Genomic DNA, 92,895 nt, shown 5'->3' with positions numbered 1-92,895 from the left:
GCCAAAAAAGCGCACTCAGGTGCGCTTTTTTATGCCTTTTGGAAAGTGCGTGAGTGTATGCCCTCCGAAACACGCCGTAAAGCCATCCATGGCGGCTCCGACACCGCATCCCTGCGGTGTAGGGTTTCAGAGGGCATAACAATCACTCCCTTCTCGAAGCATATCAAAACATTTGAGGGGGAGAAGAAGTAACACGCCGTGGACCCATCCGTGCTTTTGTATTAGCGGCTTCGCAGCTGCTTCCATGCAGCTGAGAGTTCTAGAGTGAACAAGCGCCCCCTTTTGCATCTATTGAGCCTATACGGAGAAGGAAGGAACACGCCGTAAAGCCATCAATGGGAGCTTCGACACCGCATCCCTGCGGTGTAGGGTTTCAGAGGGCATACACTCATGCACTTTACTCTGCGTAAAACGAAACCTTATGGGAAAGGGGAACACGCCGTAAAGCCACCCCAGCTTTTAAGTAAGAGCTCCTACTCCGCATCCCTGCGGTGTAGGGATTCAGAGGGCATACACTCACTCCCTTTACTCGCCATAAAAAAGCTAGGCATTTGCCTAGCTTTAGTTTTATTGTTTCTGAGCCAAGGTCGAGTTACATTTGCTCTACTTTGTAACCTTTAGCTTCTAATAGGGCAATTACGCTGTCATCACCCACTAAATGTCCAGCGCCTACTAAAACAAACTCTTGGTCTTCATCGCCGAACATCGCTTCGATTTGAGGAAGCCAGTTTTGGTTACGCTTGGTAAACACATCATCATAAGAGGTAGGAGATTCACGTTTGAATGTATTTACCACCAACTCATCAATTTGTTCAGTGTCGCCTTCTCTCCAAGCTTTTATGGTACTTTTAAGCATGTCTTCTAGCTCTGGTAAGGTTTCCAATGTTTCAGATATAAGGCGATCTTCCTCACCGGCACCCATGTTCGCGAGCATGTTGATTTGAAAATCTAGTGACTCTAGGTATTCGCTTGCCTTACCATCACGTGCAGCTAACTGCATAAAATAGGCATCTACACCTTGCCCTGCCATCTGTGAGCGTTGTGCTTCCATAGCAACTAGCATTGATGCAACCATACCTGGCTTAAATCGAGCTAACTGATCCGCAGTAGCGCCGAAGTTACTTAAATAAGCATTAAGCGCCTGATAGGTTTCTTCTGAAACATCATCCTTGAGAGACTTGCCTTCTGCGTACGCGAGCCCGGCCATCATTTTCTTCTGACCTTCGATATCTGATGGGTCTGGCATTTTGGCTTCGAAAACTAATGTGTCTGCTTGCTCATAAATATCGGTAAATTCACTCGGCAGGGGGAATTCAGAAATAGGTAAAATATGGATAGTGCCGCCTACATATACGGCATCTTCACCATTAGACACTTTCCAAACGGACGTTTGGCTATCAGTGTCGGCAACAACAGTGGTTACCGAAGATACAGCGAGTCCTAATGAGAACAGGAGTTTGTGTATAGAAAAGTTTTTCATCTTAATCCCTAAGGTTATGTACTTATTATTAGTTAACGCAAGCGATGTAGTATCCCTTCGCTTGTGAAAAAATCGTAATAATTCGAGCGGTAGTGACTAAATTATAATCTAGCATAGCAAAATGCAATCTAGATATAACCTGTACTTAATGCGGGAACTTTCAAAAACACCAGATAAGATGAATCTACCTTCGAAAAGCGGATGAATGCGAGTAATTGAAGTTGCTACTTATACTAAGCTTTGCGCCTACAGCACTCTTCACGTACCTTAACGTCTCATAGATAATTACTCACCAATCTTAGGAGCTAGTGCATTATGAAGTATATACACATGCTAATGTACGTACTTACATTCTCTTTTGCTCCTATTACATTAGCGACTACAGACCCTATGCACGATAACAAGCCGCCATTACCCCAAGCAGCCAGTGAGGCACTGATAAACAGCATCTCAGCGTTCTCGCACTTCACGAAAGAAGAGGTAAAAGCAAGTACGCCTGGTACTAATGAAGCGTGGAGAAACTATGTTCACGCTAGAAATAGCGAGCAAAAGAAAAAAATCAAAAAGATGAAGAAAGCGCTTAATGTAGATATTGAGCTTATGAACTTAAATGATGTAGTCGTGCGCAAGCTGACGCCTAAAGCGATTACGCCGGAGTTTAAAGATAAAGTTTATTTAGATATTCATGGCGGTGCTTTTGTCCTGTTTGGCGGTTTGCCTAGTATCGAAGAAGGGCTGCTCGTTGCTGAAAGGTTAGGCATCGTGGTGTATAGCGTTGATTATAGAATGCCTCCTACGTTTCCTTTTCCAGCTGCACTGAATGACGTAGTGGCAGTTTACAATGCTTTACTCGACCAAGCTGGTGAGGGGAATATATTCGTAGGGGGAACCTCTGCTGGAGGTGGCTTGGTGCTGTCACTGGTACAGTCGCTCATTAAAAGTGAAACACCTTTACCGAACGCGGTTTATGCAGGTACCCCTTGGGCCGATCTTACCAAAACCAGCGATTCTCTTTACACAAACGAGGGTATAGACAATGTGCTGGTGACTTATGATGGGCAGTTAGAAGCTGCCGCTAAGTTATACGCGGGCAAAAAAGCATTGACTGACCCTGCTATATCGCCACTTTACGGTTCATTCGGACATTTCCCTCCCACTTTCCTGGTTACCGGCACCAGAGACCTGTTTTTAAGTGATACGGTTAGGGTTAATCGCGCTATAAGGGATAGTAAAGGCGTTACGCAGCTAGAAGTTTTCGAAGGTTTGTCTCACGCTGAATATCTGATTTTTTATAAGACACCTGAGTCGGAAACGACCTATCATTTAATGAAGTCGTTTTTTCTTTCCTACTTGTGACTAGCTAAGTACGCATATATGTAGATATGCGTACGCTATACATTTTTCAATTAAGAGCCAAAGATCACGGTTAATACGGTAACGACAGCGCCAATACCGGCAATTTTAAGCCCGTTTTTATACATTGGAAGCTTAGGTATGAACATGAGAAAAGCTGAAATCACAAAAAACAGCAAGCCCAAGCCGAAGCTAATATTTAGCCAAAACAAAGGGCTGTTGTTAGTGGCTTTGTGAAGCTTCACCATTTTTGAAAGCACTATGGGGTAGTCTTTCTTAGTTATTACCGCCAGTCCCGTATCTTTGTCATACTCCCCATAATTAAGCACAACTTTATCGGCATTTTCACTGGTGACTTTACTGCCTCGCATCTTGAGTAAGGGCAGTAACTCTACACCTGAAAGATTGGCTTCGTATTGCCGTGTTTGCGTTTGTTCATACTTCAAAATATCAGTAGGTCGAAAAATAAGAAGAATGCCGCTTACTGCATACACACCCATAATACCGGCAAGAAAAAAGCCCAGCCAACGGTGATATTTACGAAAAGCCATGTGAAATTTAGGTGATGCCATTGTTTTGTCTACTAGAAAAAAGGAAGCGTATTTATAAACGAGAATGCATCTTATTTAAAGAGTTGTGTTCTTAATTGATCAAAAATTGAGATGAAGAGCAATTTTCACACTTGTTAAAACCTCAATCTCTAATCGAAAAGCGCAAAGTGGTAGGAAGAGTAATAAAACACTGCTCCTTGCTTAGACTTTAGTCTTACAATGAAGGCAAGCCATAGCGACAAATGGTTTAATTAAGAACGACAGACTAAATAACGAAAAACGACAGTAGGATAATAAGATGCAGTCTATTGCCATTGTAATACTGGGCATCATTGGAATGATGTTTGGTTGGTTCGTCTATTCGAAATTCATAGCGAACCGTATATTCAAGCTGGATGATAGTTTTGTAACACCTGCCCACACAATGCAAGATGGGGTGGACTTTGTGCCCACTAACAAAGTGGTGCTGTGGGGGGGCACCATTTCACTTCTGTTGCTGGAGCGGCCCCCATTGTTGGGCCTGCCATCGCCGTTTATTGGGGCTGGGTTCCCGCAGTGCTTTGGGTGGTCTTCGGTACTATCTTGTTCGCGGGTGTTCACGATATGGGCGCCTTATGGGCAAGTGCCCGGGCACAAAGGAAAGTCCATGGGGGCGCTGTCTGAAAGTGTCATAGGAAAACGCTCTCGTGCATTGTTTATGATAGTGATTTTCCTTGTTCTTTTAATGGTAAATGCCGTTTTCGGTGTTGTTATTGCTAACTCTTTTGTTTCCCAACCAAACGCGGTGTTTCCAGCTTGGACCGCAATTGTTGTAGCACTCATTATAGGTCAGTTACTTAAGCGTAACTTCAGCCTCATTCCACTGTGTATTGTGGGAATCTTTGTTTTATACGCTTCTGTGTATGCAGGGAGTTATATTCCACTCAGCTTGCCGGAAACCATGTTTGGCTTAGCCGATAAAGCAAACTGGATAATTATTCTCTTTGTTTATGCGGCCATTGCATCTTTGCTTCCTGTTTGGATGCTACTGCAGCCTCGTGATTTCATTAACGGTATGCAATTGCTTGTTGGCTTATTCTTACTTTACGGCGCCGTATTTTTTGCTATGCCGGATATCACGGCCCCTGCGTTTAACATGCAAACTGCAGTTGACTCACCAAGTATTATTCCCTTGTTGTTCGTTACCATTGCCTGTGGTGCTGTGTCTGGCTTCCACGGCATAGTGTCATCAGGTACCAGCTCGAAGCAGCTTGATAAAGAAACAGACGCACGTTTTGTCGGGTATTTAGGCGCAGTAGGCGAAGGCTCACTTGCGCTTATTACTATTGTTGCGGTAAGTGGCGTCGCCTTTGCTGCTTCACCAGAAGAGTGGCATGAAGTATACAGTCACTTAGGCGCTGGCAGCGTTGGCGCGTTTATCACAGGTGGCGCGAACCTTATACAGCAAGGCTGGGGGCTACCGGTAGATTTCTCTTCAACGATACTTGCGGTAATGGTCGTGCTATTTGCCGGTACCACCATGGACTCTGGTGTACGTCTTCAGCGTTACATTATACAAGAGTGGGGCGATATCTACTCAATCAAAGCGCTTAGAAACGGTGTGGTAGCAACGCTACTTGCAGTGGGATGCTGTTTGTTACTCGCATTTGGTGCAGGCGGTGCTTCAGGAAGCGGCGGTATGATCATCTGGCCTCTTTTCGGTTCGACCAACCAGATTCTAGCTAGTCTTACCCTATTGGTTATATCAGTGATGTTGATTAAGTTAGGACGTCCTGCAAGGTATACGCTTATACCCATGGTATTTGTGTTGATCATGGCTTTCTTCGCTGGACTGATAAAGCTTAAAGAGTACTACGTAGAAGGTAACTACTTGTTGGTGTTCTTAGACGCAGTTGTGCTCGTTGTCTCAGTACTTGTAATGCTAGAAGCGTTCTCTGTAGTCTCTAAGCTTAAAAAGGAGTCGCAGAACAAGGCCACACAAGAATAACAAGCCCAATAATTAAATGGGCACCGATATTATTTTTCATGGTTGACCTCGGGGTTTAAAAGCACACTCACGAGACAGTCAACATTCGGCCAGTACATTTGTACTGGCCATTTTTACGCACGTTTAATCAGACTAATCGGTTTAGTTGATTTTCTGTCATACCTCATATCTGTTATTATTCACTATGAATTTAAACATCGTTATTTTGTCGTAGGGGTAAAGCTACCTTAGGTTAAAATAGCAAGCGAGGCACAGTGTCAGATATCATTTTACTTGGGCAAAATTTCCTAGCGCTTTTCGTTGAATCTGCGCCATGGCTGCTTTTAGGTTTGTTGGTGGCCGGGGTTATGCACGAACTTGTGCCTGTCTCTTTTTTAGAAAAGCACATGGGGAAGCGCCTCGTTTAGCTCTATTAGTAAGGCGGCGGTGATCGGTGCGCCTTTACCGCTATGTTCATGTGGCGTTATTCCTGCTGCCCTCGGTCTGCGCCGCAGTGGCGCATCAAAGTCCTCTACCATTTCATTTCTTGTGTCTACACCAGAAACTGGAGTAGACAGTGTTTCAGTGTCTTATGCGTTACTCGGCCCGCTTTACGCCATCGTAAGGCCAATCGCGGCTATTATCAGCGCAATCTACGCAGGCTTGATGGTACGTTTTTTTGCAGAGCGCGATGTAACCGCACAGCAAGTAACGAAACCGCTGTCGACGAATGAAACCTCATCATGTTGTTCTTCAAAAACAGCGCGAGAACCAGAGCCTCAGCTTGAAGCGAGTTGCTGTGCGAGTGACAAAGGGCATAGCCACAATGATGTAAACACCACGCAAGGGGCTCTGGGTACAAATAGTTCAAAAGTGACAAAGGTGCTCTCGTACGCAAGTGGAAAGCTACTCGAAGACATCGTCGTTTGGTTGTTAATTGGCTTAGCGCTAGCGGCAGCCATTAAAACTTGGGTACCTACCGACTTCTTAACGCAATGGGGAGATGGACTTGTTGCCATGTTGGTAATGGCGCTGATAGGTATTCCAATGTACATATGCGCGACGGCTTCAACACCGCTCGCGGTTGGCTTTCTTGCCGCAGGGCTATCGCCAGGCGCCGTGTTGGTATTTTTAATGGCAGGCCCAGCAACAAACGTATCGACAATGGGCATGATAAAGCAGGAAATGGGCGCACGAACCTTAATACTTTATTTGTTTAGCGTTATGTCTGCCAGCATTGGGTTTGGCTACGCCCTAAACCAGCTTGTTTCGTCATTCTCTTTAGCATCGATGATAAAAACCCAAAGTCACATGCACGAGCACGGTGCTAATGTGCAAGTTATTTACGGCATTTGTGCCGTTTTACTCGCTGGTTTAATGCTAAGACTAGGAGTTAAAAAACTGCAGAATTATCGCCAAAATCACTCGCAGCACTCGGCGTGTTGCAGCTAGGCTATACTGTGCGCTTTCCCATTTTCGATACAGGCGCTCACTTGTCGTGAACAGAGCGCTTGTATATCCCGCTCTATTATCCATAATAGTCGCTCAACTTATTAAAACTAAAATGCGTTTTAACCTACAAGGACGCTTGGAACAACTACATGCTTTTACTTATTGTGTACGTCTTCATTGCACTGGGCTTTTCTTTTTTGTGCTCCATTGCAGAGGCTGTAATTCTGAGTGTTTCGTCAGCGTATATCTCGGTATTGGAAAAAGACGGCAAACCAAGCGGCGCGCTATTGCGCAGTCAAACTGATAATATAAATACGCCGCTATCGGCTATATTAACGCTGAACACTATCGCTCATACCATGGGTGCGGCGGGGGCTGGCGCCCAGGCAGCAGCGGTGTTCGGCGATGCATATTTAGGCGTGATCTCAGCTGTACTGACGCTGCTTATCCTTATTTTCTCGGAAATTATTCCTAAAACACTAGGGGCAACATACTGGCGTACGTTGGCTCCGGTTACGGCTTATTTTCTTAAGTACCTTTCGCTTATTCTCATGCCGTTTGTGAAAATGTCAGAGCTTATGACTAAAGGGTTTAAGGAAGACAGCCCACTTCGAGGCTTAAGTCGCAGCGAGCTACATGCTATGGCTGAATTATCAGGGCAAGAAGGCCAACTTGCTAACCATGAAGCGGCGTTCTTACAAAGCTTGCTGAGCCTGCATGAGCTTAAAATAAAGGATGCAATCACCCACCGAACCGCCTTGTTCAAAGTCTGCGAGACCATGACAGTAGAGGAGTTTTTTCATAAGCACGCCAATATAGAGTTTTCCCGTATTCCCGTTTTTGAAGACAAAGATTCAGAGAACATTACGGGCTTTGTTATGCGCTCAGATTTACTGGTGGCACAGGCGCGGGGCAATACCGAGAAGCCGCTTTCTGAATATGCTAAAGATATGGTCACGGTACTTAACACTATGCCCTTGTCGGTAACGTTCGAACACTTTATCAATAAGCACGTACACATGCTGCTGGTAGTGGATGAGTACGGCGGCTTGGAAGGGGTGCTAACCCTTGAAGATTTGCTTGAGCGTTTGTTAGGCGTAGATATTATTGACGAGAAAGACACCACAGTAAGCATGCGCCGGCTGGCCAAGATGATGACGAAACGCAAAGAGCAGATGATGATTAAAAATGTGCCCGATGCGTCTCTTGAGAACTCATCGAAAAAAAACTAAGCTAGTGGGATAGGGGTAATGATGTACAAACCCATGATTAAGGATGATTTATATGAAAGCAGTACAATGGAAAAGTAAACGCAATTCCTTCTCTCATACGCAAATATATACTGCTAAGCAAAACAAGCGGGTTTTCGTTTTGGCAACACTGTTTACGTCGCTTTTAGCAACCAGCGCAGTAGCCCAAGAACTCAGCATTCCCTGTGATGAAGTTGAAGAAAAAGCACTAGCAGAAGCCAAGACTAACGAAGTGGAGCGGATAAGTGCATTTAAACCTGCGACCCCGTTAGAGCGCGTTGACCCTAGATATCCTTCTTCTGCAGCGAGAAAAGGCCGTGAAGGCTGGGTTAGGCTGAGCTACGTTATTGATGAGGAAGGCAGAGTGAAAGACCCTGTGGTAGAAGACTTTTTCGGAAGCCCCTCTTTTAAGCGCAGTGCGCTATCAGCCGTTAAGAAGTGGCAGTATAATCCAGCAATAAAGGACGGTGAACCTACTCAGCAATGTCACCAAGCTGTTCAAATGGATTTCGCCTTAGTCGGAAAAACGGGCGCCACACGTAAATTTATTAAAGCGTATAAAAACGTAGATGAGATATTTAAAGCGGGTAATGTTGAAGCGGCAGACGAAGCTTTTAAAGAGCTATCAAGTTGGGATACGTTAAATCGTTACGAGAATGCTTGGTTGCTGAGCTTGGAATCACAGATTGCAGGTGCTAAAGGCGACATCGAAAGGGAAGCGAAAAGCTTATCGCGGTTGCTTGCTAGCAATGGACAAAAGCGCTTTAACAATGCCGTGTTTGATGACGACTACGTGGCTTACGCGCTTCAAAGAAAAATCCTTCTGGATGCTCAGCGCGGGTACTATGCGGAGGCGTTAAAGTCGTACAGCACACTTCAAGAAATGGAAGAGCAACAAGCGCGCGTTGACGAGATCGCTGCAATTATACAAAAGATCGAAACATCAATTGCGTCTGAAAATAACCTAAAGGTACCTGTGAGCATAGGGGACAATGGACGTTGGTTCCATACGCTGGTAAGAAACAAGTTTGCTTTTAATAACATACAAGGCGAACTTGATACTGTAGAAGTGCGCTGTGACTCTCACCGAGAAAAGTTCACCGTAGCCGAGGCTCATGTTTGGCATATTCCACAGAGCTGGGGGCAATGCCAGGTTATGGTTAAAGGTGACAGTGAAACAAAATTTGATCTAGTCGAAGTTGCCAAAGGTTAAGCTTCGGCTTTTTTAGCTTAAAGTGATGTGAATGCGCCAGTGGCAAGTCGCATTTAATAGTCGCCGAAAGCTGAATCAAACTCATCGTCAAGGCTTATGGTTGTATTAAGCGCCCATGTTACTTGAGTATCGGTAGACACAGAAATGGACTGTGGAGGGAGCGCTTTTTCACCTTCCACTTCGGGATGCCAAAAACGGACGGTGTATTCACCGTGGGGTAGCGAGACTAAAGATTGCCCCTCTGTATTGGTTTTTCCAAAATACGGCGAGTCGGATACAACAATGTACCCTAACATCCAATCATGAATATTACAGCCAATATCCACAATACCTGCATTTTCAAAGCGTAAAGGCTCTGCCGTAAACTCTTTATAAAGCTTTAGTTCGAATTGTTTCGTAGGTGAAAATGAATAGACGTGGTGAAACAAATTATCCGCATTAGGGAAAGTCACTTCAGTACCCGCTTTTACCACAAGCACGTGAGGTTCAAACTGTTTATCTATTTGATTCATTACGGCTGGCTTTTGGTGTGGCATTTGATGCTCATCCACCTCAAACTGCGGCTCAAATAGAAATACGCCGTTATCGACAGGCTCACCATCGCTATCATTCAGCGTGATAGAAAAGCTAGCGGTTTGGGCATTTTGTCCTAAGGCCATACCTGAACAAGCCATAAGAAGAAGGGCGGTAAAAAGTGTCTTATATTTCATCCAAGTACCACAAAGGTTAGGGTTAAAAGAGAGCATCGATTGACTTAAACATAGAATAAACCCAGTAATATACAACTGCGCTACACCTTTAGTATAAGACCTTGTTGACTAGGTGTTTATTTCGTTCGCTCTCAAGAAAACTTTTGCGATAGTACTTGTGTCAGATTGTGCTTGAGTTTAATCGCGGTTAAAGCTGAGAAAACTTTCTTACCAAGTTATGGTAAACATGATGAAGTCCATCAAGCTGCTCTCGCTCTGCGGTGCCTGCGTTAACCAATGATTGAATGCTTTGATCAAGCTGGAAAAGGGTTTCACGCATTTGCTGGTCGCTCACCATGCTTTGTATCCATGTAATGGCCGCGATGCGCTCGCCTTTCGTGACGGGCGTGACTTTATGGAGGCTCGATGAGGGATATAAAATGGCGCTTCCGGCATCGCACTTAACTTTTTGTTCCCCGAACCCGGTTTGAATAACTAATTCTCCGCCTTCATAGTCTTCTTTAGGCGTTAAGAAAACGGTCATCGACATATCGCTTCTTAATACATCTGGCGTGTTCGGAATACGCATAATGGCGGCGTCTACGTGATAGCCGTAGGTTTGCGACTCGCTGTAGCGGTTAAAGCAAGGTGGAAATATACGTTGAGGCAACGCGCCTGAGATGACGGTAGGGTTATTGCCCAGCTTACTTAGTAACGCGTTAGCAAGCTGCTGAACGCGACTGTCTTGGGCGTCTGCCTGACCATTATTTTTAACACCTGCCGCCATACCCATTGCCGTGCTCTTCCCGTCATTAAAGGGAACACTCGCTAACTGCTGGCGAAACTGAGCCACTTCGTCTTTTGTCAGTAGGTCATCAATAATAATCATGTTTTCAACGCTTTTAAGGGTGTTTTTAATATAAAAAGACCTAGGCAGTTGCCTGCCTAGGTCATGCTAGCATTAAAATTCGTAGCTAACGGTACCTGTAATGTTGCGACCATCACCGATATACATGAAGGCGCCAGAACGGTAGGCTGCCGTCCAGTATTCTTCGTCAAACAAGTTTCCAATGTTAACACGGAAAGTTAGTGACTCTGAGTGATAGTAGTTGGCGAATAGATTAACCACTTGATAATCAGGAACTACGATAGAGTACTCTCCGGTTTCAGCGCTATAGCCAGCTGCAGTATCTGGTTGACCGCCGTACATTTCTGACTGATAGCTGTAGTCACCACCAAAGGCAAATTTCTCGTTAGGCTGATAACGCATTTGAATATAGAAACTCTCATCAGCAAAGTTACTTAGTGCTAAGCCAAGGTTATCTTCACTGTATGATTTAAGCACTTCTGAGTCCATGAACGCAGCAGACGCCTGAATGCTAAGCTTATCGGTAATGTCACCGCTTAAACCAAACTCAATACCTTCTACGCGGTTTTCACCGGTATTCAATGTGCCAAGCGTTGAGTAGGCATCACCTACACTTTCATGTACATCACTTTTGGTGATACGGAAAAGTGCTGCATTGGCGACTAGCTTTTCATCGAACAGTGACCATTTGGTACCTAACTCAATGTTTTCTACTTGTTCTGGGTCTGCTTGAGATGCTTGTTCTGGTGTACCACAAATACCGCCATAACCACAGTTTGCACCAAGATCTGACTCACCGCCGTTTATGTTGGTTGCCGTGCTATACGAGGCGTAGATATTGCCGTTTTCAGTTACGTCGTAAACTAAGCCTAAATGACCGTTGTACAGTTCATCCTCGAAAGCATAAAGCTGATCACCACTGCGTCCTGACGTTGCATTGGTGTAATCGTAGCTATCTACACGAAGACCGGCGAAAACGTTAAGGTCATCGGTAAGTTCAAAGGTGTCCATAACATAGAGTGAGTAGGTTTCAATATCAAACAGCGCATCTGCATCACCACGTGTGAAGGCTTTGCCCATTAATCCACTGATGTTTTCAACTTCGTTGCCACTGCCATCTAACAAGCAATAGCTTTCAGATACACCGCGGCGGCCGCTGGTTAAACAGTTTGATGGATTGGTGTAATCCATATTGAACACGCCGTTGTCTACCGACTCATCGGTATATTCAAAACCGAATACAAAGCGGTGGTCAACGCCTGCGAAAGCCGTATCCCAAAAAAGGTTAAACTGTGTAGTTACATAGTCAACTTCCTGCCAACCTTGGTGGTTGCTCAATGAAAGCGTATACGCCCCTGGTGCAGTAGGGTCTGTTGCGTCACGGTTCGTGCCGCGCATACCTGTCGTAATATATTCGTTTTCCGTTTTACCTACACGGGTTGCGTTATAAAAACGCACGTTATCGCTAATGTCATACTCAGTACGCAAGGTGAATGTGGTCACTTCCGAGTTCTGGAAGTCCTCGTCTTGTGCATACACAGGTATATCTTCAAGCGGGTAGCCTGCATCACGATCGTAATAGCTACCTAGGTCAGGAATGTCTTCTGCATTGAGGTAATACAAGTCGCCAGTGAACGACAAGCGGTCAGTAGGCTGATTCACATAAGAAAGCTGCACACCTTCACGGTCACGCTCAATGCCTTCACGTCCTGGCTTATCTTCAGAAGAATAAAGGCCATTTAATCGCACTGCGCTGGTTTCACTAAGCGTTTTGTTTAAATCAACGGTTAAACGCGTGTGCTCATCGGTACCAACTGCGGCATCAACACGGCCGAAGTTATAAGCGGTAGACGCCTTTTTGGTGATAGAGTTAACCGCACCACCTGAAGAGCCACGGCCTGCGAAAGTAGAGCTCGGGCCTTTAGTAATTTCAACACGCTCGGTTGCGAAACTTTCACGTGTTGTCATACCCGGGTCGCGCAGACCATCAACAAATACGTCACTGCGCGCTTCGTGGCCACGAATGATGTAGCGGTCACCAAAAGCATTACCATTCTCACCAGTACCTAACGTTACACCAGCTTGCGCTTGTAAAATGTCTTTAAGGTCGGTTCTTCCGCTTTCTTGAATTTGGTCTTGAGTAAGAACACTAATGGTTTGTGGTGTATCGACTAAGTCCGCTAAGCGTCGAGGATCGCCAGACTTGTTGTAGCGGTAGATAGATTGCTGAACGCCATGAATGCGAATGAGCTCTATGGCTTCATCAGATGCTGCTTTACATTCAGCAGATGTCGCATCTTCGCACTTCTCTACATTTTCCTGTGCCATAACTGCACCGCCGCCAAATGCCAGCGCCGCGGCGATGGTTTGTGCACCCATCGTTAATTTAGTGTTTTTCATTCTGTTTCCCTTGAGTGTGTGTAAGGACGACGAAGTTTATGTAATCAGACGGCTAATGTAAATATAAATGATAAACATTCTCATTATTGAATTTTAAAAGGAGATTTTAATATTGCTAAACTGAAGGGTTAGTAGACTCGGGTGCTATAACACAAGTTGCTGATTTTCCAATTTTTTTAAAGGCTTTAATAAGGGGGCTAACTAACAAAAGGGATGCTATTTGCAAGTCACTATGGTTGGTCTCGTGCCAAGCATCAATGATCATAATGGGAAAGTAATAGTGACAATAACCCCAGTGCCATCTGTCTTGTCGTTCAGTAAAAGCTGGCCCTTATGAAAATTTGCAATCATATTAGCGATGTACAGGCCGAGACCTAAATGGGGGGAGTGAGTGGTATTTTGCATCTCGTTTTCTTTTCTAACCGATACCATAGACTGGGTTAGCTGGCTTTTCATACCTTGTGGCAATAACGGACCAGGGTTGCTTACGCTCAAAAACACCTGCTTGTCTTTTTTTTCAAGAGAAATCACAATTTCGTCGTTGTCTTGGCTGAAATCTACCGCGTTTGAAATAACCTTATCAAAGAGTTGAGCCACTAACTCAGCAGAGCCATAAACGGGTAGCGTATTATCTGACGTTGAAAAGCGCCAAATCCTTTGCGCATAAGCGTGTTTATAACCTTCAACGCACCCCTGTATTACTTCAACAATATTAAACTGGGCCATATCTTCTTGAGCAATGGCTTGTTCAAGGCGGGTCGCTTCACTCATGCTGTTTAAGATAGTGCTTAAGCGATTCACACCAGACTGAGCGCGCTCTACGAATACCGCTTGTTGCGACGTGTCGTTAACATGAGAAAGCATATCTAGTGACGATTTTACCACTGCAATAGGCGTTCTTAGCTCGTGAGATAAACGTGACGCCATATTTTCCAAATAGGAGTTATATTGCTGCAAGCGTGAAAGAACATCGGCGAAAGAGCGGGATAGGTCGCCAATTTCATCTCGCTGATTAGATGCCGGCAAGGTGCCAATAATTTTTCCGTTATCGTCAATAACGGCTTCAGTATCATCTCTCAGCGAGCGAATGCGATTGGAAATGCGCGTAGCAAACAGCAGCAGGCCTAAGGTACCTATACTCATCACCGCTAATATCACGTGAAATAACTGTTCTAATGCACGGTTTCTTAACGTGCGTATGCCGTTTGTCGTTTGCTCAACGATAACCGCGCCCATTACGTTACCTTCAATAAAAATAGGGTAGGCGGCGGAAAGTACTATGGCTTTGTTATCAGGTGACAAGCGCCATAATGACTCGGGCTGACCGTTCAGTACGGTGCCTAAGTCTTGCCCTACAAGGGCGTATGCGTCGTCAAGCTCGTCAATAAAGTCAGCCGGTGGGCGTGTAAGAATTTGGTAATAAAGAGGAAGTAACCACTTACTTTCAACCCAGTGCCAAACGGGGTTAGACGGTGATTCTTTTTTATCCACTTCAATACCCGTTGCTGATTGAATATCGCCAGCGCGGGCGAGTACTCGCTTGTGTTTATCTACCACCCATACGCGAGAGTCGGCATATTTTAGCCCAGCCAGTATGCGCTCTATTTCGGGGGAGGGGGTGATAACCGTGCCAAGCTCACTAAGCACCTTAGTGTTAGCGCTACCTAACGCGTACTGCTTAAGCCGGTTCGTACTATTATCTACATCGACGAGGGTAAAAGCTAAACCGCCAGTGGTCATCGACAGCGGAAAGCGTAGCTCAATGTTGTAACCTGTCGCGGTTTCTTGCCAGCGGCCTTGTATCGATAGCGCGTTCTCTACCGCTCGCGTCGTTGTAGTGTTTTTCGCTAACTTATAGGCGTTAACCCAACCGCTTTCATACGGCGCAACAACATATCTTGCCAATTCACCTTGTGGCGTTTCCATGCCAATCAGCAGGTGGTCGCCGGTTTCGACGCTTAAACTATTGGGCTGACGCCATAACAGAGTGTCATCGCTAACTTCAAACATGGCATAAAGAAACTGCCCATAGCGGCCTACCATGTGTGTAAAAGACAAGCTGGTCGGCTTGCCGTCGTACCCGTTGTAATACTCGATAACCTCATCACCATCATATTCACTTATTAACTCACTGACTTGCTGCCAGTCGTTGAGTTCGCCATCAAGGCGAATGGGCGACGGAATAGGCGGGGCGTAAAGATCAGTGCCGGGGCGTACGTCTTGAAGGTATGCCGATTGGCTATCAAAAAGCGCAGGACGTTCATGAAGTGCGGTGGCAACAGCGCGGGCGGTGCCAATCATGGTTTGTTCTTGGCCGTTACGCAGGTACTGCTCAAGCTCCCACACGTAGTTGTAACCCAGGTAGGGGATGGTGAACAAAAACAGCGACAGCACCATAAGCTGAAGGCGAATAGAAAAGCGAAATCCCATGATTTTAATACACTGCCTTGTTATTTAGCCCTGGTACACAAACTCGTTTACTCGCCCTATCATATTGCCCCCTAGATACCGTTATTTTGTATTACGCTGTGCCACTAGCCCCTTAAAGCTGCCAGCGATAACCCATGCCGTACACCGTATCGATGTGATCAAAGTTAGGGTCTAACTGCACAAACTTTTTACGCATACGCTTTATATGGGAAGTAATGGTGGTGTCGTCTACCACCATGCGAGACTCGTCCATTAACTGTTGGCGGCTTTTTACATGCCCCGGTCGCTTAATAAGGGCGTGCAACATCCAAAATTCGGTAACAGTAAGCAAAACCGCTTGGTTCTGCCAACTTACGGTCATTCGCGACACATCCACTTTCAAATCGCCTACTTTAAGCTCATCTTTTTGCTCAGAGGGGGCAGCAAGTAAGTCTGTTCTTCTAAATAACGCAGCGATACGCGCCAATAAGTGGGCCATACTAATGTCTTTAGTCAGGTAGTCGTCTGCACCCATTCTAAGGCCACTTATAGTATCCACATCGTTATCTCGGGCGGTAAAAAAGATAATAGGCAGCGTTTGCGATAGCCCTCTAAGCTGCTGACACAGCATGAAACCACCTTCTATTTCATCTTTTAAGCCAATATCTATAATGGCCAAATCAGGCAGCGTATGGTTAAACGCCTCAGCAGCAGATGGCCTATCTTCATATGCTTTAACGCTATAGCCCTGCGCTTTTAGCGCCATAATGTAGTTTTCTCGAATGGCTGCGTCATCTTCTACTAATGCGATTGTCTTTGGCATACATTAATCCGCAATTTAAAGTGTTATAGAGCGCACACTATACCTGTGAAAACGGCGGTTTGCTTAAGTTCGACATAAAATCCATAAGCCCGCCTCATTTATGCCATATTTGAGATACGTATTTAGACGCCTTCACCCCAGTCTCCCCCTAAGCGTTGTAGGCTGTACGGCGTGCTAGGCTAGACCCCGCCACAGATTAGCGGCCTTTAAAAAGCATCATAACATTTCCATAATTGACGGCTTTTTATGCCATGAATGTGGGGTTAAATATCTCGTGTCTGATGAAGGTTAGCTCGTTAGACATCATGGCCGTAAAGCCCTGTAGTCAATAAGCTAACTGATTCTACCGTAGAAGCAGTAAGGCTGAACTTCTACGCTAAAAAACTACCCTTTGCGCTGTGTGCTACCCCAACGGTACACAGCGCGTTTTTGTTTAAGCCTCACCTTTAAAAAAAGTGTTGCTTCGCTTTTAACCCTGTATCTACAGCTAAGGTTGAAATTGGCGCTTTTGCTATCATTTACTACTCCTTAAACCGTTTAAAGCAACCACTAAGCGCGAGTGTATTCATTTAATAGCATGAACTAGGTTACACTTTGTCAATTAAGATAACCAAATCTTACCTACGCGGGTTAGATGTCACACTCTCAATACAGGTAAATCATGAAAGCGTTGGATATTCAGGGGTTAACGAAAACCTATAAAGGCGGTGTGCAAGCGCTAAAAGGCGTAGATCTCACCGTGCAAGAAGGAGACTTCTTCGCACTACTTGGTCCGAATGGGGCGGGTAAATCTACCACTATTGGTATCATCAGTTCATTGGTTAACCAAACAAACGGAAGCGTTTCTGTGTTTGGTTACGACCTCACAGCGCAGAAAGAACAAGCTAAAGCCTGTATAGGGTTAGTGCCGCAAGAGTTCAACTTCAATCAGTTTGAAACCGTACTGCAAATTGTGCTCAACCAAGCGGGCTATTATGGCGTTCCGCGTAGCGTAGCCAAGGAACGCGCTAAAAAATACTTGGCCCAACTAGACTTATGGGAAAAGCGCGATGCACGGGCTCGCGAATTATCTGGCGGTATGAAGCGCAGGCTAATGATAGCTCGCGCTCTTATGCATGAACCTAAATTGCTTATTCTCGACGAGCCAACCGCGGGTGTTGATATTGAAATTCGTCGCTCTATGTGGGGCTTTTTAGAAGAGATCAATCGTCAAGGCATCACTATTATCCTCACTACCCACTACCTTGAAGAAGCAGAAATGCTGTGCCGTAACATCGCTATTATTAACAAAGGCACCATCGTAGAAAATACCAGTATGAAAGCGCTGCTTTCGAAGCTGAACGTAGAAACCTTTGTGCTGGACATCAAAATACCTGAAACCGCCGCAAAGGCCAGTGGCTTACTGGCCGGTTTTGAACACCGGCTTATTGACGACCACACCCTTGAAGTAGACGTAGAGAAAACCGAAGGCCTAAACCCAGTGTTCACCCAGTTAAGTGAAAAAGGCGTTCAGGTTATGAGCATGCGCAACAAATCAAATCGCCTTGAAGAGTTGTTTGTACGTTTAGTTGAATCGGCAAAGCAAGCCGGCTAAGCGAAAAACGGGAAAGGTGAGAATTAATGAAAACTGAAAGTACACAAATGAATACAGAACAAAACGTAGGGTGGTTTAAGCAAAACTACGTGGCCCTAACCACTATCTGGATAAAAGAATGCACGCGCTTTTTGCGCATATGGGTACAAACCCTTGTACCGCCGGCCATTACGATGAGCTTGTACTTCGTCATATTTGGAAGCCTTATTGGTAACCGTATAGGCGAAATGGGCGGCTTTACCTACATGGAGTTTATTGTTCCTGGGCTGATAATGATGTCTGTTATCACAAACTCATATGCGAACGTGTCTTCATCGTTTTTTAGCGCTAAGTTTCAGCGCAATATTGAGGAGCTATTAGTCTCTCCGGTGCCAACATCGGTCATTATTTTAGGGTACGTCGGTGGCGGTGTCGCTCGGGCTATACTCATTGGCATTATTGTGACCTTGGTATCGCTTTTCTTTGTCGACGTGCAAATTCACCATCTTGGCATTATTGCGATAACCTTATTGCTTACCTCTACCTTGTTCGCTACAGCAGGTTTAATTAACGCCGTGTTTGCGAAAACCTTCGATGATATTAGCGTTGTGCCTACGTTTGTTTTAACACCGTTAACTTATTTAGGCGGGGTATTTTATTCTCTTACTTTGTTACCCGAATTTTGGCAGTGGGTAAGTAAAGCGAACCCTGTTGTGTATATGGTGAATGGCTTCCGCTATGGCTTTTTGGGTGTATCCGACGTGGATATCACCCTGTCTTTAAGCTTGCTGGTGGGCTTTAATGCGCTGCTATTTAGCGTAGCTTACTACTTACTTAAAACTGGAAAAGGTATTCGCAGTTAATGGCTAGCGGCAACTCAAGAGAAATCACTACCTCGCAGGTAGGCGTTCACGACAAGCTGGACGACTTGGTGAAAAAGTATCAGGTTAGCGAAAATAAGCGGCCTATCAGTGCTCATACCCAAGCGGCGTTTGACGAGGTGAGTAGGTGGCTTGACGGCTTTGACGGTGAGGTGATTTTGGACTCTTGCTGCGGCGTGGGTGAAAGCACGGCCCATATAGCGCGGGCAAACCCCGATGCCCGCGTGATTGGTGTGGATAAATCAGCGCTTCGCGTTGATAAACATGAACACTACAGCGCAGCGCAGGATAACTACAAAGTGATCCGCGCTGATGTGAACGACCTGTGGCGTTTAGTTAAGCAATCGAATTGGAATGTTACCCAGCACTTCTTGCTTTACCCCAATCCGTATCCAAAGAAAACTCAGGTACAAAAGCGTTGGCATGCCAGTGCGGCAATGGTCGATTTAATGGCGATAACGCCCAATGTGGAAGTGCGCAGCAACTGGCTGGTTTACTTAATGGAGTTTGCGCAGGCCGCAAAGCACTACGGGTTAATCTCAGATTTAACTGAGGTTACAGGCAGCGTTCACATGACCCCCTTTGAAAGAAAATATCGAGGCAGTGGGCAAGCATGTTGGCAACTACATTGTCGAAGTGAAGAAAGCTGATATACGTCAAAAACGCTTTTTTATGCACTAGGCAGATGCCAAGGCATCTGCCGTCTATTAGCGAATAACAGAAAACGCTCGCACCCTCCGAGTCTAATGACGGGCTTTAGCGCTTCGTACATTTGCCAGTGGTGGGCTAAACACATAGCCTTGAGCATAGCGAATAGGTAAGCGCTTCACACTTTCTAAGTGAGCCTCGTCTTCAACGTGCTCGGCAATAGTACTCACGCCGTGGCGTTCACACAGCGACAGTAAATAATCCACATACTCTCGCACGGCTTCTTGCTGGTCGTAATGTTTTATTAATCCGCCAGCTAATTTTATTCCCCTTATCGGCAAATTCATTAGCGCACGTATGTTTCCCGGGCACGACCCCACATTATCTACGAACACACCTAGCCCAGCATGCGCGCTTTTTTCTATAAACGTAGTTAAACTTTTGGGGTTAGAAAGGGCCGTTGATGCGCTCACTTCTATGCTAACTCGCTCAGGCGTTGGGTAGCTTGCTAAATGTGTAATAAGGGTATGGGTTAATTCCTTGTTCTCTAAATCTTTCGCGGTAATGTTGATGTTCCATGGAATATTTACGTCGTGAAAATAGCTCGCGCACTGTACAAACATGTTTGCAGCCAGTGAATTTACATGCTGCTCACGCTCAATAAGATATAAAAACTCGCTGGGAAGAAACGTCTTATCGCCTTGGGTAATGAGGCGCGCTAGACATTCATAACGCCACACTCCTTGACTGTTTAAATCAACGATAGGCTGAAAATAAGGCACGATATCTTCAATGGAGAAATCCTCGGATATTTCGCGTATGGGCATAAACCGACCTCCTTGCATTGTCGTAGTAAATAAACTGCTGGGTTAACTGCCTATACCGCTCGATTTGTATAGCACGTTCAACATCAACACTATTCACAAATTAAATATAGTAGAGAGTGTGAAACTTTGCGGCGCTAATTTTAAAGTAGTAATGTGTGTCACTCTGGTCGCTTGTTATCGGTAAACCGAGTTCCACGGTTAGCCGGTTTGTATATTAAAGCTGACTAATCAGTCTGCATTGCTGGTTTTGTGCAACGAATTGCTTAGCGCTGCCTCTTGGCGAGTTAGACAATCTGATGTAAAGTGCGACACCCTGAAAGTGTTGTGATAAGTTTTCAGGTTTGGCAACGAATGGACCGCGCCAATATACTCCAGCTTAACCGGTAACTCTTTCGGATAAGCTAGTAAATAGCTGCACTGATAAGTGCACGCTAGATGGCTGAAAGGAAAAGTAAGTGTCAGGCCGGTGTCCTACAAAACCGCCTGTTTATTTCGCCTACTAAACGTAGTGCGAAAGGTGTGAATGTTTTAAGTATGAGGTGTGTTGAGTGGGTGAAGCGCAAGTTAGTTTAGAGCACCTGTTTAGGGTCTTTACCAAACCTGAACACAAAGACTCAAAGCTGGCTCAAATTGAGCAGCATTTATCTGACAATATCTTAGATTTTTTGTCGCAGCACGTGGTGACAAAGAAGACATCGTTAGAAGAAATTGAAAAAGACTTCTCAGACTCGAAAGTACCTGAGTCGCCAGAGTTTGTGTCTACGCATGCTGAAAGCTTACTTGATAAGCTGGTTGCGCATTCTGTAAATACCTATTCACCGACTTTTATTGGTCATATGACCTCTGCGCTACCTTATTTTCATCTGCCGTTATCTAAGTTAATGGTGGGCCTTAATCAGAACTTGGTGAAAATTGAAACATCGAAAGCGTTCACGCCTTTAGAGCGTCAAGTGCTAGGTATGATGCACAACTTAGTGTACGACCAACCGCAACGCTTTTACGATAATCATTTACACAGCGCGGCGCACTCATTAGGCGCATTTTGCTCAGGCGGAACCATCGCGAACATCACTGCACTATGGGTAGCGCGCAACAAGCTGCTTGGCCCACAAGACGGTTTCTGTGGTGTCGCGAAAGCGGGTCTGGCAGCGGCATACCGACATCTCGATATAAACAACTTAGGCGTGATGTGCTCTAAGCGTGGTCACTACTCTCTGTCTAAAGCCGTTGATGTACTAGGTTTAGGTCGTGATCAGCTACTGACAATCCCGGCGCCGCGACAAACCCTTGATCCGGCAAAAGCCCTTCGTATCGGTAAGCGTTATCAGGAAGAGGGCAACAAACTCCTTGCTATAGTGGGTGTGGGCGGTACCACCGAAACCGGGCACGTAGACCCTCTTGACGAGTTAGCAGATGTTGCTAACGAGTTAGGCTGCTGGTTCCATGTGGATGCCGCGTGGGGGGGAGCAACACTGTTTTCTTCACGCTATCGCGATAGGTTAAAAGGCATTGAGCGCGCTGATTCGGTAACGATAGATGCTCACAAGCAAATGTATGTGCCAATGGGGGCAGGCATGGCCCTATTTAAAGACCCTCAAAATGCCAATGCAGTAAGGCATCACGCACAGTATATTTTGCGTGCCGGCTCGAAAGATTTGGGGGCCACCACGTTAGAAGGCTCTCGTAACGGTATGGCGATGATGGTCTATTCTGCCCTGCATATTTTCGGGCGGAAGGGGTACGAGCTACTTATCGACCGCAGTATTGATAAAGCGAAAGACTTCTCGCACATGATAGACAAAGCGGGTGACTTTGAATTAACCACCACCCCGACATTATCACTACTGACTTATCGAGTGTGCCCTGAAGAAGTGCAAGAAAAGCTTAAACACGCCGATGCCAACATGCGCAATGCGATTAATGAGAAAGTGGACGCCCTTGTTGTGGCTGTTCAAAAGCAGCAGCGTGAAGCGGGTAAGTCGTTTGTGTCACGTACGCGCTTAGAAGCGCCTGATTACCCTTCCCAATGTATTACGGTATTTCGTGTTGTGTTAGCGAACCCGTTGACCAGCCATAACGATTTAGCGGCTATTTTGGCTGAACAGCATCTTATTGCGAAAGAAACACAGGCGTGGGCAGAGTTGATGAACTTCGTGCGCGATTCTGAAAAGGTGGCGTCCTAGCTATTTTAAGCAGAACAGGGGCCGGAGTATTTGCTCGATTAGACGGATGCTGGTTCGTTAGGCAACCAATTTAAATCAAATAAAAAACGCCCGAGACTGCTGTCTCGGGCGTTTTTTATTATTTCCATTTTGTCATTAAGCGGTATTTGGGAACGCTTACCCGTGATGGAAGCTAACATGCCGCTTTGGGGGGGGGCTGTAATAGAAGGCCCTATCGAGTAATCTGAAGGTTATCAATAAGGCGTGTTTTTCCCATGAACATGGCAACTAACAGAACGAGTTCCTTGTCGTTTGCGGTGGCTGCTTTAAACGTGCTTGCGTTGACTACCTGACAATAATCTTTTTTAAATCCCTTGGCTTCAAGGTTGGCAACCATCGCGCCTTCAAGTTCTGAAAAGTTAATATTGCCACCCTCGATACCTGCTTTAATGCGCTGCATCTCTTCATAAATAGCACTCGCGGTGGCCTTTTCTTCCTCTGACAAATAGCCATTTCTAGAGCTCATGGCCAGCCCCGAGGCTTCGCGTTCTGTGGGTACACCGTGAATGGTAACCGCCATAGACAAATCGCGGGCCAATGCACGGATAACCTGCAGCTGTTGAAAGTCTTTTTCGCCAAAGAATGCGTCGTCTGGCTGCACCATATTAAACAATTTAGTCACCACGGTAGCGACGCCGCGAAAGTGACCAGGGCGACTTGCGCCACAGTGAGAATCTGAAATGCCCGGTACTTCAACGAAGGTTTGGGCATCGAGGCCCGCAGGGTACATTTCAGCTACACTCGGTAAAAATACGGCGTCTGCACCTACTGAAATAAGCTTGGCTTTATCTTCTTCAATGGTGCGGGGGTAAGCGTCTAAGTCTTCGTTTGCCCCAAACTGCATTGGATTAACAAAAATGCTTACCACAACGTTGTCGTTGTGCGCCTTAGCTTTTTTAACAAGCTTAAGGTGGCCATCGTGCAGGTTGCCCATTGTGGGGACAAACCCTACACTCTCGCCATTGCGACGCCACGCATTAACGGTATGGCGCAATGTGGAAATACTATCAACCACCTTCATATCTAACCTCGTTACTGAAAGCTGTGTTCTGGTGATGGAAACGCACCGCTTTGTACGTCTTCAATGTATTTAGACACGGCTTTACGCATATCGCCTGTTTCGACAAGGTAGTTCTTAGAGAACTTAGGCATGTAATTCGCGCTAATACCAAACATGTCATGCATCACTAAAATTTGGCCATCGGTATCTTTACCTGCACCTATGCCAATGACAGGAATGGTCAGTGCTTCGCTAACAGCTTTGCCTAGTGAAGAAGGTACGCATTCAAGGACTAATAACTGAATACCCGCTTCTTCAAGAGCTTTTGCTTCGCTTAATAACTTTTCTGCTTGGCTTGCTTCACGACCTTGGACTTTAAACCCGCCAAATACATGCACCGATTGCGGTGTTAAACCCAAATGGCCACAAACAGGTACACCGCGCAGGTTCAGCCCTTTAATGGTGTCGCACAACCAACTACCGCCTTCCATCTTTACCATACTTGCACCTGCTGCCATTAACTTGGCAGCGTTTGCATAGGTTTGCTCTGGCGTGGCATAAGACATAAATGGCATATCGGCTAAGACGAACGCGCGCTCCGTACCGCGACGTACACTTTTAGTGTGATACGCAATATCATCGATAGTGACGGGGAGGGTGTCGTCTTCACCTTGAAGAACCATGCCTAAAGAGTCACCTATAAGAAGCGCGTCAACGCCTTGTTCATCGAACATTTTGGCGAAGCTAGCGTCATAAGCGGTTAACGACGTGATCTTTTCTCCGGCCTGCTTTTTCTTAAGCAAACCCGAAACTGTTACTTTCTTCATGACATGTCTCAGATTGATATTGGTTGATATCGTGTGGCGAACTATACGGATTTTGCGGCTAATTGGAAGAGCGTAGGCGTCGAAGTCCATCTAGGGAGCAGTTTGCTACCCAAGCAGAAATCGGCTTGCCGTCGTGCATCACCATATTGGGCGCAATTTCAAACAGCGGCACCATGACGAATTCTCGCTCAGCCATTCCATAGTGCGGAATGATTAGGTCGGCAGTATCAATATTTTCACTGCCATATAGCAAAATATCCAAATCGAGGGTCCGAGGGCCCCAGCGTTCGCCTTTGCGCTCACGGCCCTCTTCAAGCTCTATGCGCTGAAGCTGCTTTAGCAGCCCATGAGGCTTCAATGCAGTTTCTATCAAGCATACTGCATTGATGTAGTCTGGCTGATCCTGTGGGCCCATGGGTTTACTAGAGTAAAGTGACGAGGTCTTTAAAACGCGGGTATCTTCTAATTTGCCCATTGCGTCGAATGCTTTTTGGGCTTTACCTTCACTATCGCCAAGGTTACTGCCTACACCAATATATACGTGTTCTTTATGCATCGGGGCCTCGCTTAGCGGGTTTACGCTTGCGTTTGCGAGGGCCGCCTTTGCCGCCACCTTCGCTTTTGCGAAGGGCGTTTAACATGCCCTTCTGTTTGCCGTTATCAGCGTGTTGGAAGTGCGTCCACCACTGCGCTAGCTCTAGTAAGTCGCCACCTTCTACCTGGCCTCTTACTAGTAAAAAGTCATAGCCAGCTCTAAATTTAGGATGTGTTAGCAGTTGGAAAGCGCGGCGTCCAAAACGTTTTGGTAAACGCTGTTGTAAAATCCAGATATCTCGCACCACGGTGGAGAAGCGCTTAGGGATCATAATACGCTGTGTTTGACGGGAAATAACCTCGCCCGACGCAATATTGAATGCATCATGGGCATTTAAGCCAGATTCGCTTTGTAAACGTTGCGACTGTTCTTCAACCGGATACCACAGTAAAGCGGCGTATAAAAATGCCGGCGTAACACGCTGATTACTATTAATACGCTCATCGGTATTAGCTAGCACGCGGCGAACAAACTGCATTTCTCGGCTATTTTCGTCTTTTAAGAATGGCGCCAACTGTGGGAATAGGGGCTCAATTAGTCCGTACTCGTGCAGCATCAAAAAGGTTTCTTCCCCTTTGCCAGATAAAAACAGCTTTAGCGTTTCCTCGAAAAGGCGAGCGGGAGGAATGTTTTGCAGTAGGTTAGCCAGAGGCTTGATGGGTTCTGCGGTTTTTTCTTCAATACGCATACCCAGCTTAACGGCGAAGCGTACAGCCCTTAACATACGTACCGGGTCTTCGCGGTAGCGGGTTTCAGGATCGCCAATAAGCTCAACTTCACGCTTTTCTATAGCGGCTAAGCCGTTTGCAAAGTCTGTTACTGTAAAATCTGCCACGCTGTAGTACATGGCATTGAAGGTAAAGTCGCGGCGTTCTGCATCTTCTTCTATCGAGCCAAATACGTTATCCCTTACGAGCTGCCCGTGAGAGTCCCGTTTCGCTACGACTTTCGCTTTAGGTACATTTTCGTCTTCATCTGACTCTTGATGGTGCCCGCGAAATGTGGCCACTTCAATGATTTCTCGACCAAACACGATATGTGCCAAGCGAAAGCGTCTTCCAATAAGGCGACAGTTTTTAAACAGGCCTTTAATTTGCTCTGGCGTTGCGTTGGTTGCCACGTCGAAGTCTTTGGGCTCGTGCCCCATCAAAATATCGCGCACACAGCCTCCAACCAAATACGATTCGAAGCCTGCTCCATTAAGGCGATACATTACTTTCAATGCATTTGCACTTATGTCTTCACGAGATATACCGTGCTCTCCACGGGTCATTGTCCTTGGCTTTAAAGCGTTAGGTGACGAACTCTCTTTTGAAAAAGCGCGCTTAACAGATTTAAAAACACGATGAATGATGATGGTATCTCCGCAGACTATAAAGGTTCGTTATAATAAGTTGATTCATGCTGTGGAACAATAATTTCGGCTGTTTTCACTACTTTTTTCCTACTCCACATGGAAATTGCCTCATTTAACACGGACTCAACGTTATTAAACGTTGCTGCATCAGGAAAGGAAAAGCCCAAAAAGTGCATTACGCGCACGATATTATCGATAGGTATGCTGTTGTTGACCGGGGCTGCCCGATTTTGTTTGCTTAATTTTCTGCCAGGCGCTACAGCAGCGACTGGGATGTGCCCATACTCAGGCGAAGTAAAACCAAGTGATTGATACACCGCCCGTTGTAAGGGGGTAACATCAATCAAATCACATCCTCTGATAACGTGGTTCACTTGCTGAAACACATCGTCAAGAACAACAACAAGGTTATAAGAAAATAAGCCATCTCTACGCTTTAGCACCACATCCTCAGCATGTAATGCATCAGCGAAAGGCCCGCCCTCAGAAGCGTTAGTTTGCTGGTGGTTAAGTGAAAGCCCGGCGTGGGGCTTAACCTCACCCATAATTACATCGATGAAAGCGTCAAGGGGCACATCAAGTTTTAAACGTACTGCACTATCACCGTTTAACGGGAGGAGTGAACTACCCACGTGTTTATTACGACAGTGGCCATTGTAAACACCGCCCATGGCCTTAATTTGCTTACGCGTACAGGTGCAGTGGTAAGCGCGCTCTTTCGCAATGAGCTCGTCAAGTACAATTTGGTAGCGTGCGTGCTGCTGACTTTGATAAAGCACCTCGTCGTCCCATAGTAATCCGTGGGCTTCGAGCGTGCGAAGTATGTCTTTATCAACGCCGGCTATACAGCGGGGCTCGTCAATGTCTTCCATACGAACCAGCCATTTGCCGCTGTGGCTTTTAGCGTCGAGATAGCTGGCAACGGCAGTTACCAATGAACCGAAGTGAAGTTGGCCAGAAGGTGAGGGAGCAAAACGCCCTACATAACGGTTATGCATAATAAAGGGAGTTAATAAAAAGCCTCATCTTTGTGGGATGAGGCTTTCTGAATTAACATACTCTGGGTTAGTAACTTAACCTTGGAGCTGCTTTTCTTTGATTTCAGCCATAGTCTTACAGTCGATACATAGGTCAGCTGTAGGACGCGCTTCTAAGCGGCGAATACCAATTTCGATACCGCACGAATCGCAAAAGCCGAAATCGTCTTCTTCAATTCGCTTAAGCGTTTTTTCAATTTTCTTTATTAGCTTACGTTCACGGTCTCGTGTACGTAACTCAAGGCTAAACTCTTCCTCTTGAGCTGCACGGTCTACAGGGTCAGGGAAGTTTGCCGCTTCATCCTTCATGTGCGTTACCGTGCGATCAACTTCTTCGCGAAGCTGGTTGCGCCAAGCTTTAAGCAATAGACGGAAGTGTTCTAACTGGGGCTCGCCCATGTATTCTCGTCAGCTTTAGGCTCGTATGGCTGTAAACCTGCCAGCGCTAATAGTCCTAGGGATTTTGTTTCTTTTCCTGTTGGCATGTGCCACATCTCCTACACTACGACATCCATCTTGTCCTGATTGGACCGATATCTATATCAGACTCGACAACTTCAGGCAATCAATCGTGTCTATGTAATTATTATGCTGGTGTGTCTTTTCTTCATTTAGCCAGCTGGCTACCAGCAAACGCATTAGTGCGTTCTCCCACTAAAACAAGGCGCAAATATGAAGGCGAAATGAAAAAAATCAACCTATTTTTTACAAAATTAAAGGGAGTGTTTGATTTAATAGGATTTTTTGTTCGTCTATTATGCAGCTTGCGGCAAGTAAGGATACGCCTGCGTCAGCGGCTTTCTTTACGCTTTCTGCGTAAGTTGGATCAATGTACTCAGCAACTTGAACACTTTCTATTGCTGTATGCTGAACGCAAAACAATAGGCTGGTCTTTATACCACTTTCAGCAAGACGAGCAAGCTCTAAACAATGTTTCGCGCCGCGCTGGGTTACCGCGTCGGGAAAAAAGCCTTTCGAGTTTTCCGCTAAGGTGACGGATTTAACTTCCATATACTCGATTATACCTTGGTGTTGAGCATTTTCGCGCTCAAGCGCAAAGTCGAAGCGACTATTCGCTGTCGGTGGTGTTACTTCTGCTTTCCACCGTGTTATATCAGAAAATTCCTTCAGTACCTTGTTATCGAGTGCTTCCGCCACCAACTTATTAGCATTGTGCGTATTAATGCCGATGAAATGGCCGTCAAAAGTTTGCGCGAGTTCCCATGTGTATTTAAGCTTTCGTTTAGGGTTAGTCGACTCGCTTAGAAACACCGTATAGCCAGGCTCAGCGCAGCCACTCATAGCACCAGTATTAGGGCAATGAGCGGTAACAATAGTACCGTCTTCAAGTTCGACGTCAGCAAAAAAACGCTTGTACCTTTTTATAAGCGTACCGCGTAGTAAAGAAGGTGAAAACTTGTGTCGCCTTTTTAATTAGAGAATGTTAGGCCTTGTTTTATGCCATCGCTGCTAAGCCAATGCCTCGATGGTAAGACGTTTAGTGCTAATACCTTACTTACTTCTAAGTGCAGTAAGGTTAAGGTGGCAAATGGGGTAAAAACCTAGAATATGGCGGCAAAGCATAACAAAGATTTGTGCAAGCGCAATACGCGCTTTCCAGCAACACAACGATGTATAAGGAATAAAATCCAATGGCAGAATTTACTGTTAGCCTTTCGAAAAACAGCGCAGAAGCTGTATGGGGCGAAAGTGCAAAACTTTCTTTTAACGAGTCAGGTGCTGTAATTCACTTACCTGATGACAAGCTAAACGAGCGTCTAATTCAACAAGCGGCACGAAAGCTAGACGGCTTAGGTTTGCCTGCCGTGTCATTAAGCGGTGACTGGCATAAAGAGCAGCAGTGGGCCTTTGCACTTAGTTTTACCCGCGCACGTAAGCCGGCATCAATTAACTGGGCAGAAACCCAAGACAAAGCTGCACTTGAGCAAGAATATGCAGCACTACTTTTCACCCGTCAGCTAGTTAACGATACGCCTGAAGATTTAAGCCCGGTCACCTTAGCAACACGTGCAGCCCAGTGGCTTAAGTCGTTAGGTGGTGACAAGGTTTCATATTCGATGACGGTTGGCGAAGAGCTTAAAGAGCAAGGCTGGATTGGCATTTATAACGTGGGTCGTGGCAGTGAGCGTCCGCCTGCAATGCTTGTTCTAGACTACAACCCAACAGGTAATGCAGAAGCTCCGATAGATGCAGTACTTGTTGGTAAAGGCATTACCTTTGATAGCGGCGGCTATAGCATTAAATCGAGTGAAGGTATGCTAGATATGAAGTGCGATATGGGCGGGGCCGCGACGGTAACCGGCGCGCTAGGTCTAGCTATTACCCAAGGCAGTGAAAAGCGTATTCAGCTAATTCTATGTTGTGCTGAAAACCTCATTAGCGGTCACGCTTATAAATTAGGTGACGTACTTACCTATAAAAATGGCGTAACGGTAGAAGTGGTGAACACAGATGCTGAAGGTCGTTTGGTACTTGCAGATGGCCTGATGGCAGCGACAGAAACTGGCGCACCATTAATTATTGATGCTGCCACACTAACTGGTGCTGCGGTAGTCGCGCTTGGTTCTGACTATCACGGTGTATTCTCACTAGATGACAATGCCCGCGAGCAAATGCTAAAAGCGGCAAAAGAAGAAAACGAGCGTTTCTGGCCACTTCCGCTTGAAGACTTCCATGCAGAGCGCTGTCCATCAGCATTCGCAGACACCGCGAACAGTCGTCCCATGAAAGGTGGCGGCGGCGGCGGTGCTTCTAACGCTGCTGGTTTCTTGTCACGCTTTGTAAAACCAGAAGGCTGGGTGCATCTAGATTTAGCGGCGGCCTATCACGGCGGCGCAACATCTGAAATGCCGGTAGGCGCAACGGCAAAGGGTATTCGTTCAATTGCGCGAATGCTTAATAACTATACCGCCTAAGCGTACTTTTAAACTCAACGCTTAAGTTTGGGCAGCGTGCACATTGATATGGCACGCTTACCTACTAAAGGCGAAAAACGTGACGGTTGAAAAGCGCGGCAGGTAAAAACTCGCGCTTTTCTCATCTACTTAAATACCACCAAGGCGCTCTGCAAGTTGTTTGTAGCGCTCTACATCACCACTATCAAAAAGTGGGTTTCCATCAGTATCCTTATCTTTAGATACTAACAAGCTCTCGCGTTCAAGGCGCTCTACACGCACCTCTTGCACGCCAAGGTATGCTGCCACTTCTTTTACTGTCATCAAACTCATTGCATAGTTTCCTAATTTAGATTGTTATTATTTTGGTTTATACGCCCTATAAAAAAGGGCTAATGAGCGCTATTACATCAAAAGCCCATTCGATAGAACATTAGCTAAACGGTGTAAAATGCTGAAACAGATAATTTGCCTAAACCTTCAATTACACCTTTAGGGTAAATATGCTAATGCTGTGTTTAAAATGAAAATACTTAACATATTTCGTCGCTTATAATATCCCTAAGTTCAAGTTAAGCGCATTTTTGTTAATTTTCGAGCCTTTTTTTACAAGTAAAGCATGAAGGAAAGGCAGAACGTTAAATATTAAGTTAAGCAAAAGAGGCTATTGATAGGAAAAGATGTTTTTAACTTAGGCTGCTTGGTTTACCATTGCGCGCCATCACAGCCAATCTTGGGTTATACTCGTTGGCCTATGCAATCAAACGCTTACACCGGAGATAGTTAAAAATGGATACCTGGTCTGCTGCCATCATGCTCTTTTTGATCATGGACCCGCTCGGTAACTTGCCTGTATTCATGTCGGTGCTTAAATCGATTGAGCCAAAGCGACGCCAATTTATTCTTATTCGCGAGTTACTGTTTGCCCTAGGTATCTTATTTCTATTTTTATTCAGCGGGCAATCTGTGCTTAATTTTTTGAACGTTGAGCAGGAAACCGTCAGCATAGCAGGCGGTATTATTTTGTTTCTTATCGCGCTTAAAATGATATTTCCTTCAACCGGTAACCCCAGCGGATTGGCGGTAGGTGAAGAGCCGTTTCTGGTACCTCTTGCTATTCCTATGATTGCTGGGCCGTCCACATTAGCGGCGCTGATTCTGCTTGCGAATCAGGCACCAGATAGAATGGTTGATTGGTCGATAGCGCTTGCCGCTTCGTGGTCGATAAGCGCTGTTATCCTTTTATTTTCAAATGTATTCCATAAAATTTTAGGGGAGCGAGGTCTAGTTGCTATGGAGCGATTAATGGGTATGATCCTTGTTATGATCGCTATTCAAATGCTGCTTGATGGCGTTACTTCATATTTCATGCATGCCACTGGAGCACTGTAAATGGCAAAGCAAAAACTAAACACATTTGGGCGAGTACGCGCCTTGGAAGGCTGGAAAGCCGTTGCATTTGGTGCTGCATTGCTTGAGCGAATGCTGCCTAACTACACCCTTTTTTGTGACTTAACCGAAAGTGGTGATGCAAGTGCGCTGCGCAATTGCTTAAATCTAGTTTGGGAGACCCTGAAGTCGCCTAAAAGTAAATTCAATATCGCAGTGCAGCTTGAGAAGGTAGAGGTGGCAACACCAGATACCAGTGAATTTGATAACTATGGCGTGTATCCAGCCATCGACGCTGCAATTGGGTTAGCTGGGTTACTCAACTTGATGGCGGGGGATGATCCTCAAGGTGCCGTCGTAATTAGTAAGTTGTCTCAGGGTAGTGTAGAGGCCTACTTACTTGCCACAGAAGAAGCCGACGACGAGAGCGTTAAAGTTCACCCGCTCATGGAATTTGAAGTCGAGGTGCAAAACGAATTGCTCGATTACGTAGAGCAAGCCAAGTATCCAGCGAAAGCGGCAGATGAAATGAAAGCGCTGGCGCTTGAGGCGGGCATTTCTAATATCGGCCTAGAACTTTAATTCGAGGGATGTAGGCAAGCCCCACCCTTTACAAGAAAGCGTTGAGTTTCACCTTAATTACGCCGCGTAACAGATAAACGGTCGCGGCCTAATTCACTTCTATAAGCATATAGCGTAGCGCGCTGGTTTGCTTATCTTTAATAATGTTCCAGTGGGCGGGCAGCAATGGGGTAACGAGAGTGCTTTCGTGCTCTAGGTAAATAACACTGCCGCTTTGTACCAGGTTGTTATCGACGATAGCTGCTAGCGTGGGAGCGACTAATCCTTTTGCGAAGGGCGGATCTACAAAGATAATATCGTAAGGCGCGTCACTGATACCCTTTAATATATTCAAAGCATCACCTTGATGCACCCCTGTTGCCGCGGTATTACTGGCATTAACTAAGGTGAGATTACTTTTCAATTGAGTAGCGGCCTGCTTATCGAGTTCGATAAAGTCGCAGTGTGAAGCATAGCGCGATAGTGCCTCTAAGCCTAAACCGCCAGAACCAGCAAAAACATCAAGGCAACGGGCGTTATTTACGTACGGCATCAACCAGTTAAACAGCGTCTCTTTATTTCTGTCGGTTGTGGGCCTTAAACCTTCTGCATTAAGCACAGGTAGCTTTCTACCTCGCCATTGTCCACCAATAATTCGGATTTGCCCGCTGCTATTTGCACTGGGGGCTCTGGCATTTTTAGAAGAATGACGTTTTTTTGCAGAAGATGTTGCCCGAGTAGGGCGAGAAACTCGCTTCATAGTGGCTGACAATGGTATCATGCGTTCATACAATAGGCGGCAAGTGTAGCCGAATTTGCAAAGAATTTATAAGGATTTGTCCTAACTATGTCGAAACTTTTTGGCTGGTTCAGTAAGAACAAAAAAGCAGAGAAACAAAAAGCGCAAGCCGAAGAAGAGGCGCGCTTAAAAGCTGAAGCCGAAGCAAAGGCTAAAGCCCAGGAAGAAGCGGAAGCTCGCGCTAAAGCTGAGGCAGACGCCCAAGCTAAAGCGCAAGCGGAAGAAGAGGCTCACGCTAAGGCAGAGGCTGAAGCACAGGCGAAAGCCCAAGCGGAAGAAGCTCGCTTAAAGGCAGAGGCTGAAGCACAGGCGAAAGCCCAAGCGGAAGAAGAGGCTCGCGCTAAGGCAGAGGCTGAAGCACAGGCGAAAGCCCAAGCGGAAGAAGAAGCTCGCTTAAAGGCAGAGGCTGAAGCACAGGCGAAAGCGCAAGCAGAAGAAGAGGCTCGCTTAAAAGCTGAAGCCGAAGCTAAAGCCGAAGAAGAAGCGGAAGCTCGCGCTAAGGCCGAGGCAGACGCCCAGACTCAAGTCCAAGACAAACCTAAAGAGAAGAAATCGCTTTTTGCACGGTTAAGAGAAAGCTTATCGCGTACTAAGGAAAATTTAGGTAGCGGCATAGTAAGTCTTTTCAAGGGCAAGGCTATCGATGATGAGCTTTACGAAGACCTAGAAACTCAGCTTTTAGTTGCAGATGTGGGGATGGATACTACGCAGAAGATCATTACTCATCTTACCGACAGCGCGTCGCGCAAAGATCTTAAAGACGCTGAAGCGCTGCTTGAAATTTTAAAGCAACGAATGTCTGGAATGCTGTCGGAAGTTAACCAGCCATTGTCTGATGTTATGCAGGCGCATGACGCAAGCGAGGGGCCGTTTGTTATCTTAATGGTGGGCGTCAATGGCGTAGGTAAAACTACGACTATTGGTAAGCTGGCTAAGCAGTTTCAGCAGCAGGGCAAAAAAGTGATGCTTGCTGCAGGTGATACGTTCAGAGCCGCAGCTGTAGAGCAGCTTCAGGTATGGGGAGAACGCAACGATATTCCGGTTATCGCGCAGCATACGGGGGCAGATAGTGCGTCGGTACTTTACGATGCCCTAGAAGCCGCGAAGTCTCGTGGAACCGATATCTTAATTGCTGATACTGCCGGGCGCTTACAGAACAAAAACAACTTGATGGAAGAGCTTAAGAAAGTGGTTCGCGTAATGAAGAAGATTAATCCAAATGCGCCCCACGAAGTGATGCTAACGTTAGACGCCGGAACCGGCCAAAACGCAGTGAGCCAAGCCAAGTTATTCAACGAGGCAGTAGGCCTAACGGGCATTACGCTTACTAAGTTAGATGGTACAGCGAAAGGTGGTGTTATATTCTCTATTGCCGATAAGTTCAAAATTCCTATAAGGTATATTGGTGTAGGTGAGAGCATCGACGATTTGCGCCAGTTCGACGGGCAAGAATTTATCGATGCATTGTTTAGCGAAATGGAAGCACCTGAAAGCTAAAACCAGCGAAGCGGTAGGGAACAAGAATGATAAAGTTTGAGCAGGTAAGCAAAACCTATCCGGGCGGTCAGCGCGCGCTTAGTAAAGTGAACTTTCACATTGCGCCAGGGGAAATGGCCTTTTTAACAGGGCACTCTGGGGCAGGAAAAAGTACCCTTCTCAAACTTATCAGCCTTATGGAGCGACCCACAGTTGGTCGCGTTCTGATTAACGGTCACGATCTCAATACTATTACCCGCCGAGACATTGCCTATATTCGACGAGATATCGGCATGATTTTTCAAAGCCATCAGCTTTTGATGGATAAGTCGGTTTTTGACAATGTGGCACTCCCTCTGGTTATTGAAGGTTATACCCACAAAGAAATTCGCAAGCGCGTGGAAGCCGCTCTCGAAATGGTGGGCCTTAGAGATAAAGCGCGCTGTTTGCCTATTACGCTATCGGGCGGTGAGCAACAGCGGGTGGGGATAGCACGTGCCGTGGTCAACAAGCCGCCTCTGCTTTTAGCCGATGAGCCCACAGGTAACCTAGACCCCAAACTATCCATGGAGATTATTCGCCTTTTTGAAGACTTCAATCAGGCAGGCGTATCAGTCTTAATTGCAACCCACGATTTAGGGCTTATTGCTCGCATGCGATATCGCACGCTAACCCTTAAAAATGGACAAATGATTACCGATGGCTTGACCGATGATCTTTCAAATGGAAGTGCTAAAGGAGATTGGTCATGAGCATTTTGTTTAAAGGCCGTGCACATGGGGCGACTGCCGCCAAAGTGGGTGTTGTTCAATCTATTGTTATGTTCTTCGTAAGTCATGTGCGTCAAGCGCTCTCTAGTTTAGGGGAGTTGTGGCGTCAGCCGGTCGCTTCACTGATGACTATTGGTGTATTGGGTTTAAGTATTACTTTACCGAGTACCCTTTATATTATGGTAAAAAATACGGAAAAGATTACCGCAGGCTGGGATCAAGCCTCCGAGATTTCTCTATTTCTAAAACCCACTATTAATGCCGCAAGCTCGCAACAGTTGGTGGCAAGGCTAAACACTTGGTCTGAAATCGATAGCGTGGTTTACATTCCTGCCGATGATGCCCTAAAAGAGTTTCAGCATCTATCCGGTTTAGGTGATGCGATTGCCTACTTAGAGAAAAATCCGCTACCTGATGTTGTATTAGTAACACCGTCGTTAAAGCATGCATCGCCGACAGCAGCACAAGCCTTGCTCGATAAACTTCGTCAACAGCGGGAAGTGGACATAGGAAAATTGGATATAGAATGGCTGGAGCGCTTGTACGCCGTTATTGATATTGCAAGAGAGTTAGTAACCTTAATTGGCTTGCTCTTATTTATTGCCGTTGTGCTTATTATCGGTAACACCATTCGCCTAAATATACTCAATAAATATGACGAGATTGTCGTTATGAAGCTCGTTGGTGCGACCGATGCATTTATTCATCGCCCTTTCCTATACACAGGCTTCTGGTATGGGCTACTTGGTGGGTTAATGGCGTGGTTTGCGGTGATTATCATTTTGTGGTGGATGGATAGCAGTATAACGACGTTTGCGGCTATGTATCAGAAAGACTTCAATATTACAGGCTTAACCGGTACCGCCTTACTGGCCATGCTGGGGTTGTCTGTACTTCTTGGCCTCTTGGGCTCGCTTATCTCGGTGCAGCGTCACGTAAGAGATATAGAGCCCAAGTAACGTAGAGCGGCAGCTATGCCGTCGCTCTTGGATAGTGTGAAGAGATAGCACTGCGTACACCATTACCCCAAACAATAGCTTGGTTATAAAGCATATGGAGCTGCTTCTGGTCGATGTTAATCACTTTGGCCTGCTTAATAACGTTCATCCACAGCGCGCTTTCAAAAGCGCGAACCAACGTCATATAGCTATTTAGCTCTAGGTTTTTGCCAAGTAATGCGTCGTTCACTTCGTCAGAAAGAGGCAGTTGCTTTAAAATATCGGTCATAGATTGGTCGAGCAGCCCTTCAAGCAGGGAAAACAAACCTACTAAAAACGAAATAGGCGGATTGTTTTTAATTCCCCTGCGTTCGGCTAACAAGTCAAAGAATTTAGCGCGCACCAACGACATATGGATAATTTCTAAGGGTTTATCATCCCCTAAGTTGGTCAAACTCAGCAAGGCGATAAATTTCTTTATCTCAACTTCACCCATGTAATTTAGCGCGTGCTTTAATGACGTGATCTTGTAACGTTTGTTGATAGTGGGGTTATTAATAAACTTAAGCACCAAAAAGCTTAACGTTGCGTCGCGTTCAATAATGTGGCTTATGCGCTCAATATTAAAGTTGTTGTTCGAACTTTCGCCCATTAAGTCAACGATGTTCATTTTAGAGGCGGGTAGCTGCCTTGAAATGCGTGCCTCGGGTTGTGAGAAAAAGTAGCCTTGGAAGAAATCGAAGCCTAAGTCCACACAGGTTGAAAAGTTGTCTTGTGTATCGACCTGTTCAGCCACTAGCTGTACGTTAGCGTCGTGATAGCGCGGAATGTGCTTCTCGATGGTTTCAAAGCGAGTTTTGGTTACATCTACTTTCACGATATCGATAAGAGGGAAAATGTCGTGTGTCGCGCCAACCATCATGGGGTCGTCTATTGCCAGTTTGAAGCCCATCTGTTTAATGTGCTGACAAGCTTCAAATAATCCGCTGGTGTTTTCTGTAGGGTCGGCAAGTTCAACCACCACCGACTCTGGGTTAAACGTGGTAGGGAAGCGCGATATAAGTGTGTCAGAGGAAAACGTAATGAAAGATGTCTTTTCTCCGCTGATATCATCAAGACCCAAAGGGTGAAAATGCTCAGAAATGTACTTTGCTTTTTCTTCATTATGTTCTGGGTAAGCGCCAGCTTTACCATCTCTGAACAACAGTTCGTAGGCAAAGACACTTTTGCTTTTATCTAAAATAGGCTGACGAGCTATAAACGCGAACATAATCTAATCCTGAAGAAAAACGGTTTGAAATCGCTTTTACGATGGTTTTAAGATGGCTTAGGAAATCCTAAGCCACGCTCTAGTGTATGATATGTAAGCGTTATCTAACAACTATTCAATCATTAATTTGCAATCAAACAGTATGTAAGGGGAGTTACTTTTCGTTTAGTGCTGATTGATGGATGTGTTTGGCCCACTTAATTGCTTCGTTATAGTAGCTGTGTAGAAGACTCTGCTTAATATTGTATTTGGCAGCGAATTGTTGAATTCCCGCCCATTTAGCTCGTTCAAAAAACTGTGCAAGGGTCAGACAATGGCGAAGCATGCCAGGGTTGCCACACAGTGCGCCTTTTACATCATCACTAATTGGAACTTTACTTACTAGATCATCAATACGCTGCTCCATCATGGCGTCGAGTAGCGACAAGAGACCGGTTAAAAAACCTTTTAACGGGTTATCGGAGTCTTTTAGCTCGGTAAATACAAGTTCACAAAACTTCGCTCTAACTAATGCCATTTGCATAAGTTCAGAGGGTTGACCATCGCTCAAATTGGCAAGGGCAAGCAGCGAGATAAACTTCTTCACTTCAACTTCGCCCATAAAGGTAAGCGCGTGTTTTAGCGAAGTAATCTTATGCCGCTTATTAACCATAGGATTATTGATAAAGCGCAAAAGCAAATAGGTTAGCGATGGATCGCGCTCAATAATTTTGTTCACTTCATCGAAATCGAGCTTCGCTTGGCTGCTTAGCGTGAGCAGCTCCATCATGGTTAGGCTGCTTGGCCCTAACTTTCTGTGCTTAACAATTTCTGGCTTTGCTAAAAAGTAACCTTGAAAATAGTCAAAGCCCATTTCCTTAAACGTGTTGTACTCTTCGTACGTTTCGATCTTCTCTGCTACCAACTTAATGTTGTTAGCTTTAAAGCGTTCTACGAGTGCAGGGATTTTTTCGTGAGGAATTTCGGTAATGTCTATTTTACTATGCTGGTAAAGGGAATAAAGGCCTCCCATTTACCTTTCATATCGTAGTCGTCAAGCGCAATAGGGTAGCCCAGCCCACGAATGTGTTTACAGGCTGCAACGAGCGCATCATCAACGTCTACGGTCTCTACAATCTCAATCACCACCTTGCTGGCATCTAAAGATGTAGGGAAGCGAAACATAAGGGTATCGCGATGAAAATTTATAAACGCTTTTTTATCGCCGGTGATCTCTTCGATACCTAAACTTAGATGCGTCGAGGTGAGTATCTTTGACGTAGCTTCATCAGGCGGAATATCAGGAAAACAGTTGTCTTCGCCGATGCGAAAAAGCAATTCATAGGCGTAAACTTCTCGGTTTACATCGAATATGGGCTGTCTAGCGACGTAAGCAAACATTCAAATCCTCTTTGCTTTACTTGCCTTACTCCTTTCCTTAAGTATTTCCCTTCCAGTTTCTTATAATTATTGTCTGGAAAATGCTGTACAGCGGTTGTAGTGCAAAATCGATTAATACAATCTATTATTTTCAGTTTCCAGTATGAAAAGCAAGGTCTAACATAGGTTAATTGAATTTTATGCGTAAAATCTTATGTTTCTGGGTTGCGTTTCGGTACCCTTGCAAGCAATACAATCGTTAGAATTCATACCCGTGAGATTAGTTCTGACCTTAAGGGGTGTAATTAAAGTATAATGATCCCGTGGTTAAATGACCGACCCAACACCGCTACAAGGCCGTTTTTGTGGTGGTATTCGATATGAGGTTGTAAGCTTTTCAGGCTAAGTGTTAGCTAACTAACAGCACTATTTATAGTGCTACTGCAACCTAAGCCAATCTTACCTTTACGAGAGTAATGCCAAAGATTGAAAAATTGAACTTTTTTTCATAGTTCTAGTCTTGATATTGTAGGAATAGTCACTATACCTACACATTGGTTAAACTTTGTATCTTAATTAGGTCTCGCGCAGCTTCGGTTACTTTGCTAATATGAAGCGGCAATAAATGAGGTGAACAATGAGCAACAATTTGCAATCTATGGCCCTGTCAGTGCCACACAGCGGTAGCATTGAAGGCTACATCCAAGCTGTAAGCAGCATTGATATGCTTAGCGCTGAGGAAGAGCGCGAGTTGGCAGTGCGCCTTCGCGAAGACGAAGACTTACAAGCCGCTCGTAAGCTGGTAATGTCACATCTTCGTTTTGTAGTGCACATTGCAAAATCTTACTCAGGTTATGGCTTACCCCAAGCCGACTTAATTCAAGAAGGCAATATTGGTCTGATGAAAGCCGTTAAACGCTTCGACCCAACAGTGGGCGTACGTTTGGTTTCTTTCGCGGTACATTGGATCAAAGCCGAAATTCACGAGTTTGTACTTAAGAACTGGCGAATAGTTAAAGTTGCGACCACAAAAGCGCAGCGCAAACTGTTTTTCAACCTGCGTAAGGCCAAAAAACGCCTGGGTTGGTTCACACACGACGAAGTACAAACCGTAGCAAATGAACTTGGTGTGAGTACAAAAGAAGTGCTTCAAATGGAAGCTCGTATGAGCAGCCAAGATCAAGCGTTTGATCTAAGTGCGGATGAAGATGAAACGGGCAACTTTGCGCCTGTTCAATTTCTTGAAGATAAATCTTCAGACGTTGAAACTGACGTAATTAATAATGACTGGGATACAGCGGCGAGTAAGCGTTTGTACTCAGCGATTAAAACGTTAGATGATCGCAGCCAAGACATTATCGAGACGCGTTGGTTAGCAGATAATAAAATCACGCTACAAGACTTGGCTGATAAGTATCAGGTGTCTGCAGAGCGTGTTCGTCAAATCGAAAAGAACGCGATGAAAAAACTTCAAGCAGCTATGGTCGCATAGCAACGTCGATAAAGACTGAATTAAATAAAAAGCGCCTTAACGGCGCTTTTTTTATGGTTGCTATCAAACGCTATAAAACGGCGGGCTTATTAGTGCCGTTACTCTTCCTCGTTTTTTGAAGGAGGTAGTACGTAAAATACGCCTTCAAATTCAGCCACTGGGGTATCGCCATCTAATATGGCTACGCTAAGTTCAAAGCGGGCTTTGTTGTCGTTTTCCAATGGCTTAAACTTACCTGATAGGGTTTCAATATTGCAGATTGCTCTTGGCTTCATGGTAATAGGCTTGTGATAGTGAATATCACCATCGCCCAGTACAATATCGCCATCTAGCCCGCGCTCTTTAAGCTGTAGATAAATCATTCCCCAACCAGTTAATGTGGCTAAAGAAAAGATACTGCCTGCAAACATGGTACCGTGAATATTGATGTTCTTGTTTAGCGAGGCGCGGGTTTCAAGGGTTCTGCCTGTGTATTGGTATAGCTTAATTCCCATGTGTTCGGTGATCGGAATGGTTTCTGACCATGTTTCCTGTAGTGATTTGCACCACTTAGGATGAAGAATAAGGGAGTTATTTTCGGTAAACTTTTTTACCATCTGTTGGCGTTTTAGCATACCTAGTTCATTAGGTGCTTCACGCTCAATTTCAAAACCACAGGAGCTGAAGAAGTCGATGGAAATTTCACGACTATTCGTTACTGCTCGCTCAGCACCTAAATCTTTGGCTACATTTTCAAGCGCAGCCATGATCATCTGACCTAAACCCTTGCGCTGATGGTCCGAATGAACCGCAATGTGACGAATCTGCGCTTCTTCTGCGGTATTCAAATGTACGCGGCCACAGGCCACGATGTCGCCCTTTCGATTGGTGATAATACGGTGTTCTGCAACTTGCTCATATTCATCTTTTTCAGAGCCTGGAGGGAAGTTCCATGGCTGGCGCAAATGCTCCCACCGAAAATGAAAATAGGCTTCAAACTCGGCGTCGCTTTTAGGTGTGACTACCTTGTACAAAATAAACCGGCCTTTTTTAAAAAGTGAATGTGTAGGAGACGTTGTATTTAAAATACCTTTTCATTTGCATGGCGATTATACAAAGCAAAAGCGTAAACAATATCCGCGTCTATTTAAACGTAAGAACACAAGAGGTACAAGCTTAATTATGTAAGCAAGTGTGGGTGGCTTAAGTGAATAGCGGCTCTTTCTGTGCTTAAGTTTACTACACGTTAAACTGAAAGGTTACAGGCCCGTCGTTAACAAGGCCTACTTGCATGTCTGCACCAAACTCGCCGGTAGAAACAGCCATACCTTTTGCTTTAAGGGCGTGAACGAACTTTTTGTAAATGGCTTCACCGTGCTCAGGCGTCGCGCCACGAGAGAACCCAGGTCGATTTCCTTTTTGCGTATCTGCAACAAGGGTGAACTGAGATACAACCAGTATTTCCCCACCGACTTGCTCAATATTCAGGTTCATTTTGCCGTCTTCATCACTAAACATTCGATAACGGCATAGTTTGTTGGCGAGCTTTTCAATCTCGGCATCGCCGTCTTCTTTTTCAACGCCCAGCAGGACTAGCATGCCTTTGCCAATTTCACCGATAACTTCACCTGCTACAGTAACATTGGCTTCTGATACGCGTTGAATTAGTCCTATCACTTAGATGACTCCTGAAGAAAGCGTGACATATCGCGGGTAGCACGACAAAGGGCATAGCCAATGCTCGGCTCAGAGGTACTGTGTCCCGCATCGGGAATGATTTGTAATTGACTTTGAGGCCACGCCTTATGAAGGGTTTCCGCGGCTTCTGTTTTACAAATCATATCGTAACGACCGTGTATGATCGTGCCCGGAATATGACTTATTTTACCTATGTTTTCAAGAATATAGTTTTCATCTAAAAAGCACTTGTTAGACAAGAAATGACACTCTAGTGTGGCTAAACAGGTGACAAGATGCATAGGGTAGTTGGACGTGGAGTCTCCCACACCAGGTGGGAGAGATAGTCGTGAAAGGCGTTCCTCCCATTGATACCAGCGTTTTAATGCGGCGTGGCGTAGTACATCGTTACTGGAGCGCACCATCGCGCTATAAAAGTCGCAAACTGCGCTTGAAGTGACTGGCGTTGGCACGTCTTTGGTAAATCGTCGGTAATGTTCGGGAAACAACTGGGCGGCACAGCCTGAAGGAGATAAAAACCAATCCCGGTCCTCTTGCCTTGCAAGAAAAACGCCTCGAAGAATAAGGCCGGTAACATGAGCGGTATACTTAAGTGCGTAAAGTAACGCTAACGTCGAGCCCCACGAGCCGCCAAATAAGAGAAACTTTGGAATGTTAAGGTGAGTTCTGAGGGCCTCGATGTCTTCAACATTTAACCAAGTGTCGTTATTAAGTGTATCTGCGATGGGAGTTGAGCGGCCGCATCCGCGCTGTTCATAACCGATAATGCGGTACTTATTGCTATCAAAAAAGCATTTGTAATTTGGAGGTAAGCCTGCGCCGGGGCCGCCGTGGATAAAAAGCACGGGGATACCGTTTGGATTACCACTTTGCTCGAAGTAAAGCGAATGCCCACTTCCTACTTCGATAAATCCATTCTCATAGCAGGTAACATCGGGGTAAAGTCGTTTCATTTTGTTTCTGCGCGTTGTGTGAGTGCCTGTTATAGTTTAGTTTATTGTTATACGAACGTTTGCATGCTGACTGCTTCAACGCTGTTTATACTTAAACCTTAAACGCTAAGTGTATACTTTAGAATAAGTGTCATTACGTGCTAGCTAATCATATTATAGTAAGAAATGCGAGGATGTTTATATGGCAGGTCAAGGATCGGGCGGTAATGTAATTGCCGCAATATGTAACTTTTTTATTCCTGGTTTGGGTCACTTGGTTCAAGGCAGAATTTTGGGCGCACTGTTTTACTTTATAACAGTAGGTGTTTGCTATGCCCTAGCGGCAACGGTAGTACTTGCTATTGTTTTTTGGCCGCTAGGCGCCATATTACATTTGATAAGTATCATTAGCGCAGCGCGCTTTAGAGGTGGAGTAACCGCATGAAACTAGTTGCATCAGCATTTGTTGCTATGCTTGCCCTTGGCGGGTGTCAGTCTGCATATTACGCAGCGTGGGAAAAGGTAGGCGTTGAAAAACGCGATATCTTAGTTGACCGCGTAGAAAACGCAAAAGAGTCTCAGGAAGACGCACAGGAGCAATTCAGTTCAGCCCTGGAAGCTTTTAGTGCGGCGGTTGCTTTTGACGGCGGAGAGTTAGAAGAGGTTTACGACCGCCTGAACGGTCAGTACGAAGACAGTGTGGCAGCCTCAGAAGAGGTTAGCGCGCGTATCGACAAAGTGGAAAGCGTTGCTGAAGCGCTGTTCGACGAATGGTCAGAAGAGCTTGATAAGTACGAGAATGCTTCGCTTAAACGCGATAGTGCAGCTAAGCTTCGCGAAACCCAGCGTCGTTATACCTCGTTGATGAAAGCTATGCGCAAAGCTGAAAGTAAAATGCCCCCAGTACTTAATGCGCTTCAAGACAATGTGCTGTATTTAAAACACAACTTAAATGCAAGCGCGATTGGTGCGTTGCAAGGCGAGCTTTCAACTATTGAGAACAATGTAGCCCAACTTATTGGGCAAATGAACTCTGCAATTGCCGAGTCGGACGCCTTTATTGCGTCTATGAAAAATTAGTTGTTGAAGACATTTCATGTAAAAGGGAGCGCACGCTCCCTTTTTTATTGGCTTATTCCCTGTCGTAAATAGCGTTAATGCTCTTACCACTTGTAATGTGAAGCTTGTAAGCAGAAGTGGTGTAGTCACCTTTTAATTCTGCCTGCGCTTTTCTTTACTACTGGTGGCGAAAAAACGCGATGCCTATAAACGCGGGTGTGCTAAAGAATATTACTCTTTTGGGACTTTTCGAGGCGCGTGTTCTGCTTTTTTATTTTCAAAAGCTTCGCCTAGACTACAGGTAAATTCCGCACCAAATAATACGATTATCCAAGATAAGTACACCCATAAGAAAAGAATAGGTACTACGGCAAGCGCACCATAAATCAGCTCGTATGAAGGAAAGTTGGTGACGTAAAGGGCAAAACCAGATTTTGTAATTTCAAAGGCAATGGTAGCAACAATGGCACCTACAAAGGCATGTCGGGCGTAGACTCTTCTGTTCGGCACCACCATGTATAAAATAGCAAAAGCCAACAAGGCAGCACCGCTAGGTACAAGGCTTAATAAAAAGGTTCCTAAACCAGGGGTGTATTCTTCAGTAAACGCTGCCAGCCCGGTTAGGTAGGAGCTTACCACCACACTTGAGCCAATGAGCATGGGGCCAAGGGTGATAACCATCCAATAAATAGCAAAGGTATAAACAATAGGACGATCGCTTTGCGTGCGCCAAATTCTGTTGAGCGTTTTGTCCACGTTGGATATCAGCATTAATGCGACAACCAAAAGAGATAAAATACCGATGGCGCTCATTTGAGACGCGTTACCTACAAAATCTGTCATGTACTTGTGCACAACATCGCTCGCGGTAGGCACGAAATTACTAAAGACAAAGTGTTCAAGCTTACTTCTTACTGAAGCAAAGGCGGGAAAGGCCGACATGATGGTAAAAGTCACCATGATAAACGGTACTAAAGATAACAACGTTACATAAGCTAAGTGCCCGGCAGAAATAGTAATGTTGTCCTCTTTACAGCGTTTTATAAAAATACCGAAAAGGTCCCTTAATTGTGGGGCAACGTTGTTATAAAAGGTTTTAACCTTATCTAAATCCACTCAACTTCTCCTGAAGATAGCGTCTGTCGCTTAAAATGTGCGAAAAATAGTGGCCATATGATGGGAGGCCTATAGGTGTGGATAGTTCAATACACCTATATCAAATGGTAACTGGGGTAAGCCTTGGTGGCAAAATTTAAATTAGGCTTTATGCAGGTGATATAAAAAAGGCGCTTTTTACGCGCCTGTTCTGCATTCATATTATCAGAGGGTACTGTTAAAGCGAGTGCCACGGAGATTATGCGCCACTGCGTACGCCTAGCATATGGCAAATGGCGTAACTGAGTTCGCTACGGTTAAGAGTATAGAAGTGGAAGTGCTTAACCCCTTCTTTCGCTAATACCTTAACTTGGTCCATAGCAATGTTTGCTCCAATAAGGTTTCGCGTTGCCTGGTCGTCAGCGTCAAGGCCATCGAACATTTTATGTAGCCACCCTGGAACATGCACGTTAGTAAAGCCAGCGAATTTAACCAGGGTTTGGTAATTGGTTACTGGCAAAATGCCCGGCACTAAATCGATATCTACACCGGCAGCGGCTGCGCGGTCTCTAAATCGCAAATAAACGCTGGTGTCGAAGAAAAACTGCGTAATGGCTTCGGTTGCTCCTGCTTCAGCCTTGCGTTTAAGGTTAAGCAGGTCGAACTGCGCATTCGGGGCTTCAGGGTGCTTTTCAGGGTAAGCAGCAACGGAAATATCAAAATCCGCCACGTCTTTCAACAAGGCAACTAAGTCAGAGGCGTACATCTCTGTTTTTTCTAACCCTGGCGGTAAATCGCCGCGAAGCGCAACAATACGGCGAATGCCTGAATCCCAGTAGTCTTTTGCAATTTGCTTAAGCTCCTCGCGGCTTGCATCTACGCACGTCAAGTGTGGAACTGCAGCAACACCGGTTTGCTGTTGAATTCGCTTAACCACATCGTGTGTTCTGTCTCGTTCGCCGCTATTTGCACCGTAGGTCACCGACATATAGCTTGGCTTTAGTGGCGCTAAGCGCTCTACAGATTTCCATAGTGTTTGTTCCATGGCTTCCGTTTTAGGCGGAAAAAATTCAAAAGATACATCAATATCACGCAGTTCCGACAGGGACTGGTTTAATGCATCGATACCTTGCGCGTAAGAAACCATGGCTTATTCTCTTGAAAATGTAATTTTATAGACGTTTAGACGTCTAAATTAAATAATATATGTCTAGACGTCAAGAGGTTTACACTGCTCAATTGACCTTTTCGTGAACTTGTTTAGAATTTCTGTTCATAACATAAAAAAGAGTAGACCGAGTTAGTACAATGGCAGAATGGAACGGTAAGTATATTCACCCCTACGCAGAGCATGGCAAAAAGAGCGAACAGGTAAAGAAAGTCACTGTCTCTATACCAATTAATGTGCTGAAGGCACTCACCGACGAGCGTACTCGCCGCCAAATAAACAATTTGCGCCACGCCACCAATTCGGAGTTACTTTGCGAAGCGTTTTTACACGCGTTTACGGGGCAACCTTTACCGAACGACGATGATTTGCGCAAAGACAATCCTAATCGGGTGCCAGCAGAAGCGCGTCGCATTATGGAAGAAATGGGTATAGATCCAAGCTTTGAAAACAACGTCTCGGAAGATGAATAAAGTTCAGCTTAACCCATGCTAACAAAAAACGGCGCTATTAGTGTGAAGTGATCTCACAATAATAGCGCCGTTTTTTATGGCATATTAAACATAGTAATTCTTGTTTAATGCTACATCACTGAAGTTAGCCTTTCGCTAGTCTGGTTTTCGGCAACCCCACTGTTAATTTACCCCTATTCGGCCGAGTTTTCAGGTACCCGGGCCACGCCGGACGCTATCGCTGCTTTAGATACCGCAGTTGCGATACGTTCACATAAGCGTGGGTCCATCGGCTTAGGGATAATGTACTCTTTACCGAAGGTCAGACTGTCGCTTTTACTTGCCGCTAATACTTCTTCTGGCACCGGCTCTTTGGTAATGGTGCGAAGGGCTTCAACGGCGGCCACTTTCATCTCGTCGTTTATGGCCGTGGCGCGAACATCTAATGCGCCGCGGAAAATAAAAGGGAAGCATAGAACGTTGTTAACCTGATTTGGGTAATCAGAGCGCCCGGTTGCCATAATGAGGTCTTTACGCACCTCATGGGCCAGCTCTGGCTTTATCTCTGGGTCTGGGTTTGAGCAAGCAAATACAATAGGGTTCTCTGCCATTAACGCTAGCGTTTCTGGTGGTAAAACGTCAGGCCCTGATACGCCAACAAAAATATCTGCGCCTTCCATAACATCTTCAAGGGTGCGTTTGTCGGTGTTGTTAGCAAAGAGCTTTTTGTGCTCAGTCAGCTCTTCACGACGGGTATGAATAACCCCTTTTCTGTCTAGCATATAAATGCGTTCACGCTGGGCGCCGCATTTAATGAGTAGTTCCATGCAAGCTACCGCGGCTGCGCCTGCACCCATGCACACTATTTTTGCACTCTCGATATTTTTGCCCTGAATCTCAAGGGCATTTAGCATACCCGCTGCCGTGACGATTGCAGTGCCGTGCTGATCGTCGTGAAATACGGGAATTTTACAGCGCTTTATAAGCTCTTGTTCAATCTCAAAACACTCAGGGGCTTTAATATCTTCTAAGTTTATACCGCCGAAGGTGTCGGCGATATTCGCCACAGTATTAATGAACTCTTCTGTCGTGCGATGCTTTACTTCAATATCAATGGCATCTAGCCCGGCAAAGCGTTTAAACAGCAAGGCTTTACCTTCCATCACAGGCTTTGAGGCGAGGGGGCCAAGGTTACCTAAACCTAAGATCGCGGTGCCATTACTAATCACGGCTACCATGTTACCTTTAGCGGTGTACTTATAGGCATTATCGGGGTCTTCAGCTATTTCCCTAACTGGTTCGGCAACACCGGGGCTGTATGCTAATGCAAGGTCGTCAACACTATCTGCTGACGTAGACAGCTCTACGCGAATTTTTCCGGGGGTGGGGTAGGCGTGATAATCGAGTGCGCGTTGTCTAAAATCTGACATGTAAAATTGTATCCTTAGATGTAGGGTTCATCGGTGTTTTTACTCACGCTTTGCCGCTATCTTATGTCGTTATAGTTATAGGAAGATAAACACAAGCGCGTTCTAACCAAGTAATTACAAAAAGTTTTAAACACTGAAACTGAGCGAATCTAGCCACAGGTTCCAGCTTAATTTGTTGTTGCATTTTCAGTTACGCAATATGAATTCGAATAACTGAAAGCGCTACAAGGCATGATAGCAAGCCAATATTCATAAGATTAATACCCACTATCAGAACGCCTATCGCAACTTTAACACAGCATTTCATTGTGTACATATCTGATCAGAATCCTCATTAACCAATGTAGGGGAGCCACACTAATTAGACCAGTAAATTAAGCCTATAATTATCATTCATATCATTTATTTCAATATGTCTTTGTATTTTTAATTTCTATTATTGTGAGGCGTAGGGATCACAGCCTAAATTTTCACCAAACGATTATGTCTGCGGCGTCGTTTTGTTAATATCTCAAACATTGATACCGAAACTGCGGCGTGGACGAGCGTAATGACAGAACGAAAACTTATTGAAGTACTCACAGACGTATGCGAAAGCGTAAAAGAAGACAATAGCGGGTTTGCCTGGCTTACGCATACTGGCCACTGGCGTACACCTAAAGTCGTGGCTGTTTTTAGTCGCGAGCATGAAAAGCAGGTAGCGCAAACCAATGGGTGGGATATGGACTTTATAAGTCGGGTGAATATTGCAACAGCGGCCATTAAATCTAAACCCGTTGGGGTCTATTTTGACAGCGAAGAAGCATGTAAACAACGTAGCGGCGGCGACTGGGACGTGCACTTATCGAAGCTAGACAACGAGCATTAACGCGCCGAGCAGGCGAGGCTTAAGGCGCAGAGAGGTTTTTTCGTTTACAGTGATGCGAGGGGGCACGCGCTGATAGCCAATTAAGCACAGATATTATTTAACCTGCAAATAATGACAGGCAATAAAAAAGCGCCGTATAGGCGCTTTTTTCGAACTCGATATCAGGCTTACTTTTTGCCCAATGCACCGAAACGCTTCTTGAAGCGATCAACACGACCACCAGTGTCAACGTTACGTTGCTTACCAGTGTAGAAAGGGTGACATGATGAACATACGTCTAGGTTGATGTCTTTACCAAGCGTAGAACGAATTTTCATAACGTTACCACAAGAGCAAGTTGCTGTGATTTCTTCGTATTTAGGGTGGATATCTTGTTTCATGGGATTACCTCACATAATAAGGCCGTATCGCTATACAACCCGAAGTCGCACACCATACGTTACTTAATTCAAATGATAAGTCGTTCAAAGAACAGCCTATCGCAAAAAGAGCGGCGCATAATAAAGGATGGCAGAGGGTTGATCAAGCGGTTTTTGTATGCTCGCTAAACAACGAAACATTCCTTTTATGCTAAAGCGCAAAGTATGTTTAAATATTTCAGTTTAATGGCGGGTAAAATAAGCGTGACTTTTCCATGCAGCTTACTCTAGATACGTTTATGTGCGCTTATGTAACGGTTACGCCCGAAAGCTCAATAGACTTTAATAACTTTACGATAAGGTAGAACGTTCGCAATGGCCTTCATTCAAGTTGCTGTACCAGTGCCGCTGCGCCAACTTTTCACATATACCCACGATAGCGCACTAGAAGCAGGCGTACGGGTAATGGTGCCTTTCGGTCCGCGCAAACTTGTGGGCGTAGTTGTTGAAACACTACGAAAATCAGAGAGCGAAATTGACAATAGCAACAAGCTAAAAGCCATTGAAACGGTGCTAGATCATCAACCTATTATTGATGGGGTGCTGCTAAAAATGGCGCAATGGCTGTGGCAGTACTACCACCATGCTCCGGGTGAAGTGTTACACGCCATGCTGCCTGTATTATTGCGAAAAGGCGAGTCGGCAGGCCCTACTCCACAAGATATGCTCATGCTTACCGATGAGGGTAAAAAAACGCTGTCAGCGTCGCTTTCTCGCGCCCCAAAGCAAAAAGCGTGTTTTACCGCCTTGACCAAACGGGCGATGCTCGCGATAGAGGCGCGTAAGCAGTTTGGTGCGCCAGCGGTAAAAGCCTTGGTAGAAAAGTCGCTTGCCGTTATCAAAGAGGTTACTCCTGAATTTAAGCCGGGTGCTTGGCTATCTACGTTAACAATGGAAGATAAGCCTGTTCCCGATACTGAGCAGTCAATTGCCATCGCCGCCCTTAACCGTCAACACGGCAACTTTGCGGTTAGCTTACTTGAAGGGGTGACCGGTAGCGGCAAAACAGAAGTATACCTTCAAGCGATAGAGCCTTTACTGCGCGAAGGAAAGCAGGTGCTTATCCTTGTGCCTGAAATTGGGCTTACCCCGCAAACGGTATCCCGCTTCGAAAAGCGCTTTGGCATTGCCGTGGGCGTATTGCATTCGCAACTTTCAGACAAAGACCGGCTGCAAGTATGGCAGCGAGCAAAAGCGGGCGAGCTCGGTATTGTTATAGGTACCCGCTCTGCTATTTTCACCCCGCTTAATAACCCGGGTATGCTTATTGTTGATGAAGAGCACGACGAGTCGTTTAAGCAGCAGGATGGGCTTCGCTATCATGCTCGCGATTTGGCGGCCATGCGTGCGAAACAGCATAATATTCCTTTACTGCTTGGCAGTGCCACCCCTGCTCTTGAAACCCTTAATAATGCGCTACGCGGCCGCTATGCGCACTTACAACTCACCAAGCGAGCCGGGGGCGCGCAAAGTACCCATCAGCACGTATTAGATGCGCGCGACCAGCCAATTCACTACGGTATTTCACAAGGCCTGTTAACCATAATGCGCCAGCATATTAGCGCAGGGAATCAGGTGTTGGTGTTTGTAAATCGCCGAGGCTATGCGCCAGCGTTACTTTGTCATCATTGCGGCGAGACAGTAACGTGTAAGCGTTGCGAGCGACCTTACACCGTACACAAAGCGCAAAACCGATTGCAGTGTCACCATTGCGGCGGCATGCGTGCTATGCCAACAAACTGTGAAGCTTGCCATCACAACGAGCTAGTTACTGCGGGTACCGGAACAGAGCAAGTAGAGCAGGGGCTTGCTAGCTTGTTTCCCGGGGTAACGCAGGTGCGAATAGACAGCGACACGGTGCGCGGTAAAGATAAGTTACATCAAACGCTCGATGCAATTAACCGCCAGGAATATCAGCTGCTGGTGGGCACTCAGATTTTGTCTAAAGGCCACCACTTTCCTCACGTCACATTAGTGGCTGTTCTCGATTGCGATGGCGCACTGTTTAGCGCAGACTTCAGAGCCCCTGAAAAGCTTGCTCAACTGGTAACTCAACTTGCTGGAAGAGCGGGGCGTGCAAGTAAACCCGGTGAAATGTGGCTGCAAACCCATAATCCTCATCACCCGCTGCTACAAGATTTGGTGCATAATGGTTACGGGCACTTTGCCAGGCATGCGTTAATGGAGCGAAAAGCGGCAAGCTTGCCCCCGTTTATTAGTCAGTTCGTAATACGCGCCGAAGCTACCGATAGCAGTTTGGCCTATCGATTTTTACAAGACTGTAAGCAGGTATTTACGCAAGCGCACGCCATTGAGATAAGCGGCCCGTTCCCATGCCTAATTGAAAAGCGACAAGGCCGATTTCGATTCATGCTGGTGTGTAGTCATCAAAAACGCGCCCCGCTTCATAATGCGCTGCGTTTGGCGCTTCCGTTTTTACAGGCTTTACCGCAGGCCACTAAGGTAAGGTGGTCAATCGATATTGATCCTACCGATTTCAGTTAGCTTGTTGAGAAGCAATACGTTAAAATTTCGCCACGACTAAAGGTGTGAGAATCTTTACCCTTTAACTAGGTTTGGTATACGACGTTTTCTTACGAATACGAACAACGATAACAAGTAGGAATTTTGCCGACTATGGCTCAACGCGATTATGTCTCTCGTGGACGCTCTACTCAAAAAAAAGAAGCCTGCTGGAAAAGGCAGAAAACCCGCTGGCAATGCGCAAAAAAAATGCACCGGTTGATAGTAAGCTTCCTATTGTTCGCCTAATCGGCGTTTTAGCACTCGTAATTGGCTTTGGTGCTTTTTTATGGTCAATTAAAGATAACGTAGAAGATGATGTGGATACACAGGCATCTCGCCCGGTTGCACCTACACAAGAGTCTTTGCCAGAACTACCTGAAGAAGAGTGGGAATACATTAAAACCTTGCCTGGCTATGAGGTTGAGGTAGAAGTTAGAGAACAAGAAAAATCTGACAAACGCTACTTGATGCAATGCGCGTCGTTTAGAACCCGTGCGCAAGCTGAAGAGATGAAAGCCAAAATTGCCTTTCAAGGTTTAGAGGCGCTTATCAGACACAGCACCGGCAGTAACGGCGATTGGTTCCGCGTTATTTTAGGCCCTTACGAGTCTAAACGAGATGCGGAAAAAGCGAAGCACAGCCTGCGTAAAGTGAATATTGCGACCTGCCAAATTTGGTACTGGAACTTGTAGTACTTAGCACTAGGTTGCGAACACGGTGGTGGTTTCGACATTGAGGCGTATAGGTTTTGCTAAATTTCTATAGCTAACGCCTGCGCCTCAACCACTTCACACATAATTAGCCACAGACATAACTTGCGAAAGTATGCACGCAACAAATAGCGTATTCAATAAACAATGTATGTGCTAAGCCCTTATCGGAGCCAACGCTGGGCGCACATTATTCTGTCTTGCCCTTGAAATTAGAAAGCCTCCCCCCACTTATTTGTTATTGAATTTGTACGCTGCTGCCTTTGCACGATAAAAACGCGGCAGCGCCCAGCTAAACGGGGAATTAACGTGACAACGATTGTATCTGTACGACGTGGGAATCAGGTAGTGATGGCCGGTGATGGTCAGGTATCACTAGGCAATACCGTGATGAAAGGTAATGCACGCAAAGTGCGCCGTTTATACCACGATAAAATTTTAGCGGGCTTTGCTGGCGGCACGGCCGACGCATTTACGCTATTTGAGCGCTTCGAAGCTAAGCTTGAAGCGCACCAAGGCCATTTAACCAAAGCCGCCGTAGAGCTTGCCAAAGACTGGCGCACTGATAGGGCGCTGCGCAAGTTAGAAGCCTTATTGGCAGTAGCCGATGAAACCGCTTCTTTCATTATTACCGGTAACGGCGATGTGGTGCAGCCAGAGCAAGATCTTATCGCCATAGGTTCAGGTGGCAATTACGCGCAAGCAGCGGCAACGGCACTTTTAGATAATACGGAATTAAGTGCAAAAGACATTGCTGAAAAAGCACTGACCATTGCCGGTGATATTTGCGTATTCACTAACCATAGCCAAACGGTTGATGTACTAGATTACTAAGTAATAGCTGAATGCTGTTATCGGCTTGTTGTCGCCCGTTTGAGGATAAGTACAACAAGCATTGTTAGAAAAGGGTTTATTCATGTCTGAAATGACACCAAGAGAAATTGTTCACGAGTTAGACAGCCATATTATCGGTCAACAAGATGCCAAGCGTGCTGTATCGATTGCACTTAGAAACCGCTGGCGTCGCATGCAGCTTGAGCCTGAGCTGCGCCAAGAAGTTACGCCAAAAAATATTTTAATGATTGGTCCAACGGGTGTGGGTAAAACAGAAATTGCCCGTCGTTTGGCAAAACTTGCCAATGCGCCATTTATCAAAGTAGAAGCAACAAAGTTCACCGAAGTGGGCTATGTAGGTAAAGAAGTTGAGACGATCATTCGTGATCTTGCCGATATCGCGGTTAAGATGACGAAAGAAAACGAAATGAAAAAAGTGAAATTCCGCGCGGAAGAAGCGGCGGAAGAGCGCATTTTAGACGTATTGCTGCCACCACCAGAAGATGCGTGGGGTAACAAAGAAGACGTTGAAGATCGCGGCACACGCCAAGCATTTCGCAAGAAGCTGCGTCAGGGTGACCTCGATGACAAAGAAATTGAAATTGATGTGGCGCTTCCACAAGTTGGCGTAGAAATTATGGCGCCTCCTGGCATGGAAGAAATGACCAATCAGCTTCAAGGCATGTTCCAGAACTTGTCGGGTTCGCAGAAGAAAAAGAAAAAGCTGAAAATTAAAGAAGCCCTTAAACTGCTTATTGAAGAAGAAGCGGCGCGCCTTGTTAATCAAGAAGATTTGAAAGAAAAAGCGATTGAGTCGGTAGAACAGCACGGCATTGTATTCGTCGATGAAATTGACAAAATTTGTAAGCGCGAAGGCAATAACTCAGGTGATGTGTCACGCGAAGGCGTTCAGCGCGATCTGCTTCCACTTGTAGAAGGTTCAACGGTATCAACGAAACACGGCATGGTAAAAACAGACCATATCCTGTTTATCGCTTCTGGCGCGTTTCAAATGAGTAAGCCGTCGGATCTTATTCCAGAGCTTCAAGGGCGCTTGCCTATTCGCGTTGAGTTATCAGCGCTTAAAGTGGGCGATTTCAAACGTATTCTTACCGAACCTAATGCGTCGCTAACGCAGCAATATATTGCGCTAATGAAAACCGAAGGCGTTGATATTCGCTTTGATGATTCGGGTATTCAGCGCATTGCCGAAGCGGCATGGCAAGTCAACGAGCGCACTGAAAACATTGGTGCTCGACGCCTGCACACCGTATTAGAGCGTCTTATGGAAGATATCTCTTTTGACGCTTCAGAAAAAAGCGGTGAGTCGTTTGTAATTGATGCCGACTACGTGAATAACCACTTAGAAACCTTGGTAGATAACGAAGACTTATCGCGCTTTATTCTGTAATTTACTGCAAGTTTTTAACATATTAAGCCCAGCTTTCACGCTGGGCTTTTCTTTTTACACCGCTGCTAGCAGACCCCGAAACATATCGCTCGTAAGCGCTCGTCATATTTTTTAGTGTCATTCTTTTACCACGAAAACACGCTTAGCTTTCACCTTCGAAGTAACTCGCTGAACAACAATACGCTGAATAATTGTTAATTTTGTGTTGAACAATCGTTGATGAACGAGTATAAACTAAAAAGACAACGTTGTTTATTTATAAGATTTCATCACTTCAACTATTGGGACGCGATATGAAAGACCACAAATTGCATCCATTAGCTCGCCAGTTACGAGAGGCAATAAAGCCCGCTCCACTGGTCTTAGCGCTGATGGCTACGTCGCTACAGGCACAGGAAAATGACCCTGGTGCCGAACAAGAAGAAATGCCGAAAGAAGTAGAAGTAATAGAGATTTCCTACGGATACAGCGCAGTTGAAAAAACAGACCTGACTGGCGCAATCGCTACGGTCGACCTTGAAGATATCATTGATTTACCTGCTGGTAACTTAATGCAAAACCTTCAGGGGAGGGTACCGGGACTACAAATTACGACTACCGGTAATCCAAGTTCGACAGCCACGGTTAGAATTCGAGGGCAGGGACTTGGACCCTTAGGAAATAACGACCCGCTTTATATCATTGACGGAATACCAACTAAATCAGGTTTACACGAAATTAACAGCAATGACATTGCCGACGTTCAAGTGTTGCGCGATGCGGCCGCTGCCAGTATTTACGGCGCTCGGTCTGGAAATGGTGTGATCGTAGTTACCACGAAGAAAGGTCATGATGGTTTAGATTTTAACTTCCGTTATAACCAAAGTATCGAAGAATATGACTATGACCTGCAGCCGCTCAATACGCTCGAACGTGGAGCGGTGGTGTGGCAGGCGGCAGTCAACGATGGCTCAAATCCAAATTCCGCAAGCCCGCTATATACCTTCGACTGGAATCAGGATTTTAGTAATCCTGAATTGTACTCAGTTATTTTGCCCACCTATACCGACCCGGAAGGCCTGCAGCGTCCCGCTGATACCAATTGGTTTGATGAGGTTACGCGAACGTCAAAAGTATCCGATTTGAATTTCTCTGTTGCAGGAGGAAACGATGTTTCTCAATTCTATACCTCGCTTGGATATTTCGAAGCGGAAGGGATTGTAGACGGCTCTAAATTTGAAAGGTTGGCATTTAGGGTTAATTCAGAACATGAGGTTGTAAAAGACAAGGTAAAAGTTGGTCAGACGTTTTTAATTACCGATCAAAAAGCGAACCTTATTAATGACCTTGCTGGGCAGATCCTGGGGTTATCCATTGAGCAGCAGTCCATTGTTCCTGTTTACAACGACGAAGGTGGATGGGGTGGGCCGGTCCCAGGCATTACTGATAGAGACAACCCCGTGCGTATTATTGAGCAGAACCGTGATAACGACCATACCTACAACAAGGTAATGGCAAACTTTTTTGTCGAATACTCTCCTATTGAAAACTTAACCCTTAGGGGTAATGTTGGCGTTGACTATAGTCAGTTCTATTTTCGCAACTTTACCCGCGCATTTACTGCGGGCTCACTTAGCGGAGGAGACCGGTTAACGGTAGAAGATAACTGGAATCAAAGCATTATTACGGGTGCGACTGCCACTTACAAACTCACGCTGAACGAGCTACACAAGTTCAACTTTCTTGCTGGCGTAGAGCAAATTAACTACGAGCGTGAATTATCTCGAGGTATAGGTTCAGGCTTCGCATCTGATGATCGTTCATTCGCTTACCTGTCTCAAGCTACGTCGGACGTAAGGGTTGAAGGTGAAGGGGAAACCTGGTCACTCGACTCTCAATTTGCGCGTGTCGATTATAACTATGACAATCGTTACCTCACGTCTTTTACGGTCCGCAGAGACGGCTCTTCACGGTTTGGCGATGCCAATGAATACGGCACCTTTCCTGCCGCATCTTTAGGCTGGGTTGTCAGCAACGAAAGTTTTTTTGACGTGGATTTCATTAACGCATTAAAGCTGAGAGCGAGCTGGGGGGAAACCGGCAATCAAGAGATTCCAACGGACGCCACTGTCACTACTTATATTCCACGGTATGCAACACAGTCGCTTTTCACAAACGAGCAAGATGAGGGAACGGCATACGATATTACCGGCGCCAACGGCGGCACCTTACCCTCCGGCTTTGTGCGTGCACAAACGGGTAACGCTGACCTAAAGTGGGAGACCTCTACACAAGTCAATTTAGGTTTTGACTTTGAACTCTTTGAAAACACCGTTTACGGCAGCTTTGATTGGTTCGAAAAAGAAACCCGCGACATTCTCACGTTAACTCAACCGATTGCGACGCTCGGTGAAGGTGCGCAGAAGTGGGTTAACGGTGGCACAATTGAAAACGCTGGCGTTGAGCTGGTTCTTGGTTACGAGAAGTGGATTGACACTGGTTTACTGGAAGATGAGCTGCTTGTTGACATTAATTTTAATATCTCATCGGCTGAAAATACCGTTACAGCTCTGCCCGAAGATGTTGTGAATTCCTTTGGTGGTAATGGTCAGGACAAAACGATTTTAGGCCGGTCAATAAACTCAGTCTATGGATATCTCGCTGACGGTATATTCCAAAATCAAGAGGACGTTGACGCACATGCCACTCAATCAGGCGCAGCTCCCGGTCGGATTCGCTGGCAAGATCTTGATGGCAATGGCGTAATCGATGAGAACGACCAAGATTTTTTTGCTGACACTGATCCCGATTTTATCTATGGCATGAATTTCACTTTCAAATACCGCAACTGGGACTTTAACATGTTCTGGCAAGGTGTGAAAGGTGGACAAGTTCGAAATAACTGGCGACTGTTTACTGATTTCACATCTTTGAATATCGGCTCAAACTATGGTTCCCGAACGCTTGATGCATGGACACCACAGAACACAGATAGCAGTGTACCAGCACTTACCCTGATTGATAATAACGGTGAAGGACGACAGTCCAGCTTCTTTTGGGAAGAAGGAACGTACCTCAAACTTCGTAATATTAGCGTTGGATATACGCCAACCTTGGACTTTATAGAGCGCTTTGGTCTTACAGACGCTCGCGTCTATCTACAGGCTCAAAACCTTCTGACGATAACGCCAGATGGCACATTGAGCGAAGATCCGGAAACCCCTAACGAAGTCTTTCCTGTACCCCGCCGATTTACGCTAGGGCTGGAAGTTTCTTTTTAAGCGAACAGGATAATGGATTAAGAATTATGAATCGTATAAGCAAATTTTTGACAACAAGTCTCATTGCGCTGTCGGTTGTTTCCTGCGGCGGAAGTGACGAATTAGACAGTGAGCCTCAAGCCGTATTGACGGAAGATCAGGTCGCATCCACAGAGAACATTGATGCGTTGGTCATCGCTACCTATTCCTACCTCGGTAACGATCACTATACTGCGCCTAACTTCCTGTGGCCTACGGGTAACTTGCGCGCGGGAGATGCCCACAAGGGAGGCAATGGCCCTTCTGATATATTTGCCTACCATGCACTCTCAATGTATGAGCCACTAGTGCCTGACATGGAGTCATTTCCCCCCGACTTAATAGACCTTAATAATAAGAAATGGACGCGTAACTATACTGGTATATCACGGGCTAACTCGGCGCTTCAGGTTATCGCCGAAGCATCTACCAGTGAACTGCCGAGTGCAGACGAGAAAGCGGCTGAATTACGCTTTTTAAGGGCAATTTTCTACTTTGACCTGAAAATTCATCACAAGCATATCCCTTGGATTGATGAAACGATGACACAGGAGGAGATCCTAGCCACCACAAACCGAGATCTGACCGACCAACAACTGTGGGATAATATAGCCGCGGATTTTCGCTTTGCTGCAAATAATCTTCCCGAGGTTCAACAGGATGTTGGTCGCGCATCGTCGCTATCTGCAAAAGCTTATTTAGCTAAGACGCTATTGTATCAGGCATATGAGCAAGACCAACTGCATAATGTCATCAATATCAACCAGCAAAAACTAGAAGAAGTAGTAAGTCTGGTTGACGAAATTGAAGCTAGCGGTGAATACGGCCTATATGATGATTATGCGGAAAATTTCTTGGTTGAGTTTGAGAACGGTCGAGAATCAGTTTTTGCTATTCAACGTTCCTTAAATGATGGGAGTCCCGATGGCAGAGGTACATGGCCAAGCGCATTAAACGCGCCCATGTCAGGTGGTTTTGGCTGCTGTGGCTTCCATGTTCCAACTGAAAATTTTGTCAATGCATTTAAGACCGATAACTCAGGCCTTCCGCGCTTTACCACATTCAACGACAGTGTTTACGACGTAAATAATGACTACGTCGACCCACGCCTTGACCATTCAGTGGCGATGGAAGGCAAGCCATTTAAATACGATCCAGATCTCATTCACGGAGGTGACAGCTGGGCACGCGCCCCAGGGATTTACGGCAATTACACGGGGATGAAGGATTTAGAGCACCCTGAATGTGACTGTCGAGGCGAGAATGGCCCTTTTCCAATATTCTCTTTGAATACTGTATTAATTCGCTATGCAGATGTTTTGCTGTGGAAAGCAGAAGCACTTATCGAACTTGATCGATGGGAAGAGGCTACACTTATCATCAACCGCCTCAGAGAACGTGCAGCGGCAAGTACTGAACGACTTAATAACGCGAGTTTATACCGCATCGGCACTTATGACACTTTTGCAAGTAAAGCAGAAGCGCGTAACGCGCTCCGTTGGGAAAGACGTGTTGAACTTGGCTTAGAAGGCCATCGATTTTTCGACTTGGTCCGCTGGGGCATAGCTAAAGAAACTATCGATGAATACCTTGTCACTGAGCGCGGAAGAAAGCCGTATCTTCAAGAAGCAGCATTCACCAAAAATAAGCATGAATACCTCCCAATTCCTAATCAGCAGATTAACTTAAGTGGCGGAATTTATATACAGAACCCGGGCTATTAAGCCCGGCGTTTCTCAACAAATTTAGAGGTACGATACACATCATGAATAAGATAGTTTACTGGTCACTTACTGTCGCAATAGCCGGATTTCTGTTTGGTTTTGATACAGCTGTGATTTCCGGTGCAGACCAGTCGATACAAGTATTGTGGGAAACCACTCCGCTTTTCCACGGTTTGTTTGTTATGTCTTCAGCGCTTTGGGGCACTGTAATAGGTGCGTTGATGGGGAGTTGGCCTTGTGACCGTTTTGGACGCAAGAAGACATTGGTTCTCATCGGCGTGCTTTATTTACTTTCAGCAATAGGCTCTGCACTGGCCCAAGACCCATATACTTTTGCAATCCTAAGATTTATTGGTGGCTTAGGCGTTGGAATATCTTCAATCGCGGTGCCAGCATATATTTCAGAAATTGCGCCTGCGCGAGTAAGAGGCAGGTTGGTCGCCACTTACCAGTTTCAAATCGTTTTCGGTATCTTGGTTGCGTTTCTCTCAAACTACCTTCTGTCTGGCATTATCGTCGAAGACTGGCGTGTAATGCTCGGTATCGAAGCCGTTCCCGCACTTATCTACTTTTTGATGATTCTCAAAGCGCCGGAAAGCCCTCGCTGGCTGCTACTGCATCGCAATAATGAAGCAAGCGCACGACGAATATTTATGGAGTTACAAAGTGAGGACACCGAACAAATCATAAGCGCAGTAAAAAAAGAAAAAAACGTACGGGAGAAAGAATCTTTATTTAAGTCTGAATATCGACTTCCGGTCATGTTGGCTTTTTTGCTCGCCGCGTTCAATCAGTTGTCCGGCATTAATTTTATTATCTATTACGCGCCACGCGTATTTGATATGGCAGGGTTAGACGGAAGTGCAGCATTGTTATCGACCGCGGGTGTCGGGCTAGTAAACCTAGTATTCACCATGCTAGGACTAAGCTTGATAGATCGCCTCGGTCGTAAATCACTGATGTATATCGGTTCGATAGGTTACATCTTGTCGCTGGCAACCGTTGCTTGGGCTTTCAGTAGTCAGGTAGGTGGCACCATTGTTGTTAGTGCTGTGTTTGTCTTTATCGCGTCACATGCAGTCGGACAAGGGGCCGTTATCTGGGTCTTTATTGCAGAAATTTTCCCCAATACCGTGCGTTCTAAAGGGCAGTCATTGGGAAGTGGCACGCACTGGGTCTTTGCCGCCCTAATTACCCTCATAATGCCTCAGGTATTGGCGACTTTCACCGCCACCCAAGTCTTTGGATTCTTTACGTTCGCTATGTTCTTACAGCTTCTTTTCGTTCGCTTCATGATGCCTGAAACGAAAGGTAAAACGCTCGAAGACGTTTCTGCAGCACTTGCAAAATAAAGGCATTTTTAAATATGAAAACAATGTTAGGTCTTATTATTTCTTCAGCTCTTGTTGGATGCTCCATGAATCATACCAGTCCACTTACCGAGAGTCCGGCTTACCAAGTCGAGGCTAAGCGCAACGAAGCCTTTCGTCCGCAGGTTCATTTTTCTCCTGCTGAAAAATGGATGAATGACCCGAACGGCATGTTTTATCTCGACGGAGAGTACCATCTCTTCTTCCAGCATAACCCAGATGCTTCCGTATGGGGGCCAATGCACTGGGGACATGCGGTAAGTAAAGACTTGGTTCATTGGGAAGAGCAGCCGATTGCACTATACCCAGATGAACTAGGTACCATTTTTTCGGGTAGCGCAGTCGTCGACTGGAATAACTCCAGTGGTTTTGGAACAAAAGAAAATCCACCCATCGTCGCCTTGTATACATACCACAATGCCGAGATGGAAAAGCAGGGCGTTATCAACTTTCAAACCCAGGCGCTTGCTTACAGTCTGGATAAGGGAAAGACGTGGAAAAAGTATTCAGGAAACCCGGTTATTGAAAACCCGGGAATAAAAGATTTTCGCGATCCAAAAGTGATGTGGCATGAACCCTCTAAAAAGTGGGTGATGGTCTTGGCACAAAAAGATCATATAGGCTTCTACAGCTCGGACAATCTAATTGACTGGTCTTTAGAAAGCACATTTGGTGAAGAGGTAGGGAGTCACGGCGGCGTTTGGGAATGTCCGGAGCTACTTTTGATGCCAGTTGAAGGGACTAATCAGTCTCGATATGTATTATTAGTCAGTATCTCACCGGGTGGACCTAATGGCGGTTCGGCAACTCAATACTTTGTTGGCGACTTCGATGGTAGCAACTTTGTGCTAGATAGTGAGTGGCAGAACGAACTTGCTCCAATTCCTGCACAGTTTCCTACAGGCACAGTTTTTGACGACTTTGAAAGCGGTGCCGGTAAGTGGAGTTCAAAAGGTGATGCTTTTGCTACTGCGCCAACGGCTGGTGGTCATCCCTCTCAACCCTCCCCAACGGGGTTCTCAGGCACGTCTCTTGTAAACAGTTTCGCAGAGGAAGATCGTGCCACAGGTACACTGACTTCGGAAGCGTTTACTATCGTAGAGCGGTTCATTAACTTTAAAATAGGTGGGGGCAATCATCCAGATAAGGTGGGCATTCAACTTGTTGTAGAGGGAAATGTCGTAAAATCAGAAACAGGTTTGAACCGCGAAACGCTTCACTATGCAAGCTGGGATGTCAGTCAGTGGCAGGGCAAGTCGGCTTTTTTGAGAATTATCGATAAAGAGACAGAAGGCTGGGGGCATACTTATATCGATGATATTGTTTTCGCAAAGGCACCGGCATTAAATCGAATTGAGCCGGCCATTTGGCTGGATCACGGTACTGACAATTATGCAGGTGTGACTTTCTTTAATTCGCCGGAAAGTGAAGAGAACCGACACATCTTCATGGGGTGGATGAGCAATTGGTTGTACGCCAATGATGTACCCACTGAAAAGTGGCGCAGTGCAATGACGTTGCCCCGTTCATTACAGCTAGTTGAGACCGATGAAGGGTTACGGGTTCGAAGTCAGTTAGTTGAAGAGGTAGATAGTCTAGTGGAAGCTTCAATCGACGCATCAACGCTGGCTTCAGGAGAAACAATTAGCCTTTCAGCGGTAGATAAAGCCAACAGAGAATCAGCGCTTCGCTACGCTTTTGAGGTCCAAGGGAAAGCGACTTCACCGGTTTCAATTCGCTTAGAAAACGAAAATGGTGAATACGTTGATATTGAAATCGACCAGCAACAATCTACGGTTTTGTTGGACCGCAGTAACTCTGGAGAGACGGCGTTCAACAAGCAGTTTAGTGATATACAAAAAGGGGCGCTCACTACAACTGGTGATGCATTTAACGTAACCATTGTGATTGACCGTTCGTCATTGGAGTTGTTTATTGATGATGGAACTACTGTAATGACATCGCTGATATTTCCCGAGACGGTGTATAACACGATGCAGGTAGGACCTAATAGTCAATCACTACATCAGATATCCATTGAGCGCTTAAGCTCGGTGTGGTCTTCTAGGTAATAAAATAATAAGAGCCTGAACACTTTATGAAATGGCAGCCACATTCAGCATACTGGTCATCGGCATCAACGTTTTTCACGTTTTTCCTGACTTGGTCGTTTTGCTACTCCCTATTTCCTTTATGGTTAAACCAAACCCTTGGGCTATCTGGAAAGGAAACGGGTGTAGTATTTGCCATCAATGCTATGGCTGCCTTACTCATTATGCCTGCATATGGTGTCCTGCAGGACCGCTTAGGTACAGGTAAACAACTGTTGTTTGCGTTGGGCATTTTCATGGCCAGTGTTGGGCCATTTTTTATTTATGTTTACCAACCACTGCTGGAGTCTGCTTTCCTCATTGGCGCTATTGTTGGAGCCGTGTACAGCGCGTTAACATTCGGTGCAGCAGTTGGAACGCTAGAAGCTTTCATTGAACGGGTAGGCCGGCAACACAGTATAGAATTTGGTAAAGCTAGGTTATGGGGATCACTTGGGTGGGCCGTAGCTACTTTTATAGCGGGTGGGCTTTTTAATATCGATCCAAGGCTAAATTTTGCTTTTGCAACAGGCACCGGAATAGTGTTTATTCTTTGTTTGTTTTGGTTGCCTAAATCGACGAGTCAGGCGTCATCGAAAACAAACAAAGTGGGGCTGAGTGACGTATGGGCGCTCTTCAAACTTAGCCGATTCTGGCGACTCAGCGTTTATGTTATGGGGGTGTCCTGCCTCTATCAGATTTACGATCAACAATTTCCTATATATTTTGCATCATTGTTTTCATCGCAAGAAGAAGGAAACCGGTTTTATGGCTATCTAAACTCGCTGCAAGTATTTGTCGAAGCAGGGATGATGTTTGTTGCGCCTTATATTGTTAATCGAATTGGACCAAAATACGGGCTACTTTTAAGTGGGGCCATCATGGCTATTCGCATGTTAGCGTCAGGTCTGGTTGTAGACCCCGTGTCCATTTCTTTCGTGAAGCTGTTACATGCGTTAGAACTTCCTATCCTACTGGTTGCCATTTTCAAGTACATAGTGGCCCACTTTGACGCAAGATTATCAACAACAATTTACGTAATTGGGTTTCACCTTTTTACCCAGGTAGTGACAACACTGCTGTCATCCATTGTTGGCGAGCTCTATGATGAGCTTGGATTTACAGATTCCTATTTATTATTGGGCAGTGTAGTGACCGTGAATCTTATTCTATCGTTCTGGTTGTTAGAGAGTACAGGCCCTACAACGAATCAAAAGCCAGCTAAAATGACTGGCGGTTAACAAGGGTAAACCGAGCCGCTTCTTTTGCTTTATCTGTTCGCTCCTCAAGCAAGTAATTAAATGCCCATTGGCCCATTTCGTAGTGAGGGAGAGCCATAGTCGTCAAGCCCGGTTGTACAAGAGACGGTATAATGTCCCAGTCATCGAAGCTCCCAATGCCGATATCCTTTCCTACCCGAAGTCCCAAAGCTTGAGCGATAAAATAGACTTCCACTGCCATAGGATCTTGACCGCATAAAATGGCATCAGGTTTGAAAGTTTTTATCAATTCCGCGGCGCGCTCTCGGGTAACTGAACGCTCTTCATTCTCTTCACCGATAATCACAGACTCTATGACTAGGTTGTCTGAGCTTATTTTAGCGTCATCAAACGCTTGCTCTACCCCTTCTTTTCGAAGTTTCGCAGCGATAATATTTTCATTAAGGTTCAAAAAAGCAATGCGCTTGTAGCCTTTGCGCAGCATGTTAGCGGTAATTTCTCTTCCAGCTTCTTTTTCATCGGGAACAATTGAAGGGTATTGACCACGACTATCGAAGCAATTAGCTAGAACGGTTGGAATCTCGGAAAACTGAGAGGGGAGGGTCACCTCGCGGTGATACATGGCCGCGTAAATAATGCCTTCTGCACGGTGCTCAAAAAGATGATTTAACGCCCCTTCAACACTGTACTTATTGACGTTTACATTTAAAACCATCAACTCCTTATTGTTATTCCATGCCAAGTCTTGAGCACCCCTAATAAGGTCGAAGGTGTAAGGCACCCGTAGTAGCTCATCAGCAATAAAACCAATGACGCCAGACTTTTTTCTACGTGTCAATTGCGCTGCACGGTTCGGGCGATATCCAAGTTCATCAATTGCTTTAAGCACCTTTTCCCTATTTTTAGGCTTAACGGTAGGGTCATTATTTACAACCCTGGAAACTGTTTTAAATGCGACGCCTGCGTGCGCAGCTACGTCCTTTATCGTCACCATGCCAGATGATTCCTGAATTCAGTGCTTAATATTAATGCTCTAACGCTACACACTTTTGGCGTATTTTTCCATAAGGTGTTCACCAGACGACAGTTTTTCAACTGATAACGCGAATGTAAAAAAGTTGTTGAATTAATGTTCATATACTATTAGCATAAAAAGACAACGTTGTTTATTTGGGCTCGATACCCGCAGAGTTGAACGTCAAAAAACGTGTACGGTTTTGACATAACTCATCAAAGTTAACAGGACATAGCGCAGTTAGACGCTATGGAGGAAACCATGAAAACATCAAAACCCTATCTTAGGGGATGGAAATCATCAGGACTAATATTGTTAGTGGGAGCTTCGCTTGCAGCATGCTCTGATGACGGCACAGAAAATACGGTTGATGCTGAGCTAATTGTCTTACAGGAAGGGCAGAGCCCCTCGGATGTGATTGGTGAAGGGGATACTCCCGAAGAGCAAGAGCCAAATGAAGATCTTGTACTCACCGACAGCCCAGAGAGTGCAGGCCAGCCACTTTTTAGAAACCCAGAAAATAGCGAACAAATTCTATCAGGCTTTGAGTTCTGCTGTGGACAGTATAATACCTACGCTGAAAATGGTTATGGGGCGATAACCGGTGACTTTGATAAACTAGACGGCGGCTTTTGGGGGGCTGATGTAGCTGGCGTTGTCGGTGAGCGTGTTTTCTCAAGCTTTAGCGATGGCTTCACTAGTGACGACGAAGCGCTTGGCTGGATTGGCTTTAGTGCAATAGGCACAATGGAGAGCCCATCTTTCGAAATAACCCACCAATTTATAAACTTTCTTGTCGGTGGGGGCAGTAATGGCGTATCTGAGGCCAACACTACTGCGCTCGCATTGGTTATTGATGATGAAATTGTGCGTCAGGCAAGTGGCGACGATACTGAAATGAGCATGCGCTGGGTAAGTTGGGACGTTGGCGATTACATTGGCACAAATGCGAAAATCCGTTTTATTGACCACCACCCCGATGATAATTCTGACGACGCTTTACCTTATTTATTGGCAGACGAATTAAGAGTGTCAGATGAGGCCGCTGCCGTACCAGAAATAGAAAGCAAAATGTTGGCGTCGGCGAATATTTCTGTAGAGCCGGAAGTTGAAGGTGTTCCTGCATTTAGTCGCGTTTCAGATCCTGATCAAAATATTGCTGGGTTTGAATTTTGTTGTGGGCAGTTTAATACATACGCCAATCATGACTTCAGAGCGACAGGAGACATGGCCAAGTTGGATGGTGGCTGGTGGGCAGCAGATATTGTTAACCACCAAGGCGAGCGAATTTTTACCAGTCGTGGAGATGGTTTCTCAGCTGACGGAACCGGGCTAGGATGGATTGGTGATGAGGCTACCGGCACGTTGAGTTCACCACCGTTTGATATTACCCATAAATTTTTAAACTTTCTGATTGGCGGTGGCACCAACGACTTTACTCATGAAAATGCCACAGCAGTGGTGCTGCGTGTAAACGGTAAGGTAGTTCGTCAGGCAGTGGGTAACGGGCAAGAATCCCAGGTTGATTGGCATACTTGGGATGTTAGCGCACTGCAAGGTGAAACCGCAGTACTGGAAATCGTCGACCAGCACCCCGGTGATGATGACGGAAGCCTACCTTTTATCATGCTAGATGAAGTCAGACTGGCTGATTTTGCGGCTATTGAGCCCAGCCAAAGTGATTTTGTTAGCATGCCTGACGGTCATGATGTCTCTCTGCCTTTGGTCATGGCCGATCCAAATCCGTATTTCAGAGATGGTACTTTCTATATTTACTACTTAATCGACACGGCATTTCACGATTGGTATCTCACGAAAACGAATGATCTTCAAAGCGGAAGCTTTCCACAACGCGTACTTCAAGCTACCGGCGACGCTAACACGCAAGATCAGTGGACAGGTTCAGGAAGCGTTATTGAGGACGTAGACGGCCAAACTCATATCTTCTTTAACGGCCATAATGCAGAATTTAACCCTGTAGAGGCGGTAATGCATGCCGTAGCCACCGATAATACTCTGACAGACTTTGCTAAAGTACCCGAAGATACGTTCACCGGAAGTAACGGGTATAGTGATTTTGATTTCAGAGATCCGGAAGTATTCTGGAACGAGGATACGGGCAATTACTGGATGCTTATTACTACCCGCTATAACGAGCAAGCTGCAATTGGTCTGTATACCTCTGACAACCTTGCTACATGGACCCCACAGGAACCTTTATTCACCTTAGACACACCGCTTAATTTAGAGGTACCAGACTGGGTCGATTTTGCAGACAACAAGTTTATCCTGTTTTCAGACCAAAATGACGGTGAAAGAGACGTTAAACACCTTGTGCAGACAAGTTCTGGGTGGCAGCTTGGGGATTACACATCGCTTGATGGTGAGTTTTTTTACGCAGGTCGAACTGCTTCCTCCGAAGATACCACGCTTATGTTCGGGTGGATACCGCACAAGGTCACTCGAACAAATGCGGGGGTAGGCACATTTGGCGGAGATTTGGCCATCCATCAACTAGTGCAAACCGCATCAGGCGAGTTGGCCGTGAAAATGCCGGATGCTTACAAAACCGAGTTCTCCGAGGCAATTAGTACTGATGTCCAGGAGCATGAGGGAGCCATTTCTGAAGATTCATCTATTTCATTAATGTCATCTTCTGCATTTACACTAGAGGCACTAGGCGACAAGAACCGTCTATCGATGAGTGTAAGCAGCGAAAATGCAAATGGTAGGTTCGGCCTCTACTTTCCAACTGATGAAGAAGCTGAGCAGGTTGCTAGAATCGAGTTTGACACCAACAGCAATCAGGCGTCGTTTTACTTTGGTGAGGTGCCTCCGACAGGAGGAGCGAGTGTAACGCCAACACCTGCATTAGAAGGCGAGCCGCTTTTTGCGAGGACAGAAGAGCCAGAGCAAAATATCGCTGGTTTTGAGTTCTGCTGTGGTCAATACAACACATTAGCGGGTCATGAGTTCACAAACATCACGGGTGATTTCGTAGCGCTCGACGGTGGTTGGTGGGGCGGCGACATCGCTAATAACGTGGGTGAAAGGGTGTTTTCAAGTTTTGGTGACGGCTTTGACGAAAACGGAAATGCGCTTGGCTGGATTGGCTATGGTGCAACGGGTAGTGTGGACACCCCAACATTTGAAATTACTAAGCCTTACATCAACTTTCTAATTGGCGGCGGCTCTAATCCATTTGATAATGCGAATGCGACAGCCGTTGTTCTTATCGTAAACGGTGAAGTTGTTCGCAGCCAGTCAGGCAGAGATGCAGAAAAGACCGCAGATGATAAGTTCTTGTTAGAGTGGGCTACTTGGGATGTCAGCGAGTTTATAGGGCAGACCGCCGTGATACGGTTAATAGACCTGCATTCAGATGACGCTTCAGATACTGCACTGCCATACTTAATCGCTGATGAGTTCAGAGCTGCTGACTTACCTGCGGTGAGTGATGATGAAGAAGTGAGTGCTGGCAACCTGGATGCTCACGTATCAGTGCCGATGGACCTTGCTGAGGGTGTAAAGCTTGATGTGTGGTTAGACCCGAAAACAGGCCTGGGTAGCGCATATATCAATGACTTTAGAGCGCTAAGCTTCCGTTTATACGATCTCGAGCACCGTTCAGTGGGCGTTTACACACGAGAACAAGCGATATCAGTCAATGAATTACAAAGGTTTATAAAAAATTAGTTAGATAAAACCAGACCACGTTAACGTGGTCTGGTTTTTTTAGTCTCGACAAACCTTAAACACTCGATAAAAGAGCCACTAAACGACCTGTAATATCCAACCCCGTATCCTGCTCTACTTTTAAAAAGTACGGGCTAGGGTTGGCCTCTAAAAAGAAGTATTTACCCTTTGCACTTTTTCGCCAGTCGATAGCACACCAGTGCATGCCCAGCGCCTGGCATATGGCTATGGCAAGCTGCTGTACTTCATTAGGTACAATGGTTATAGACACACTTGCCTTATCATCGTTTCTATAATCGAGTTCGTCAGAATCAATTTGAACACTCAACACGTCTTGCCCCAGCACGTAGCTTCGTACGTTTACCCCGCCAATGTACTTTTGGAAAGTAACGGGGCGCTCACTTAACAAAGTATTAAGCAGAGGGCGCATATTGGGCTGTTTGTTTACGAATTGGGCTGTTCGTCCTCCGCGCACAGGTTTATAGATAACCTCCCGCATATTGTTGCAAAATTGAGAGGCGACCTCAGGCGCATTGCCAACAAACGTGTAAGGAATATGAGCCCCTAGCTTGCCCGCAATACGGGATTGATAGGGCTTGCATTGATGACTTCGAACGGCATCAATAGCATTGACCCACTTTATATCCGTATAGCTAAACCAGCATAATAAGGTGCTGGCTCTTTCTTGCTCAATCCAACCAAACTCCCTTTCAAAGGTAGTGCTCTTGCTGCTTGTATCAGCCCTTTCTGTATCTGTGCTTTGTGCAGCAGTACCTTTTGTGTCGGGCGTGGCGTGCGTACGTTTAAGTGTGCCAGGTAGGTACTCATGCCAATACGCCGCCTGAGTATTTGAAAAAGTGACCCTTGGTTGATCGCATAACGAGGGGGAATTGAAGTGAATCAACCCATCGTCAAAATCAGGGTCATAGCTTATTGTCCATTCAGTGCCAAATTGCGCCGTATTAGCGTAATAGAAGGGAGTAGCAGATTGGCTAAGTGCCATGGCTATATGCTTAATTTGTGGGTCTTGTTCACTGCCTAATAATGCAACGTGCATTCGGCCTCCTTGCCAGCGTTAAAAGAGTGAAAGGTTAGAACGGAACAAAGCAACGCATGCGTAGCACGTCAAATCGCTCGCACACGCTGCCCGTGTTTACGGATAGTTGGCCTGAACTACGATAAAATATCGGGTAGTTTGCCGCCGCCTTCACCAATCGCTAAGGTGATATAGACGGGCGCTTTTGGCCCCCTATTTTCTACTGGTCCCCCACCTTCTACAGGGTCAATATCACTCAAGCGAGCCCGTAGCCCTCCTGATACGTCGAACAGCTGCTCCTCAACGAGTGTGACGGGCTGTGCGCTGGCACACGATTTTACAGTGAGTTGATGTTGCTGGTTTTTCATAATTTACGCTCCTTGTATTGGCGTTTTGTGTAAAAAGGCACGTTCGCTTAAAGCGAGACCGCCTCGTGGTAAAGGGTTCTAAAGCAACCCGCAATAAGTGCCGAACGGCTTGAAATATTGAGTTTTTTGTAAATATTAGCGCAGTGAAATTTCACCGTTCTTTCGCTGATAAAGAGCTCTGAGGCGATAACTTTATTAGAGCGGCCTTCCATAATTTTGTGAGCTACTTGCAGCTCGCGTTTAGACAAGCAGTTAATAGGAACTACACTGTCACGAGCGGTAATGCCATTGGCATCAATTTGCATACGCTCATCTTCTGTCATTAATACTGCGGGTTCTCTTATTTCATGGGTTTTCATCGTGTTTCTCCGTGGTTACCTGATATTGCGCTTCCTGATACTTCGGTAGGAGAGCAGGGGTGTAGTGTCCCGTTTGCCAAGCGGTAAACTTTATCTGCCATAGCAATTGACTGTGGGCGATGGGCCACAATAATTCGGGTCATATTGAGTGATGTTAGATGCTGATTAATGCGAGCCTCGTTGGCCATATCCAGGTGGCTGCTCGCTTCATCTAGAAACAGAATATCGGGCTCTTGATAAAGGGCTCGGGCGAGAAGCAGTCGCTGCTTTTGGCCACCGCTTAAACTGCTTCCCATATCGCCTACCAAGGTGTGGTATTGCATAGGCATATGCATGATATCTTCATGAATACAGGCTATATGTGCGACGTGAACCATTTTTTGTAGGTCTGGCGCTTGCTCAAAACAGCAAATGTTCTGCGCTATGGTACCGCTTAAGCACGCATCGTCTTGCAAGACCGATGCGACAACAGGCTGCTTAACGCTGGGGCGTTCAACTTTGCCTTCTGATACCGGGTAAAGCCCCATTAGGCATTTAAGCAGGGTACTTTTGCCGCTTCCGCTCTCACCAACAATTGCTACAATATCACCTGATTTGACGGTGAGTGCGAGGTCCTTAAAGATCCACTCGCTAGATTCACTGTATCGGTATCCCAGCGATTTAGTTTCAAGGGCGATGGCCGTATTATTAGGTAGAGATTGATTCGCGTAATAGGGTAGGTCAGCATTTTGGTAACGATGAGGTTTTACTTGTACCGGCGTGAGTACAATATCGCTAAGACGAGAAAAGTGAACGCCCAGCATATTGAGCTCTACCAACTTATTAACCACACCATCTAGTGCGCTAACAAAACGTGATTTATAGGCGATAAAAGCCAGCAGCATACCAATGGAAAGGGTGCTTTCCATGACTAAGCTAGCCCCGATATACACTACAATGAGGTTTTCTGCGCCAAACAGGAACTGATTAGTCAGCGCGCTGCCAATATTGATTTTACCCAGTGTTATGTCTTTGTTTAAGGTGGCCACGAGTTTGTTTTGCCATTGTCCGTGACGCTGTGTCTCTTGCCCGTAAACCCGAATTGGTAAAATAGCCCGCACGCTTTCCATGAAGTGACTTTGTTCGGACGCTGCAAGGGCAATGCGCTCTGTGGTAAGGCGTTTAATAAAGGGGAGTAGCCCTAAGCGAATGGCTAAATATGTGGCCATGATTGCCACTACGACGAGGGAGAGCTTCACCGAATAAACCATCATTACCGCTAAGGTGACGACGGCCATTAACCCATCTAATAAAGCCGTTACCACGCCGGTGGTTAAAAACTCTCTAATGCTTGCCAGTGAGCCAAATCGAGATACCACGTCGCCAATGTGGCGCTTGTCGAAGTAGTCGAGAGGAAGTGACAGCAAATGTTTGAATACTGACGCCGACATTTGAAGTTGAAGCCGCGATGACACCGACAAAATAACCAGCTTTCTTACCCCGCTAGTAAAGGTTTCTAGTATCAGTAATAGGGCAAAACCAATAGCGAGCGCTTTGAGTAGGGCGTTGTTATTGTAGATAAGTACATCGTCTACCACGGTTTGCATGTAATAAGGCGCAGCGAGGGCGAATAACTGCAGCACCAGGGATAAGGCGAATAGAGTAAGAAGGTTGCGTTTAAACCCCGTGGTACGTTTGAAAAACTGGGTAAGGCCAAGCCGCGGGCCAGCTTTGATTGGGCTAAAGCTGTCGCTAGGTGATACCTCAAGCGCAATGCCGGTAATGCATTTAGACGCTTCTTTGTAGGACAGCCTTCTTTCGCCAAGTGCCGGGTCATGTATTGTGATACGGTCACCTTTCACTTTCGTCAGCACAACAAAGTGGTTCATATTCCAATGTAAGATGGCAGGGCAGGTAAGTTGCGTGATATGGGAAAGCTCTATCTTTATTGCTCGGGTTTGAAAGCCCATATCACTCGCAATTTTCATTACATCTTTTAATGTGGTGCCACGCAACGACACTGACATAGATTGGCGTAGGGCGTTGAGATCCCGTTTATCTCTATAGTACTGGGCAATCATAGCCATACAGGCAAGTCCGCACTCAGCCGCCTCACTTTGTAAGATGACAGGCACGCGTTTTTTAGTGGTCAGGGTGTGGCTAACGTGGGGCATTGTCATACTCATCATCATTAAAGCTTCCCTGAGATGCTGTAAAGCGGTTCCATTAACCATTCCATTAGCGTACGTTGACTTAGGTGCACATCAGCTGAGAAGGTCATGCCGGCCTTTAGTGAAATATGATTGCCATACGCTAATATTTCTTTCGTACTTATGGCTGCCGTAACGAGATAGGCGGGTTCATTGATAGCAATAGGCGCGTCGATAAGTTCGCCCGGCAGTACAAGTGACGGGGAAACATTGAGGATTTCGCCCTTCTGCACACCAAACTTCTGGTAGGGAAATGCGTCGTAGCGAATGTGTAAAGCTTGCCCTTCACGCAAAAAGCCTGCAGCGCGAACGGGAACCGCGATGCGCGCTTGAATATCAGCATCTTTGGGAAGGAGAGTAAGCAACGGGCGCGAACTATCGACGGTATATCCCGCTTTAACGTGAAGGCCAGATATATAGCCACTGTGCGGGGCGTAAATGGTTTCCTCATAATTGCTTTTATGACTTACAATCTGTTGCTTAAGGTCGCTATACGTATTTTCAAAACTCGCCAATTCGTTGGCTTGTTGCTGAGGCAGAGTTGCGAGTTCATGGGTGAGGGAGGCTATGTTTGCCTGTTCTGTACTGCTATCTCTCTCGGCCAGTTTGAGCTGTTGCTGCGCGGTTATTCGTTGAATTGTGTGATTCTCAAACTCGGCGTGGCTTATATGCCCTTGGTTCAATAAAAGTTGAGCGTTTTCCCAATGGTCGGTCGCCATAACCCACTGTATTTTGGCTAAATCAACAATGTCATTCAGGTCGTCCAAAGCGCGTTTAGCTTGAGATAAGCGTTGTTCTAAGCCGGTGAGCTGAGCTTGATGTAGTGTGCGAAGGCGTGAAATGCTCTGGTGTGTTCGCGCTTGCTTTGCTTCCAGTTCTTTAAGCAGTTGGCTACTCACGCGATTGCCCAACGCGTCGCTACTACTGTAGTTAATTTTTACTAATGGCGCGCCTTCTTCTACATGTTGCCCTTCGTGAATTAAAACGTCGACGACATTACCGCGCCTTGCATCTGCGTACAGTTTAAATACTCCGTGGCTCGGTTCTAGCCACCCGTCTACCGATGCCTTGCGCGCGTAACTGCCTAAGTTTAAATAAACAAGGGCAGCTGCTATCCAAACAACCAATACAAAAGCAATAGCCGAGTAAACCGGTTTGGGCGTCATTAAAAAGCTCCCATCTACCTCATTAGATTGCTCATCAATTGCATCTTTTCTAAACAGTCCTGTTCTCATTTTCTGTCCTTGTACTGGGCCAATTGTTCGGTGCGTGTGGTTGCACTATGAGCCGCCTAAACACGACATCAATGCCAAAAACGCATCACGCATAGGGCACATAAGAGGTATCTGGCTGCCGCTTCCGTGTAGGCTTTTTATCCTTGGCATCTCAATCCGTGACGCCTCCTTTATACTACTGCCAGATTCCTCGTGGTCATCATTACTGCGGTGACGGTATTCACTATAGGAGTGTTTAGAAGTGGGCGAATTATGGCTAAGGTCCGAATCTCTGGAGCACTTTAACTCTCAGGGGTTGGCGCATTTTTAAAAGCGCTTGGCTCAAAATTGAAAGTTGATATGACGCAAATGTTTGGCGAAGAAATAGAAAGAAGTCATAGAACTGTATAAAGAATGTGCTATAAAAAGCAGAGGGATAGGGAGATAACACAGCAAAAAGACAGAAGGTAGCCTCATGTTTGTACCCAGTATACTTTTAAAGCAACTTTATACACGCGCAAGTCTAACCAAAACAGATAAAGGCTTATCTTTCTCTCTTAAAAATAGATTGAAGGATGCGACGATTAAAGAAGTAAAATGGATATCACTTGATGGGGAAAAAATTCCAGAGCATAAAATTTCACTCCAGTCAACTGCCGACTTCTGTATTTCTGTCAAAGCGCTAAATCAATCAGACGGCGAGCCCTTTGGCTTGCGTCAAACTATTACCGTGCACTTAGATATTGATGAAGCGCCGTGCCCAGAAAAGCGAAAACTGGGTATTTGCTTTTCTGCTTCGCCTTTTGGAAAGCTTAAATTTGAAGTGGAAGACAATATTACTGCGCCAGGACAACGCAGCGCTTTTATTCCTCGTGACGACATGGATGACTACGGCGAAAGTATTATAAAAACACGCCAAGAATATTTCGAAAGTGCCACCGGAAAGAAAATTGATCACGTAGGTAAGTACTCAATCGACCCGCAAGCACTTAAGGGGAATATTGAGCATTTTATTGGCGTGGCGCAGGTTCCTATCGGTATTGCAGGGCCGTTGAAGATAAACGGAGAGCACGCACAAGGGGAGTTTGTTGTGCCGTTAGCGACTACCGAAGGTACGCTGGTAGCATCGTATAACCGCGGCATGAAGCTGCTTAACATGAGCGGTGGCGTAACGGCAACGGTCGTCGACGATGCTATGCAGCGAGCCCCTGTATTTATTTTTGAAAATGCACGAGGTGCTAGAGATTTCGTTAAATGGATTAAAGCAAACTTTGAAAAGATTAAGGAAGAAGCAGAAGCGACCTCAAGTATTGCTAAGCTGACGTATATCGACCATTTCCTATCGAACAAATTTGCGTTTTTGCGTTTTAACTTTAAGACCGGTGACGCAGCGGGTCAAAACATGGTTGGCCGTGCTACCTTCGCAGCATGCGGGTGGATACTCGATCATTATGAGGGGATAGAGAATTTCTACCTTGAGTCTAACTTTGCCACCGATAAAAAAGCCTCACAAATAAACATAATGCGTACTCGTGGTAAGCGAGTTACCGCCGAGGCAACCATTAAGCGTGAGCACTTACTCGAAGTTATGCGGGTCGACCCTAAACAAATCGATTACCACGGGCGTGTTGCCGGCGTGGGTTCGTTCTTGTCCGGTGTGAATAACACGGGCCTACATTCGCCTAACGGCATCACTGCCATGTTTATCGCTACCGGTCAGGATGTGGCGAACGTATCTGAGTCGTCTGCGGCTATGATGTATTCTGAGCTTACTGACGACGGCGACTTATACGTGTCTATTACCATTCCATCACTTATTGTAGCGACTTATGGCGGCGGTACAGGCATAGGTACGCAGCGTGAGTGTTTAGAGCTATTAGACTGTTACGGGCGCGATCGGGTGTATAAGTTTGCTGAAATTGTGGCGTCGGTTGTGCTTGCCGGTGAAATTTCGCTGGCCTCGGCCATTAGCTCATCTGACTGGGTGTCATCTCACGAGCAGTATGGCCGAAATAGGTAAGGTGCATCAATTACGGATTATACACAGCGAAAGCTAATTTAATTAATCTTGAGGGCGCTTGTAGGCGCCCTTAATACCTAAAAATACTGGCCAATAAAGGCACCGCGATTGCGCTTGGCCACCGCCTGCATAAACGCGCTAAAGCGCTGGGCGTTGCCGTTACTGCGGCTAAAGCCCACGCCGTGAATACGAATAACAGGCTGGCCATTGGCTCCTTGGTTGGCTTGGGTAATTTGACCCACAATTTGGTCTAGGTTTGATCTTTGGTAGTCATCGCCAAACACGTATAGGCTCACGCGGCCTTTGGTGTTCTTATAAAGCTTTATGGCTTTTAAGATCCCCGCCTCCGGCTGGCTTGCGCCCCCTTTAAAGCTTTTCATTTGGCTCATCGCCGTATCTCGCATGGTTTTCCTGTCGTCAAGCCATTGGCCCGCTTTACTGGCAAACATGAAGCTTCCGTCGGCAGACATTATCTGAAAACCTTTCATTTTAGGGTGATTTTTTAAAATGTCGTTCACAATGGTTATCACGCGATTCCATCCACTGCCAGAAGACATAGACCCAGAGTTGTCGATAGCGAAAATGACGTATTCAGCGTCGGTAGGTATACCGCCTACGTCATCATCAGGGGTATCAGTGGGATTAGGCGTATTTAGCATAGCCGTTGCCTGACGTATTTCATTACGCAGGGACGACGCTTTGTCTTTTAACTGATTAATGGTTTGCTGTGCCCGGGGTATCGACGAGTCTAGATTATCTTTTTGCTCTGTGACTGACGCTGTTTTGCTTTGCGCCGCCTTAAGCTCTTGAAGCTTATCCGATAGCGCTCCTTTAAGGGTTTCTACGTCAGCTTGTGCTTGCAGCACCTGATCGATAAGCACGCTTACATTACTGGGGCCTCGTTCGGTATCTTCGGTGCCATTTTTGGCCAGTAGCACCAGCATAACTACCGCACCGAAGGCACAGGAAATAATGTCGAGAAAGGCGATGTTGAATACCTCAACGGGGGCGCGCTGAATCTTCTTCACAGTATTTTACTCATTAAGGCCACTTTGGTGCCGGTGATAGGAAGGTGCCGCTGGTTGCGCGGGTCCATTCCCAGTACATGGGTGAGGCAAACGGGTCGCCCTCGATAGGCAATAGAATAACGTTGTAGTGCACCCCTTTTTTGGCTCGCTTTATGGTTTCTACAAATAGTTTTCTTCTACAATCCGACGAAATGGACTTTTTACTGCTAATGAAGTTTTTACAGTTGATGGGAAGGCCATCTCCGAGCGTCGGCAACCCGTCGGTCACAATGTAAACATCTGTTATGCTGGGGTTGGCTTTAAACAGGGTAGTTAGGCCTTCCTGAAGATTGGTGCCTCCATTAGGCACAATGCCGCCCAAGTCTTTCACAATGGCGTTCATCGAACCGCTTACTTTGGCGCTGTTTACGTTGCGAAGGCCTAAGGTGGTTGCGGTGTCAGAAAAGGCAACCATTGTCACACGAGACTCCAGTGGTACGCGCGCTAGCATCCATTGTGCTACCCGCTTGGTTCTTATCCATTTGGGTGTCGATACTTTTTGCCCATCGCTTAGCGCCAGTTTGCCCAAAATATCGAGCAAGTTGTCGCCCATCATCGATGCGCTTTTATCGATGAGAAAGCCTATTTCGGGACCTTCTATTTTCATCCCGGTAATGTAGTTTTGCTCGCCGGTTCCCTGCATTTGGATGTTAGCTGATTTCTCGACTTCTTTAGACAAGGCGGCAAGCTGGTTTTCAAGGTCGGCCACCACTGCCATTTCTGTTGACATGTCTTGCAGTAGCTTAGACTGGTCTTGCGTGGTGTCGGCCTGGGCTTGTTCAGCGTCATCCTGCTTGGCCGACTCCAAGGCTATCTTATCGTTTATTTCATCAATCGATTTTTTGAGCTTTTGTTGTTCTTGCTCTGCCGCGGCGAGCTCTTGCTCTAGCTTCTCTTTTTCTTCGGTCGGGTCTGGGGTAAACGCTTTAAAGTCGACCAGAATAAAAATAAGAATAACCGCGCCAAGGCCACAGGCCATCACGTCTAAGAAGGCAAGGTTAAATCCGTCTTCGGCTTTACGCACTTTAGGCATAGTTACTTCGCCTAATTAATGGTGCAGATGAGACAATAAATGATGCTCACACGACTCTTGTGTGCGAATAACCATGGTGTCTTGACGGCCATTGAGTAAATGCATTAACAACATCAAAATAAGTGAGATGAAAAGCGCAACGAGCGTTGAGTTAAACGCCACGCCCAAAGACGCTGTCATTCCGGCTATATCACCGTCCAGTGCGGCATCGGCCTGCGCTAGGGCTGCGCCAATCCCGCGAACCGTGCCCACGAATCCAATCGAGGGAATAGCCCAGATAATATAGCGAATAACGTTATTGCCGCTTTCAAGCTGCGCCGCTATGTTTTCTACTGATGCGTGAATAGCATCGGCCGCGTGCTGCACGTTTTGGGTGTTTTTTATACCGTCTTATGCAGTTTATCCATGTGCTGTACGCCGGTGTATCGCTATAAGACGAAGACGATAGTTCGTTCAGCGCTTTATCGACATCTAGCGGCGTGTCTTTGTCGTGTTCTGGTAGCAAATCTCTTGAATAAATTTCTTCTTCATCAAGTAGCTTCCATAACTTGTACACCATTAAAAAGATACAAAACAACATAAGTGAGATACACACTTGTTGTTCGATATCTTTAAGAATGACCCAAATAGAAGACAGAGAGGCTGTACCCACCGTCGCCATCACTTTTTCCGCCGCCGGGCGAATTAAGCCTGCAAATAAAAAGTGCACGACCGCAAAAATAAGTAGAAACACCCCGCCGCTAACTAGAAAGCTGGGGTTCATCGACAACGTATTATTCTTATTCATTCTTAGTCCTTGCTGCCTAAATATTTGTTGGGAAGTCTTGGGGTGAATCTAACGAAACAAAGTACGCACTGGCTGTGCCCGCTATAGCTAATAGCACGGCGGCAATGATTAGTTTCTTTTTCATATTAATTCTCATATCTCGCTATTCGAAAACCAATGTCATCAGCTGGCGCGCTCTCGCCGCTGCGCACGCTGGCTCTTATATTCTTCAACCTACCGGTTTTAAAAGACGCACCTTTAACAACGTGTTTGCCTTGCCCGCCTGGGCCCATGTAGTCTGCGTAGGTGCCTGATTGATGTTGTAGCGTTACCGAGTAAATGTCGTGAACCCATTCGCGAACGTTTCCGTCTAAATCGTAAAACCCACCTCGGTCTGCCTTAAACGAACCTACAGGCGCTTTATCTGCAAACCCATCGTCATAGTCTTTTAAGATGAATGTCTGCTTGCCACGTAGCGACGCGTCGGCAAAGTTACCTTGCTTGTCTCTGAGTCGGAACTGATTGCCCCACACGAAAGCTGTAGATGATGCACGACGATGCATTTTGGCAACGAACTCCCACTCTGCTTCGGTGGGAAGACGATACCCTTTTGAGGCTTTATCAACCCCCCTTACTTTTCCGTTTTGCATAATGTAAAACCCAGTGAGCCCTTCTTTTTCACTTAGCCAATTCGTGAAGGCCGCCGCTTCATCCCATGAAACATTTGTGACAGGAAGCTTAGTTCCCCCACCTTGCCCTTTAAACGCGGCAAACTGAGCTTGTGTGATTTCGTGCTTCGACACCCATACTTGACGAGAAAAAGAAACGTCTCTTTGGTGTTCGTTACGCTGACGATTTTTTTCGTTAGCTGGCGAGCCCATGGTGAACGCTTTTGGGGTCACCAATGACAGCTGAATACCTAACGTAGTAGCGAAAAGCGGCGTACCGTCTCTGCGCCTTGCTTCAAACTCTGTAAGCATGTCACCGTGTACCTTGGTTGACGATTTCGCGCTAGGTGTCACCGTTTTTTGTATCTTGCGGTATCCGTCGCGCTCAAAGGTTACTGTATGAGGCAAAGCCTGAAGGTTCAGCGTTAAAGGCGTTTGTCCTTGCTTAACTCCGTTAATTGAAACAAGGGCGTCAGTAGAGGCGGTAATAACCACGCGACCAAGCTCTTTTTCTAATTCAAATGACAGCGCTTTCGTTTCGCCTGGGGCAAGTGTTACGCGCTGACTTTGCGCAATAAAGCCAGTCTTTTCATACTTTACTGTGTGTGCCTTATTGGCGTCTAAACGGGTATTCGCCTTTACGGGCTTACCGTTAACCGTCAGTACGCCACCTTGTGGCTTCATCGATACTGCAATTTCCGCTTGTAGCGGCTGAAGGTTATAATTTCGAGTCGGTAAGGGGCGTTGATTAGTGACTTCGATAGTATCTTCTAAAGGTTCCAGGCCTGCTTTAGTCACGCTTACGCGATATTGTCCACCTTGTGTATTTATCTTCAGAGGCGTTACGCCAACTTCTTTTTTGTCGAGCGAAACGCTAGCGCCAGAAGGCGTGGAATTAATATTAATAACCCCCTCAATAGCGGTTAGCGCGATATTACGTTGAATGTCTTGTGCAATATCGGCATCAAACTGTATTTGTGCATCTTGGTAGTGAGGGTGGATAGCATTAACCGTGTAGCTTCCCTCTTCCAGTTCAGTGGATAGGCTGGGCGAAACGGCGACTTTTTCTTGGTTAATCTTCCATGTGACCTCGTCGAGCTGAGGAGACGTGGTAACGGTCAAGGTGGCAGGTAAAGGCACAAGTGTGACGTTTATCGTGCTTGACGAGGTTTCATCAACCACCACGCTGGCGGCTTTGTATTTGGGCGCCGACACGGTAACTTCCGCCGCACTGCCAAAAACATATAACTTGTCGGCCATAAAGAGCGCAGTGCCGCTTACCACGTTAAACTCAGGCGTTTTTGCCGCACGCTCTGGCGACACCACAAACGCATACCCTTTGGTGAGAAAAAGCCAACTAAAATAAAGGGCCAAGATCACGGCTAGCCCAATTAATGAAGCGATAGCCATTCCTTTGCGGCGTTTCTTCCCTTTCGCAATGGCTTCATCGATACTACTCACTAACGTGTTCCTTATACTTTTTCAGTACATGCAATATGTACCGAAAGGTTGGTTGCTGACGGTGATACTTCGATTTCTCGAATAGTAGAGCGGTAGCCGTCACGGCTTCCTTCAATCCGGTAGGTGCCAGGTTTAAGCTTGATGGTCTTGCGTTTTACTTCGCCTACCAGTCCTACGCCTAACACTTTAATATAGGTGTCGTTATCCGATGTTATCGTGACATCACGAGGCGTATTAACGTCATCCATAACCTCTTCAAGGGCGCGTATCTGAGCCAGCAGTTTGGGGCTTTTCTGTGCTAATGCGTGAGCGTCATCAACTTCTTGCTGCGCAAGGCTTCGCACTGTGTTATCGGTCAGTCGTTCAGGGCGCTGCTGAAATTCTTTTAGGCGTTTTGCCGTGCTTAAGATAGCTTCGGCATTTTGTTTTGCCTGCTGCAGTATGGGGCTGGTGGGAAAAGACGATAAACCTTTGTTCGATAATAGGGCGACCGTCTGCCATTCATCAGCACGTGCAAAAAGCGTAACCTGCTCTTCAATCTTGTTTTGCTCTTCACTCGCTACCAGCGTGTTAAGTTTTTTGCTAATGGTCTCAAGTTCACGGCTTGACCCATTGATAGATTTGGCGTCCTTTAGGTATTGTTTGGCTGCGGCATAGTTTTGCTGTGTTATAGCGTCATTGGCCTTTGCTAATAACCCATTGAAGCGGCTATTTTTTAATTGGTTATCTATGGTGGCTAGGGCTTGCTTTGCATCACTTCGATAGGGGTCTAGGGCAATTATTTTACGGTAGGCTTCCCGCTGTTTATTAACGTTGTTTTCAACCTTACCCACCCGGGCTTGTTCGTAGGCATCTTGCACTTGATTAAAGACATCAATTCGCTGCTGAAGTATCTTGGCTTGCTCAAAGTCGGGGTTAATATTAAGTGACTGTCGATTTAAGTTAAACGCCTCAGAATTATTATTGTTATTAAACGCGTTGAGGGCTTTTTCATAAGGCGCTGTGTAGGCCTGTTCGTATTCTTTATTTAGTGCTGCTGTGTTGTTATCGATATCGTTTAATAACGATGTTACTTCGCCGTAGTTCGAGGCACCGTATTCATTAAACGCTTGGTTTAACGACGCTTCTATTTGACCGGCTTTAACGGCGAAAGGGCGTGACTGGTTTACGCGTTGCACTAGGCCTGTCACCCGTTGTTTTGACTCGCTAAGCGCGACTTGTAATGCTTTACGCTCTGCTTCGCTAAATTCTGTAACCTGCGGATTTGGTGTTTCTCGGTTGTTGGTTTGCGAGACGTTGTCGGTCTGTGCCATGGGGCTTTTCGCCTCGTTGGACACAGTGGGTAAAAAACGACACAAGGAGTACGCCTGCCACGCCAACAAAGAGGACAACAAAAAAGCCCAATATACTTTTTTTAATCAGTGCTTTTTTCTTTGCTCTGCTTTGCTCAATTTGCTGTTCAACGCTTGGCATGCGTAATCCTTTACTATGATCTTATAAATAGATGAGAACGGTTTTAACAGAATATGACTACGCTTAAAGCGCAGTCATAGGTGTTGCTTCCATTTCATAGATATCTTTTAAGCGTGAACGCAGTTGGTAGTACTGTTCACTCGCGCTACCTTGAAGTTCAATACGCTGGTTATCAATTTCAACAATTTGATCGGCAACTTGAATATCAAGGTTTTGGCCCATTTCGTCAAAGAGATCCCGCTGTGCGTGAAGTTCTTTGTTCGTTTTAATCGCTTCGTTAAGGGTGCCAATGGCGGCAATCCCTGCACCGGCGGCTGCCACTTGCCCAGCAGTTGAGCTAGAGTTTGAGCCCAGTAGTACTGAGGCTACGGCAAACAAACCGGCCGTCACCTGTTTAGTGGTGCGCTCAGCTTTTAGCTCTCTGATTTTCTTAGCCTCTGGAAGGGTTTCTTTTTGGTATTTTCTGTAAGGCGTTTCTGTGGTTACCCAAAATGAATCGTAGGTTTCCTGAAGGCTATCAATAAACTGCTCGTCCTTTGCTTGAATAGCGCGAACACGGCGAAGCATGGGATCGCTTTCAGACGGCGCACTCACCAACTCAACTTCACCTTTACGGCTTTGAGAAAGATACTGGCTAAACGCTTCAGGGCTATACATTTGTGCATAGCGCAAGTCTGACACCATCTGTACTTCTTGTTTGTAGGCTTCTGATTTTTTCATTAGCAGGTCGTAGACGTATTTAGCAATTTGCTCAAACACGGGCGCATTAGGGTTTTCTCCACGAGACATCGCATCTCTGTACCAACCTTCGCTAACGCGGTACTCAAATTCTTCCTCGCCCCATACCGTATTTTTTGCGTCCATAACCCTTACGCCAATTTCTACGGTTTCCGTATCCGAATAATTAATTTTACCAAGAATATAAACATCAGCGAGTGCCGACGCATCTGGGGTTACATTGATGCTTCCAAACGATTTGGTTTCACCTAACGCTTCTTTGGTGGCAATAGCAAATCGATTTGCTTCTAAGCGTCTTACTTGCGGCCAGATACCTTCTTCTTCTATTTCATCGTAATCTATTGAACCATCGCTTTCTGTAGGAAAGCCGGGGTCAAAAACCGGAATAGCGACATCCATATATATATCTGAGTTGTAGCGATAACGGTGCGAGTTTGCGCCAAGCTGTTGCCCACCGCCAGGGCCAACCATCGACGGTCCTACGCTAGTTACATTAGTTTGGGTTGAGCCACATCCGCCTAAAAGTATAAACGATGCCGTAGCGACCACTGTAAACAGGGCCTTTGGATTAAATGAAGACATTTCCTTTCCTTCCTCTGAGTTTTATTTACAGCCGTATTGCTCTTTTAATGCTTGGAAATGAGCTTTTTCTTGCTCTGTTGTCGCTCCTTGCAAACCGGCAATTACGGCATCACATACCGCTGAACTTCCACCTTTTGCTTTACCTCCAGTCGATTGCTTTGAAGGATCTGAACTAGAGGTAGTCGTTTGTGAATGGGTTGATGATTCTTGAGATTGGGCGCTGTTTTGCGCATTTGACTGCCCTTGGCCGCCACTGGCTGCTGAAGCGCTAGACACGCTTCCCGAGGCTGCGCCATTTCCTGCACCAGCACCTTGGCCAGCGGCGCTAGCCACACTTTGTGCGCTAGATTGCGCTGCGGCATCCATGCATTCTTCACTTTGCTCTAAAGCACCGAATAAAGAGTCATCTAAAGCTTGAATTTTTTCAGCCTCTGTCATGGTAGACATATCTTTGTCACCAAAGTCGAGAACGGAACAATCTTGATAATACGTAGGCGTCTCGCTTGTTTGTGCGTAAACAGGCGCGAGAAAAAAAGTGAGAAGTAATAGTGCAAAGGGCAAATGATGCGGCATAGCCAAATAAGTCCTTTTATTTTAATTGGCTTGATACATACAAATACATGTAAAGCCCTAGTCTTTTTTATTTATAGCACTCTTTTACGAAAGACAAAACATTGATTTTGTTTTAAGCGGCTTACCAGCAAACATAACCAGAATAAAAAAGCCGATAAAACACAGGGCTTTATCGGCTTTTTCCTAGTGGTAGTTAAACTACATCAAACGTGTTTGCGTGCGATTAATGCTCCCAGTGATAGTGGTGGGCTTTCGCCTCCACTTCATCCGCAGTTTGCTGTGGCATAAAGGTCGCGTTATCTTGCTCAAAGAAGAAAGGTTCGCGTTTTTCTTTACTGCCCACTTCGTTCATGGTGGCAGACTCGTAAACACGGCCGTTTAACACCGTGTACTCAACGTACTCACTCTTTCTAATGTCGCTTAATACATCGCCATCAATAACCACTAGGTCAGCAAGCTTTCCTTTTTCGATACTACCAAGGTCTTTGCCCATGCCTAAGTGCTTAGCACCATCAATAGTCCCGCCGCGCAGCGCTTCCCAAGGCGTAAAGCCACCTTGTTCCATGATCCACAGTTCCCAGTGTGCAGCTAGGCCTTCACGCTGTCCGTGAGCGCCAATATGTACACTGACCCCATTATCTCGGAGCTCTTTAGCGTAGCTGGCGACGTTTTGGTGGTTGTATTGGTTTTCTGGCGCGGTCGGTCTGCGAATAGCGCGTTTGTCTAAAATAGTAGAAGGGGTATAGCGCAATAGACGCGGGTTCTTCCACACTTCCGTTTTATCGTACCAATATTCTTCACCCATCATGCCGCCGTACGACACAACAAAGGTAGGGGTATAGCCAAACTCTGTGGCTTTCCATAGCTGAGTAACATCGCTATAGCCTTTTTCAACCGGAATGCTGTGCTCAAGACCGGTGTGACCGTCTACCAGCATGGTTAGGTTTTGCTGAAGCTTACCGCCCCCTTCAGGCACCACCATCATCGCTTGATTTTTAGCTGCCCAAAGTACCTGTTGGCGCTGATCACGGCGAGGTTGATTGTAGCTTTTCACCGATATAGCACCGGCTTCTTTTAAGCGCTCTACGTGGAAATAAGCATCTTCGTAGTCGTTGATGATAGCTTTGTAACCCAGTCCTTCTGCACCGTACAAGATAGTACCGGTAGAGTAGATACGCGGTGCAACAATTTTACCTTTGCGCTGAAGCTCTGCTGCAGCAAAAATTTCCGTGGTGTCGTTTGATGGGTCGTGAATGGTGGTTACACCGAACGACACGTTGGAGAACTGACTCCAGTTTTGCTGAGGAATTATCTCATTACGACCTTGTGAACCATGGGCGTGCGCATCAACGAGCCCAGGAATAATAGTTTTACCCGAGGTGTCTATCTGCATAGCGTCATCAGGAATAGCTATATCGCCACGCTTACCTACCGCTTCAATACGGTTGTCTTTAATAAGTACAACGCCATTTTCAATGACTTCCTGGGTATTGTCAGCATCGCGCATGGTTACCACTTTACCGCCAACCAAGGCTTTGTATCCTGAAGGCTTGTCGGCCTTGGTGGTAAACGACAAATCCATACCTTCAGCTACCGGTTCAGGCAAGGTTTCAGGTGCACCGTCTAAAAAGGCAAAGGCTTCATCGAGTGAACGGCTGAAAAGTGTCGGGCCGTTAAACCAGCTAAGGGTTTTATTGTCTGGTGACCAAGTAAGGTATTCACCAGCTCGACTTGAAAGCTGTGTTACCGGTAGCGAGGTCATGTTCGGGCCAATGGTAATGCGCTTACCATTTTCTACAAACGGCGCCACGTAAGTTTTAAATTGATATACAAACGCGACCCATTTTTTATCATGCGAAAGTTTGTACTCACTTACTTTATCTGCGCCATATAGATGCGTACGTTTGTCATTACCTTGCAAATTAACGCTTGAAAGTTGCGTTTCATAATACGCTTCGCCGCCGGCAGATTCTGTGAAATATACGCGGTCGTTGCCACCCGCGAAGTGGGCATTATAGCCGCTGTCTGTCACCTTACTTACAGCGTCTTCTTCAAGGTCGGCAACGTAAATACCTGGCTCGACTGAGTAGGTCGGGTCTAGCAGATAACCGCCGGTAAATTTGCGGAATACCACTTTTTCGCCATCGGCCGAGAACGAAGGCTCAATGTAATGACCGGGCTGTTCGGTAATCACTTTACCTTTACCACCACGGGCTGATACTACGCGTACCGTACCTAAATCTTGGTCGTCCCACGTGGTGTAAACAATCTTCTTACCGTCGTTAGAAAAACGAGGGTAGTACTCGTCGTGGTCGTTTTGCTTGGTCAGGCGTTTTATTTTGCCAGACTTAACGTCGCGTACGTAAAGCTTTCCAAGCGCTTGAAAGAGTACGGTTTTACCGTTAGGCGACATTTGAGACCAGCGAATCATGCGAACGTCAAATTCATCAGGCGCTACGTCTACGTCAAAGCGTAGGGCGTCAGCGTATTTCACGGTGCCTTCAACAGTGATGTCCATGGTGCGTGTGGTTTTATCTTCGATATTGATAGTGTGGAATTTCCCGCCTGTCCAATATACGATTTCGCTGCTATCCGGCATCCAGTCGAAATAGGCAAAGTAGCCTTCAGAGCCAAACCCTTCCTGCATGTCTCGCTCTAGTTCGAGGGTAAGCGGCGTTTCTACGCCGGTTTTTATCTCTTTAAGGAAAAGCCCCGTTCTGTCTTTAACGCGACGCACAAAAGCGATGTATTTACCGTCAGGCGAAGGCGTAGGGACTACGGCACCGCCTGTACCACTGATATAGCGGCTCTCTTCGCCCGTTTCGCGGTCGTAGCGGGTGACAGCAAAAATGCCTTCTAACGGGTCGCGGTTATATTCAAAGCGAGCGCCCGGAACCGTATTTTCGGTAAAGTAAATGTATTTTCCGTCATGCGAGAATACAGGGTCGGCAATGTTTTGTTGGTCGCGTTTACCGCTGTTTCGGGCTTTAATTTGCAGGCCGTCACCGCCGGATTTGTGATACATCCAAATCTCGCCCGCCGGAATACTGCGGCTAGACATAATGCCTTTAGTAACCACTAGGTATTCGCCGTCTGGGCTCCATTTAGGAGAGTGAATAAGATTGCTTTTCTCTTTGGTTACTTGACGAAGATTACTGCCGTCAATGTCCATTACCCATACGTTGCTTAGACCGTCTTTGTCTGAGATAAATGCAATGTGTTTGCCGTCAGGAGAAATAGACGGGTGAATATTCCACGCAAAATCTTGGGTAAGTGGCGTGGCATCACCACCGTTCATGTTTACTTTATAAAGGTCGCCAAGCATGTCGAAAACCATAAACTCGCCATTTGGCGCAACGTCTAAGCTGGACCAGGTCGTTTCGTTGGTTTTAATGGTGACTTCGTTTAATGCATAAGGGGGGTTACTGACGTCCCAGTTATCGAGTTCGTATTCGGTTTTTTCTTCACTGTCGTTTTGTGCGTAAGAGGCCGGCGCCATGCCCAAGCCAAGGGCACTTACTAGCGTAACTGCTAGTAGGCTTTTCTTTGTCGTTATCATAATTGAGTTTCCAACTGCTTTTTAATTATTTTCTGTCTACATCAGAGTACATGACTAAGCTGGTTCTTTTGTACCCTCGAATTGTAAAGCTTAGGTTAATCTTACTGCAAAGTACGACGGATTTATTTAGCTTATGCGATTGTAAGTACAATTTCAGCGGTTAACGCTTCTATCATCACTTTAAGTGATGCTTGTCTATTACAGCAATAGCGGCTAATTTCGTAACAAGTCGTTAACAATAAGTTGTGTGGGAATTATCGTGAGCAACACTGAACAACAATTGCATTATTCTACGTGTACGCTGTGCGAAGCCATGTGTGGTATTGAAGTGGCAACGAAGGGCAGACAAATACTGTCAATAAAAGGGGATAAAGATAACCCCTTTAGCCAAGGTCACATTTGCCCTAAAGCCAGTGCGCTAAAAGATTTGTACGACGACCCTGATCGCCTTAAACGCCCTGTAAAAAGAGTGGGCGATAATTGGCAAGAGATTACGTGGGAGGATGCGTTTGACCTTGTTGCCAATAAGCTGCACGGTATTCAACAAGAGCACGGCGAAGATGGGGTGGGTGTGTATTTAGGTAACCCCAACGCGCACAACATGGGGGCTATTTTATTTGGGCCTTACTTTTATCGCTCACTTAAAACGCATAACCGCTATTCTGCGACGTCGGTGGACCAATTGCCTCACCACATCATCAGCCGCAGACTATTCGGCCATATGTCGCAAATACCTATTCCGGATATCGATCATACTCAGCATTTCATGATTATTGGTGGGAACCCTTTGGCGTCAAACGGCAGTATTATGACCGTGCCGAACGTGAAAAAGCGTTTGAAGGGCATACAAAAACGGGGTGGCAAGGTAGTCGTTATCGACCCGAAGCGAAGTGAAACCGCGGACCTTAGCTGTGAACACCACTTTATTCGCCCGGGTAGTGACGTTTTATTGCTACTCGCCATGCTGCATGTGCTGTTTGATAAACAATTATACAATGTAGAGGCGCTTCTTCCTTATGCTGAAGACATAATGGAAGTAGAGCATTACGTACGCAATTTTTCACCAGAAAAAGTCAGTGAAAAAACCGGTATTCAGGCCTCGCAAATAATCCAGCTCGTTACCGATTTTTGCGAAGCAGAAGCGGCAGTGTGTTACGGTAGAATGGGGGCAAGCGTACAAGCATTTGGTACGCTAACCCAATACCTCATTATGCTATTTAACATACTTACCGGTAATTTAGACAAGCGTGGCGGCATGATGTTTACCCAGCCAGCGGCAGACACATTGCCTGTTGCAGGAAAGGGCAGTTTGGGCACGTTTACCTCCCGGGTGCGCGCCCTTCCAGCTTTTGCTGGCGAGTATCCGGTTGCCTGTTTAGCTGAAGAGATCCTTACCCCCGGAGAAGGACAAATTAAAGCCATGGTTATTGGGGCGGGAAACCCGGTAGTCACTACGCCTAACGCTGAACAGCTCGACAAGGCATTTGCACAATTAGATTTTATGGTTGCTGTGGACTTCTACATCACAGAAACCTCTCGCCACGCCGACGTGATTTTACCCCCCGTAACAGCCCTTGAACGGGACCACTACGACATTGTGTTTCACAACTTCGCGGTGCGAAACTTTGCGAAGTACTCCGAAGCGGTGGTGGATACAGATGCAGACCAACTTACCGACTGGCAAATTTATTTATCGTTAGCTGAGCGAATCGACAAATTAAACGGTAGGAGCACAGCGCACTATGCTGCGCTTTGGAGCAAGCAGCCAAAAGGCGTGGTGGACGACTTGTTACAGACCGGTCTATACGGTGATAAGCGAGGTGCTTTTCAAAACGGTGTTAATGACAGCGATACGGAAAAAGAAGGCAGTACAGCGCACGGCCTAACGCTTAAAAAGCTTAAAGCAAACCCACACGGTATAGATCTTGGCCCGCTTCAGCCGTCTTTACCTTTTGCGCTTTTCCATGAAAATAAAAAAATAAATTTAGATTTTGATTATTTTATGGCGGATATAGACAGGGTTAACGCACACTTCTTTGATAAGCAAAGCCACGCGCAACCCCTTGTTTTAATTGGCCGCCGGCATATTAAAACCAACAACTCGTGGCTTCACAATAGCCCGCGTATGGTGAAAGGCAATAATCGCTGCACGATGCAACTGCATCCCGATGACGGCGTTAAATACGGTATTGAAAATGGTGATGAGGTAAAGGTGAAATCGCGGGTTGGCGAGTTAACGATAGAGGCTGAAATCACCGATGCGATCATGCCTGGTGTGGTATCTATCCCGCACGGGTGGGGACACAACAAAAAAGGCATTAAGTTGTCTGTGGCAAGTCAGCATCCGGGGGTAAATACCAATATTCTTACCGACCACATGCTGGTGGATGAACTGTCTGGTAACGCGGTGTTAAACGGTGTACCTGTAGAACTTGAAAAAGTAAGTTAGTGCGCATAAAAAACCGGCTTTTACCACAAAGTAAAAGCCGGTTTTTTAAATGCGATTTTTTACCTAATAACCCATGTTCTCACTACAGCGCAAGCATGCGTCGGTGGGGTAGCTAACCCCTTAGTTTAAACGCCCTAGGTCATGGTAACGAATTCTTCTGCGCTGGTAGGGTGAATGGCCACACACGCATCAAAGTCAGCTTTGGTCGCGCCCATTTTTATGGCAACAGCAAAACCTTGCAGAATCTCATCCATACCGTGGCCAATACCGTGTAGGCCAACAACTTTTTCGTCTTTACCAGCACATACTAGCTTCATCTTCGTCATTTGACGGTGACGGGTGACTGCTGTGTACATAGACGCAAAGCTTGAGGAATACACCTTAATATCGTCTTCACCGTATTTTTCAATAGCCTCTGGCTCTGTTAAACCAATGGTGCCGATTGGCGGGTGACTAAACACAACGGTAGGAATAAGCGAGTAATCCATGTGCGCATCTTTTTGCCCATTAAATAAGCGCTCGCTTAACAAACGGCCCGCTTTAACTGCCACCGGAGTAAGCTCTGCTTCTCCGGTTATATCGCCTACCGCATACACATTCTTTGCCGTAGTGTTTTGGTATTTATCTACCTTAATGGTACCGTCGTCGTTTAACTCTACATCGGTGTTTTCTATATCAATTTTATCGGTTGACGGCTGGCGGCCAATAGCCCAAATAAGGCAGTCGGCTTCAAGTACTTCACCGTTAGTTAAATAAATAGAAAGCTCAGCGTTTTCCGCTTTTTCAACTTTCTCGACGCTGGCGTGATCGTGCAGTTTACACCCTTCGGCGTGGATCATATCCACCAAGGTTTCGTGAATGATAGGGTCGAAATTTCTAAGTGGTGCGTGTTTGCGAACCACAAGATGAGACTCTGTACCCAGTGCGTGAAGTACGCCGGCTAGTTCTACGCCTATATAACCTGCACCCACAACTACCGCGCGCTTTGGCTGCTCTTTTAGTGCGAAGAATCCGTCAGAATCAATGCCGTGTTCGGCACCTTCAATATCAGGAATAGTCGGGCGACCGCCAACGGCAATAGTAATATGATCAGCAGTATATTGTTCGCCGTTGACTTCTACCGTGTTGTTATCGATAAATTTTGCGAAGCCACGAATAAGCGTCACGTCGTTTGCTGTAAGTGCGCGGTCGTAAGAAGCGTGAATACGCTCAATGTAAGCCTGTCGGCTAGCGATAAGGCTGTCCCAGCTAAAATGGTTAACTGACAAATCAAAGCCATACTCTGGCGCATAGCGATGGATGGCTTCAGCGACCTGCGCGCCGTACCACATGGCTTTTTTAGGCACACAGCCCACGTTTACGCAGGTACCGCCGATATCTTTTGCTTCAATGATGGCCGCTTTTTTACCGTGTTTCGCCGCACGGTTGGCAGATGCAATACCGCCGCTACCACCACCAATACAAATATAATCAAAATGTGTCATACAAAAAGCCTTTTCTGTGGGTTAGGCGAGCATGAATCTATACGTAATGCGTTGCAGTTACCCAATATGCTCGCGAAGCAAATTCAACGCATCCGCGCTTCATTTAGAACAGTATTCTAAAGACCGGAACTCGCTTCAAGGTATTTTAGTTTATTTAACAATGGGGATAGCCAATCCAAATAAAAGGTCGAGCAAGATAATCTTTATGTGTGCCATTATCTTGCCCAATGGCAATACGCAGTATTTCAAGCCTAGTCACTTATAGTGTCGGGAGGGCCTTCTGGTTCTATTTGAATGCTAAAGGCTTTACCGCGCTCTTCTTCAAAGTGTACCAATTTTTGTATTGTAGCATCGTTGAATATATGACCTTCAGGAAGTATAAGGATATGGCTGTCGTTATAAAGATTTTGGGCGAGGGTCATGCCTGCTTTTAATTGTGACGCTTTCAACGAGGTCGAAAGCAGCTTCGATGTTGTAACGTCTTCAGCTTCA

The 92,895-nt window shown here is 45.9% G+C and carries 69 protein-coding genes and 6 pseudogenes (1 of these 75 only partly in view); 33 read left to right on the top strand and 42 right to left on the bottom strand.

Annotated elements, in window-relative coordinates; genetic code table 11:
* On the top strand, positions 1 to 192 hold a 192-nt coding region (locus ACX5J7_RS09765; protein WP_498706995.1), incomplete at its 5' end, for a hypothetical protein.
* Between the two features lie 400 nt (positions 193 to 592).
* Here ACX5J7_RS09765 and ACX5J7_RS09760 read toward each other — a convergent pair.
* On the bottom strand, positions 593 to 1,480 hold the full coding sequence (locus ACX5J7_RS09760) for a TraB/GumN family protein (RefSeq protein ID WP_498706993.1): 888 nt from the start codon (positions 1,478 to 1,480) through the stop codon (positions 593 to 595).
* A gap of 315 nt (positions 1,481 to 1,795) precedes the next feature.
* Between ACX5J7_RS09760 and ACX5J7_RS09755 the strand changes: the two genes are divergently transcribed.
* Positions 1,796 to 2,836, top strand: a complete 1,041-nt coding sequence (locus tag ACX5J7_RS09755; RefSeq protein WP_015068299.1) for an alpha/beta hydrolase — start codon at positions 1,796 to 1,798, stop codon at positions 2,834 to 2,836.
* Positions 2,837 to 2,886: 50 nt separating this feature from the next.
* Here the strand turns inward: ACX5J7_RS09755 and ACX5J7_RS09750 are convergent, their stop codons facing one another.
* A complete protein-coding gene (locus ACX5J7_RS09750) occupies positions 2,887 to 3,405 on the bottom strand; it encodes a membrane protein (RefSeq protein ID WP_012519829.1) in 519 nt (172 codons plus the stop codon).
* Positions 3,406 to 3,682: 277 nt separating this feature from the next.
* Between ACX5J7_RS09750 and ACX5J7_RS09745 the strand changes: the two are divergent.
* The 4 genes and pseudogenes from ACX5J7_RS09745 to ACX5J7_RS09730 all read left to right on the top strand — a co-directional run bounded on the left by ACX5J7_RS09745 (position 3,683) and on the right by ACX5J7_RS09730 (position 9,265).
* Positions 3,683 to 5,371 (top strand): annotated as a pseudogene (locus ACX5J7_RS09745) (carbon starvation CstA family protein).
* Positions 5,372 to 5,625: 254 nt separating this feature from the next.
* Positions 5,626 to 6,802, top strand: a pseudogene (locus ACX5J7_RS09740) (SO_0444 family Cu/Zn efflux transporter).
* A 149-nt stretch (positions 6,803 to 6,951) separates the two neighbouring features.
* Entirely contained in the window at positions 6,952 to 8,034 is a 1,083-nt protein-coding gene (locus tag ACX5J7_RS09735; protein ID WP_015068296.1) for a CNNM domain-containing protein, read from the top strand.
* A 52-nt stretch (positions 8,035 to 8,086) separates the two neighbouring features.
* On the top strand, positions 8,087 to 9,265 hold the full coding sequence (locus ACX5J7_RS09730; protein WP_020744424.1) for an energy transducer TonB: 1,179 nt from the start codon (positions 8,087 to 8,089) through the stop codon (positions 9,263 to 9,265).
* A gap of 53 nt (positions 9,266 to 9,318) precedes the next feature.
* On the opposite strand, the gene ACX5J7_RS09725 is transcribed toward ACX5J7_RS09730, so the two are convergent.
* The 5 genes from ACX5J7_RS09725 to pdsR all read right to left on the bottom strand — a co-directional run bounded on the left by ACX5J7_RS09725 (position 9,319) and on the right by pdsR (position 16,454).
* Positions 9,319 to 9,975, bottom strand: coding sequence for a methylamine utilization protein (locus ACX5J7_RS09725; RefSeq protein ID WP_012519834.1), 657 nt, complete (start codon positions 9,973 to 9,975; stop codon positions 9,319 to 9,321).
* A gap of 187 nt (positions 9,976 to 10,162) precedes the next feature.
* Entirely contained in the window at positions 10,163 to 10,843 is a 681-nt protein-coding gene (locus ACX5J7_RS09720) for a Fe2+-dependent dioxygenase (RefSeq protein WP_015068294.1), read from the bottom strand.
* Positions 10,844 to 10,915: 72 nt separating this feature from the next.
* Positions 10,916 to 13,222 carry a TonB-dependent receptor gene (locus ACX5J7_RS09715; protein WP_024017111.1) on the bottom strand — a complete coding sequence of 769 codons (2,307 nt, stop codon included), beginning with the start codon at positions 13,220 to 13,222 and terminating at the stop codon, positions 10,916 to 10,918.
* A 261-nt stretch (positions 13,223 to 13,483) separates the two neighbouring features.
* A complete protein-coding gene (gene pdsS, locus ACX5J7_RS09710) occupies positions 13,484 to 15,652 on the bottom strand; it encodes a proteobacterial dedicated sortase system histidine kinase (protein ID WP_474377897.1) in 2,169 nt (722 codons plus the stop codon).
* A gap of 112 nt (positions 15,653 to 15,764) precedes the next feature.
* A complete protein-coding gene (pdsR, locus tag ACX5J7_RS09705) occupies positions 15,765 to 16,454 on the bottom strand; it encodes a proteobacterial dedicated sortase system response regulator (RefSeq protein ID WP_015068291.1) in 690 nt (229 codons plus the stop codon).
* 661 nt (positions 16,455 to 17,115) lie between these two features.
* Between pdsR and ACX5J7_RS09700 the strand changes: the two genes are divergently transcribed.
* From ACX5J7_RS09700 to trmB, 3 genes are read left to right on the top strand one after another with little or no spacing between them, the layout of a single operon-like run.
* On the top strand, positions 17,116 to 18,048 hold the full coding sequence (locus ACX5J7_RS09700; RefSeq protein WP_498706986.1) for an ABC transporter ATP-binding protein: 933 nt from the start codon (positions 17,116 to 17,118) through the stop codon (positions 18,046 to 18,048).
* Between the two features lie 26 nt (positions 18,049 to 18,074).
* A complete protein-coding gene (locus ACX5J7_RS09695) occupies positions 18,075 to 18,890 on the top strand; it encodes an ABC transporter permease (RefSeq protein ID WP_015068290.1) in 816 nt (271 codons plus the stop codon).
* The gene (gene trmB, locus ACX5J7_RS09690; RefSeq protein WP_012519841.1) at positions 18,890 to 19,558 is read left to right on the top strand and encodes a tRNA (guanine(46)-N(7))-methyltransferase TrmB; all 669 of its coding nucleotides are present in this window, start codon (positions 18,890 to 18,892) and stop codon (positions 19,556 to 19,558) included. Before ACX5J7_RS09695 ends, trmB begins: the two co-directional genes overlap by 1 nt.
* 93 nt (positions 19,559 to 19,651) lie before the next feature.
* Here the strand turns inward: trmB and ACX5J7_RS09685 are convergent, their stop codons facing one another.
* Complete coding sequence (locus ACX5J7_RS09685; RefSeq protein ID WP_012519842.1) at positions 19,652 to 20,383, bottom strand: EAL domain-containing protein; 732 nt, start codon at positions 20,381 to 20,383, stop codon at positions 19,652 to 19,654.
* Between the two features lie 548 nt (positions 20,384 to 20,931).
* Here ACX5J7_RS09685 and panP point away from each other — a divergent pair.
* On the top strand, positions 20,932 to 22,566 hold the full coding sequence (gene panP / locus ACX5J7_RS09680; protein WP_012519843.1) for a pyridoxal-dependent aspartate 1-decarboxylase PanP: 1,635 nt from the start codon (positions 20,932 to 20,934) through the stop codon (positions 22,564 to 22,566).
* Positions 22,567 to 22,777: 211 nt separating this feature from the next.
* On the opposite strand, the gene panC is transcribed toward panP, so the two are convergent.
* The 7 genes and pseudogenes from panC to sfsA all read right to left on the bottom strand — a co-directional run.
* Positions 22,778 to 23,626, bottom strand: coding sequence for a pantoate--beta-alanine ligase (panC, locus tag ACX5J7_RS09675; protein ID WP_015068289.1), 849 nt, complete (start codon positions 23,624 to 23,626; stop codon positions 22,778 to 22,780).
* A gap of 11 nt (positions 23,627 to 23,637) precedes the next feature.
* Positions 23,638 to 24,432, bottom strand: coding sequence for a 3-methyl-2-oxobutanoate hydroxymethyltransferase (panB, locus tag ACX5J7_RS09670; RefSeq protein ID WP_012519845.1), 795 nt, complete (start codon positions 24,430 to 24,432; stop codon positions 23,638 to 23,640).
* A 58-nt stretch (positions 24,433 to 24,490) separates the two neighbouring features.
* A complete protein-coding gene (folK, locus tag ACX5J7_RS09665) occupies positions 24,491 to 24,988 on the bottom strand; it encodes a 2-amino-4-hydroxy-6-hydroxymethyldihydropteridine diphosphokinase (RefSeq protein WP_012519846.1) in 498 nt (165 codons plus the stop codon).
* Positions 24,981 to 26,300: a polynucleotide adenylyltransferase PcnB gene (gene pcnB / locus ACX5J7_RS09660; protein WP_015068288.1), complete on the bottom strand. Its 1,320-nt coding sequence runs from the start codon at positions 26,298 to 26,300 to the stop codon at positions 24,981 to 24,983. The genes folK and pcnB overlap by 8 nt, the downstream gene beginning before the upstream one ends.
* A gap of 98 nt (positions 26,301 to 26,398) precedes the next feature.
* Positions 26,399 to 27,382 carry a tRNA glutamyl-Q(34) synthetase GluQRS gene (gene gluQRS, locus ACX5J7_RS09655; RefSeq protein ID WP_278382853.1) on the bottom strand — a complete coding sequence of 328 codons (984 nt, stop codon included), beginning with the start codon at positions 27,380 to 27,382 and terminating at the stop codon, positions 26,399 to 26,401.
* A gap of 75 nt (positions 27,383 to 27,457) precedes the next feature.
* A pseudogene (gene dksA / locus ACX5J7_RS09650) lies at positions 27,458 to 27,906 on the bottom strand (RNA polymerase-binding protein DksA).
* Between the two features lie 220 nt (positions 27,907 to 28,126).
* Positions 28,127 to 28,840, bottom strand: a pseudogene (gene sfsA / locus ACX5J7_RS09645) (DNA/RNA nuclease SfsA); the annotation flags it as partial.
* Between the two features lie 233 nt (positions 28,841 to 29,073).
* Between sfsA and pepB the strand changes: the two are divergent.
* Positions 29,074 to 30,357 (top strand): aminopeptidase PepB, encoded by a 1,284-nt coding sequence (gene pepB, locus ACX5J7_RS09640; protein ID WP_020744417.1) that lies wholly within the window; start codon positions 29,074 to 29,076, stop codon positions 30,355 to 30,357.
* A 129-nt stretch (positions 30,358 to 30,486) separates the two neighbouring features.
* Here pepB and ACX5J7_RS09635 read toward each other — a convergent pair whose 3' ends face one another.
* Positions 30,487 to 30,669, bottom strand: coding sequence for a hypothetical protein (locus tag ACX5J7_RS09635; RefSeq protein WP_012519852.1), 183 nt, complete (start codon positions 30,667 to 30,669; stop codon positions 30,487 to 30,489).
* A 456-nt stretch (positions 30,670 to 31,125) separates the two neighbouring features.
* Here ACX5J7_RS09635 and ACX5J7_RS09630 point away from each other — a divergent pair, with 456 nt between their 5' ends.
* Both ACX5J7_RS09630 and ACX5J7_RS09625 read left to right on the top strand, forming a co-directional pair.
* On the top strand, positions 31,126 to 31,728 hold the full coding sequence (locus tag ACX5J7_RS09630) for a YhgN family NAAT transporter (protein ID WP_012519853.1): 603 nt from the start codon (positions 31,126 to 31,128) through the stop codon (positions 31,726 to 31,728).
* The gene (locus ACX5J7_RS09625; protein ID WP_024017107.1) at positions 31,729 to 32,307 is read left to right on the top strand and encodes a YjaG family protein; all 579 of its coding nucleotides are present in this window, start codon (positions 31,729 to 31,731) and stop codon (positions 32,305 to 32,307) included.
* 88 nt (positions 32,308 to 32,395) lie between these two features.
* Here the strand turns inward: ACX5J7_RS09625 and rsmD are convergent, their stop codons facing one another.
* Positions 32,396 to 33,067 (bottom strand): 16S rRNA (guanine(966)-N(2))-methyltransferase RsmD, encoded by a 672-nt coding sequence (gene rsmD / locus ACX5J7_RS09620; protein ID WP_498706980.1) that lies wholly within the window; start codon positions 33,065 to 33,067, stop codon positions 32,396 to 32,398.
* A gap of 66 nt (positions 33,068 to 33,133) precedes the next feature.
* Here rsmD and ftsY point away from each other — a divergent pair, with 66 nt between their 5' ends.
* From ftsY to ftsX, 3 genes are read left to right on the top strand one after another with little or no spacing between them, the layout of a single operon-like run.
* The gene (gene ftsY / locus ACX5J7_RS09615; RefSeq protein WP_498706979.1) at positions 33,134 to 34,582 is read left to right on the top strand and encodes a signal recognition particle-docking protein FtsY; all 1,449 of its coding nucleotides are present in this window, start codon (positions 33,134 to 33,136) and stop codon (positions 34,580 to 34,582) included.
* A 26-nt stretch (positions 34,583 to 34,608) separates the two neighbouring features.
* Complete coding sequence (gene ftsE / locus ACX5J7_RS09610) at positions 34,609 to 35,313, top strand: cell division ATP-binding protein FtsE (protein ID WP_015068281.1); 705 nt, start codon at positions 34,609 to 34,611, stop codon at positions 35,311 to 35,313.
* Positions 35,310 to 36,290, top strand: coding sequence for a permease-like cell division protein FtsX (gene ftsX / locus ACX5J7_RS09605; protein ID WP_015068280.1), 981 nt, complete (start codon positions 35,310 to 35,312; stop codon positions 36,288 to 36,290). Before ftsE ends, ftsX begins: the two co-directional genes overlap by 4 nt.
* Positions 36,291 to 36,303: 13 nt before the next feature.
* On the opposite strand, the gene ACX5J7_RS09600 is transcribed toward ftsX, so the two are convergent.
* Positions 36,304 to 37,539 carry an EAL and HDOD domain-containing protein gene (locus ACX5J7_RS09600; RefSeq protein ID WP_015068279.1) on the bottom strand — a complete coding sequence of 412 codons (1,236 nt, stop codon included), beginning with the start codon at positions 37,537 to 37,539 and terminating at the stop codon, positions 36,304 to 36,306.
* A gap of 154 nt (positions 37,540 to 37,693) precedes the next feature.
* A pseudogene (locus ACX5J7_RS09595) lies at positions 37,694 to 38,919 on the bottom strand (EAL and HDOD domain-containing protein).
* A gap of 616 nt (positions 38,920 to 39,535) precedes the next feature.
* On the opposite strand from ACX5J7_RS09595, the gene rpoH reads away from it, so the two are divergent.
* Positions 39,536 to 40,390: an RNA polymerase sigma factor RpoH gene (rpoH, locus tag ACX5J7_RS09590; protein WP_012519861.1), complete on the top strand. Its 855-nt coding sequence runs from the start codon at positions 39,536 to 39,538 to the stop codon at positions 40,388 to 40,390.
* Positions 40,391 to 40,488: 98 nt separating this feature from the next.
* Here rpoH and ACX5J7_RS09585 read toward each other — a convergent pair whose 3' ends face one another.
* From ACX5J7_RS09585 to pip, 3 genes are all read right to left on the bottom strand, one after another.
* On the bottom strand, positions 40,489 to 41,403 hold the full coding sequence (locus ACX5J7_RS09585) for a bifunctional GNAT family N-acetyltransferase/hotdog fold thioesterase (protein ID WP_015068277.1): 915 nt from the start codon (positions 41,401 to 41,403) through the stop codon (positions 40,489 to 40,491).
* Positions 41,404 to 41,608: 205 nt separating this feature from the next.
* Positions 41,609 to 42,046 carry a D-aminoacyl-tRNA deacylase gene (dtd, locus tag ACX5J7_RS09580; protein ID WP_015068276.1) on the bottom strand — a complete coding sequence of 146 codons (438 nt, stop codon included), beginning with the start codon at positions 42,044 to 42,046 and terminating at the stop codon, positions 41,609 to 41,611.
* Positions 42,043 to 43,020 carry a prolyl aminopeptidase gene (gene pip, locus ACX5J7_RS09575; protein ID WP_012519864.1) on the bottom strand — a complete coding sequence of 326 codons (978 nt, stop codon included), beginning with the start codon at positions 43,018 to 43,020 and terminating at the stop codon, positions 42,043 to 42,045. The genes dtd and pip overlap by 4 nt, the downstream gene beginning before the upstream one ends.
* A 181-nt stretch (positions 43,021 to 43,201) precedes the next feature.
* Here pip and ACX5J7_RS09570 point away from each other — a divergent pair, with 181 nt between their 5' ends.
* Both ACX5J7_RS09570 and ACX5J7_RS09565 read left to right on the top strand, forming a co-directional pair.
* Entirely contained in the window at positions 43,202 to 43,444 is a 243-nt protein-coding gene (locus tag ACX5J7_RS09570; protein ID WP_014950983.1) for a hypothetical protein, read from the top strand.
* On the top strand, positions 43,441 to 44,079 hold the full coding sequence (locus ACX5J7_RS09565; protein WP_024017102.1) for a DUF2959 domain-containing protein: 639 nt from the start codon (positions 43,441 to 43,443) through the stop codon (positions 44,077 to 44,079). Before ACX5J7_RS09570 ends, ACX5J7_RS09565 begins: the two co-directional genes overlap by 4 nt.
* Before the next feature lie 210 nt (positions 44,080 to 44,289).
* Here ACX5J7_RS09565 and ACX5J7_RS09560 read toward each other — a convergent pair whose 3' ends face one another.
* Positions 44,290 to 45,174: a virulence factor BrkB family protein gene (locus ACX5J7_RS09560; protein WP_012519867.1), complete on the bottom strand. Its 885-nt coding sequence runs from the start codon at positions 45,172 to 45,174 to the stop codon at positions 44,290 to 44,292.
* Positions 45,175 to 45,412: 238 nt separating this feature from the next.
* The gene (gene metF, locus ACX5J7_RS09555) at positions 45,413 to 46,300 is read right to left on the bottom strand and encodes a methylenetetrahydrofolate reductase (RefSeq protein WP_012519868.1); all 888 of its coding nucleotides are present in this window, start codon (positions 46,298 to 46,300) and stop codon (positions 45,413 to 45,415) included.
* A 161-nt stretch (positions 46,301 to 46,461) separates the two neighbouring features.
* Here metF and metJ point away from each other — a divergent pair, with 161 nt between their 5' ends.
* Positions 46,462 to 46,794, top strand: a complete 333-nt coding sequence (gene metJ, locus ACX5J7_RS09550; RefSeq protein WP_012519869.1) for a met regulon transcriptional regulator MetJ — start codon at positions 46,462 to 46,464, stop codon at positions 46,792 to 46,794.
* Positions 46,795 to 46,967: 173 nt separating this feature from the next.
* Here the strand turns inward: metJ and ACX5J7_RS09545 are convergent, their stop codons facing one another.
* Complete coding sequence (locus ACX5J7_RS09545; RefSeq protein ID WP_012519870.1) at positions 46,968 to 48,203, bottom strand: malic enzyme-like NAD(P)-binding protein; 1,236 nt, start codon at positions 48,201 to 48,203, stop codon at positions 46,968 to 46,970.
* A 550-nt stretch (positions 48,204 to 48,753) separates the two neighbouring features.
* On the opposite strand from ACX5J7_RS09545, the gene ACX5J7_RS09540 reads away from it, so the two are divergent.
* Positions 48,754 to 49,071 carry a hypothetical protein gene (locus ACX5J7_RS09540; protein WP_012519871.1) on the top strand — a complete coding sequence of 106 codons (318 nt, stop codon included), beginning with the start codon at positions 48,754 to 48,756 and terminating at the stop codon, positions 49,069 to 49,071.
* A 167-nt stretch (positions 49,072 to 49,238) separates the two neighbouring features.
* Here ACX5J7_RS09540 and rpmE read toward each other — a convergent pair whose 3' ends face one another.
* Positions 49,239 to 49,451 (bottom strand): 50S ribosomal protein L31, encoded by a 213-nt coding sequence (gene rpmE, locus ACX5J7_RS09535; protein ID WP_012519872.1) that lies wholly within the window; start codon positions 49,449 to 49,451, stop codon positions 49,239 to 49,241.
* A 354-nt stretch (positions 49,452 to 49,805) separates the two neighbouring features.
* Between rpmE and priA the strand changes: the two genes are divergently transcribed.
* From priA to ACX5J7_RS09490, 9 genes are all read left to right on the top strand, one after another.
* On the top strand, positions 49,806 to 51,995 hold the full coding sequence (gene priA / locus ACX5J7_RS09530; protein WP_498706976.1) for a primosomal protein N': 2,190 nt from the start codon (positions 49,806 to 49,808) through the stop codon (positions 51,993 to 51,995).
* A gap of 215 nt (positions 51,996 to 52,210) precedes the next feature.
* Positions 52,211 to 52,708: an SPOR domain-containing protein gene (locus ACX5J7_RS09525; protein ID WP_498706974.1), complete on the top strand. Its 498-nt coding sequence runs from the start codon at positions 52,211 to 52,213 to the stop codon at positions 52,706 to 52,708.
* Positions 52,709 to 53,035: 327 nt separating this feature from the next.
* Positions 53,036 to 53,560 (top strand): ATP-dependent protease subunit HslV, encoded by a 525-nt coding sequence (hslV, locus tag ACX5J7_RS09520; RefSeq protein ID WP_012519875.1) that lies wholly within the window; start codon positions 53,036 to 53,038, stop codon positions 53,558 to 53,560.
* 82 nt (positions 53,561 to 53,642) lie between these two features.
* The gene (gene hslU / locus ACX5J7_RS09515) at positions 53,643 to 54,971 is read left to right on the top strand and encodes an ATP-dependent protease ATPase subunit HslU (RefSeq protein WP_071952862.1); all 1,329 of its coding nucleotides are present in this window, start codon (positions 53,643 to 53,645) and stop codon (positions 54,969 to 54,971) included.
* A gap of 371 nt (positions 54,972 to 55,342) precedes the next feature.
* On the top strand, positions 55,343 to 58,231 hold the full coding sequence (locus tag ACX5J7_RS09510; RefSeq protein WP_498706999.1) for a SusC/RagA family TonB-linked outer membrane protein: 2,889 nt from the start codon (positions 55,343 to 55,345) through the stop codon (positions 58,229 to 58,231).
* Between the two features lie 26 nt (positions 58,232 to 58,257).
* The gene (locus ACX5J7_RS09505; RefSeq protein WP_498706972.1) at positions 58,258 to 59,973 is read left to right on the top strand and encodes a RagB/SusD family nutrient uptake outer membrane protein; all 1,716 of its coding nucleotides are present in this window, start codon (positions 58,258 to 58,260) and stop codon (positions 59,971 to 59,973) included.
* A 41-nt stretch (positions 59,974 to 60,014) separates the two neighbouring features.
* Positions 60,015 to 61,325, top strand: a complete 1,311-nt coding sequence (locus ACX5J7_RS09500) for a sugar porter family MFS transporter (RefSeq protein ID WP_498706970.1) — start codon at positions 60,015 to 60,017, stop codon at positions 61,323 to 61,325.
* Between the two features lie 14 nt (positions 61,326 to 61,339).
* The gene (locus ACX5J7_RS09495) at positions 61,340 to 63,415 is read left to right on the top strand and encodes a glycoside hydrolase family 32 protein (protein WP_498706969.1); all 2,076 of its coding nucleotides are present in this window, start codon (positions 61,340 to 61,342) and stop codon (positions 63,413 to 63,415) included.
* 26 nt (positions 63,416 to 63,441) lie between these two features.
* Entirely contained in the window at positions 63,442 to 64,674 is a 1,233-nt protein-coding gene (locus tag ACX5J7_RS09490) for an oligosaccharide MFS transporter (RefSeq protein WP_498706968.1), read from the top strand.
* On the opposite strand, the gene ACX5J7_RS09485 is transcribed toward ACX5J7_RS09490, so the two are convergent.
* Positions 64,655 to 65,647 carry a LacI family DNA-binding transcriptional regulator gene (locus tag ACX5J7_RS09485; protein ID WP_498706966.1) on the bottom strand — a complete coding sequence of 331 codons (993 nt, stop codon included), beginning with the start codon at positions 65,645 to 65,647 and terminating at the stop codon, positions 64,655 to 64,657. The genes ACX5J7_RS09490 and ACX5J7_RS09485 overlap by 20 nt on opposite strands.
* Positions 65,648 to 65,929: 282 nt before the next feature.
* Here ACX5J7_RS09485 and ACX5J7_RS09480 point away from each other — a divergent pair, with 282 nt between their 5' ends.
* A complete protein-coding gene (locus ACX5J7_RS09480; protein ID WP_498706964.1) occupies positions 65,930 to 69,364 on the top strand; it encodes a hypothetical protein in 3,435 nt (1,144 codons plus the stop codon).
* A 55-nt stretch (positions 69,365 to 69,419) separates the two neighbouring features.
* Here the strand turns inward: ACX5J7_RS09480 and ACX5J7_RS09475 are convergent, their stop codons facing one another.
* The 5 genes from ACX5J7_RS09475 to ACX5J7_RS09455 all read right to left on the bottom strand — a co-directional run bounded on the left by ACX5J7_RS09475 (position 69,420) and on the right by ACX5J7_RS09455 (position 74,551).
* Entirely contained in the window at positions 69,420 to 70,421 is a 1,002-nt protein-coding gene (locus ACX5J7_RS09475) for an ATP-grasp domain-containing protein (protein ID WP_498706963.1), read from the bottom strand.
* A gap of 116 nt (positions 70,422 to 70,537) precedes the next feature.
* Positions 70,538 to 70,768 carry a hypothetical protein gene (locus ACX5J7_RS09470; protein ID WP_498706961.1) on the bottom strand — a complete coding sequence of 77 codons (231 nt, stop codon included), beginning with the start codon at positions 70,766 to 70,768 and terminating at the stop codon, positions 70,538 to 70,540.
* A 47-nt stretch (positions 70,769 to 70,815) separates the two neighbouring features.
* Positions 70,816 to 71,127, bottom strand: a complete 312-nt coding sequence (locus ACX5J7_RS09465; protein WP_278385619.1) for a helix-turn-helix domain-containing protein — start codon at positions 71,125 to 71,127, stop codon at positions 70,816 to 70,818.
* Positions 71,124 to 73,295, bottom strand: a complete 2,172-nt coding sequence (locus tag ACX5J7_RS09460) for a peptidase domain-containing ABC transporter (RefSeq protein ID WP_498706997.1) — start codon at positions 73,293 to 73,295, stop codon at positions 71,124 to 71,126. The genes ACX5J7_RS09465 and ACX5J7_RS09460 overlap by 4 nt, the downstream gene beginning before the upstream one ends.
* Positions 73,296 to 73,297: 2 nt before the next feature.
* Positions 73,298 to 74,551, bottom strand: coding sequence for an HlyD family secretion protein (locus ACX5J7_RS09455; protein ID WP_498706960.1), 1,254 nt, complete (start codon positions 74,549 to 74,551; stop codon positions 73,298 to 73,300).
* A gap of 454 nt (positions 74,552 to 75,005) precedes the next feature.
* Here ACX5J7_RS09455 and ACX5J7_RS09450 point away from each other — a divergent pair, with 454 nt between their 5' ends.
* On the top strand, positions 75,006 to 76,550 hold the full coding sequence (locus tag ACX5J7_RS09450; RefSeq protein WP_474115780.1) for a hydroxymethylglutaryl-CoA reductase: 1,545 nt from the start codon (positions 75,006 to 75,008) through the stop codon (positions 76,548 to 76,550).
* Positions 76,551 to 76,627: 77 nt separating this feature from the next.
* Here ACX5J7_RS09450 and ACX5J7_RS09445 read toward each other — a convergent pair whose 3' ends face one another.
* The 8 genes and pseudogenes from ACX5J7_RS09445 to ACX5J7_RS09410 all read right to left on the bottom strand — a co-directional run bounded on the left by ACX5J7_RS09445 (position 76,628) and on the right by ACX5J7_RS09410 (position 88,470).
* Positions 76,628 to 77,578: a VWA domain-containing protein gene (locus tag ACX5J7_RS09445; protein WP_012519885.1), complete on the bottom strand. Its 951-nt coding sequence runs from the start codon at positions 77,576 to 77,578 to the stop codon at positions 76,628 to 76,630.
* A gap of 13 nt (positions 77,579 to 77,591) precedes the next feature.
* Positions 77,592 to 78,650 (bottom strand): VWA domain-containing protein, encoded by a 1,059-nt coding sequence (locus ACX5J7_RS09440; protein ID WP_474376704.1) that lies wholly within the window; start codon positions 78,648 to 78,650, stop codon positions 77,592 to 77,594.
* A gap of 15 nt (positions 78,651 to 78,665) precedes the next feature.
* Positions 78,666 to 79,437 (bottom strand): annotated as a pseudogene (locus ACX5J7_RS09435) (MotA/TolQ/ExbB proton channel family protein).
* A gap of 125 nt (positions 79,438 to 79,562) precedes the next feature.
* On the bottom strand, positions 79,563 to 81,545 hold the full coding sequence (locus ACX5J7_RS09430; protein ID WP_474376703.1) for an SUMF1/EgtB/PvdO family nonheme iron enzyme: 1,983 nt from the start codon (positions 81,543 to 81,545) through the stop codon (positions 79,563 to 79,565).
* An 11-nt stretch (positions 81,546 to 81,556) separates the two neighbouring features.
* Positions 81,557 to 82,858, bottom strand: a complete 1,302-nt coding sequence (locus ACX5J7_RS09425) for a hypothetical protein (protein WP_498706958.1) — start codon at positions 82,856 to 82,858, stop codon at positions 81,557 to 81,559.
* Positions 82,859 to 83,081: 223 nt separating this feature from the next.
* The gene (locus ACX5J7_RS09420) at positions 83,082 to 84,338 is read right to left on the bottom strand and encodes a hypothetical protein (protein ID WP_012519891.1); all 1,257 of its coding nucleotides are present in this window, start codon (positions 84,336 to 84,338) and stop codon (positions 83,082 to 83,084) included.
* A gap of 21 nt (positions 84,339 to 84,359) precedes the next feature.
* The gene (locus tag ACX5J7_RS09415; protein ID WP_015068267.1) at positions 84,360 to 84,911 is read right to left on the bottom strand and encodes a hypothetical protein; all 552 of its coding nucleotides are present in this window, start codon (positions 84,909 to 84,911) and stop codon (positions 84,360 to 84,362) included.
* Between the two features lie 223 nt (positions 84,912 to 85,134).
* A complete protein-coding gene (locus ACX5J7_RS09410) occupies positions 85,135 to 88,470 on the bottom strand; it encodes an amidohydrolase family protein (RefSeq protein WP_498706956.1) in 3,336 nt (1,111 codons plus the stop codon).
* A gap of 259 nt (positions 88,471 to 88,729) precedes the next feature.
* On the opposite strand from ACX5J7_RS09410, the gene ACX5J7_RS09405 reads away from it, so the two are divergent.
* Positions 88,730 to 90,919, top strand: coding sequence for a molybdopterin oxidoreductase family protein (locus ACX5J7_RS09405; protein WP_498706954.1), 2,190 nt, complete (start codon positions 88,730 to 88,732; stop codon positions 90,917 to 90,919).
* 134 nt (positions 90,920 to 91,053) lie between these two features.
* On the opposite strand, the gene gorA is transcribed toward ACX5J7_RS09405, so the two are convergent.
* Complete coding sequence (gorA, locus tag ACX5J7_RS09400) at positions 91,054 to 92,403, bottom strand: glutathione-disulfide reductase (RefSeq protein WP_498706952.1); 1,350 nt, start codon at positions 92,401 to 92,403, stop codon at positions 91,054 to 91,056.
* A 251-nt stretch (positions 92,404 to 92,654) separates the two neighbouring features.
* Positions 92,655 to 92,895 carry the 3' end of a response regulator c-di-GMP phosphodiesterase, NosR family gene (gene nosR / locus ACX5J7_RS09395; protein ID WP_020744410.1) on the bottom strand. Its footprint extends 1,064 nt past the window's final position, so the window shows 241 of its 1,305 coding nt (coding positions 1,065-1,305); its start codon lies beyond the right edge, outside the window — the gene reads right to left on this strand; the stop codon is at positions 92,655 to 92,657.

The organism is Alteromonas infernus (genome assembly GCF_902705815.1).
The sequence above is the reverse complement of the archived record's forward strand: the minus strand, read 5'-3'. Positions and strand labels throughout refer to the sequence as shown.

Excerpts from the sequence above, each read along its gene's own strand:
- pip (WP_012519864.1), bottom strand. The coding sequence starts at position 43,020 with ATGAAACGACTTTACCCCGATGTTACCTGCTATGAGAATGGATTTATC.
- ACX5J7_RS09420 (WP_012519891.1), bottom strand. The coding sequence starts at position 84,338 with ATGTCTTCATTTAATCCAAAGGCCCTGTTTACAGTGGTCGCTACGGCA.
- pdsS (WP_474377897.1), bottom strand. The coding sequence starts at position 15,652 with ATGGGATTTCGCTTTTCTATTCGCCTTCAGCTTATGGTGCTGTCGCTG.
- panC (WP_015068289.1), bottom strand. The coding sequence starts at position 23,626 with ATGAAGGTGGTTGATAGTATTTCCACATTGCGCCATACCGTTAATGCG.
- trmB (WP_012519841.1), top strand. The coding sequence starts at position 18,890 with ATGGCTAGCGGCAACTCAAGAGAAATCACTACCTCGCAGGTAGGCGTT.
- ACX5J7_RS09720 (WP_015068294.1), bottom strand. The coding sequence starts at position 10,843 with ATGATTATTATTGATGACCTACTGACAAAAGACGAAGTGGCTCAGTTT.
- hslU (WP_071952862.1), top strand. The coding sequence starts at position 53,643 with ATGTCTGAAATGACACCAAGAGAAATTGTTCACGAGTTAGACAGCCAT.
- folK (WP_012519846.1), bottom strand. The coding sequence starts at position 24,988 with ATGCATAAAGAACACGTATATATTGGTGTAGGCAGTAACCTTGGCGAT.
- ACX5J7_RS09415 (WP_015068267.1), bottom strand. The coding sequence starts at position 84,911 with ATGCCGCATCATTTGCCCTTTGCACTATTACTTCTCACTTTTTTTCTC.
- ACX5J7_RS09625 (WP_024017107.1), top strand. The coding sequence starts at position 31,729 with ATGGCAAAGCAAAAACTAAACACATTTGGGCGAGTACGCGCCTTGGAA.
- ACX5J7_RS09425 (WP_498706958.1), bottom strand. The coding sequence starts at position 82,858 with ATGGCACAGACCGACAACGTCTCGCAAACCAACAACCGAGAAACACCA.
- ACX5J7_RS09485 (WP_498706966.1), bottom strand. The coding sequence starts at position 65,647 with ATGGTGACGATAAAGGACGTAGCTGCGCACGCAGGCGTCGCATTTAAA.
- metF (WP_012519868.1), bottom strand. The coding sequence starts at position 46,300 with ATGGTTTCTTACGCGCAAGGTATCGATGCATTAAACCAGTCCCTGTCG.
- ACX5J7_RS09545 (WP_012519870.1), bottom strand. The coding sequence starts at position 48,203 with ATGTCAGATTTTAGACAACGCGCACTCGATTATCACGCCTACCCCACC.
- ACX5J7_RS09540 (WP_012519871.1), top strand. The coding sequence starts at position 48,754 with ATGACAGAACGAAAACTTATTGAAGTACTCACAGACGTATGCGAAAGC.
- ACX5J7_RS09455 (WP_498706960.1), bottom strand. The coding sequence starts at position 74,551 with ATGAGAACAGGACTGTTTAGAAAAGATGCAATTGATGAGCAATCTAAT.
- ACX5J7_RS09700 (WP_498706986.1), top strand. The coding sequence starts at position 17,116 with ATGAAAGCGTTGGATATTCAGGGGTTAACGAAAACCTATAAAGGCGGT.
- pcnB (WP_015068288.1), bottom strand. The coding sequence starts at position 26,300 with ATGACCCGTGGAGAGCACGGTATATCTCGTGAAGACATAAGTGCAAAT.
- ACX5J7_RS09410 (WP_498706956.1), bottom strand. The coding sequence starts at position 88,470 with ATGATAACGACAAAGAAAAGCCTACTAGCAGTTACGCTAGTAAGTGCC.
- ACX5J7_RS09475 (WP_498706963.1), bottom strand. The coding sequence starts at position 70,421 with ATGCACGTTGCATTATTAGGCAGTGAACAAGACCCACAAATTAAGCAT.
- ACX5J7_RS09760 (WP_498706993.1), bottom strand. The coding sequence starts at position 1,480 with ATGAAAAACTTTTCTATACACAAACTCCTGTTCTCATTAGGACTCGCT.
- ACX5J7_RS09490 (WP_498706968.1), top strand. The coding sequence starts at position 63,442 with ATGAAATGGCAGCCACATTCAGCATACTGGTCATCGGCATCAACGTTT.
- ACX5J7_RS09600 (WP_015068279.1), bottom strand. The coding sequence starts at position 37,539 with ATGTTCGCGTTTATAGCTCGTCAGCCTATTTTAGATAAAAGCAAAAGT.
- pdsR (WP_015068291.1), bottom strand. The coding sequence starts at position 16,454 with ATGCCAAAGACAATCGCATTAGTAGAAGATGACGCAGCCATTCGAGAA.
- ACX5J7_RS09570 (WP_014950983.1), top strand. The coding sequence starts at position 43,202 with ATGGCAGGTCAAGGATCGGGCGGTAATGTAATTGCCGCAATATGTAAC.
- ACX5J7_RS09450 (WP_474115780.1), top strand. The coding sequence starts at position 75,006 with ATGTTTGTACCCAGTATACTTTTAAAGCAACTTTATACACGCGCAAGT.
- ACX5J7_RS09460 (WP_498706997.1), bottom strand. The coding sequence starts at position 73,295 with ATGATGAGTATGACAATGCCCCACGTTAGCCACACCCTGACCACTAAA.
- rpmE (WP_012519872.1), bottom strand. The coding sequence starts at position 49,451 with ATGAAACAAGATATCCACCCTAAATACGAAGAAATCACAGCAACTTGC.
- ACX5J7_RS09630 (WP_012519853.1), top strand. The coding sequence starts at position 31,126 with ATGGATACCTGGTCTGCTGCCATCATGCTCTTTTTGATCATGGACCCG.
- ACX5J7_RS09685 (WP_012519842.1), bottom strand. The coding sequence starts at position 20,383 with ATGCCCATACGCGAAATATCCGAGGATTTCTCCATTGAAGATATCGTG.
- pepB (WP_020744417.1), top strand. The coding sequence starts at position 29,074 with ATGGCAGAATTTACTGTTAGCCTTTCGAAAAACAGCGCAGAAGCTGTA.
- ftsE (WP_015068281.1), top strand. The coding sequence starts at position 34,609 with ATGATAAAGTTTGAGCAGGTAAGCAAAACCTATCCGGGCGGTCAGCGC.
- ACX5J7_RS09565 (WP_024017102.1), top strand. The coding sequence starts at position 43,441 with ATGAAACTAGTTGCATCAGCATTTGTTGCTATGCTTGCCCTTGGCGGG.
- gluQRS (WP_278382853.1), bottom strand. The coding sequence starts at position 27,382 with ATGCATAACCGTTATGTAGGGCGTTTTGCTCCCTCACCTTCTGGCCAA.
- rsmD (WP_498706980.1), bottom strand. The coding sequence starts at position 33,067 with ATGATACCATTGTCAGCCACTATGAAGCGAGTTTCTCGCCCTACTCGG.
- ACX5J7_RS09730 (WP_020744424.1), top strand. The coding sequence starts at position 8,087 with ATGAAAGCAGTACAATGGAAAAGTAAACGCAATTCCTTCTCTCATACG.
- ACX5J7_RS09505 (WP_498706972.1), top strand. The coding sequence starts at position 58,258 with ATGAATCGTATAAGCAAATTTTTGACAACAAGTCTCATTGCGCTGTCG.
- gorA (WP_498706952.1), bottom strand. The coding sequence starts at position 92,403 with ATGACACATTTTGATTATATTTGTATTGGTGGTGGTAGCGGCGGTATT.
- ftsX (WP_015068280.1), top strand. The coding sequence starts at position 35,310 with ATGAGCATTTTGTTTAAAGGCCGTGCACATGGGGCGACTGCCGCCAAA.
- ACX5J7_RS09725 (WP_012519834.1), bottom strand. The coding sequence starts at position 9,975 with ATGAAATATAAGACACTTTTTACCGCCCTTCTTCTTATGGCTTGTTCA.
- ACX5J7_RS09470 (WP_498706961.1), bottom strand. The coding sequence starts at position 70,768 with ATGAAAAACCAGCAACATCAACTCACTGTAAAATCGTGTGCCAGCGCA.
- ACX5J7_RS09695 (WP_015068290.1), top strand. The coding sequence starts at position 18,075 with ATGAAAACTGAAAGTACACAAATGAATACAGAACAAAACGTAGGGTGG.
- rpoH (WP_012519861.1), top strand. The coding sequence starts at position 39,536 with ATGAGCAACAATTTGCAATCTATGGCCCTGTCAGTGCCACACAGCGGT.
- ACX5J7_RS09635 (WP_012519852.1), bottom strand. The coding sequence starts at position 30,669 with ATGAGTTTGATGACAGTAAAAGAAGTGGCAGCATACCTTGGCGTGCAA.
- metJ (WP_012519869.1), top strand. The coding sequence starts at position 46,462 with ATGGCAGAATGGAACGGTAAGTATATTCACCCCTACGCAGAGCATGGC.
- ACX5J7_RS09480 (WP_498706964.1), top strand. The coding sequence starts at position 65,930 with ATGAAAACATCAAAACCCTATCTTAGGGGATGGAAATCATCAGGACTA.
- ACX5J7_RS09735 (WP_015068296.1), top strand. The coding sequence starts at position 6,952 with ATGCTTTTACTTATTGTGTACGTCTTCATTGCACTGGGCTTTTCTTTT.
- ACX5J7_RS09495 (WP_498706969.1), top strand. The coding sequence starts at position 61,340 with ATGAAAACAATGTTAGGTCTTATTATTTCTTCAGCTCTTGTTGGATGC.
- ACX5J7_RS09465 (WP_278385619.1), bottom strand. The coding sequence starts at position 71,127 with ATGAAAACCCATGAAATAAGAGAACCCGCAGTATTAATGACAGAAGAT.
- ACX5J7_RS09500 (WP_498706970.1), top strand. The coding sequence starts at position 60,015 with ATGAATAAGATAGTTTACTGGTCACTTACTGTCGCAATAGCCGGATTT.
- ACX5J7_RS09755 (WP_015068299.1), top strand. The coding sequence starts at position 1,796 with ATGAAGTATATACACATGCTAATGTACGTACTTACATTCTCTTTTGCT.
- ACX5J7_RS09715 (WP_024017111.1), bottom strand. The coding sequence starts at position 13,222 with ATGAAAAACACTAAATTAACGATGGGTGCACAAACCATCGCCGCGGCG.
- priA (WP_498706976.1), top strand. The coding sequence starts at position 49,806 with ATGGCCTTCATTCAAGTTGCTGTACCAGTGCCGCTGCGCCAACTTTTC.
- panB (WP_012519845.1), bottom strand. The coding sequence starts at position 24,432 with ATGAAGAAAGTAACAGTTTCGGGTTTGCTTAAGAAAAAGCAGGCCGGA.
- ftsY (WP_498706979.1), top strand. The coding sequence starts at position 33,134 with ATGTCGAAACTTTTTGGCTGGTTCAGTAAGAACAAAAAAGCAGAGAAA.
- ACX5J7_RS09750 (WP_012519829.1), bottom strand. The coding sequence starts at position 3,405 with ATGGCATCACCTAAATTTCACATGGCTTTTCGTAAATATCACCGTTGG.
- ACX5J7_RS09510 (WP_498706999.1), top strand. The coding sequence starts at position 55,343 with ATGGCTACGTCGCTACAGGCACAGGAAAATGACCCTGGTGCCGAACAA.
- ACX5J7_RS09440 (WP_474376704.1), bottom strand. The coding sequence starts at position 78,650 with ATGCCTAAAGTGCGTAAAGCCGAAGACGGATTTAACCTTGCCTTCTTA.
- ACX5J7_RS09525 (WP_498706974.1), top strand. The coding sequence starts at position 52,211 with ATGCGCAAAAAAAATGCACCGGTTGATAGTAAGCTTCCTATTGTTCGC.